Consider the following 89,588-nt stretch of genomic DNA (forward strand, 5'->3'; position numbering starts at 1 on the left):
ATCACCCAAATAACGGATATGTACCCAGCCCCCAGCCCCCAGCAGCCCAACACATTGGCGTATCCTTACCCCTCCACCCCAAGGCCCGATCAAAAAATGCTGGTGATATCCAACAACGTGCACCTCCCCGACGCCGAGATCGAGCTGACAGCCATCCGCGCCCAGGGCGCTGGCGGTCAAAACGTCAACAAGGTCTCCAGCGCCGTGCACCTGCGTTTCGACATCCCGGCCTCGTCCCTGCCTGACTTCTACAAGGAACGCCTGCTGGCCCTGCGCGACACCCGCATCACCAGCGAAGGCGTACTGATCCTCAAGGCCCAGCAATACCGCACCCAGGAACAAAACCGCGCCGACGCCCTCGAGCGCCTGGTGGAACTGATCCTCAGCGCCACCAAGGTCGAAAAGAAACGCCGCCCCACCAAACCCACCCTGGGCTCAAAGAAGCGCCGCCTCGAATCCAAGACCAAACGCGGCAGCATCAAGGCCGGCCGCGGCAAGGTGGACTTCTAACTCGCCTGACGTTCTTCGCGATACTTCGGCGCCTGCCGGTACAAATACAGGCTCAACAGCAACCCGCCAAACGCCGCGATCGCCGCAAACAGGAAGATCGAGGCAAACCCGAACCCCGCCGCAATCGCCCCGGCCAACGGCCCGGTGATCCCCAACGACAAATCGATAAACAGCGAATACGCCCCCACCGCCGCACCCCGGCTCGAGGCGGGCACCAGGTTGACCGCCTCCACACCCAAGGCCGGAAACACCAGGGAAAAGCCAAACCCGCTCAACGCCGCACCCGCCAACGCCAAATGAGGATCCGGCGCCAGCCACAGCAGCAGCAGCCCCAGCGTCTCCACCGACAAACAGGCAATCGCTACGTGAAACCCGCCAATGCGGTTGATCAAATTGCCGAACAACAACCGCGCCCCGATAAAGCTGGCACCGAACAGGCTCAGGCACAGCACCGCGTTATCCCAATGCTGGGTCGCGTAATACAAGGTGATGAAGGTGGCGATGGTGCCAAACCCGATCGAGCCCAGCGCCAGCCCGCAGCCGTGAGGCAACACGCGCCCCAGCACATGCATGAACGGCAGGCGCTCGCCCACCACGATCGGCGCGGCGACTTTCGGCCAGGCCAGCAGCAGGCCCAGCACCGCCAGCAGGATGATGCTGACGCCCATGCTCCACAGCCCGAAATGACTGACCAGCAACACCCCCAGCGGTGCGCCGATGGCCAGGGCGCCGTAGCTGGCGATGCCGTTCCAGGAGATGACCTTGGCGGTATTCGCCGCACCCACCCGGCCAATGCCCCAGCCGATGGAACCCGAGCCCACCAGGCTTTCAGCGCTGCCCAGCACCAGGCGGCCAATCAGCAGGCTGGTGAGGCTCAGCGCCGGCAGGTGTGACAGCCACGCCGAGAGCAACATGAACACGCCGCTCAACCCGCAACCGGCCAGGCCGTACATGACGGCGCGCTTGCTGCCGCGGTTATCGATGATGCGTCCCGCGTAGGGCCGGCTCAGCAGAGTGGCCAGGTATTGCACGCTGATCACAAGGCCCGCGATCACGGCGCCAAAGCCCAGGTCGCTGTGCACATAGCCAGGCAACACGGCCAGGGGAACGCCGATATTCAGGTAGCCGATGAAGGTGAACAAAACGATGGAAACGACTTGCAGCGTGACCGCCATGGGGCGCTGGGTATCTGGCATGGGGAGAGGTCCACTGTCGCAGCAGGAAAAGATAGGCTGCTTATGATACCGATGCTGGGCGCGTGCGGGGGCAGCAAAGCAAACTTTTAGCGATCGGCGGGGTTGAGCAGTTGCGTGGTTACCAACGCGGCGAGGGCGTTTTCCTGGGTGCCGAAGCGCTTGAGCAGGAGGGCCTGTTTTTCCGGGGTGAGGCGGTTCCATACGTCGACCATGTGCAAGGCAGTGTCGAGCAGGGCGGTATCGGGGGTGGTGTCGGTCATGGCGGGGCTCACGGTGTTCAGGCGGTGTGGAAAGCGCGCAATGTCACGCTTTCCACACGGTCTGGGTACGGCTCTCAGTCTTCGCTCTTGCGGTCGACCGGTTTTGCCTCTTTGGGCTCGGGCTTGGTGGCACCGGCCTGTTGCGGGGTTGGCTGCTCAGTTTCGTGCAGGCTTGGGAAGGGGAGATTAGGGATTTCGTGCATCGTCGTCGCTCCTCGCAAGATCTGTTTTATCAATCGCAGGTGATTCCGCGCGTTCAAAAAGCCTGTGCAGGATACAGCACTGTAAATGACAGAAAGATTTTATCTCAGAAAATGAACGCGTCTTCATCCCGCCGCGCAAGTGACGTGGCGCCACAGGGGTGTCGATTGTCATCGTACAACATCACCCTTCACGGATTGACATCGTACTGCGGACTGAATATAACGCTAACAGTTGTATGACGACATATGACGTTACAGTTTTATAGCGCCCGTAATACGGATGCGCTCGGTCGCAGAACGTACGCCTCAAATCTAAAAATAATTAAGGTGAAGCGATGAAAATCAAAGGCATCCGTTGGTGGATGGTCGGGCTGATGACGGTCGGCCTGATTATTAACTACCTGGCCCGCAACACGCTCTCAGTCGCAGCCCCCACGCTGATGACCGACCTGAGCATCTCCACTGAGCAGTATTCCCACATCGTTGTTGCCTGGCAGGTGTGTTACGCCTTGATGCAGCCGATCGCCGGTTATGTGATCGATGCGATCGGTACCAAGATGGGCTTTGCCATCTTCGCCATCTCCTGGTCGGTAGTCTGTGCCCTGGCGGCATTCGCCACCGGTTGGCAGAGCCTGGCAGTGGCCCGTGGCGCACTGGGGCTGACGGAGTCGGCGGGCTTCCCCGGCGGCGTCAAGGCGATTACCGAGTGGTTCCCGGCCAAGGAGCGCTCCGTCGCCATCGGCTGGTTCAACTTTGGTTCGTCGTTTGGTGCGTTGCTGGCGCCGCCACTGGTGGTCTGGGCGATTTTGCACAGCGGCTGGCAGTTGGCATTCCTGATCGTTGGCGGCATCGGCCTGGTGTGGAGCGGGCTGTGGCTGCTGCTGTACAAGCACCCGCGTGACCAGCGCCTGCTGGCCCAGGCCGAGCGTGAGTACATCGAGGCCGGCCAGGAAACCCATCTCAAGGAAGGCGTGCAGAAGAAAGCCAGCTGGAAGCGCATCCTCAAGAGCCGCAACTTTTTCGCCATCGCCTCGGCGCGGATGCTCTCGGAGCCGGCCTGGCAGACGTTCAATGCCTGGATTCCGCTGTACCTGATGACCGAGCGGCACATGAACATCAAGGAAATGGCGCTGTTTGCCTGGCTGCCGTTCCTGGCCGCCGACATTGGCTGTGTGCTGGGTGGCTACCTGAGCCCGTTGTTCCACCGCTACTTCAAGGTCTCGCTGTTCACCTCGCGCAAGCTGGTGATGCTGTTCGGTTGCCTGTGCATGATCGGCCCGGCGTGCATCGGCCTGGTGGACAGTGCCTACACCGCGATTGCCCTGCTGTGTGTCGGCGGTTTCGCCCACCAGACCTTGTCGGGTGCACTGTTTTCCATCGCCTCGGACTCATTCGGCAAGAATGACGTGGCCACCGCCACCGGTGGCGGGCAGATGTGCGGGTTTATCGGGGCTGCGGCATTTACTGCGGTGTTCGGCGTGCTGGTGACCAAGGTCGGCTACAGCCCGCTGTTTGTGGTGCTGGCGATTTTCGACATCATTGCGGCCATCGTGATCCTGATGGTGGCCCGGGAGATCGTCAAAGATCCGGAGCCAGCCACCCAAACCGGTCACGGCGGCACATTGCTGCCGGTTTAACCCTGGCGTTCCATCGCCGCCTTGTAGAGCGAGTTCTTCGGCTGGGCAAACACCCGCGCCAGCATCGGCTCGAAGAAGCTCAGCGGCAGGGTGTCGTAGGCCGGGTCGAACGCCGCCGCGTCGTACTGCGCGCAGAACTCGATGGTTTGCCGGTACTGCGGGTGGTCGCCAAATTGCTCGCGCAGGTGGCGGTCCATCCCCAGGTGGTGGAAGAAGTAGTAGCCCTGGAAGATCCCGTGCTTCTCCACCATCCACAGATTCTCGGCGCTTACGAACGGCTTGAGGATCGCGGCGGCGATGTCCGGGTGGTTGTAGGAACCGAGGGTGTCGCCGATGTCGTGGAGCAGGGCGCACACCACGTACTCTTCATCCCGGCCATCGTGCCAGGCGCGGCTGGCGGTTTGCAGCGAGTGGGTCAGGCGGTCCACCGGGAAGCCGCCGAAGTCGCCCTCCAGCAGCCGTAGATGCGCCAGGATCCGGCTTGGCAATTGCCGGGCGTAAGCACTGAAATCCTTGGCGATGATCGCCCAGTCTTCCTGGGTACCATCCTGCATATGGGTGAAGCGGGCCTGCTGGTTCATCAAAGCCTCTCTTATTGTTCTTCAAGCGTGGGGCTAGAACGGCACCTTGCCCAGAATCATGTCGCGGTACATCACGAAATCCCCCAACAGGCTGTACAGCGGATGCTGGAAGGTCGCCGGGCGATTCTTTTCAAAGAAGAAATGGCCGATCCAGGCAAAGCTGTAGCCGGCCACCGGCAGCGCCAGCAGCAGCCACCACGCACCTTTGCCGATCGCCAACGCGAGAATGAAGATAACGAGGCTGGTGCCGATAAAGTGCAGGCGACGGCACGTACTGTTGCCGTGTTCGCTCAGGTAATACGGGTAGAAATCGGCGAAGCTGTTGAATTGCCTGGCATTTTCCACAGTGGTCGGCCCTCTGGTTATTGTTCTGCCCGACAGATGTTCGGCGGGGAGCTTATTTGAGTCTAGAGTCATCAGTGGTAACAGCCAGTGACAATAGATGCCACTTTAGTATCCTTCGGATTCCTGGCTGTCGTTTCAGCCTTCCTTGTTAAGAAAACGCCATGAGCGAACGAACGACTTCTGCAAGCTGGGCGATGGGGATAGTCAAGGCGCTGGAAATGGACGGCCTGGATTGCCGTGCCTTGTTCAAGCAGCTTGGCCTGGATTACGCCGCGCTGAATGACCCGGATGCACGCTTCCCCCAGGACTCCATGACCCGGCTCTGGCAGCGCGCGGTCGAGCTGTCGGGCAACCCGGCGATTGGCTTGAACATGGGCAAGGTGGTGCGCCCGGCGTCGTTTCATGTGGCCGGCTACGCCTTGATGTCCAGCAATACCCTGGCCGAAGGTTTTATGCGGCTGGTGCGTTACCAGCGAATCATTGCTGAAAGTGCCGACCTGAGTTTCCGCCTGTTGCCCGAAGGTTATGCGCTGATTCTGACGGTGCACGGCGACCACCTGCCGCCTACCCGGCAAAGTGCCGAAGCGTCCCTGGCCAGTGCCCTGGCGTTATGCGGCTGGCTGACCGGGCGCACGTTGCAACCGCGCAAGGTGCTGGTGCAGGGCGATCAGCCAGCGGACCTGGCGCCCTACAAACAAGCCTTCCATGCACCGCTGGTGTTCAACGCGCCCTATGACGCGCTGATCTTCGAACGGGCCGATATGGAGGCGCCGTTGCCCACGGCGAACGAGGCGATGGCGTTGTTGCACGATCGTTTTGCCGGGGAGTACCTGGCGCGGTTTTCCGAGAGCCGGGTGACCCACAAGGCGCGGCAGGTGCTATGCCGATTGCTGCCCCAGGGCGAGCCCAAGCGTGAAGTGGTTGCGCAGACGTTGCACCTGTCCCAGCGCACCTTGCAGCGCCGCTTGCAGGAGGAGGGCACGAGTTTCCAGACCTTGCTCGACGACACCCGCCGCGAACTGGCCGAGCAATACCTGGCGCAGCCGAGCATGACCCTGCTGGAAATTGCCTACCTGTTGGGGTTTGCCGACCCGAGCAACTTCTTTCGTGCGTTCCGCCGCTGGTTCGATGCCACGCCCGGCGAGTACCGGGCGCGGTTGCATGAGCTGCCTGTCAGTGACGCCAAAACGCCGGAATGCACAGCACAAACACCGTAATGATCTCCAGTCGGCCCAGCAGCATGCCGAATGACAGGATCCACTTGGCAGCGTCCGGCAGGGTGGAGAAGTTACCGGCCGGGCCGATGGTTTCCCCCAGGCCCGGGCCCACGCCGGACACGGTACTGGCGGCGCCGGTCAACGCGGTCATCCAGTCCAGGCCCAGCAACGACAGGGCCAGGGCGATGGCGCAGATGGTGATGGCGAAGAAAAACGAGAAGGTCAGGATCGACCGCACGATTTCTTCATCGAGGCGATGGCCGTTGTACTTCTGCTTGATCACCGCTCGCGGGTGAATCAACTGGTTCAAGTTGGCCTTGAGCAGGATGTAGGCGACCTGGAAACGGAAGATCTTGATCCCGCCAGCCGTGGAGCCGGAGCAACCGCCCACAAAGCCCAGGTAGAAGAACAGCATCAGCGAGAAATTGCCCCAGATGCTGTAGTCCCCGAGTGCGAAACCGGTGGTGGTCACCACAGAGGTGACGTTCACCGCCACGTGGCGCAGCGCGTCCAGCCAAGGCAGGTCGGTGGTCCACCAATACCAGGTGCCGAGCACCAGCCAGGTCACCACCAGCAACCCGAGCAAGCCTTGCACCTGCTGATCCTTGATCAGCGCCCGGCGGTTGCCACGCATCGTGGCCACATACAGGGTGAACGGCAGGCTGCCCATGATCATCACCACCACGGCCACCCAGTGCACCGCCGGCTGTTTCCAGTGGGCCAGGGATTCGTCGGAAGTGGAAAACCCGCCGGTAGAAATCGCCGACATCGCATGGTTGATCGCATCGAACAGCCCCATCCCGGCCCACCAGAACGCCAGGCTGCCGAGGATGGTGATGCCCACGTACGCCGCCACGATCAGGCGCGCCACCATGTGTGAGCGGGGCATGACCTTTTCCGAGCGGTCGGAGGATTCGGTCTGGAACAGGCGCATGCCACCGATGCGCAGCAGCGGCAGGATCGCCACCGCCATGCCGATAAAGCCGATACCGCCGAGCCAGTGCAGCAGCGAGCGCCAGATGAGGATGCCCGGGGACATGGTGTCCAGGCCGCTGAGCACCGTGGAACCGGTGGCGGTGATGCCCGACATGCTTTCGAAGAACGAGTCGGTGTAGCTGATGTGTTGGGTCAGCAGGAACGGCAGTGCGGCGAAGATGCACACCACCAGCCAGCTGGAGACGGTCAGCAGGTACATGTCCCGCGGGCGCAGGTGCACGTGTTCCGGGCGGCCGGGGATGACCAGCGCCAGGCCCGCGATAAAGGTAATCAGGCTGGCCCAGAGGAACGACGGCAGGTCGCTGGTGCGTTCAAAAAACACCAGGGTCGCCATGGGGATGACCATGGCGATCGCCAGGGTGATCAGGAAGATGCCGATAATGAAACCGATTATCCGTAAGGTCGGCAACGCCATGAGGTCCGCTCGGGGTGACAGGAAAGGCGCCATTCTACCTGCGGTGCAGGGCAAGTAAACCGGGGGGCGTTGGAGACGTGGCAGATCAAGTGTGGGAGCGGGCTTGCTCGTGAAAGCGGTGTATCAGTCAACGGATGCATTGGCTGACCCACCGCTTTCGCGAGCAAGCCCGCTCCCACAGGAGATTTGTGCTGGTTGATGGAGCTTGGAGGGCAGGTATAAAAAAGGCGACCCGAAGGTCGCCTCATTCAACGCGGCACTGATCAGAACTCGTGATCAGCGTTATCCGGGTTCAAGTCACTGATGCCCAGCTTGCCAGCAGCCTGTTCGATCGAACCGGTCTGCTTCACCAATGCGGCGATGGCGTCACGTACGATCTGGTTGCCTTTGTCGTTACCGGCAGCAATCAACTGGTCGTAGTGTTCGCCGTTGTTGGCGTGGTCCACCATCACCTGGATCTTCGCTTCGGTGGAGGCCAGGTCAGCCTTCAACGCTTCATCGGCCGCCGGGTCGGCCTTGGCCACCAGGGAGGACAGGCTGGCGCCGGTCATCTTGGTACCGTCGGTGCGGGTGTACTCACCCAGGTAAACGTTACGAATACCCTTGGCGTCGTAGAAGTGCGAGTTGTGGGTGTTGTCGCTGAAGCAGTCCTGTTCGTCTTCCGGCGAGTTGGCTTCCAGGGAAACCTTCATGCGCTCACCGGCCAGCTCGCCCAGGGACAGGCTACCCATGCCGAACAGCATCTTGCGCAGGCCATCGGTCGCAGGTTCTGCTTCCAGCGTGGCGCGGTAGTTGTCTTCGACGTTGGGCTTCCAGTTGCCGACCATTTCTTCCAGGTCGCTGACCAGCAGTTGAGTCACGGCGCGCAGGTAGGTGCGGCGGCGCTCGTTGTGGCCGCCAGTGGCGCCATCACCGGTCATGTAGTCCGACGCTGGACGGTTGCCGGCGCCCGGGCCGGTGCCGTTCAGGTCCTGGCCCCAGAGCAGGAATTCAATTGCGTGGTAGCCGGTGGCTACGTTGGCTTCGGAACCGCCCAGCTCATTCAGGCTGGCGAGTTTTTCCGGGGTGATGTCTTTGACATCGACCTTGTCTTCGCCGACCTGGATCTCGTTGTTGGCGATGATGTTGGCGGTGGCGCCAGGGTTGCCCAGGGCGTGTTCGTAGGTCTTGTCGACGTAGTCGATCAGGCCTTCGTCCAGGGGCCAGGCGTTCACCTGGCCTTCCCAGTCGTCAATGATGGTGTTGCCGAAGCGGAACACTTCACTCTGCAGGTACGGCACGCGCGAGGCGATCCAGGCGGTACGGGCCGCTTTCAGGGTGTCGTCGTTCGGGTTGGCAAGGAAAGTGTCGATCGCGGTTTGCAGGGTTTTCGCGGTGGACTCGGCATCGCTGTACACCGCGAACACCATGTCAGCGTAATGCGCGACCACGGCCTTGGCGGCGGCCTCGTCTACCTGGCCTGCCGGGGCAGCCGCCGGGGCGGTGGTGCTGGCGGCGGCCGGGGCTTGAGGCGCGGCGGCCTTGTCTTTGCCTTCACCGCAACCGGCGAGCGAAATGGCAATGGCGAGAAGGCTGGCGGTGGCCAGGGGCATACGAATCATGGCGAACATCCTGCTTCGGTTGTTGATGGGGCACGCGGGGGGCGCGCAAAACTGCGACATAATGCGAAAGATTTGCATTTTGTGTAAAGCGTTATAAGCAGGAAATATTTAGTATCGATTTGCCGGCCATCGGTGCGCGTGGCCCCGATGGCCGGCATCGCTTCAGAGGATGGCGGCGTTATTGCGCTGGGCCTGTTTCAAGTAGGCCACCAACTCCCGTGCCGGCAAGGGTTTGCTGTAGTGGTAGCCCTGACCCTCGTGGCAACCCTCGGAGATGATGTAGGCCTCCTGTTCGGCGGTCTCCACACCCTCGGCGATCACCTGCATGCCAAGGCTTTTGCCGAGCTGGATGATCGCCCGCACGATGGTCGCATCGTCGTCGTCATCCAGCAGGTCCTGGACGAAGCTCTTGTCGATCTTGATCTTGTCCAGCGGCAGGCTTTTCAGATAGCTCAGGGACGAATAGCCGGTGCCGAAGTCATCAATCGCAATCAGTGCCCCGGAGCGGCGCAGGCTCAGCAGGTGCTGGGCGGCGGTGCTGATGTCTTCCATCAGGCCGGTCTCGGTGACTTCCAGCTCCAGGCTACGCGGCGGCAAGCGGTAGATTTGCAGCAGGTTGTTGACCACCCGTGGCAGCTCGGCGTGGTGCAACTGTACGGTCGACAGGTTGACCGCCATGCGCAGCTCGGTGAAGCCCAGGTCATGCCATTCCCGCAGTTGCCGGCAGGCCTGGTCCAGTACCCATTCGCCGATGGCAATGATGGTGCCGTTCTGTTCGGCCAGGGGGATAAACAGGTCGGGCGGCACCAGGCCGTGCTCCGGGTGCTGCCAGCGGATCAACGCTTCGACACCCACCACACGGTGGTCGAGATAGCTGATCTGCGGCTGGTACACCAGGTGAAACTGCTCGCGGCTCAAGGCGTCGCGCAGATCCTTTTCCAGCTCGCGGCGGCGGCGCATTTCGCTGTCGACGCTGGCGATATAGAACTGGTAGCGGTTGCGCGAGCGGCTCTTGGCCAGGGTCATGGTCTGTTCGGCTTTTTGCAGCAGCTTCTCGGTGCTGTCGCCGTCTTCCGGGAACAGGGTGATGCCGATGGTGGCACGCAGGCGGATCTGTTCGTGATCGAGGGCGAATTCGGCTTCCAGGTCGTCGAGGATGCTTTGTGCCAATTCGGCGGCTTCGTAGGGCTGCTCGATATCGGCCTGCACCAGGGCGAACTGGTCGCCGCCGAGGCGGGCGAGGGCGCCGAGGCGGCCGCTGTGGGCGCGCAGGCGGTCGGCCAGGGCCAGCAGCAACTGGTCGCCGGCCTGGTAGGTGAACTGCTCGTTGACGCTTTTGAAGTCATCCAGCCCCACGCACAACACCGCGACCCGACGTTGCCGGCGGCCGGCGTCGATCAGGATCTTGTCCAGTTGCTCCTGCAGTTTCTGGCGGTTCGGCAGGCCGGTCAGGAAGTCGTACTGGGCCATGCGCAGCAGGCTGTTTTCCGCCTCATGGCGCAAGTGCGTATTGCGCTCGATGGATTCGAGCAACTGGTTGGCGGTGTTGATCCAGAGCCCCAGCTCGTTTTTCTCGTGGCCCTTGAGCTGCGGGATCTTGTGCTCGCTGGGACGGTCGGGGTTGATCGAACTCAGGTGCTCGATGATGCGCGACAGCGGCTTGGTCAGCAGCCAGTGATAGACCAGGTACAACACCAGCCCCATGGCCAGCGCCCGCAGCACCCCGGAGATGAAAATGATCACCGAACTGACAAGAAACCCTTTGCCATAGGTGGCGGTGTCGAGGGTGATGCTCAGGTCACCGTAGTACTCGCTGTAAGGCCCGCGCCCCACCAGCGGCGTGGTGAAGGTGCGTTCCTGGCCCAGAATCAGGTCGGTCAGCCAGCGGCTCGGGGATTGTTGCAGGTCGCGGGTTTTTTCCGCGAGCATGGTTTCGTTGGGGTGGCCGATGGAGGCCATGCGCACGGCATCATCCTGGAACAGGCCTTCGATGACCTGCATGCCCATCTCCCGGTCCAGGCTGTAGACGGCCTGGGTGGACGGGTCGCGAAACATGTCGAGGATGCGCTGGGCATCACCGGCCACGGCCTGGCGCGTCTTGTACGCATCAAAGACGATCTGCGCCGCGCTCAGTACCACGCCCACGGCCAATGCCGAAAGCAGTACCACCCGTAGCAACTTCACCGACAAGCTGTTTTTGAGTTCCAGCTTCAAAGGGTTATTCCTTGTTCCATGCGGGTAGCCTCAATATGCCATGAGTATTGGCAATCCCGTGAGGGCAGTCAAAGGGACATTGCGGCCAGGGCAGGTTTTGCAGTTTAGATGAGCGCGTCCGGGGGTAAGACGTTGGGAGGGGGAATGGAAAGGCAGGCCTGGCATGGAGTGAAGTCGGCGGATCGTACGTGCCGACTTCTTGTACCGTCTTTTCAGGACGAGCGCGGGTTTTTCAGGCCAGCGAAACAAACCGTCGAGCGTCAGCACCCATCAGGTAAACGAAATTTTCGGCGGTTGTGGCTGGTCTTGCGCCTGAGGATCGATTTGCTCCAAGGCCTGTCGAGCTATGTCCACGGTCTTATCAAGGATGCCCAAGCTTTTGTCCAGGACGTCCAGGCCCTTATCTGTCACGTTAAGTGCTTGAGGGGCCATGCCGATCAAAGATGCTAGATCCATATCAAGTTCTCCTGCAGTCAATCAGAGGGACATTCCTCTTACATGCTGCGTGGCGAAATCCTTTTGATGAGTTCCAGTGGCTTTCTGGCATTTTTCCATTTGTAATCGCCCACAAAAAAGCCCGGCAATCGCCGGGCTCTTTCTACTGCAAGCGGTACTTAAGCGGTGAAGGTCTTGCCTTCGAACTGCTCAGCCACGAACTTCCAGTTGACCAGGTTCCAGAACGCTTCCACATACTTTGGACGCACGTTGCGGTAGTCGATGTAGTAAGCGTGTTCCCAGACGTCGCAGGTCAGCAGCGGGGTGTCGCCGCTGGTCAGCGGGTTGCCGGCGCCGATGGTGCTGGCCAGGGCCAGGGAACCGTCAGCCTTTTTCACCAGCCAGCCCCAACCGGAACCGAAGGTGCCGACGGAAGTCTTGGTGAACTCTTCCTTGAACTTGTCGAACGAACCGAAGGCAGCGTTGATCGCCTCAGCCAGTGCGCCGGTAGGTTGGCCGCCAGCGTTTGGCGCCAGGCAGTTCCAGTAGAAAGTGTGGTTCCAGACCTGAGCGGCGTTGTTGAAGATGCCGCCCGAAGAAGACTTGACGATTTCTTCCAGGGTCTTGCCTTCGAACTCGGTGCCAGGCACCAGGTTGTTCAGGTTCACGACATAGGTGTTGTGGTGCTTGTCGTGGTGGTATTCCAAGGTTTCCTTGGAAATGTGCGGCTGCAGGGCATCGTGTGCGTAGGGCAGCGGCGGCAATTCGAAAGCCATGATGATTCTCCTAATCAGGTCAGTTGCGGTGAGCGCAAGGCCGATCACGGGCGGCCAAACAAGCGCCGGGGAGTTTGTACTCTTTGCGGCGCAGGGGCTGGATCATAGCACCGGGGGTGCGGCAAAACCACGCAACAACTGTGTGGGATAGAGGTTCCAGAGCGTTTTGGAATATCTACGCTGCGCTGATTAATTGATAGGCCACGCTGAACATCATGGCGGCTACCAGCAGGTCCAGAATCCGCCAGGTGGCGGGGCGCGCCAGCCACGGTGCCAGCCATGCGGCGCCCAGGGCCAGGGTCATGAACCACAGGAATGAAGCGCTGGCGGCCCCGGCCACGTAGGCGCCCGGTTCGGTTTGCTGGGCGCCGAGGGAGCCGATCAACAAGACGGTGTCCAGGTACACGTGGGGGTTGAGCAACGTCACTGCCAGGGCGCTGAGCATCACCGCCTTCAACGAGCGTACCTTGAGGTTCTCGCCCTCGCCCAGGCTCTGCTTCGAGCAGGCCCGGCGCAGGGCGAGGGTACCGTACCAGAGCAGGAACGCCGCGCCACCCCAGCGGGCAATCGCCAGCAATACCGGGTTATGCGCCAGCACGGTGGCCAGGCCGAATACGCCGGCGGCCACCAGGATCGCGTCGCACACCACGCACAGTGCCGCCACCGGCAGGTGATGTTCGCGCCGCAGGCTCTGCGCCAGCACAAACGCGTTCTGGGTGCCGATCGCCATGATCAAACCAAAGGCCACCAACAGGCCGTTCATATAGCTTTGCCACATAGGATTTACTCCGCGCCCGCCGCCAATTGCCGCAACACCGTCATGGCGCGCTCGGCATCGGCGCGGCCTACAAACAGGTGATCGTGGTAGTAGCCGGCAATCACGTTGCAACTGATCCCGGCCTGGCCCAGGGCCGTGGCGAACGCGGCGGTCAGGCCGACCGCTTCCAGGGCCGAATGCACATTGAGGGTGATCCACGCAGCCACATAGTCGAAGGCCAGTCCGGCGCGCTCGGCCTGCTGGCGCTCGACGATCAACGTCAGGCCTTCCTGCTCGCGGAAGCTGCCGATCACCTCGCAACCTTCGGGGATTCGGCTGTCGGCCAGGGTGCAGAACACGTAGTCGCCGTCATTGAGCTGTGGGCTCATGCTGCGCAGCAGGGTTGCCAGGGCGGTTTCGCCGGCCATGTGGAGGTCCTTGAATAAGAAGAAGCGATGCTGGCTATTCTCCCGTCCAAGGCTGTATAAGAAAAACCAATATTGCTGATCGCTCATTAGGAAAACTGATGTTCGACTATAAATTGCTTTCCGCCCTGGCGGCGGTGGTGGAACAGGCCGGCTTCGAGCGGGGCGCGCAGGTACTGGGAATTTCCCAATCGGCGATTTCCCAGCGCATCAAGCTGTTGGAGGCGCGAATCGGCCAGCCGGTGCTGGTACGTGCCACGCCGCCGACGCCCACCGAGATCGGCCGCCGCCTGCTCAACCACGTGCAACAGGTACGATTGCTGGAGCGCGACCTGCAAAGCCAGGTGCCCGCGCTGGATGAAGAGGGCATGCCCGAGCGCCTGCGCATCGCCTTGAATGCCGACAGCCTGGCCACGTGGTGGGCCGAGGCGGTGAGCGACTTCTGCGCCGAGCAGCATTTGCTGTTGGACCTGGTGGTAGAAGACCAGACCGTCGGCCTCAAGCGCATGCGCGCCGGCGAAGTGGCAGCCTGTATTTGCGCCAGCGAACGCCCGGTGGCCGGTGCCCGCAGCCTGTTGCTCGGCGCGATGCGGTATCGGGCGCTGGCCAGCCCGGCGTTTGTCGCCCGGCACTTTCCCGAGGGCGTGCGGGCCGATCAACTGGCCCGCACGCCGGCGCTGGTGTTCGGCCCGGATGATTTCCTGCAGCATCGCTACCTGGCGTCCCTGGGCGTCGACGGTGGTTTCGAACACCATCTATGCCCCTCGTCCGAAGGTTTTATTCGCCTGACGGAAGCCGGATTGGGCTGGGGCCTGGTGCCCGAACTGCAGGTGCGCGACCAGCTGGAAAAGGGCGTGTTGGTGGAGTTATTGCCAGATAAGCCGATCGATGTGCCGCTGTACTGGCATCATTGGCGCAGTGGTGGACAATTGCTGGGCCTGCTGACGGATCATCTGGCACACACAACGGGGCAATGGTTGGTGCCGTTGGCGTGATGGCCAGCGTCAAGGCAACAGCGATGAAAAACGAAAGAATGCGGAGTAAGTCATGAAAATTCTGGTCACCGGCGCAAGCGGCTTCATTGGCGGGCGCTTTGCGCGTTTCGCCCTGGAGCAGGGCCTGGACGTGCGGGTCAACGGGCGGCGGGCCGAAGGTGTGGAGCACCTGGTACGGCGCGGCGCCGAGTTTATCCAGGGTGATTTGAATGATCCGGACCTGGTGCGCGAGCTGTGCCGCGACGTCGAGGCCGTGGTGCATTGCGCCGGGGCCGTGGGGCTGTGGGGGCGTTATCAGGACTTCCACCAGGGCAATGTGCTGGTTACCGAAAACGTGGTGGAGGCCTGCCTCAAGCAGCGGGTCGGGCGCCTGGTGCACCTGTCTTCGCCGTCGATCTACTTCGACGGCCGTGACCACCTGGGCTTGACCGAAGAACAAGTGCCCAAGCGTTTCAAGCATCCCTATGCAGCCACCAAATACCTGGCGGAGCAAAAGGTGTTTGGCGCCCAGGAGTTTGGCCTCGAAGTGCTGGCCCTGCGCCCGCGCTTTGTCACGGGGGCCGGCGACATGAGCATCTTCCCGCGCCTGTTGAAGATGCAGCGCAAGAACCGCCTGGCGATTGTCGGCGATGGCCTGAACAAGGTCGATTTCACCAGCGTGCACAACCTCAATGAAGCCCTGCTCAGCAGTTTGCTGGCGACGGGCTCGGCGTTGGGCAAGGTCTACAACATCAGCAACGGTGCCCCGGTGCCGGTGTGGGATGTGGTGAACTACGTGATGCGACAGATGGACATGCCTCAGGTCACCCGTTATCGGTCCTACGGCTTGTCTTACAGCGTTGCGGCGCTCAATGAAGCCTTCTGTGCCATGTGGCCAGGGCGCCCGGAACCGTCTTTGTCACGGCTGGGCATGCAGGTGATGAACAAAGATTTCACCCTCGACATCACCCGCGCACGGCATTATCTCGACTACCAGCCCAAGGTCAGCCTGTGGGCGGCCCTCGACGAGTTCTGCAGTTGGTGGAAGGCCCAGGACGTGGGACTTAAATAACCGGCAACACACCGGGAACCGAATTTGCGAACCCGGGTCGATCAGTGCGGCAGGTCGGGGGTTTATACTCCGACGCCTGGCTATCCATATGCCACCTCAAAGGATTTAAGGTTGATTCATGCGTAACGATGCTAACGACGACTTCGACAACGTTCCCAGCCTGCGGGCCGACACCTCGGACGACGATGATTTCGAGCCCACGCCGGCTACCTCCGTGCGCTCCCGGCCTGCGCCGGTTGTCAAGGTCAAGAGCGCCAGTACCGGGCCGCTGTGGGCATTGGTCGGTGCGCTGCTGTTCGCCTTCGCCGGCCTTGCCTGGTGGAGCTTCCAGCAGATTTCCCTGATGGGCCAGCAACTGGTGGCGACCCAGGAAAGCTTCGCGCGCATCAGCGAGGAAGCGGCGGGGCGCCTGCAGGATATTTCCGGCAAGGTGGTGGCCAGCGAAGCCAATGTGAATAATGGCAGCGAGGCCCTGAAACTGCAGATCAAGCAGCTGGAGACCCAGTTGCTGGAGCAGGGCAAGCAGCAGATGGGCGTGGCCGGCCAGGCAACTGACCTGGACAAGCGCCTGGAGCAGATGACCGCCAGCACGACCCAGCTGTCCAGTGCCAACGCGCAATTGCAGGGCCAGGTCCAGGCGCTGACGGAGGCGGTGGCTACCCTCAAGTCCCGGGACGCCGAGTTCAAGGACCTCTCCGCCGACGTCGCAGCCCTGAAAAAACAGGGCAACCCCACGGCCGCCATCGCCCGCCTGGAGCAGGACCTTGTGGTCCTCAAGAGCGAACTGGACAACCGCGCCGCGGCTTCCGACGGTCCGTCCACCAAAGAGTTCGACGTGTTCCGCATCCAGACCACGCGTAACGTCACTGCCTTGCAAAGCCAGGTGCAGAACCTGCAGCAGCAGATCAACCAGCCGGCCCGGATCACCCCTCTCGGGCAGCAGTGATGTGAGGTGCTGCAGGCGTCACTACACATGACGCCTGCAGGCCCTGGCACAATCAATGTCACCAATCGGTGACATTTCCCGTCTCCTTCGTTACTTGCCCTCGCGCCGCCCTTGTTTAGACTCCCGTCATCCCGCACATAATAAAAAGGGCTAATCATGACCACGCAACCACTGCCTGCCAGTAGTTGGCTGAACGCACCTGCCCATCACGCCTGGCTTGCCACTGAAGGCCAGCGCCTGCTGTCATTCGCCAAGGCTTCCAGGCTGCCTGACGGCTTCGGCAACCTCGACGATCAAGGCGTCCTGCCGCCCGATGCCGTCGCCGAAACCATGAACACCGCCCGCATGACCCATAGCTTTGCCATGGCCCATGGCCTGGGCCTGCCAGGTTATGCCGACCTGGTGGAACACGGCGTCGTGGCCCTCAGCGGCCCGCTGCGCGATGCCCGGCACGGCGGTTGGTTCGCCACGCCCGACGCCCGCGACGGCAACACCGGCAAGGCCGCCTACCTGCACGCTTTTGTCGCCCTGGCCGCCAGCTCCGCAGTAGTGGCCGGTGCTCCCGGCGCGCAAACCTTGCTCAACGACGCGATCCACATCATCGACCAGTACTTCTGGAACGAAGAGGAGGGCGCGATGCTCGAGTCCTTCGCCCAGGACTGGAGCGGGGTAGAAGCCTATCGCGGCGCCAACAGCAACATGCACGCCACCGAAGCCTTCCTGGCCCTGGCCGATGTCACCGGTGAAACCCGCTGGCTGGACCGGGCACTGCGCATCGTCGAGCGGATTATTCATACCCATGCGGCGCAAAACCGGGACATGGTGATCGAGCATTTCGACAGCCATTGGCAACCCCTGCGTGGTTACAACGAAGACAACCCGGCCGATGGTTTTCGTCCCTACGGCATCACCCCCGGCCACGGCTTCGAATGGGCGCGACTGGTGTTGCACCTTGAGGCTGCGCGCCTGGATGCCGGGCTCGTCACCCCTGAGTGGCTAGTGACCGACGCCAAGGGCCTGTTCGCCAGCGCCTGTGAATACGCCTGGGCCGTCGACGGCGCCCCCGGCATTGTCTACACCCTCGACTGGAGCCAGCGCCCCGTGGTGCGCGAGCGCCTGCACTGGACCCATTGCGAAGCCAGTGCCGCTGCCCAGGCGCTGCTCAAACGCACGGGGGAGCTGCATTACGAAACCTGGTACCGGCGCTTCTGGGAGTTCTGTGAAACCCGTTTCATTGACCGCACCCACGGCAGCTGGCACCACGAACTGAGCCCGAAAAACCAGCCCAGCGCGAAAATCTGGGGTGGCAAACCGGACCTCTACCACGCCTGGCAGTCTGTCTTGCTGCCGGGGCTACCCTTGTCACCGAGCATGGCCAGTGCCGTGGCCACCGGGCGCTATGTCACCAAGTGGTGACATTTTGGCGTCCCTTTGTTACCTGCACCTGAAAAATCCCTGTTTAAACTCGTTTGCAGCGCAAGCACCGACTTGCATGCATAACAACAAGAAAAAAGGTACTCAGATGAAAGCGATCAGTCGCCTCGCCGTAGCTATTTCCGTTGCCTCGTTGTTTCCCCTCAGTGCTTTTGCCGCCGACTCGAAAGGGACGGTTGAAGTTGTGCATTGGTGGACCTCGGGTGGCGAGAAAGCGGCAGTAGATGTCCTGAAGGCCCAAGTTGAAAAAGACGGTTTCACCTGGAAAGACGGTGCCGTCGCCGGCGGTGGCGGTTCCACTGCCATGACCGTACTGAAAAGCCGCGCCGTTGCTGGCAACCCGCCAGGCATGGCCCAGATCAAAGGCCCCGACATCCAGGAATGGGCGTCCACCGGGCTGCTCGACACCGACGTCCTGAAGGTTCCCGCCAAAGAAGAGAAGTGGGATTCGCTGCTGGACAAGAAAGTCTCCGATACCGTGAAGTACGAAGGTGATTACGTGGCCGTGCCGGTGAACATTCACCGCGTGAACTGGCTGTGGATCAACCCGGAAGTGTTCAAGAAAGCCGGTATCGAAAAACCGCCTACCACCCTCGAAGAATTCTACGCCGCTGGCGACAAGCTGAAAAAAGCCGGCTTCATTGCGCTCGCCCACGGTGGCCAGCCTTGGCAGGACAGCACCGTCTTCGAAGCGGTCGTGCTCTCGGTCATGGGGGCTGACGGTTACAAGAAAGCCCTGGTCGACCTCGACGAAAAAGCCCTGACCGGCCCTGAAATGATCAAGTCCCTGACCGAGCTGAAGAAAGTCGCGACCTACATGGACGCCGACGGCAAGGGCCAGGACTGGAACCTGGAAGCCGCCAAGGTCATCAATGGCAAGGCCGGCATGCAGATCATGGGTGACTGGGCCAAGAGTGAATGGACCGCCGCCAAGAAAGTCGCCGGCAAAGACTACGAGTGCGTAGCCTTCCCGGGCACCGACAAGGCGTTCACCTACAACATCGACTCCCTCGCTGCGTTCAAGCAGAAAGACAAGGGCACTGCTGCCGGCCAGCAGGACATCGCCAAGGTCGTGCTGAGCGAAAACTTCCAGAAGGTCTTCAGCATCAACAAGGGCTCGATCCCGGTTCGTATCGACATGTTGAAAGACATGGGCAAATACGGCTTCGACTCCTGCGCCCAGACCGCCGCCAAGGACTTCCTTGCAGACGCCCAGACCGGTGGCCTGCAGCCGAGCATGGCGCACAACATGGCAACCACGCTGGCGGTACAAGGCGCATTCTTTGATGTCGTGACCAACTACATCAACGACCCGAAAGCTGACCCTGCGGATACCGCGAAGAAACTCGCTGCCGCGATCAAGTCTGCCAAGTAACGGTTAGCACTGAATGGCCTTGTGGGGGGACCCCTAACCCCCACAAGGCATGTTCCTGTAGTCCTTTTTCCCTGTACTGGATTTTCCCATGAGTTCTGTTGCTGTGTTCAGCAAAGCCTCGCCGTTCGATGCACTGCAGCGCTGGCTACCCAAACTGGTGCTGGCGCCGAGCATGTTCATCGTTCTGGTGGGCTTCTATGGCTACATCCTGTGGACGTTCGTGCTGTCGTTCACTAACTCGACTTTCCTGCCGACCTACAAGTTCGTAGGCCTGGCGCAATACGTGCGCTTGTTCGACAACGACCGCTGGTGGGTCGCGAGCAAGAACCTCGCGGTATTCGGTGGCATGTTCATCGGCATCACCCTGGTGATCGGCGTGACCCTGGCGATTTTCCTCGACCAGAAAATCCGTCGCGAAGGTTTTATCCGCACCATTTACCTGTACCCGATGGCGCTCTCGATGATCGTCACCGGTACCGCCTGGAAATGGCTGCTCAACCCAGGCATGGGCCTGGACAAACTGCTGCGTGACTGGGGCTGGGAAGGCTTTCGCCTGGACTGGCTGATCGACCCGGACCGTGTGGTGTATTGCCTGGTGATCGCTGCTGTGTGGCAAGCCTCCGGCTTCATCATGGCGATGTTCCTTGCCGGCCTGCGCGGTGTTGATCAATCGATCATCCGTGCGGCGCAGATCGACGGCGCGAGCATGCCGCGCATCTACTGGAAAGTGGTGCTGCCAAGCCTGCGCCCGGTGTTCTTCAGTGCGGTAATGATCCTGGCGCACATCGCGATCAAGAGCTTCGACCTGGTGGCGGCCATGACGGCGGGTGGTCCGGGTTACTCCTCCGACCTGCCGGCGATGTTCATGTACTCCTTCACCTTCAGCCGCGGCCAGATGGGCATGGGTTCGGCCAGTGCGATTCTGATGCTCGGTGCGATTCTCGCGATCATCGTGCCTTACCTGTACTCCGAGCTAAGGACCAAGCGCAATGACTAGTCTTGCTGGCAAACCTGCCATCAGCCTGAGCCGCGTCGCGATCTACGCGGTGCTGATTCTCGCTGTCCTGCTGTACCTGGTGCCGTTGGTGGTCATGTTGCTCACCAGCTTCAAGACCCCGGAAGACATCAGCACCGGCAACCTGCTGAGCTGGCCCACCGTGATCACCGGCATCGGCTGGGTGAAAGCCTGGGCCACGGTTGACGGCTACTTCTGGAACTCGATCAAGATCACCGTTCCGGCGGTACTGATCTCCACCGCCATCGGTGCGTTGAACGGCTACGTGCTGTCGATGTGGCGCTTCCGTGGTTCGCAGTTGTTCTTCGGCCTGTTGCTGTTCGGCTGCTTCCTGCCGTTCCAGACCGTGCTGCTGCCAGCCTCGTTCACCCTCGGCAAGATGGGCCTGGCCAGTACCACCACGGGCCTGGTGTTCGTGCACATCGTCTACGGACTGGCGTTTACTACACTGTTCTTCCGTAACTACTACGTCAGCATTCCCGATGCACTGGTGAAGGCGGCTCGCCTGGATGGCGCGGGGTTCTTCACGATCTTCCGCCTGATCATCCTGCCGATGTCGACACCCATCATCATGGTGTGCCTGATCTGGCAGTTCACGCAGATCTGGAACGACTTCCTGTTCGGCGTGGTGTTCTCCAGCGGTGATTCGCAGCCCATCACGGTGGCGCTGAACAACCTGGTCAACACCAGTACCGGGGTCAAGGAATATAACGTTGATATGGCGGCGGCGATGATCGCCGGGCTGCCGACCCTGCTGGTCTATGTGGTCGCAGGCAAGTATTTCGTGCGCGGCCTGACGGCCGGCGCGGTCAAGGGGTAATCATGGCAACGCTCGAACTTCGTAACGTAAACAAGACCTACGGTACCGGTCTGCCGGACACCCTGAAGAACATCGAACTGTCGATCAAGGAAGGTGAGTTCCTGATCCTGGTCGGCCCTTCGGGTTGCGGCAAATCGACCTTGATGAATTGCATTGCCGGCCTGGAAAACATCACCGGTGGCGCGATCATGATCGGCGACCAGGACGTCAGCGGCATGAGCCCCAAGGATCGTGACATCGCTATGGTGTTCCAGTCCTACGCGCTGTACCCGACCATGAGCGTGCGCGAGAACATCGAATTCGGCCTGAAGATTCGCAAGATGCCCCAGGCAGCGATCGATGAAGAAGTGGCGCGAGTGGCCAAGCTGCTGCAGATCGAGCACCTGCTCAATCGCAAGCCGGGCCAGCTCTCCGGTGGACAGCAACAACGCGTGGCCATGGGCCGGGCACTGGCGCGTCGCCCGAAGATCTACCTGTTCGACGAACCGCTGTCCAACCTCGACGCCAAGCTGCGGGTCGAGATGCGTACCGAAATGAAGCTGATGCACCAGCGTCTGAAAACCACCACCGTCTACGTCACCCACGATCAGATCGAAGCGATGACCCTGGGCGACAAAGTGGCGGTCATGAAGGACGGCATCATCCAGCAGTTCGGCACGCCGAAAGAGATCTACAACGACCCGGCCAACCTGTTCGTGGCGAGCTTCATCGGTTCGCCGCCGATGAACTTCATTCCACTGCGCCTGCAACGCAAGGACGGCCGCCTGGTGGCGCTGCTGGACAGCGGCCAGGCCCGCTGTGAATTGCCGTTGAACATGAACGATGCCGGTCTTGAAGACCGCGAAGTGATCCTGGGCCTGCGCCCGGAGCAGATCGTACTGGCCGCCGCCGAAGCCACCGGCGCGCCGACCATTCGGGCCGAGGTGCAAGTCACCGAGCCGACCGGTCCGGACACCCTGGTGTTCGTGCAAATCAATGACACCAAGGTCTGCTGCCGCCTGGCGCCCGATGTGGCGCCGCAAGTGGGCGAGACCCTGACCTTGCAGTTCGACCCGGCCAAAGTGTTGCTGTTCGACGCCAAGACCGGCGAGCGCCTGGGCACTGCCACCTCGTTGCCGGCACAGGATCGTGCGGACAACGTTGCTCAATTCAAGGGACGCTGAAGTTTCAAATGATGTGTAGGGGCTTTTGTGAGAGTCCTGCTCTCACAAAGAAGTAAACCGCGTTAGATAAAAACAGTTAATAACAATAAAGACGAGGATGTAGGGATGAAAAAGCACCACAACAACACCCGGCTGATCTGCCAACTGTCAGCAGCAGCCGCCCTGGTACTGTCCGCCAATGCGATGGCGGACGACGCGTTCAGCGCCGATTCCAAGTGGATGACCGGCGATTGGGGCGGCGAGCGTACCAAGCTGATCGAGCAAGGTATCGACATCAAGGCGGATTACGTCGGTGAAGTCGGTGGCAACCTCAGCGGTGGCTACAACAACGACAAGACTGCCCGTTACGCTGACCAGTTCGGTCTGGGCGTGGCACTGGACCTGCAAAAGCTGTGGGGCTGGGACAACACCCAGGCCAAGATCCAGTTGACCAATCGTAATGGCGCAAACATTTCCAACGACCGTATTGGTGACCCGCGTGCCGGCACCTTGAGCTCGTCTCAGGAAGTCGACGGCCGAGGCCACATGGTGCGTCTGACCCAGTTCTGGATTCAGCACCAGATGTTCGACAACAAGCTGGACGTGAAACTCGGTTACTTCGGTGAAGGCGAAGACTTCAACACCTTCCCGTGCGACTTCCAGAACCTGTCGTTCTGTGGCTCGCAGGTCGGTAACTATGTAAACACCTGGTACAACTGGCCCGTCAGCCAGGCGGCTATCCGCGTGAAGTACAACATCACGCCTGAGCTGTATGCGCAAATCGGTGCGTACAACCAGAACCCGTCGCAACTGGAGCACGGCAACGGCTTCAAGCTCAGCGGCAGCGGCACCAAGGGCACCGTATTGCCGGTTGAATTGGTCTGGTCGCCGAAGGTCAATGGCCTGCCGGGCGAATACCGTGTGGGTTACTACAAGAGCACCGCCGACGCGACCGACGTACGTGAAGACGTCAACGGTAACGATGCTGGCACCACCGGCGCAGCCTTCCGCGTTCGCAGCAGCAAAAGCGGTTACTGGGGCGTTCTGCAACAGCAACTCACCACCCACAATGGCGATGCTTCCCGCGGCTTGAACATTGCGGCCAACGTCACCTTCCACGACAAAGACACCAACCTGGTCGACAACTACCAGTCGCTGATGCTTGTGTATAAAGGTCCATTCGACGCACGTACAAAAGATGACGTGGGTATCGGTGTATCCCGTATCCATGCCAACAGTGACGTGAAGAAAAATGCTGAGTTGCTCAACGCGGCCGGCGGTTTCACGGATTACGACCAATCGGGTTACGCACCGCTGCGTAACACGGAGTACAACGTCGAACTCAACTACGGCATCCACGTCACCAACTGGCTGACCGTGCGTCCCAACCTGCAATACATCGCCAACCCAGGTGGTGTTAAGCAAGTCGACAACGCGGTGGTAGCGGGCCTGAAAATTCAGTCTACGTTCTAACGTTGTTGCGATAAGCTCCTTCTCTCTGTGCGCATTTTGCGGGTAGCCATGGCTATCCGCTTTTTTTTGTGTGGGAGCTGGCTTGCCTGCGATGCGCGCCCCGCGGTGTATCTGCCACACCGAGGCGATGCCATCGCAGGCAAGTCAGCGCCTGCAAAGATATTCAGGACCGTGGCACATGCATGAGCATCCGCTGCAACGCTTTTTCAAATCCCTGCGCGAGCGGCCGGTATTCGCCTGGGAACGCTTCCAGATGCGCGATGTGCTGGTGATTGATCACCCGCTCTGCCAGGCGGTGTTCAGTCGCCAGGGCGCGCAATTGCTGCACTTTCAGCCCACGGGCCAGAAACCCTGGCTGTGGTGCGCGGCCAAGTGGCCGCAGGTCGGCGCCATCCGTGGCGGCGTGCCGGTGTGTTGGCCGTGGTATGGCCGCCATCCCAGCGAAAACGCCTGGCCGTCCCATGGCTGGGCACGGCTGATCGACTGGAAGTTGCTGGACAGCAGCACCGACGACGACGGCGTGCGTTTGCACTGGCAATTGCAGCTATGCGACTGGCAGGTGGACCTGCATGCACACCTGGGGGAAACCCTGGAGCTGCGCCTGGCCACCGAGCACCAGGACGAGCTGCCGTGCCAATTGAGCCATGCTTTGCACGCCTATTGGCGGATTGGCAACGTTGGTGAGATAGCGCTGTCTGGGCTCGATGGCGCGCAGGGCTACGACCAGCTGAATCGTCAGGCGTGCCAGCAGGAAGGCGAGTTGCGTGTCGATGGTGGGTGTCAGCGGGTGTTCCAGCACGAGGGCGAATTGCACCTCAAGGACCACGCCTGGCAGCGCGAATTGTGCATCGACACCGGCGAGAGTGCCGACACGGTGGTGTGGCACCCGGGGAGTCGACCGTTGCTGGGGGTGAGCTTCAACGAGGCTGCGGGGTTTGTGTGTGTGGAGTCGGCGATGGCTGCTGCGAGCCTGGCGCCGGGGGAGCGGGCGCATTTGAGTTTGCAGGCCAGGGCGGGGGCTTGATCCGGATGTTCCGGTGTTGCTGATGCCGCTTTCGCGAGCAAGCCCGCTCCCACATTAGACCGAGTTCCACTTTTGGAATGCAGTCGAATGTGGGAGCGGGCTTGCTCGCGAAGAGGCCGGCACATTCACAGTAGATTCGGGCCTAGTTGAATTCATCCCCAACCGGATACCGGCTGTCGTTCAAGCTCTCTTTGATCTTGCGCAAGTGCGGCTGGAAATCCACCCCGCGACGCAAGGTCATGCCCGTCGCCAGTACATCCAGCACCGTCAACTGAATGATCCGCGAGGTCATCGGCATGTAGATGTCGGTGTCTTCCGGCAACGGAATATTCAGGCTCACCGTACTGGCCTTGGCCAGCGGCGAGTTTTCGGCGGTCACGCCCAGCACCGAGGCGCCGTTTTCCCGCGCAATACGTGCTACTTCCACCAGTTCACGGGTACGCCCGGTGTAGGAAATGATCACGAACAACTCCCCGGTGTGGGCCACCGAGGCGATCATCCGCTGCATCAGCACATCGGCGTGGGCCGTGACCGACAGGTTGAAACGGAAAAACTTGTGCAGCGCGTCCATGGCCACCGGCGCCGAAGCACCCAGGCCGAAGAAGTGGATCTGCCGAGCCTGGATCAGCAGGTCGACGGCCTTGCTGATCAGGTTCGGGTCCAGGGCCTGGCAGGCGCTGTCGAGGGACGCGATGGCACTGCCGAAGATCTTCTGGGTGTAGGCCTCCGGGTTATCATCGGCCTCCACCGCGCGGCTGACATACGCCGCGCCGCTGGCCAGGCTTTGCGCCAGCTGCAATTTAAGTTCAGGGTAACCACTCACGCCGAACGAGCGGCAGAAGCGGTTCACTGTAGGTTCGCTGACCGAAGCGGCCTGGGCGAGGGCGGCAATAGAGAAGCGGGTCGCCTGCTGCGGGTTGAGCAGGATGACCTCGGCGACTTTACGTTCAGCCTTGTTCAGTTCTTCGAGGCGTTTCTGGATCTGTTCCAGTAGATTTCGCACGCGGTCCATTCATGTTTCCTTAGGGCGACGATGCAAATAAGGGTCGTCAACCAATCGACGAGCGGCCCTTTGCGGTGGCCTATCCTACTGAGGGTAGTTGAACACCACCACTCGGAATACGTTTTTCGGGAAAATGTTGTGGTTATTACTACATTTTTCCTTGAGTGATGCCTTAAAAAAAGGTATTTGTAGCTTAACTTGATAAAAGAACAAACATCATGCCTTCGATAACCGTAGAACCCTGCACCTTTGCCCTGTTTGGCGCCTTGGGTGATCTGGCGCTGCGCAAGTTATTTCCTGCCCTCTATCAACTCGATGGTGCGGGCCTGCTGCACGAAGACACGCGCATCCTGGCCCTGGCCCGTGAGGCCGGTTCCGAGCAACAGCACCTGGCCCACATCGAAAAAGAATTGCGTGGTTACGTTGGCAAGGAACTGGACGAAACCGTCGCCCAGCGTTTCCTGGCCCGCCTGACGTACCTGCACGTCGACTTCCTGAAGGCCGATGACTACGTCGCCCTGGCAGAGAACGCCGGCACTGAACAACGCCTGATTGCCTACTTCGCCACCCCGGCGGCGGTGTATGGCGCGATCTGCGAGAACCTGTCCAAGGTCGGCCTGGCGGAAAATACCCGCGTGGTCCTGGAAAAACCCATCGGCTCGGACCTGGATTCCTCGCGCAAGGTCAACGACGCCGTGGCGCAGTTCTTCCCGGAAAACCGCACCTACCGCATCGACCACTACCTGGGCAAAGAGACCGTCCAGAACCTGATCGCCCTGCGTTTTGCCAACAGCCTGTTTGAAACCCAGTGGAACCAGAACTACATCTCCCACGTGGAAATCACCGTGGCCGAGCAAGTAGGCATCGAAGGTCGCTGGGGCTATTTCGACAAGGCCGGGCAACTGCGGGACATGATCCAGAATCACCTGCTGCAGCTGCTGTGCCTGATCGCCATGGACCCGCCCGCCGACCTGTCTGCCGACAGTATTCGGGACGAGAAGGTCAAGGTGCTCAAGGCCCTGGCGCCCATCAGCCCGGACGGCCTGACCACCCAGGTGGTGCGTGGCCAATACATCGCCGGCTACAGCGCCGGCAAGCCGGTACCGGGTTACCTGGAAGAAGATAACTCCAACACCCAGAGCGACACCGAGACCTTCGTCGCCCTGCGTGCCGATATCCGTAACTGGCGTTGGGCCGGGGTGCCGTTCTACCTGCGTACCGGCAAGCGCATGCCGCAAAAACTGTCGCAGATCGTCATCCACTTCAAGGAACCGTCCCACTATATCTTCGCCCCGGAGCAGCGCTTGCAGATCAGCAACAAACTGATCATCCGCCTGCAACCGGACGAAGGGATTTCCTTGCGCGTGATGACCAAGGAGCAGGGCCTGGACAAGGGCATGCAACTGCGCAGCGGCCCGCTGCAACTGAATTTTTCCGACACCTATCGCAGCGCACGGATTCCCGATGCCTACGAGCGGCTGTTGCTGGAAGTAATGCGTGGCAACCAGAACCTGTTTGTGCGCAAAGATGAAATCGAAGCTGCGTGGAAGTGGTGTGACCAGTTGATCGCCGGATGGAAAAAATCCGGTGATGCGCCCAAGCCGTACGCGGCGGGGTCCTGGGGGCCAATGAGCTCGATTGCACTGATCACGCGGGACGGGAGGTCTTGGTATGGCGATATCTGATTTGAAACTGCCTCAGGGCGTGACTGCCCATGAGTACCGCAACCCGGTGCTGCTGGCGGATGGCTTGGCCAATGACGTGGCCGAACAACTGCGCGCGGCCATCAGTGCCCGTGGCGAGGCGACCCTGGTGGTGTCCGGCGGCCGCAGCCCGGTGGCGTTCTTCCAGAACCTCGCCAAGCAAGGCCTGGACTGGTCCAAGGTGACCATCACCCTGGCCGACGAGCGCTGGGTGCCGGTGGAACATGCCGACAGCAATGCCGGCCTGTTGAAGAAGTATTTGCTGCAGGGCCCGGCGGCCAAGGCCAAGTTCCTGAGCCTGTACAGCGTCGCCGCCACCCTTGACGACGCTGCCGAGCAGGCCGATCGCCTGCTGGCCGAGTTGCCGACGATTGATGTGCTGGTACTGGGCATGGGCGACGACGGCCACACCGCGTCGCTGTTCCCCAACAGCCCGAACCTGGCTGAAGCGTTGAAGCCGGACGGCAGCCGTCGTTGCTGGCCGATGCTGGCGCCGACCGTGCCGCACCAGCGCCTGACCATGAGTCGCGCGCTGCTGGCGACCGCCCACTACACCGTGCTGTCGATTTCCGGCAGCTCGAAATTGACCACCTTGAGCGCCGCGCTGGCCAGTGACGACGTTGCTGCCATGCCGATACGCGCGTTTTTGCAACCTACTCTAGAGATTTACTGGTGCCCATGAGCCAAGGATCAGCCGCGATGAACAGCCCTCAACCTACCGTTTCCATGGCGGACAAAGTTGCCTTGATCGACAGCCTCTGCGCCAAGGCGCGGATCCTGCCGGTGATCACCATTGCCCGTGAACAGGACATCCTGCCGCTGGCCGATGCCCTGGCAGCCGGTGGTTTGACCGCACTGGAAGTGACCCTGCGTTCGCAGTTCGGCCTCAAGGCCATCCAGGTACTGCGTGAGCAGCGTCCGGAGCTGTGCACCGGTGCCGGTACCGTGCTGGATCGTCATATGCTGGAAGCGGCCGAAGTGGCCGGTTCGCAATTTATCGTCACTCCCGGGATTACCCGTGACCTGCTGGAAGCCTCGGTACACAGCTCGATTCCGCTGTTGCCGGGCATCAGCAATGCCTCCGGGATCATGGAAGGTTATGGCCTGGGTTATCGCCGTTTCAAGCTGTTCCCGGCTGAAGTCAGCGGTGGCGTGGCGGCGATCAAGGCCCTGGGCGGCCCGTTTGGCGAAGTGAAATTCTGCCCGACTGGCGGTGTTGGGCCGGCCAACATCAAGAGCTACATGGCGTTGAAAAATGTGATGTGCGTGGGCGGTAGCTGGATGCTTGATCCGGAATGGGTCAAGAACGGCGACTGGGCACGCATCCAGGAAACCACCGCCGAGGCGCTGGCCCTGCTGGACTGATTGGATTTACCGAATCGTTGTTGCTGTGTTCTACGGCATTTTTGCGGTGCACTTGGTCGGTGTACCGCTTTTTTTTGCCTGCGGAAAATGGCCCACTCCCACTGTAGGAGCGAGCTTGCTCGCGAAAAAACCGAGAGCACCGCTGGGTGTCAGGTTTCCCGTGTCATCGTTAACGACCTTCGCGAGCAAGCTCGCTCCTACAGTGATATCGCGCTCAGTTCGGTGATGGCTTTGATCAGCGCATGAATGTCTGCCGCTGACGTCAAAAAGCCTGGTGTCACCCGAATACAACTGCCGAACGACGCCCCGCTGCGGGTTGTGGTGAAGAGGTTGTATTCCTTGAGCAGTCGCTCCGCCATCACCTGCTGATCCTGCTTGTCAGTGAACTTGAACGACGTGATCGCGCAATACAGCCGTGGATCGTCGGGCGTCAGCACTTCAATTCCCGGCAACTGCCGCACCTCACTCACCCACAAATCCCGCAGGTAATTAAGGCGGGCGCCCTTGGCTCTGGATCCACCCAGCAAACGATGCTCTTCGAACACCAGCGGCAAGGTCATCAACGCCGGGAAATTCGGCGTGCTGTACGGCGTGCGGGCACGTACATCGGTCACCGGATAGTGAAACTCACCCATGTCCGGATCAATGTCCGCCAACCGTTGCGGGTCGATATAAATAAAGCCCAGGGTCAACGGCGCACCGATCCACTTGTGCAGGTTGAAACCGGCAAACGCGATACCCAACTGCGCCAGGTTGAACTCGATCTGCCCCAGCGCATGGGCGCCATCGAGGATCACATCAATTCCATGTTCCCTGGCAGCGCCGGCAATCGCCTCCACCGGCATCACCAGCCCGGTGCGGTGGGTCACGTAGGTCAGTGCCAGCAGTTTCAGGCGGGGATAGCGCAGGAACGCATCGCGATACGTCTGCACCAGGCTGTCGAAACTGGCCGGGTGTTCGTGGGCAATCTCGATCACTTCTACGCCGCGATTCTGCGCCAGCCAGCGCATGGCGCCCTTGACGGTGTCGTACTCCAGGTCGCTGATCAGCACCTGGTCGCCGGGCTGCAAGCGGTTGTAGTTGCGGATCAGCGACTGCAACGCATCCGAGGCGCAGCGGGTGAGGGCGATGGCTTCAGGATCGGCGTCCATCAACTGCGCCAACTGGTTACGGATCTCGACGTTTTCGCCCTGCTCGAAACGCTGGCGCACATGGATCGAGTTGCTGCGGTTGATGAAGGCGACGTTGTCCTGATACTGCTCAAGTACCGCGCGGCTCATGCGCCCGAAGTAACCGTTTTCGAGGTTGATCGGGCCGGGCTCCAGGTCGTAGCGCTGGGCGATGGCGTGCCAGTGTTGTTCGTCGCGGGTACTGTCCATGTGCGTGCTCTATTAATGACGAGGGGCGGGCTTGCCGTGCTTGGCGCGTAGGGGTTCCAGCAGTTCGGATAAACCGTTGTGGTCGATTTCCTGCATCAGGGCCAGCAACCCGCCCAGTTCGCCGTGGGGGAAACCTTCACGGGCGAACCAGTTCAGGTAGGGGCCGGGCAAGTCGGCAATGATCCGGCCCTTGTACTTGCCGAAGGGCATTTCGCGGGTGATCAGCAGTTCAAGTTTTTCAGGGTTCATTGCGGCTTCAGGTGTTTGAGTCGATGCCTTGGAAAATACAGGCATTCTGCATGGAGGCCAAATGACAGATCATGCAAATAAAGCGGATACAGATTTTTGTTTATTAGCTAACTTATTGAAATTTAAGTAATAAATTGTTTTTCAAAAGCTGGCACGGGCGCTGCAATTACTAATACACGTTTCTTAACCCGCGAAGGAATTGAAAAATGACTGATATCAACAAAGAATCGATCTCCGTACTCAACGACCTGATCGAGACCAGCAAAGACGGCCAGGAAGGCTTCAAGACCTGCGCAGAAGACATCAAGCACCCAGAACTCAAAGCCCTGTTTGCCAAACGTTCCGTTGATTGCGGTACCGCCGCTGCCGAACTGCAGACCGCAGTAAGAGCGCTGGGTGGCGATCCGGAAGATTCCGGCAGCGTCGCCGGTGCCTTGCACCGTGGTTGGGTCGACGTGAAGTCGATGGTGACCGGTAAAGACGAAGAAGCCGTGCTGAACGAAGCCGAGCGCGGTGAAGACCACGCACTGAAGGCTTACAAAGAAGCGATCGAGAAGATCAACAAGCACAACCTGCTGGGCATTCGTGACCTGGTAGAGCGTCAGTTCCACGGCGCGCAACGCAACCACGACCAGGTGAAAGCCCTGCGTAACCAGGCTCGCGCTCAGTCTTGAGCCCCGCCTGAATAAAAAAGCCCCGCAGATGCGGGGCTTTTTCATGGGCGTTCGTTCAACCGATGCTGATGGCCGGCAGTTCGGTCAGGGTCACGGTCTGCTGCTTGCGTGGCGCGAGGATCTCGGCTTCGCCGTCTACCACCAGTTCATCGCGCTGGTTGAATACGCGGGTGGCGATGCGCACGCGGAATTTCGGCAGCTTCTCGAGGATTTCCAGACGCACGGTCAGGGTGTCGCCGATTTTGACCGGCTTCTGGAAGGTCATTTGCTGGCCGATGTATATCGTGCCGGGCCCAGGCAACTCGCACGCAACCGCCGCGCTGATCAGGGCGCCGCTGAACATGCCGTGGGCAATGCGCTCCTTGAACATGGTCGCCTTGGCGAATTCGGCGTCCAGATGCACCGGGTTGTGGTCGCCGGACATTGCCGCGAACAACTGGATATCGCGCTCTTCGACGGTCTTGCTGTAGCTGGCGGTCTGGCCGACTTCGAGGGCTTCGTAAGGCGTGTTGGTAACCTGGGTCATCAGTTGGTGCATCCTGTGGCTAATCAGAAATCTTAATATATTGATTTTAAACGAAAAATCATTCGCAGCGAGTAGGGCGGCGCAGCACTGCTGCCTGGGCCAGCCACGTCAGCACGTCGGCTGTGACCGCATCACGGTTGGTTTCGTTGAATAATTCGTGGCGCGCCTGTGGGTAAATGCTCAGCTCCAGGTGCTGGCAGCCGGCTTCACGCAACGCATTGGCCAGACTTTTGAGACGCTTGCCTTCACTGACCGGATCACATTCACCGCCCATTATCAGGATGGGCAGCCCCGGGTCTATCTGAGCGAGATTGGACGCTTTGCTGATTTGCTGCAAGCCGCCCAGCAGGTCGATCCACAGCTGGTTGGTGCAACGGAAGCCGCAAAGCGGGTCGCTGACGTACTTGTCGACCTCGGCCGGGTCACGGCTGAGCCAGTCGAAAGCGGTGCGATTGGGTTTGAACGCCTTGTTGAACGATCCAAATGACAGGAAATCAATCAGCGCACTGCGCCCGCGCAACCCCTGGCGCAGGCGTTCGACATGGGCAATCACCTTGGCCGCGCCGTACAGCGCCACCGGCTGGAAATTCGAGCCGCTGAGAATCGCCCCGTTAAGGCTCGCGCTGTGGTGCAGCAGGTACGCCTGGGCAATGTAGCTGCCCATGCTGTGGCCCAGCAGGATGATCGGCACCCCCGGCGCTTGCTGGCCGATATGCTGGTTGAGGCTCGCCAGGTCGCCCACCACCTTGTTCCAGCCGTCTCTCTCGGCGAACAGCCCCAGGGTGCCCTCGTCGGCGGTACGCCCGTGGCCGCGCTGGTCGGGGGCGTACAGGCCGTAGCCGGCATCGCACAACGCCTGGGCCAGGCGGGCATAGCGGCCACTGTGCTCGGCCATGCCGTGGGCCAGCATGATCAGCGCCTTGGGCGGCCCGTCCGGCAGCCACTGGTTGACGTACACCCGACTGCGGTCATTCGCGGTCAGCCAGAAAGTGGTGTGGTTCATGGCGCTTCCTTTGCTCAGGGTCGTTGCAGTGTATAGCTCATTCACCGCAGGCCGCTGGATCAGCGCTGGCCTTGGCGGGGAGATTCACACAATCAATGACGCATCTTGTTGTATTTGCCTGATTGACCATAGCTGCTAACGTCCCCAAAGCTCCGCTTTCATCGCAACATCAAAAGCGGCCGGACCACTCAGGTAAGAGGACAAGAATAATGCAACCTGATTTCTGGAATGACAAACGCGCAGCCGGGGTTCCCAACGAGATCGACCTCACAGCCTATAAATCGGTGATCGAAGTCTTCGAGCGTTCCTGCAAGACCTTTGCCGATCGTCCGGCGTTCAGCAACATGGGGATCACCCTGACCTACGCCGAGCTGGATCGGCGCAGCGCCGCGTTCGCCGGTTACCTGCAGTGGCACACCGACCTCAAGCCGGGTGACCGCATTGCCGTGCAGATGCCCAACGTCCTGCATTATCCGATTGCCGTGTTCGGCGCCCTGCGCGCCGGGCTGATCGTGGTCAACACCAACCCGTTGTACACCCCGCGGGAAATGCGTCACCAATTCAAGGATGCCGGCATTCGTGCGCTGGTGTACCTGAACCTGTTTGGCTCGCGGGTTGAAGAAGTCAGCAAGGACACCGAGATCGAATACCTGATCGAAGCGAAGATGGGCGACTTCATGCCCGCCGCCAAGGGCTGGCTGATCAACACCGTGGTCGACAAGGTGAAGAAGATGGTCCCGGCCTATAACCTGCCGCAAGCCATCTCCTTCAAGCGCGCCCTGCGCATGGGCGCCGGCCAGGCACTCAACCGCCACCCGGTGACCCTCGACGACATCGCGGTGCTGCAATACACCGGCGGCACCACCGGCCTGGCCAAGGGCGCAATGCTTACCCACGGCAACCTGGTGGCCAACATGCAGCAAGTGCGGGCGTGCATGTCGCAACTGGGGGACGACGGCCATCCGCTGATCAAGGAAGGCCAGGAGGTGATGGTGGCGCCGCTGCCGCTGTACCACATCTATGCCTTCACCGCGAATTGCATGTGCATGATGGTATCGGGCAACCACAACGTACTGATCACCAATCCCCGGGACATTGGCGGCTTTATCAAGGAGCTGAAAAAGTGGCGCTTCACCGGGCTGCTGGGGCTCAACACCCTGTTCGTGGCCTTGATGGACCACCCGGACTTCAAGAGCCTGGATTTCTCCCACCTCAAGCTCACCAACTCCGGCGGCACCGCACTGGTCAAGGCCACGGCCGAGCGCTGGCAGCAACTGACCGGCTGCGCGATTGGTGAAGGCTACGGCTTGACCGAAACCTCACCGGTGGCCAGCACCAACCCCTATGGCGGCAAATCGAAGCTGGGCACCGTGGGCATTCCGGTGCCGGGCACGGCGATGAAGATCATCGACGACAACGGCGCGGAGCTGCCGCTGGGCGAGCGGGGCGAGCTGTGCATCAAGGGCCCGCAAGTGATGAAGGGCTACTGGCAGCAGCCGGTGGCGACCGCCGAGACCCTGGACGCCGAAGGCTGGCTCAAGACCGGCGATATAGCGGTGATCGACCCGGACGGCTTTGTGCGCATCGTTGATCGCAAGAAGGATCTGATCATCGTCTCGGGGTTCAACGTGTACCCCAACGAGATCGAAGACGTGGTGATGGCGCACCCGGCGGTGGCCAGCTGCGCGGTGATCGGCGTACCGGACGAGCGTACCGGCGAGGCGGTGAAGCTGTTTGTGGTGGCCCGTGCCCAGGGCGTGAGCCTTGAAGAGCTGAAGACCTACTGCAAGGCCAACTTCACCGGCTACAAGGTGCCCAAGCATATTGTGCTGCGTGAGTCGTTGCCGATGACGCCGGTGGGCAAGATCCTGCGGCGCGAATTGCGCGACATAGCCTGATTTGAAATAAGGTCAAAAAATGTGGGAGCGGGCTTGCTCGCGAAAGCGGTATACCAGTCGACATATCCTGTGACTGACACTGCGCTTTCGCGAGCAAGCCCGCTCCCCCATTTGGTTTTTATTCATTCAGTTTAAATGCGTAGAAGCCCATTCCAGAGCCCTTTCTTGGCTTATAGAATCTTTGCTCTAAAAATGACCATTAGATATTCTTGAGTCATGTTTATGACCGTAGGGGCCTCTTTTGGCTCTAGGCGGCCCTTGGCAAAGCTGCTACTCTCGGCGCGCTTTGTGACCTCTTGGCCTGCTTTTAACCGCCAGACTCACCCAAAAACAAACAAATAATAATCGCATCAAATGCGATGAATGAATTCGCGTCGCTGAGGAGTGGGCTTCCATGATCGAAGACTTTTGGAAGGATAAGTACCCCGCCGGGATTGCTGCAGAAATCAATCCAGACGAGTATCCGAATATTCAGGCGGTACTGAAGCAGTCCTGCCAACGCTTCGCCAACAAACCGGCTTTCAGCAACCTGGGCAAGACAATCACCTACGGTGAACTGTACGAACTGTCCGGCGCCTTCGCCGCTTACCTGCAACAGCATACCGACTTGCAGCCCGGTGATCGAATCGCCGTGCAACTGCCCAACGTCCTGCAATACCCGGTCGCCGTATTCGGTGCCATCCGTGCCGGCTTGATCGTGGTCAACACCAACCCGCTGTACACCGCGCGGGAAATGGAACACCAATTCAACGACTCCGGTGCCAAGGCCCTGGTCTGCCTGGCCAACATGGCGCACCTGGCTGAAAAAGTCGTGCCCAAGACTTCCGTCCGGCACGTGATCGTCACCGAAGTCGCTGACCTGTTGCCGCCGCTCAAGCGCCTGCTGATCAACAGCGTCATCAAGTACGTGAAGAAGATGGTCCCGGCCTATCACTTGCCCAAGGCGATCAAGTTCAACGATGTATTGGCCAAGGGCCACGGCCAGCCGGTGAACGAAGTCAGCCCCGCCAGCGACGAAGTCGCCGTGCTGCAATACACCGGCGGCACCACGGGCGTGGCCAAGGGCGCGATGCTGACCCACCGCAACCTCGTCGCCAACATGCTGCAGTGCAAGGCGCTGATGGGCTCCAACCTGAATGAAGGTTGCGAGATCCTGATTACCCCGCTGCCGCTGTACCACATCTATGCCTTCACCTTTCATTGCATGGCGATGATGCTGATCGGCAACCACAACATCCTGATCAGCAACCCGCGCGACCTGTCGGCGATGGTCAAGGAACTGTCGAAGTGGAAGTTCAGCGGCTTTGTCGGCCTGAACACCCTGTTTGTTGCCCTGTGCAACAACGACGCCTTCCGCAAGCTGGATTTCTCGGCGCTGAAGGTCACCCTGTCAGGCGGCATGGCCCTGCAACTGGCGGCGGCCGAGCGCTGGAAAGCGGTCACCGGCTGCTCCATCTGCGAAGGTTACGGCATGACCGAAACCAGCCCGGTGGCCACCGTGAACCCGATCCAGAACATCCAGATCGGCACCATCGGCATTCCGGTGCCGTCGACCCTGTGCAAGGTCATCACCGATGACGGCGTCGAGCTGGCGCTGGGTGAAGTGGGCGAGTTGTGCGTCAAGGGCCCGCAAGTGATGAAGGGCTACTGGCAGCGCGAAGACGCCACCGCCGAGATCCTCGACAGCGAAGGCTGGCTGAAGACCGGTGACATCGCGATCATCCAGCCGGATGGCTACATGCGCATTGTCGACCGCAAGAAGGACATGATTCTGGTCTCCGGTTTCAACGTCTACCCCAACGAGCTGGAAGATGTGCTGGCGACCCTGCCGGGCGTGCTGCAATGCGCGGCCATTGGTGTGCCGGACGAGAAGTCCGGGGAACACATCAAGATCTTCATCGTGGTCAAGCCGGGTGCCAGCCTGACCAAAGACCAGGTGATGGAGCACATGCGCGCCAACGTCACCGGCTACAAGGTGCCCAAGGCCGTGGAATTCCGCGATGCGCTGCCGACCACCAACGTGGGCAAGATCCTGCGCCGCGAACTGCGGGATGAAGAACTGAAAAAGCTGGGTTTGAAGAAGTAAATCGGCCCCAACAAAAAGCCCCGCAGATGCGGGGCTTTTTATTGAACGCTGATTTTCCTGCATTGAAATGCAATCCAAATGTGGGAGCGGGCTTGCTCGCGAAAGCGGTGTGCCAGTGATATACCGGTTACTGACACACCGCATTCGCGAGCAAGCCCGCTCCCACAGTTTTTACCGTATTCCTACAGTGCGAACTGCGCGAAGCTCACACCGGCACCGGCCGGGCGTACGTCCTTGAGGAACGAGTCCTTGTCGGCACTCAGCTCCAGGGTAATCTCCGGCTTGCGCTTGCCGGCATTGCGCACCACCAGGCCTTCCAGCTTCTCGCGCAGAAACACCGTTGGCACCTTCAGGTGCAGCAACTGGTCGCTCTCGGCGTTGTGCATCAACAAGTGGATCCACTCGTACTGGCCCACGGCAATCCGGCCCACCGGCAGGTCGAACCACCAGATGTTGCGTTTGCGGTCCAGGTCGGTGAAGTGGCAGTTGTTGACACCGAGTACGGCACCGCCCAGTTCCTGGTTTCTGCGGGCAATGGCCTGTGCTTTATTGAGTTTCATAACCTTCCTACGGGATCTGTTACCCAGCGCTTGCGCCTGGATGTGCCCGGCATTCTCGTGGGTTGGCCGCAAAACATAAAGCCAAACCTGTACGGCGCGATGAAATGCCGCTGAAAAAATAATTGAAACTCTCTGGAAAGGCCAAGGGTCAACGTTTACGTAGTGACCAAAATCCTTGATTGTTCCCAGGAGAAATACCATGAGCAGCACATCGGATAAGGCAAAAGGTTTGGCGAACGAAGCCGTAGGCAACATCAAGCAAGGTGTTGGCAAAGTCACCGGCAACGACAAGTTGCGGGCTGAAGGCGTGGTTCAGGAAAAGAAAGGTGAAGTGCAAAAAGCAGTCGGCGACACCAAGGACGCAGTAAAGAAAGCGGTCAAATAGTCCCGACCTGGCTGCCTGCACTCCAGCAGCCCGACGGCCATCCACGGATGGCCGTTTTTGTGTCACCTGCAGTGATTAAAGTTTGGAAATTGTTTCAAGGTCGCCAAATAAGCTACCTTGATGTAGAAAACGGCCCCTGAGTCGCCCACGAACTCAACTTTTTGCGGCGAAAGGAGACGCTATGATTTTTCCGGTATTACAAGGCTTGCCCCTGCACAAAGTGCTGGTGCGCACTGTCACAGAGTTCCTCGATGACGAGATGCCTACGTACGCCTCGGCGCTGGCCTACCAGATGCTGTTCTCGCTGTTTCCCTTCCTGCTGTTCCTGATTGCCCTGATCGGTTTCCTGCACCTGCCGGACTTCTTCACCTGGCTGCGCATGCAATCGGAACTGGTATTGCCGCCCCAGGCCCTCGAACAGGTCAACCCGGTGATCGACCAGTTGCAGCAATCCAAGGGTGGCCTGTTGTCGGTGGGTATCGTGATCGCGCTCTACACCGCCTCGGCGGGTGTGCGCCTGATGATGAGTGCGATGAATGCCGCCTATGACGTGGTGGAAGGCCGACCGATCTGGAAGCGTTTCCCGCTGTCGATTTTCTACACCGTAGGCTTCGCCGGCATGCTGTTGGCCGCCGCCGCCTTGATGGTGCTCGGGCCCCAGGTAATGGAATGGCTGGCGGGGCAGATCGGCATGCAGGAATTCGTGGTCACGCTGTGGACCATCCTGCGTTGGCCGCTGATCGTCATCCTGTTGATGTTCTCCGTGGCGTTGATGTACTACGTGATGCCTGACGTGAAGCAGAAGTTTCGCTTTATCACCCCGGGATCGGTGCTGGCGGTGGTGGTCTGGATCGTCGCTTCCCTGGGTTTTGGCTACTACGTCAAAACCTTTGCCGACTACAACGCCATGTATGGCAGTATCGGCGCGATCATTGTGCTGCTGTTGTACTTCTACATCTCGGCTGCCGTGCTGTTGCTGGGGGCGGAGATGAACGCGGTGATCGAACACATGTCGGCCGAAGGCAAGGATCCTGGTGAAAAGGACTTTGGCGAGCACGACGAAAAAAAGCATGTCTCAGGCCTTGGCCGCGACCCTTCCCTCAAGCCCACTACCGATGAAGTCTGATCGATGATCCGTGAAATCCTGAAAATGGGCGATGAGCGCCTGCTGCGCATTGCCCCGCCGGTTCCGCCGGAAATGTTCGACAGCCCCGAGCTGTGGCAGTTGATTGATGACATGTTCCAGACCATGGAACACGTCGGCGGCGTCGGCCTCGCCGCGCCACAGATTGGAGTGGACCTCCAACTGGTGATCTTCGGTTTCGAGAGCAGCGAACGCTACCCGGACGCGCCCGCCGTGCCCCAGACCATCCTGATCAACCCGCTGATCACGCCCCTTAGCCCGGTGCTGGAAGAAGGTTATGAAGGGTGCCTGTCGGTGCCTGGTTTGCGTGGGGCAGTGGACCGTTACCAGCAGATTCGCTACGAAGGGTTTGACCCCAAGGGCGAGCCGATTGTGCGGATTGCCGAAGGCTTTCACGCGCGGGTGGTACAGCACGAGTGCGATCATCTGATCGGCCGGCTGTACCCATCGCGGATTACCGATTTCAGCAAGTTCGGGTTTATCGAAGTGATGTTCCCGGATATGGATCCCACCGCAGACGAATAACCCTCAGGCAAAACACACCTCAAACTGTGGGAGCGGGCTTGCTCGCGAAAGCGGAGTGCCAGTCACCGAAGATATAGACTGATCCACCGCATTCGCGAGCAAGCCCGCTCCCACATTTGTTCTGCGTGCATTCAGCTTATTTTGCGGGCTTCACAAACCGCAACGTCATCCGGTCCGACTCACCAATCGCCACATACCTCGCCTTGTCCTTTTCCCCCAACGTCAACGCCGGCGGCAAGGTCCAGACCCCATCCGGGTAGTCCTTGGTATCTTTCGGGTTGGCATTCACCTCGCTCTGCCCCTCAAGCTTGAACCCCGCATCCGTCGCCAGTTTCACCACATACGCGGTGGTCAGGTAACCGCTGTGCTTGATGTCTTCCAGCGACGCCCCGTCCTTGGCCCGGTGATCCACCACCCCCAGCACGCCGCCCGGTTTCAACACCTTGAAGAACGCCTCGAACATCGCCGGCGCCGTATCCGCCATCACCCAGTTATGCACGTTGCGAAAGGTCAGCACGGTGTCGGCCGAGCCAGGCTTGCCCAGCACCGGAGCCTTGGGGTCGAACTCGGCGAAGCCGGCCTTGGAATAATGCACCGGGTCTGCGGCGAATTTCTTTTTCAGGTTTTCTTCTGATGTACGCGCGTAGGCACTGCTGTTCGGCGCCTGCACGGCGGCGATGTAGTGGCCGTTATCCTTGAGCAGCGGCGCCAGCAGCTCGCTGTACCAGCCACCACCGGGGGTGATTTCGATCAGGGTCTGGTCGGCCCGCAGGCCAAAGAATTCCAGGGTCTGCTGCGGATGACGATACCCATCACGCGCGCTGTTGGCCGGCACGCGCCAACTGCCGGCGAGCACGGTTGCATACTGCTCGGCGGAAACCGGCGCTTCGGCTGCCTGGCTCAAGGCCGGGGCGAGGAGGGCTGCAAGGGATAAGGCTGCAAGGGTCGCTTTCATGATCATCCTGTAATGGGCCGCTGGTGCCGCCGAGGCTAGCATGGGGCCCACAACGGCTGATCACACTTTATTGAAGGACGACCTCACCAACGGTTCTAAGCCCATGGCGATCATGGGCTTGTTGCGTTTGTAGCGCACCAGGCGCTCCGACAAGGACTGCGGCAGCAACGTGTCCTGGGTAAAACCCTGGCGTTGATAAAAGCCTTCCAGGTCCGGATGGCACAGCAGCCACACCGTGCCTTCAACGCTTGCGACCGAGGCGCGAATCAATTGCGCCGCCAGCCCCTGGCCACGCAGCGCCGGGTCGACAAACAGCCCGGTCAACCACTGCCCACCCACCACCGGCGTCAGGCACAGGCCCGCGACAATCTCGCTGCCCCTGGCCACCCACAACTGGCCACCCTTGAGGGCCTTCATCGGTGAGTTATGGCTGCGATAGAACTTGTTCAGCAGCGGCCACAACGGCTCTGCCAGTCGGTCGATGTGCAACTCGGGCATGGTTTTCAAACACGCGAATCCAGGGGGTGCAGATTATAAGTCGGGCAAAGCGCCTTCTGTTGGGCAATCGGTGTTATACCCAGTGTTACATCCCCTGTAAGTGGAGCACGCATCATGGCCAAAGGTCTGAATTCCAAGAAAGCTGACAAGAAGAAACCGGCAAAGACCGCCGATGAAAAACGCGCCGAGAAAAAGGCCAAGAAAACCGACAGCAACCTGTTTGGTCATTAAGTTCTAAGCTAAGCACCAAACGATCTGCAAGATTTTCCCGCCCCATTGCACAGAGCAGGATGAAGCCGACTTTTTCGTCGGCCACGCCTGCCCTGAGCTGCCGATGTCCAACTACCTTGATGAAACCCAGCGCCGGGAAATCGAAGCCCTGGCCCAGACCTTTACCGCCCGCACCGAGTGGCCGACCTGGCTGCTGTTGATCGGCGTCTATGCCGGCTGGTTTGCGGTGATCCTCGCCAGCCACTGGCTTGGCCTGTGGCTGAGTACCGCACTGTTGATCCCGCTCGTGACGCTGTGGATGTCCCTGCAACACGAACTGCTGCACGGCCATCCCACCCGCTTCACTGCTTTGAACAAACTCCTCGGCTACGCACCGTTTGCCGTCTGGTACCCCTACACCCTGTACCGCAACTGCCACCTGGTGCACCACAACGACGAAGACCTGACGGTGCCCGGTGTCGACCCGGAAAGCCGCTACCTGAATCAGCGGCAGTGGGACGACAGTTCGCTGTTCGAGCGCACCTTGCATTGGCTGACCAAGACCGTCCTGGGGCGCTTCCTGTTGGGTTCGCCGCTGGCGCTGTGGAAGCTGGCGCGCAACGAGGTCAGGCGTCTGCGCGAAGGCCAGCGCCAGGCGTGGCTGATGTGGCTGAGCCATGGCACCGTGACCGTGCTGATGCTGACCTTCATCGCCCACTACAGCGTGCTGCCGGTGTGGCACTACGTGGCGCTGGTCAGCGTGCCGGCCTTGTCGGTGGCGGCGATCCGTTCCTACTATGAGCATCGCCCGCACCCACAACCGGAACAGCGCACGGTGCTTAACGAAGCCGCCTGGCCGTGGACCTGGCTGTTCCTCAACAATAACCTGCACCTGGTGCATCACGACTTGCCGAAGCTGCCGTGGTATTTGCTGCCCGCCGTGTACCGCGCGCGCCGCGAGCAATGGGTGGCACGCAGCGGCGGGTTCCTGGTGCAGGGTTACGGCCAGTTGATCGGCCGTCACGGGCTCAAGGCCATCGACAGCCCACGGCACCCCTTTGCTTGAGAGACGACCATGAGTGACCGCTACGCCGAACTGCTGATGTACGTGGCGCCGCAGCAGGTGCAACAGGCCAATGAGCGCTGGCTTTCGCGCATCCTTGAGCGCCTGGGCGCGACCCGCCGCAAGGCTGATCATCTCGACCTGCGCAGCCTGTGGCGTGCCCCGCAATTGCTGCTGACGCAAACTTGCGGCTACCCGCTGATGACCGAGCTGCGCGGGCAAGTCCAGGTGATTGGCCGCCCGCGCTACGAACTGCCCCACAGCAGCGGCGGCCAGCATTGCAGCCTGCTGCTGACCCGCGACGACAGTCCCCGCGTTGCCTTGGCGGACTTCCAAGACAGCCGCGGCGTGATCAACGGCCATGACTCCAACAGCGGCATGAACCTGCTGCGCGAACGCCTGGCGCCGCTGCAGCAGGGCGGTCGGTTCTTTGCCGAAGTCGGCATCAGCGGCGCCCATCGCGAAAGCCTGCGCTGGCTGCGGGAAAACCGCGCTGACCTTGCCGCCATCGACAGCGTGACCTACGACTACCTCGCCCGTTTTGCGCCAGAGGAAGTGGCCGGGCTGAGGGTCGTCACCCGCAGCGCGCCCAGCCCGACGCTGCCTTACATCAGCGCGTCGGGCTCAAGTGAACACCTGCGGGAGGTCATGAACCTGGCCTTGCAGAATCTGCCCGAAGTGGTGCAAACCCTCGGCGTACACGAAGTGCTGCCCGCCACCGAAGCGGATTACCAGGTGCTGCTGGATTACCGGCAGCAGGCAAAAGCCTTGGGTTATCCACGCCTCCAATGATCGTTCCCACGCTCCGCGTGGGAATGCATCCTGTGACGCTCTGCGTCACGATTTCAAAGCAGACGCAGAGCGTCCAAGGCGGCATTCCCACGCAGAGCGTGTGAGCGATTGGTTATATAAAAATACCTTTTAAATATTATTAAAGAATAAGCAGCCTTGCTAGGATCGCTCCACCGGAACACCGGACATAACGCGCAACCTACTCAGATGGAGCCACTATGTCCGGCGCCGACACTTCTCACAGCGATTACGTGGGCGGATTATTCCGCAGTCATTACGACTGGCTGTGCGGCCGTTTGCACCGCCATCTCGATTCCCGTGCCCACGCCGAAGACATCGCCGCCGACACCTTCGTCCAGCTCCTGAGTTCCCCGGGCGTGGCGCCGATCCGCCAGCCACGCGCCTTGCTCACCACCATTGCCCAACGCCTGATGTACCAGCTGTGGCGTCGCCGTGACCTGGAGCGCGCCTACCTCGACGCCCTCGACCAGGACGAAACCTCGCCCGCGCCATCCCCTGAGGATTTGGCGCAGATGCTCGAAGCCCTGCAGGCCATCGACCAGTTGCTCGACGGCTTGCCGGCCAAGGTCAAGGCGACCTTTCTGCTGTCGCAACTCAATGGCCTGACCTACCCGGAAATCGCGGCCGAGCTGGGCATTTCCCAACGCTCGGTCAGCGACTACATGACCCGCGCCGTCAACCGCTGCCTGCGGCTGTGCCTGGAATGAGCGACGACCTGATCGACAGCGCCACTCGCTGGGTGGTGTTGCTGCGCTCCGGCGAGGCGAGTGCCGCCGACTGGCAGCGTTACCATCAGTGGCGCGCCGCAGACCCGCGTCACGAAGCCTTGTGCCAACAACTGGAAACCCGCCTCGGTGTGTTTCAAATTCCGCAGGCCCAAGGCGTCAGCGGCAAGGTATTGCAGCAGGCACTGGACGCGCCATCCAGCCGCCGCACCGTATTGCGCGGCGCCCTGGTGGGCGCTGGCCTGATGCTGGGCGCCGGTTGGCTGGCCCGGCCGGTGGTGGAGGATTTGACCGCCGATATCCGCACCGGCACCGGCGAACGGCGCACTGTAGAGCTGGCGGATGGCAGCGAGTTACTGCTCAACGCCCGCAGTGCCGCCGACATCCAGTTCGACCCGCAACACCGCGTGGTGCGCCTGCGCGATGGCGAGTTGCTGGTGAAGATTGCCAGGGACAGCAACCGACCGTTTTTCATCCAGACCGATCAAGCTCGACTGCATGCCTTGGGCAATCGCCTGTTGCTGCGCGAGCGCGAAGGGCAGGGCCATGTGGTGGCGCTCAACGGCGCCCTGGAGATCGACGGCCAGAACGGCGAACGCCTGCAACTGGAGGCCGGGCACGAGGTAACTTATGACCGCTTCGGCTTCGGCCCGGTGCTGGCCAGTTCCTCGGGGGCGACGGCGTGGATCGACGGTTTCCTGCAAGTGCGCGACCGCCCGCTGGTGGAAGTGATCGACGCACTGCGCCCGTATCACAACGGTGTGCTGCGCCTCGATCCGGCGGTGGCAGGGTTGCGGGTCAGCGGCCTGTACCGCCTCGACAATCCCGACCAGATCCTCGACACCCTGGCACGCACCCTGCCGATCCACATCACCCGCCGGACCGGGTTGTGGGTGACCGTCAGTGCCACCTGAAAACGGTTCACCTCGGTCAATGTGGGAGCTGGCTTGCCTGCGATGCGAGCACCTCGGCCTCTCAGATGTACCGCAGCGATACCATCGCAGCCTCGCTAAAGCTCGACAGCTCCCACAGTTGACCGCGTCGTTTCCGAATGTCGGTTCTAACGCCATAACCAAACGATCTGCAAGTTTTCCCCCGGCCATCCCACATCACTCCCGTAAGCGCTGCGGGGAGCAGCGCTCAGGAGTTTCCTTGGGGGGAGCCAACGTGAGCCCATTCAACCGTACACCGCTTCGAACCTTTGCCCTGGTGCCGTTGGCCAGTCTGTTCCTGTCTTTCGCTGCCAGCGCCGAAGAGGCGCGCCAGGTCTACCACATCGCGCCCGGCCCGCTGGATGAAGTGCTGCTGAACATCAGCCGCCAGAGCGGCCAGGTGATTTCCTTCACGCCACAATTGGGCAACTATTCCTCGGCGCGGGTCGACGGTTCGCTGTCGGCGCAACAGGCGGTAGACGCCGCGCTCAAGGGCACCGGCCTGCAAGTCCAGGTCAGCCCGGACGGTGCATTCATCATCAAGGAAGGCGCCAAAGTCGCGCCTGCCAGCAACAGCATCAAGGCGCAAACCGCCGAAGCCCAGGCGCCGACCCTCGACCGTGTGGTCGCCATCGGTACCCGTCGCAGCGACGCCACGGCCCTGACCAGCAGCGCCCCGGTGGATGTGATAAACGCCGAGGAACTCAAGCAAACCGGCGCCACCAGCCTTAACCAGGCGCTGTTCCAACTGCTGCCCTCGTTCAACTTTCCACAGAACAACAGCGCCACCCGCGGCCAGGATCCGAAAGGCGCCTCCCTGCGCGGCTTGTCCCCGGACCAGACCCTGGTGCTGATCAACGGCAAGCGCCGGCACACCTCGGCGGTGGTGAACATTTCCGGTGGCGTGCCGTTCATTGGCGCGCAGCCGGTGGACCTCGACATGATCCCCATCAGCGCCATCGACCACGTCGAAGTGCTGCGCGACGGTGCCTCGGCGCAATACGGTTCGGACGCGGTGGCGGGGGTGGTCAACATCGTGCTCAAGGAGCGCGACAGCGGTGGCGGCATCAACACCCAACTGGGCAAATACGCCCAGGGCGACGGCTTCAGCAAAACCACCGATGGCTGGTACGGCATCGGCTTGCCGGGGGATGGTTTCCTGACCCTGAGCTTCAACACCCTGAACAACAAACCCGATGACATCGGCGACAAATACGTCGCCGACGGCCAGGTACAAGACCCGCGCTGGGGCGGTGCCGGGCGCGACAAATACAACCTGGCGGCCAACGCCGAAATCGGCCTGAACGACCAATGGCGCCTCTACAGTTTCGCCACCTTCGGCCAGGACACTTCGGTAAACAACACGCCGCCGCTGCTGGCCAGCAGCCCGAACAACGTGGCCGGGATCTACCCCAACGGCACCATCCCGAAATACCGCTATCGCTATGAAGACGGCGCCGTCACCGTCGGCACCCGCTATGAAGACGAGAGCATCGGCCGCTTCGATTTGAGCGCCACCTATGGCCGCGACGAGCACGACGAACTGGCTTTCAACACCGTCAACCCGAGCTACGGGATTAACAGCCCGACCAAGTTCAACGTCGCCACCCTGGTCAACGACCAGACCAACATCACCCTGGATTACGCCAAGGATCTGAACGTCGACTGGTCGAGCCATCCACTCACCGTTTCAGCGGGCGTCGCCTACCGGCATGAGCAATACCGGCTGGAGGCCGGCGACTACGATTCCTATTCCTACGGTGGCATCGACGGCGTGCAGGTTGGCGCGGTGCAGGCTTCGGGCCTGACCCCGGATGACGCCGGCACCTTCAAGCGTGATGTGGGCGGCGTGTATTTCGGCCTGGAAAACCAGGTCACCGACAAGCTCCAGGTGGGCATTGCCGGGCGTACCGAGCACTACTCGGACTTCGGTTCAGCCACCACCGGCAAACTCTCGGCGCGCTATGACTTCACCCCGAAAGTCGGCCTGCGGGCCACGGTCAACAATGCCTACCACGCGCCCAGCCTGGGCCAGATCGGCACCTCCTGGACCACCACCACCAACCTCGACGCCAACGGCAACCCGGTGCTGACCCGCATGCTGCCGGCCGACAACCCGGCCGCCCGTGCCCTCGGTGCGCAGCCGCTGAAGCCCGAGAAGTCCACCAACTTCTCCCTGGGCCTGGTGCTGCGCCCAACCGACCAGGCCTCGCTGACCATCGACGCCTACCAGATTTCGATTCGTGACCGCCTGCTGTTCAGCGGTGGCATTTCCGGGCCGCTGGCCGAGCAGATCCTCAAGGACGCCGGCTACGGCCAGTACTCCTGGGCGCAGTTCATGACCAACGCCGCCGACACCCGCACCCGTGGCGTCGACATCGTGGGCAAGTACAACCTGGACCTTGAGCAGTTCGGCAACCTGAACCTGTCGGCGGGCTACACCAAGGCCCGCACCACCATCGAGAAGGTCCACGAAAACCCCAACGGCTTCGAAGTGCTGACCCGTGAATCCCGTGGCTTCCTGGAGCACGGTTACCCGGAAGACAAGCTGGTGTTTGGCGCGGTCCACAAGCTCAACCAATGGACCATCGCCCTCAACGAAACCCGTTACGGCAAGTACCGCAAATATGCGTCCAGCGAAGCCAACGCCCAGTACGACCAGACCTTCGGCGCGCAATGGACCACCGACCTGGACGTGAACTACGCCTTCACCAAACAACTGCGGGTGTCGGTGGGCGTCAACAACCTGTTCGACAGCAAGCCTGACGACTACAACACCCGTTTGCGCCAGACCCCGGGCCAGCAATACAGCTACCTGTCGCCGACGGCGCCGGAAGGGGCGTTTTACTACACGCGGCTCAGTTATGACTTTTAAACCCTGATGCAAAACCTGTGGCGAGGGAGCTTGCTCCCGCTGGGGCGCGTAGCGGCCCCAAGCACTTTGGGCCTGCTGCGCAGTCCAGCGGGAGCAAGCTCCCTCGCCACAAGAGCACTCTTCATGGAATCACCACGAGGTAACACATGAAAACAATCAAGAACCTGCTCGGTGGCTCGCTATTGGCACTCACCGTCCTGGCACAATCAGCCACGGCCGCCGAACCTGCCAAACCGATCCACTTCGGTGACATCACCTGGGAAAGCGGCAGCCTGATCACCGAAGTGCTGCGCCTGATCGTCGAGAAAGGCTATGGCCTGCCCACCGACACCTTGCCCGGCAGCACCGTGAGCCTGGAGGCCGCCCTGGCCAAGGACGATATCCAGGTGATCGGCGAAGAGTGGGCCGGGCGCAGTCCGGCGTGGGTCAAGGCCGAAAGCGAAGGCAAGGTGTTCGGCCTGGGCGACACCGTCAAAGGCGCCACCGAAGGCTGGTGGGTGCCGGAATACGTGATCAAGGGCGACGCCGAACGGGGCATCAAACCCCTGGCCCCGGAGCTTAAATCCGTCGCCGACCTGGCCCGCTACAAAGACGTGTTCCGCGACCCCGAAGACCCGACCCGTGGGCGCTTCCTCAACAGCCCCACCGGCTGGACCTCGGAGATCGTCAACAGCCAGAAACTCAAGGCCTATGGCCTGACCGACAGCTACGTCAACTTCCGTACCGGCTCCGGCGCGGCGCTGGATGCCGAGGTTGCATCCTCGATCCGTCGCGGCAAGCCGGTGCTGTTCTACTACTGGTCGCCGACGCCACTGCTGGGGCGCTTCAAGTTGATCAAACTGGAAGAACCACCGTTCAACGCCGAAGCCTGGAAGACCCTGGCCGACGCCAACAACCCGCACCCCATCGGTACTCGTTCGATGCCAGCGCACCTGGCGATTGGCGTGTCGGCGCCGTTCAAGGCGCAGTACCCGCAACTGGTGACGTTCTTTGAAAAAGTCGACCTGCCGATTGACCTGCTCAACGGCATCCTCGCGCAAATGGCCGAGAAACGTACCGCGCCGCGCCAGGTGGCCGAAGCGTTCCTGAAAGAACAGCCGCAGGTCTGGCAGCAGTGGGTGCCGGCGGACGTCGCGGCCAAGGTCAAGGAGAGTCTCTGATGCGCAAGTTCATCGCAGCCACACTGCTGGCACTGTGCGCCGGGCCGCTGCTGGCGGCAGAACCGGCCACCCTGCGCGTCGGCTACCAGAAAAGCTCGGTGAGCATGGTGCTCGCCCGTGAGCATCACCTGTTCGAGCAAGGGTTGCCGGGCACCAAGGTCGAGTGGATCGAATTCCTCGGCGGCCCGCCGCTGATCGAAGCCCTAAATGGCGGCAGCATCGACATCGGCAATATCGGCGACATCCCGCCGATCTTCGCCCAGGCTGCCGGCATCGACATTCGCTACATCGGCGTCGAGCCCAATGACGGGCGCACCGAAGCCATCTTGCTGCCCAAGGACAGCACCGTGCAAAGCGTGGCCGAACTCAAGGGCAAGCGCGTGGCGTTGCTCAAGGGTTCCAGCGCCCACAACCTGTTCCTCAAAAGTTTGTTGCGTGCCGGCTTGCAATGGAAGGACGTGAACGTGGTGTACCTGTCGCCCTCCGACGGCCGTGCCGCGTTTGAACAAGGCAAGGTCGACGCCTGGGTGGTGTGGGACCCGTACTACTCGGCGGCCGTGGTGGACGGTTCGGCGAAGGTGCTGGGGGATGGCCAGGGGCTGAACCCGGCGGGCAGTTTCTTCATCGCCAGCGGGCCGTTTGCCAAGCAGCACCCGCAGGCGATTGCGGCGATTCTCAAGGTGTTTGCCCAGGCGCAGCGGTTGTCGCTGGACCAGCATGACGAAAGCGTCGCGCTGATGGCCAAGACATTGGGCTTGCAGCCGGCGGTGGTGGAGAGTTACTTCCAGCACCGCTCGCCGACGCCGAGCCGGCCATTGGAAGCGGTGGATATCGCCAACCAGCAACGTACCGCCGACGCGTTTTTTGCCAACGGCCTGATCCCGAAAAAGGTCGATGTGCAGCAGGTTGTGTTCAAGGCCCCTTAACTTGATCCCTGTGGCAAGGGAGCTTGCTGTGGGGGGGAGTTTGCTGTGGCAAGGGAGTTTGCTTTAGGGAGAGAGCTGTTGTGGCGAGGGAGCTTGCTCCCGCTGGGCTGCGTAGCGGCCCCAAAAAAAGCGGGAGCGCTGCGCACTCCAGCGGGAGCAAGCTCCCTCGCCACAGCAAGCTCCCTCGCCACAACAGGCTCCTCACCACAACAAGCTCCCTCCCCAAAGCAATCTCCCTCACCCCATAAAAGCATCTTCAGCATCGACCTTCGCAACCCATCAGTGAGCAGACCATGCAACCGATCTACATCGACTTCCTCAACGGCCTGGACATCGACGAACTGGCCCTGACCAACGACGAAATCCTCAACGCCATCGAATCCAGCCTGGCGATCCAGGGCCGCAGCGAGGCGGTGATCGAGCCGCGCATGCACCTGATTCCCGGCGGTGAAATCAACGGCCACTTCAACGTGCTGCGCGGTGTATTGGGCGGCGCAATCGGCTACGCCGGGGTCAAGGTGGTGGGCGACTTTGTCGATAACTACCGCAAGGGCCTGCCCTCGGAACTGGCGATTCTCAACCTGCTGGACCCGGCCACCGGCATCCCCAAGGCCATCCTGGACGCCTCGGCGATTACCGACATGCGCACCGGCGCCGTCACCGCCATCGGTGCCAAATACCTGGCCCGTCCCGACAGTAAAGTCCTCGCGCACATCGGTGCCCGTGGCACGGCGTATTGGAACGTGCGGCTGCTGGACCACCTGTTCGACTTCGACGAAATCCGCGTGCACTCGCGCCGCAGTGAAAGCCGCGAAGCCTTCGCCGAACGCCTGCGCCGCGACCTCGGCAAGCCGGTGATTGTCACCGACGACTGGGAGTCCACGGTGCGCGGCGCCGACATCGTGGTGGAAGCTTCACGCCTGGATCAGCCGCAACCGTTGCTGCACACCGAGTGGATCAAGCCCGGTGCCTTCGTCGTGCCCTACGGCACCATGAGCGCGGTGGAACTGTCGTTGACCGACATCATGCACAAGCTGGTGGTGGACGACTGGGGCCAGTGCAAGGGCGGGATGTTCGGCGCATTGCGCGCCCACGTCGACGCCGGAAAACTCAGCGCCGAGACCTTGCATGCCGAGTTGGGGCAGATCGTCGCCGGCTTGAAGACCGGCCGGGAAACCCCCGAGGAAACCATTCTGTTCTGGCACCGTGGCTTGAGCCTCAGCGATATCGCCCTGGGCCACGCACTGCTGGAAAAATCCAGACGCCTGGGGATCGGCCAGCGGTTGCGCTGGGCATGATTCACTTCGATCCCGCCGGTTTGACGATTGAGGATTTGCTGTCGATTGCCCGCCAAGACGCGCCGGCTGACTTCAGCGATGCGGCCCGCCAACGTATCGACGAAGGGCATCGACTGTTGCTGCGTCTGGTGGCTGAAGGCACGCCGATTTACGGGGTGACCACCGGCCTCGGTGCGGCGGTGGATACGCAGGTTGCGCCGGTGCAGGCAAACATTCCTTTGGGGCGTGCGGTGGGCGTTGGCCGCCTGGCCACGCGTGAGGAATTACGCGCGATCACCGCAGCCCGCCTGGCGGGGTTGGCCCAGGGGCGTTCGGGTATTTCGCCGGGTGCGGCGCAGGCGCTGTTGGCGTTACTCAACTGCGGCATGGAGCCCGCGGTGCCGTTGCTCGGCTCGCTGGGCGAGAGCGACCTGGCGCCGTTGGCGCATTTGAGTCTGGCGCTGAACGTGCCATTGACGGGCAAGGATGGCCTGGCGCTGGTGTCGGCCAACTCCGCGAGCATCGGCCTTGGCGCGTTGCTGGTGGCCGAGGCCGAACAGGCATTGCAGGCCATGTTGGCGGGGCTGGCGTTGTCGTGTGAAGGCTATCGGGCCAACCTCAGTCCGTTCCAGCCGTGGGCTTCGCGGTTGCGCCTGGCGCCGGGGCAAAGCGGCCAATCAGCGGCGTTGCTGGAATTGCTGGCGGGCGGCGAATTGGCCGATAACCCGCGCCGGCTACAGGACCCGCTGAGCTTTCGCTGTGCCACGGTGGTTCAAGGCGCGGCACAACAGGCAGTGCAGGCGTTACGCGAGTTGATCGAACTGGAACTGGCCAGCGGCGCGGACAATCCGGCGTTGATCAGCGAAGACGTGTTGGTGCTGGCCACGGCCAATTTCGACAGCACCCATCTCGCGCTGGCGGCCGAAGGCTTGGGCCTGGCGTTGAGCCGTGTGGCGGTGTGCAGCGCCGAGCGGATTGCCAAGTTGCTGTCGCCGGCTTCCAGTGAACTGCCGCGCTTTCTGATCAACCAGCCCGGGCACGTGGGCATGGCCGCCTTGCAGCGCACCGGTTCGGCGTTGGTGGCGGAGATCGGGCACTTGGCCAATCCGATCCCGGCGGTGAGCGTGCCGGTGGCGGATCGCGTGGAAGATTATGCGGGGCAGGCGCTGGCGGTGGTCGAGAAAACCCGGCAACTGGTGCAGCGCGTGGTGTGGCTGGGCAGCATTGAGTTGATCGTGGCGGCGCAGGCGGTAGACCTGCGCGGCAAGGTTCAACTGGGGCAGGGCACCCGGCGTATTCATCAGGCGGTGCGCCGCCAGGTGGCGCACCTGGATCAGGACCGTTCGGGGTCGGTGGATGTGTTGGCGTTAAGTGCATTCATCGAAAACGATGGCTTGAAACCCATTCTCTAAAACTATGAAGATCAACTGTGGGAGCTGGCTTGCCTGCGATAGCGGTGTTGGATTCACCATCGCTATCGCAGGCAAGCCAGCTCCTACAGGTTGATCGCATTTCAGGTCATGGATTTTCAGCGGCCAAGGCAGCAATCACTGCCGGGCGTTCACCGACACGCTGCTGAAACTTCGCTAACGCCGGCCACTGCTGCAAGTCGATATCAAACAACCCCGCCCAGCGCAGCACCACAAACAGGTACGCATCCGCCACTGAGTAGTGCGCGCCCAGCAGGTAATCCTGGCGCTCCAGGGTCTGTACCAGAATCGCAAAACGCTTGAACAGCGTGGCCTTGAACAGCGCCTTCACCTCATCGGGAATCGCGTCCTTGAACAACACTCCCAGCCCGCCATGAATCTCGCTGGAGACAAAGTTCAGCCACTCCTGCAAACGCACCCGCTCCCAGCTGCCATTGGCCGGCGCCAGGCCCGCTGCGGGTACCCGGTCGGCCAGGTATTGCAGGATGGCGGCACCTTCGGTCAGTACCTCGCCGTTGTCCAGTTGCAGTGCGGCCACATAGCCCTTGGGATTGATCTGCAGGAAATCATCACCGTCAGCCGTGAGCTTTTTCTGGTTGTCGACGCGAATCAATTCAAACGGCAGGGCCAATTCCCGCAGCGCGATATGGGAGGCGAGGGAACAGGCATTCGGGGAAAAATACAGCTTCATCGGGGCAACTCCGCAGGACAGTTGCCTTCAGTCTCGTGGGCATGGCACCTTGGGTAAAATTAATCTTTCAGAATCCTGCCATAAGGACAGCTACTGCCATGATGAACCTGATGCACTGGCGCCTGCTGGTGGCCGTGGCGGACAACGGCAGCATCACTGCCGCCTCCGAACGAGTGGGCATGACTCAGTCCGCCGCCAGCCAGGCGATGGCGGCCATGGAGGCCAACCTCGGTGCGCAGTTGTTTGTGCGTGAGGCGCGTCAGACCGTGCCTACCGCCCTGGGCCTGCAAGTGATCGAGCAGGCGCGGGTGATGTTGGAAGCGTTGCAGGCGATTCGCACCACCGTGGACGAAGCGCGGCCGATGCTGCGTGGGACGATTCGCATCGCGAGTTTCCCCATGGTGCTGGCGGTGTTCCTGCCGCCGCTGCTGCGTCGGTTCAACCAGCTTTACCCCGGCATCGAGGTCACGGCCCTGGAAGTGACCGACGATGAAGTGAACACCTTGCTCGACGCGAATCTGATCGACCTGGGCGTGGTGCTCAACCCGCCGTCCGAGCGCAATGCCGCCGTGCTGGGGCGCGATAACTGGGTGGCGGTGCTGCCGATGGCCCACGGGTTTTCCCGGCGCCCGGCGCAGGCAACGGTCACGCTGGAAGAGTTGGTGGAGCAACCGTTCGTGCTTGCCACCGGCGGCTGCACCGTCAACGCCCGCAGCCTGGCCCAGGAAGTCGGCCTGGTGCTGCGCGAGGTGCGGGTGGAAGTGCGCGAGTGGAACAGCGCTTTCAGCCTGGTGCGTGAAGGCGTGGGAGTGACGCTGGTGCCCGAGATGACCCTGCCGGCCCAGCGCCAAGGCTTGCGCATCATGCCCCTGGCGGAGCCGGTGCATCGCGAGTTTGCGTTGGTGACATCACGCCACCAACCGCCCTCCGCAGTGGTTAATGCTTTGTTGCAAATGCTGGCTGACTAGTGGCCTTGCATAGCGCCAACGCCTGTCTATGCTCACCCAGAACCGTTGATGACGCTCGGCATATAAAGCGTTTCGGATAGGTTTCCCCATAAAGGTCTTCGATCAAGATTCAAACCGTGAATGGAATGCGCCCGCGTGGGCGTCGGGAAAATAAAGGGTGATCTGACATGTTCAACCGCCAACACAAATCCGACCTGCTGGAAATCGAACGTTTCTCCTGTGCCCTTACCGAAGCCAAAGCCAAATTGGCCGCCATCAGCCGTTCCATGGCAATGATCGAGTTTGATCGCGACGGCATCGTGCTGGATGCCAATGAAAATTTCTGCAAGACCATGGGCTACCGCGCCGAAGAAATTCGCGGCAAGCATCACCGGATTTTCTGCGAAGAGGCCTACACCCACACCGACGCCTACGCCAAGCTCTGGCGCGACCTGGCGCGGGGCGAGCCCCTCAGTGGCACCTTCATGCGGTTGAACAAGCATGGTCAGGAAGTGTGGCTGGAGGCCAGTTACATGCCGGTAATCGGTGCCGACAACCAGGTGCAAAGCGTGATCAAGGTGGCCTCGGACATCTCGGCGCGGATTCACCGCGAGCATGAAAACCAGAGCCTGATCGACGCCATCGGCCGCTCCATGGCGGTCATTGAATTCACCCCGCAAGGCCAGATCCTGAATGCCAACGACAACTTCCTGAAGACGGTGAAGTATTCCCTCAGTGAAATCGTCGGCCAGCACCACAGTCTGTTTTGTCATCGCGGTGAGACCGATTCGCCGGCCTACAAGGCATTCTGGGCCTCGCTCAACCGCGGCGAATATCACTCCCACCGCTTTGAGCGCAAAGATAAATTCGGCCAAACGCTGTTCCTGGAAGCCTCCTACAACCCGATCTTCGATGCCAACGGGCGCCTGTACAAAGTGGTGAAGTTCGCCAGCGACATCACCGACCAGGTCACCACCTTGCGCACGGCTGCCGACTCGGCTCACGCCACCTCGGTGCAAAACGACGCCTGCGCCCGCAAGGGTTCGGAAGTGGTGCAGCAGACCGTGCAGATCATCGAAGAAATTTCCCGTGACCTTAACGAAGCGGCCGTGAGCATCGACGCAGTGAGCAAGCAGTCGGACATCATCGGCACCATCGTCCAGACCATCCGCGGCATCGCCGACCAGACCAACCTGCTGGCGCTGAATGCGGCGATCGAAGCGGCCCGGGCGGGCGAGCATGGGCGCGGGTTTGCGGTGGTGGCGGATGAGGTGCGCAGCCTTGCGGCGCGAACCAGCCAGGCGACGATCGAGATTGTGGATGTGGTGCGCAAGAACCACGACCTGTCGATCAGCGCGGTGTCGAGCATGCAGTCGAGCCTGAGCCGCACGGGGCTTGGGGTGGAGCTGGCGAATGAGGCGGGGCAGGTGATCCTTGAGATTCAGGAAGGGTCACGGCATGTGGTGGATGCGATCAGTCAGTTCAACTCGACACTGCAATTGCAGTAACACCGCAGATCAAATGTGGAATGAGCTTGTGTGGGAGCGGGCTTGCTCGCGAATGCGGTGTGTCAGTCAGCACATGGATTGACTGACACACCGCATTCGCGAGCAAGCCCGCTCCCACATTTGGTTTGTGGTGTGGCTTAGATCGCAGCCAGGGTTTCTTTCACCGTCTGCGCCTGCGGGTCAGCGGTCTTCGCCGCTACCTGCTGCGCCTGCTGCTCCTTCAGGCGTTCTGCAACTTCCTTGGAAATAGCATCCTGCTTGTCCTGAGGCATGTTCTTCACATCATCCTCGGTCAAACCCTGTTCCTTGAGCAGTTGCTCGCGGATGCGCTCGGCCGGGCTTTTTTTCATGTAGTCGGTGAAGTCACTGCGGGCCGACGTGGTGGAGTCAGTCTTGGCCGTATCGGTGGTCGAGGCGGTTGCGGTGGTGGCTTGCAACTGCACACGGGTCTTGGCGAAGGCGGCATTGATGTTGTCGGCAGTGGCGTCGGCCGCTGCCTGTGTGGTCGATACAGTGGTAGTGCCCTGTTGCACGTTTTGCGCAGCACCGCTGTACAGCGCGCTGGCCGCGGCGTTGGCCGGGTCCATGTCTGCGCGCTTGATGCGTTGGATCGTCGACTGAGCCTGGGGGTTGTTGTTGATCAGCATGATCAGGACACCTGTGGATGTGGGCGGTGCCACAGGTGGAGCAATTAGCGTGCCCAGTGGTATGGCCCCGTGTTTACGGGGCTTTGGGCCGCTACCGTCGGCAAGCGTTGGCGTGCCGCCGGCCATTGTTTGCCGCTAGTGGGCAATGTTCTCCAGCGCCAGGTTGCGGGTGCGCGGGCCGAACCAACTGATGGTGATCATCACGATCAACATGCTGCTGGCGATAAACGCCAACACGCCGGGCGTGCCGAGGTGTTCGAGGATCACGCCGATCAACAGGCTGCTGAACACCGTCGACAACCGGCTGAACGAATAGCAGAAACCCACCGCCCGGGCGCGGATGTTGGTGGGGAACAGTTCGCTCTGGTAGGAGTGATAACTGAAACTCAGCCAGGCGTTGCAGAAGGTGATCATCACCCCGCAGATCACCAGGCCCACGGCGGTGGTTTGCAGCGCGAACAAACTGCCGAAGATCACCGCGCCGAGCGCCGAGCCGACAATCTGCCATTTGTTCTCAAACCGGTTCGCCACCTTCACAAACAGCAGCGGCCCCAACGGGTAGGCGAGGGTGATGATGAAGGCATAGCCCAGGCTGTGAGTGACGCTCACGCCCTGGCCCGAGAGCAGCGCCGGCAGCCAGTTGCCGAAGCCGAAAAAGCCGATGGCCTGGAACACATGAAACACAATCAGCATCAACGCCCGGCGCCGGTACGGCGGTTGCCAGATATCGGCGAAGCGCCCTTGGCCCTGCACGCTGACGGCTTGCGGTTCCGGCTCATCGAGTGGCTTGCCGTGGTCTTTCCGGCAGCGCGCTTCGAGGTTGTCCATGATCTGCCCGGCTTCGTCGAAACGGCCTTTTTGTGCGAGCCAGCGCGGCGATTCCGGCAGGCGCTTGCGCAGTTGCCAGATAAACAGCGCAAATACCGCACTGCTCACCACTACCCAGCGCCAGCCGGAAATCCCGAACGGTGCCTGGGGTACCAGCCACCACGACATCAACGCCACCGCCGGCACCGACAGGAACTGGATGAAAAACGCAAAGGCAAACGCCGAGCTGCGCATGCGCTTGGGCACCAGTTCCGAGAGGTAGGCGTCGATGGTCACCAGTTCGATGCCCAGGCCGATGCCCACCAGGAAACGCATGCAGATGATGCCCAGGGCGGAGGTCTGGATACCCATCAACACGGTGGCGACGGTGTACCAGATCAACGCAAAGGTGAAGATCGCCCGGCGCCCGTAGCGGTCGGCAATCGGGCTGAGCAGGCTGGCGCCGAGGAACAGGCCGAGAAAGGTCGCCGAGGCAAAGGCCGCCTGGTCGGAGAAGCCGAATACGCCCTGGCTGCCGGTGTGGAAAATTCCGTCACTGATCAGACCGGGGCTGATATAGGCAGTCTGGAACAAGTCATACAGCTCGAAAAAGCCGCCAATCGACAGCAGCGCCACCAGGCGCCAGACAGTGGCGACGGCGGGCAACCGATCAATGCGCGCGCTGATGTGCGCGGCGCGGATCGGGTCGATACCGTCTGCAAGAGAGGGTGAAGACATGGGCAGAAGACTCAGTAAGTGATCGGGATCTCGAATTCCTGGAACGCATCATCCACCGGTTGGTAACCCAGCACACGGGTTGTTTCGCTGAGGTCCAGGCGTTTGAAACGGTTATTGGAAATGCCATGGGCGATCAGGTGTTTCACCCCGATGGTTTCCACCGAGCGTTGCAGCAGTTGCACGGCGTCGCGGGGGCTGAGCCAGGCGCTGAGATCGCGGGCGTTGTTCAGGTCGTGGGTTTCGGGGAATTCAAACGCACCGATGCGCAGGGCGATGGTGGAGAGCGGGGTTTTGGCCGCGTAAAAACCGCACAGGGCTTCGCCGTAGCATTTGCTCACGCCGTACAGGTTGGCGGGCAGTACAGGCATGCCCGGCGTGATCTGCCGGTCTACCGGGTAGCCTTCGATGGTCTGGGCGCTGCTGGCGAACACCAAGCGCTTCACACCTGCGGCCACGGCGGCTTCGAACAGGTAGGTGGTGGCCAGGATATTGTTGGGCAACAACTCGTCGAAGGTCGCGCTGGCGTGGGGGATGCCCGACAGGTGCACGATCACGTCAATCCCGTCGAGCAGGGCGGCGAGGGCGGTTTTGTCGCTCAGGTCGGCGTGGATGAAACGGTGCTCGCCGAGGGCGAAATCCGGCTCGATGCGGTCGGTGAGGGTGAAGCGGTAGCGGTCTTTCGAGGCTTCGAAAAACGTCTTGCCGATGCGGCCGCAGGCGCCGGTGAGTAGTACGTTGAGTCCGTTCATTGGGTAGTCCTTGTTTTTAGTTGTGGCCGTCGAGGGCGAAGGTTTTGAAGCCGGGGCGTTGGCTGAGGGTTTCGTAGTAAGCGCTGACCGCCGGGTAGGACGGATGCTCCATGGGCGTCATCCACCAGCGGTGCACCGACAGGCCGATGAGGATGTCGGCGAGTGTGAAGTCGTTACCGGCGACGTAGGCGCCGGTTTTGATCAGTTGCTCTTCTAGCAGGCCCATCTTGTCGTTCCAGGCCTTTACCGCGGCGGCGATGGCTGGCGCGTCCAGGCCGTCCGGGTTGTTGCGCACCAGGGCGGTAAACGCAGCACCCCAGGAACGGTTGAGTTCGATGGCTTGCCAGTCTATCCATTGCTCGACTCTGGCCCGGGCTGCCGGCTCGACAGGCAACAGGTCGTGGCGTTGGTGCAGGCTCACGAGGTAGCGGCAGATGGTGTTGGATTCCCACAGTACGCCGTTGTCGTCGATGATCACCGGGACTTGGGCGTTGGGGTTCAGGGCCAGGAATTCGGGGGACTGGGTGGAGGCGAAGCCGATGCCCCAATCTTCGCGGTCGTAGGGGATATCCAGTTCTTGGCAGGTCCACAGGACTTTTCGCACGTTGATGGAAGAAGTGCGACCGAGGATTTTCAGCAAATGGCCCATGGTGCTTTCCTGACGAGGGTGAGAAGGCAGGGGGCAATTTAGCAGGGGCCAGAAGGCACGGCGAGGTTGTTAAGTGGGCAGGATCAAAAATGTGGGAGCGGGCTTGCTCGCGAATGCGGTGTATCAGTGATGGAAAGGTCGGCTGACACACCGCATTCGCGAGCAAGCCCGCTCCCACAGTTTGACCGCGTGCGGTCTGTTAGATCAGTGGTGATTCCAGGTCCATCAGCTTGCCCATCAGCAATACGCCCAACTCACTCAACTGGTGAATCGCCAATGCGGTGTCGCGGTCTTTGCCGGTGAGTTCATCAGACAGGTCGAGCAATAACGTGCTGACCGAGGAAAACGTCTCGTAGCTGTTGGCGATCAGGCTTTCGCTGCTGGCGTCGGGGCTGACGGTGAATAAGGCGGGAGGATTTGGAGTTGCTTTGAACATAGTAAGTGCCCTGTATTAGGCCACCCCCATATCGCTACTAAACAATAAAGGAGGCAGCTGCGCGCAGGTTAGTAGACCGGTGGACACTCATAGCCGGCGCACCCGAAGGTGCCCTACGCACAGCCGCCATCAAGCACAGACAAAATCGTCTGACAGATGAAGCTCATGCACTAAGAGTGAACCAGTTCGGGCTACTAAACCCGATCACTGAGAAATTCAGCGACCGGGCAACCTTAGAGAGCCCTACCCAAGCGCACAAGCCGGCGGATTCTGACGTACCTGTAGGTAACGGAGCAAGGCGCTGCCAGCAACACCAGCCACTTCCTACAGCTACCGCCTGTATGTGTTCGCGCAGTCTACTCAAGCTGGTTTGGCTTTTACGCTTAAGGGGCCAGTCTGAATATCGAAAGTACCCTTAAATTGCCGGTTCTCCGAGCCTGGCCAAGAACCCTGAAAGTGGAACTCTCCGTCCAGATCTCCAGCCTTTTCAAAAAAGTTGGCTTTGTAATCGCCGGACACTGAATGCCAGGATTGTGATGTGTCATTGGCACGGCGGGTGTAATAGCCGGCAGCGTTGGGGTTGAATCCGCCGGAAAATGTACCTTCCGTGTAAGGCAGGACAAGGGTAATAAGCTGAATTTTTCCTAATCCATCAACGTACTCACCCTGAAACCAGAGATCGCCCCGGGTAAAATCATACCGAATGCTGGTAGCTTCGAAAGGCCCATCTACGGATTGCTCAACCTTAAGTGTCCCGCTTAGTACGGGTTGTGCGTTAATTCTGGACTGGTCGGACTGGTCGGAATGGTTCATGTCGAGATGCTCCATCTAACGTGCAGTTGCTATCTCTTATTACTGGATAGTCGCTTGATTAAATGAGCCTTTCGCAGGTTTGTATACTGTCAGAAGTCACAGTGGATTTTCATACTCGCAAGGGCTAGCGTAGAGCGTTTTACCGATGGCCCGTATACAGGACCGGCCTAGGTACTCTCGCGCACCTTCAACTCAAACCCCATGTCCACCACCGGCCGGGCGATCTTGTTGCCCGCCATCACCGTCAACAAATGCTCTGCCGCCCGCCGGCCAATGGCTTCGCGCGGCGTACTGATGCTGCTCAGTCGCGGCACCATGAACGAGGAGGAGGGCAGGTCGTTGAAGCCCAGCACCGAGATCTGCTCCGGCACCTTGATGCCATGGCGCAGCGCTTCCAGCAGCGCACCTTGAGCCAGGTCGTCGTTGCCAAAGAAGATCGCGTCCACATCCGGATGGCTGGCCAGCAGTTGCAGGAACAGCTCACCACCCAGGCCCAGCGACGATGGCCGTGGCGTCAGCACTTCGAGTGCCGGGTCGTACAACCCCGCCTGCTGCAACGCCCGGCGAAAGCCTTCGCCGCGCAGCAAAGTCCGCTGGTCCAATTGCGCGCCAATGTAGGCCAACCGCTTGCGCCCCCGTGAGATCAAATGCGCCGCCGCTGTTTCCCCGGCGTTCAACTGCGAGAATCCTACGCAGTTCAGTCCGGCGCCCGGGTCCAGGTCCATCATGTACACACACGGCACATTGCTCGATTCCACCATGCGCCGGGCGCTTTCCGTACGGTCAAACCCGGTCAGCAGCAACCCCCGTGGCTGGTAGGCCATGTAGTTGCGCAGCAGGTCTTCTTCTTCGTCACGGGAATAGTGGGTGTTGCCGATCAGCACTTCAAAGCCCTTGGGCCGCAGCACCTGGTGGATGGCTTCCAGGGTTTCGATAAACAGCAGGTTGGACAGCGACGGCACCAACACCACCACCGACTGGCTCTGGGCAGATGCCAGGGCACGGGCGGCGGGGTTGACCACGTAGCTCAGTTCGGCGGCGGCTTTTTGCACTTTTTCCACCAGTTCGGTGGCCACGGTGCTGATGCCGCGCAAGGCCCGGGAGGCGGTAATCGGGCTCACGCCAGCCAGGCGGGCCACTTCATTGAGGGTAGGGCGGCCCGTGGTGCGGGTATTTTTATCGTTCTTGGGAGTCATCAGGCGGCTTGCCAAACAAAAATCGAGGCACTAAGGTAGCGCTGTCTCCAAGACCCTGCAAATTCTTGAACGTCGGGATGCCTGTTCCCGTTCAAACCTTTGGAGCAGATGCACGCGTCACTCCATAAAAATGACAAGACGGCGCGGGAAAAGCCTGTTTTTGCACTAGCCTTACAGCGTGCAAAGGTAGCGCTATCTGCGTCTTGAGGTGTTTCATGAGTCAACCTGTTACTGCCCTCGTGATCATGGGTGTTTCCGGCTGTGGCAAGTCCAGCGTCAGCGAGGCCCTGTGCCTGCTGAACGGCGCCACTGCCATCGAAGGCGACAGCTTTCACCCCGCCGCGAACATCGAGAAGATGAGCGCCGGCCATCCCCTTAACGACGAAGACCGCGCCGGCTGGCTCGACATCCTGTGCGATGAGCTGCGCCGCTCGCTCAAGGCCGGCGAGCATCCGGTGCTCACCTGTTCGGCCCTGAAGAAGAAATACCGCGACCACCTGCGCGAAGCCGCGCCGGGCCTGGGGTTTGTGTTTCTGGAGCTGACTCGCGAAGTCGCCGCCGACCGTGTATCCCATCGCCCCGGCCATTTCATGCCGGCCAGCCTTATAGACAGCCAGTTCGCCACCCTTGAATCGCCGGTGGGCGAGCCGTTGACCCTGGCCCTCAACGCCAGCGTAGACAGCGTCGAAGAACTGGCCGAGCAAACCAATGCCTGGTGGCTCGAACACGGCTTTGAACCAAACAAATAATTTTTTGCCGGACAAGATAGCGCTGTCCGCCTGCACTGAATTTTTTACCGGCTTTAATAACAACAACAAACAGGAGAGACCCCCATGTTTGGCTTGTCCCACGATACCTATCTGCTGCTCGATGCAGTGGTGACCATCATCGGCCTGATCGTGTTGATCACCCGATTCAAAGTCCACCCGTTCATTGCGCTGATCATCGCCGCAGGCTTTCTCGGCCTGACCTCGGGCATGCCCGTGGACAAGATCATCAAGGCCTTCCAGGACGGCTTCGGCGGGGTGCTCGGCTTTGTCGGGATTATCCTCGCGCTGGGTACGATGCTCGGCAAGATGATGGCCGATTCCGGCGGTGCCGATCAGATCGCGCAAACCCTGGTGCGGGCCTTCGGCAAGGAGAAGGTGCAGTGGGCAATGATGTTCGCCGCGTTCCTGGTGGGCATTCCGCTGTTCTTCGAGATCGGTTTTGTGTTGCTGATCCCGCTGGTGTTTATCGTTGCGCGCCGTACCGGTGTGTCGCTGATCAAGATCGGCATTCCGCTGCTGGCCGGCCTGTCGGCGGTACACGGCCTGGTGCCACCGCACCCGGGCCCGCTGCTGGCGATCGGCGTGTTCGGTGCCGACATCGGCAAGACCATTCTCTACGGCCTGATCGTCGCGCTGCCTACGGCGATCATCGCCGGCCCGCTCTACGGTTCGTTTATCGCCAAGTACATCCCGGGCAACCCGTCCCAGGAACTGGTGGACCAACTGGCCAGTGAGCAACCGGAATCCAAGACCCTGCCGAGCTTCAGCATCACCCTGATCACCGTGCTGCTGCCGGTGTTCCTGATGCTGCTGAAAACCTTCGCCGACGTCGCCCTGCCGGACGGCCACGTGATCCGCAACTGGATGGACATGATCGGTCACCCGATCACCGCCTTGCTGCTGGCTTTGCTGTTGTCGTTGTACACCTTTGGTCATCGCCAGGGCATCGGCTCCAAGCAAATCCTCAAGCTGCTCGACGCCAGCCTGGCGCCGACTGCAGCGATCATCCTGATCATCGGCGCCGGTGGTGGCTTCAAGCAGATGCTGGTGACCAGCGGCGTAGGTGATGTGATCGGCCATATGGCGGTGACCGCGCAGATCAACCCGATCCTGCTGGCCTGGCTGGTGGCGGCGGTGATTCGTGTGGCTACCGGTTCTGCGACGGTGGCGACCATTACCGGTGCCGGCATTGTAGTGCCGGTGGTAGGGATGATTCCGGGGGTGAACCGCGAGTTGCTGGTATTGGCGACGGGGGCGGGCTCGCTGGTGCTGTCTCACGTCAACGATGCGGGGTTCTGGCTGGTGAAGCAGTACTTCAATATGACCGTAGCCGAGACGTTCAAGACCTGGACGGCGATGGAGACCATTCTGTCGGTGGTGGCGTTGGGCTTTATCATGTTGCTGTCGCTGGTGGTCTAGGCGGTAAGTGATCGTTCCCACGCTCCGCGTGGGAACGCATCCTGTGACGCTCCGCGTCACAAGCGGACGCAGAGCGTCCAAGGCGGCATTCCCACGCAGAGCGTGGGAACGATCATCGGGTCAGGCGTCAGCTTTCTTGACCAGCCCATCCGCCCGGAACATCGCCCGGATGCCCCGCACCGCCTGGCGAATCCGGTCCTGGTTTTCGATCAGTGCAAAGCGCACGTGGTCGTCGCCATACTCACCAAAGCCAATCCCCGGCGACACACACACCTTCGCCTCAAGCAGCAGCTTCTTGGCAAACTCCAGCGACCCCATCGCGGCGTACGCCTCGGGGATCTTCGCCCAGACGTACATCGACGCCTTCGGGTTCTCGACCATCCAGCCCAGCTCATGCAGGCCTTTCACCAGCACGTTACGGCGCTGGCGGTACTGCTCGGCAATGTCTTTCACGCACTGCTGATCGCCTTCCAGCGCCGCAATCGCCGCCACTTGCAGCGGGGTGAAGGTGCCGTAGTCGTGGTAGCTCTTGATCCGCGCCAGGGCGTTGACCAGTTCCGGGTTGCCCACCATGAAACCGATGCGCCAGCCGGCCATGTTGTAGCTCTTGGACAGGGTGAAAAACTCCACCGCGATGTCCTTGGCCCCCGGCACTTGCATGATCGACGGAGCTTTCCAGCCGTCGTAGACGATGTCGGCGTAGGCCAGGTCATGCACCACCAGCACGTCGTACTGCTTGGCCAGGGCGATCACCCGTTCGAAGAAGTCCAGCTCCACGCACTGTGCGGTGGGGTTGGACGGGAAGCCGAGGATCATCATCTTCGGCTTGGGGATCGAGCCACGAATCGCACGTTCCAGTTCAGCGAAGAAATCCACCCCCGGAATCAGCGGCACCGAACGCACCTGGGCGCCGGCAATCACGGCACCGTAGATGTGAATCGGGTAGCTGGGGTTGGGCACCAGCACCGTGTCGCCCTGGTCCAGGGTGGCCAGCATTAAGTGCGCCAGGCCTTCCTTGGAACCGATGGTCACGATGGCTTCGGTTTCCGGGTCGATGTCCACTTCGTAGCGGTCTTTGTACCAGCGCGAAATCGCCCGGCGCAGCCGCGGAATGCCTTTGGAAGTGGAGTAACCGTGGGTGTCTTCGCGTTGGGCGACGGTGACCATTTTTTCCACGATATGCGGTGGAGTGGCGCCGTCCGGGTTACCCATGCTCAAGTCGATGATGTCTTCGCCGCGCCGACGCGCAGCCATCTTCAGCTCGGCAGTGATATTGAACACGTAAGGGGGGAGTCGATCTATGCGCGCAAAGCGGCGCGGCGAACGGGGTTCGGCCATTGTTGCCTCGAAATACGTAAGCGCCCGGAACCGTCCGAGCGACGTCGGCCACTGCGGTGGCCTGCGGGGCAGACAATACGGTCGGTGATGGCCAATTGTCCAGATGCTGCAGGAAAAATTTCTGCTTGGAGTGCAACGGGGATATGCCCCTATACTCGACGCGGGTTTGTTCCCTCATAAGAAGGAGACTGTTCAGATGGATCAACAGACAAAACTGCCGTTACAGCCGCGCATGGAAGAGGGCAAGGCCCTGGTGATCGCGGGTGTGCAAGGGCGTTATTCAAAGGCCACGATTGGCGATATTCCCAAGTTGTGGGAGCTGTTCGACAGCTGCTTCAAAGAGATCAAGAAACGCGTCGGCGGCGTGACCTATGGCGTGTGCCACAACGCCAAACACGATGAATTTGACTACCTGGCCGGCGTTGAAGTACCGGCCAAGGGCGATGTACCGAGCAACTTCCAGTCGATTGAAATCCCGGCCCATCGCTATGCCGTGTTCCCGCATTTTGGCCCGGTGCAGGCGCTGGCGCAGACCTATGAACGCATCATGTTCGAATGGCTGCCGGCCTCCGGGTACAAGGTGGTCGGGGCTGATTTTGAGCGCTACAGCGCCGATTTCGATGTGGGTAAAGGCACGGGCTCCGTGGAAATCTGGATCCCCATCAACGCCGAATCCGCCTGACCGCGCCACTGGCAGGAGCGAGCACGTTCGCTCCTGCAATGGCCTCTCAATACAGCGTGGCCTTGACCCGCTCCGGCATCTCGCGGTCATAGGCTTCGGCGTCGAACGCCCCATCATTCAAGCGCTTGTGAAACGCCCCGGCGGAGGGCAGCGCCGAGCGATCCAAGTGCTTTTCCGGGTTCCAGCAATCGGAGCGCACAAAGGCTTTGGAGCAATGGAAATACGCCGCCTCTACCTGCACCAGAATCACCGAACGGGCCGCTTTGCCATTTACTGCAAAGCTCTCCAGCAACTCAGGCTCGATGGAAATCTGCGCCCGGCCATTGACCCGCAACGTCTCGCCAATGCCCGGGATGATGAACAGCAACGCTATACGCGGGTCCACCACCAGATTGCGCAGGGTGTCGAGGCGGTTATTCCCCGGCCGATCCGGAATCGCCAACGTGCGCTCGTCGATAATTCGTACAAAACCTGGCACGTCGCCACGGGGCGAACCGTCGATGCCGTCCGGGCCGGATGAACTCACCACCACCAAGGGTGACGCGCGGACCATGGCCTGGTAATCCTCGTTGAGAAACGGGATTTCCTTGCGCACGGCCCGTTCGTGGGGCAGGCCGTAGAGGGATTCGAGTTGTTCCAGGGTTGTTAGCATCTTCACCAGCTCCTTATTGTTTAAAACACCCACGCCAACCGGCGCTCATACCCAATCCGCCCCTTATACGCCTCCCCGCTGTCCACCCAACCCTGCTGCAAATACAGCCCCATCGCCGCCACATTGTCCGTGTCCACCGACAGCTCCAGCGCCTTGATCTGCGGCCAAACCAGGCGCGCGGCGGCGGGGAGGGCTTGCAGGCAGGCTTTGCCAAACCCCAGGCCTTGCTGATGGCGATCGACTTGCAACGCATGCAGCGTGGCGCTGTGTTCATCCGCCCAATGGGGCAGGCAGGGTGGGCGTTTGAGCAGCAGGAAGGCCACGGGAATCTCGTCGGCGAGTAACGCAAAGCCTGCCACGCCGGGATTCGGATTGACCAGCAGGGTGTTCAGCGCACAGTAGATATCGCCGGAAAAAACCAGTTGTTCGGGATGCACTTCCAGGGCGTTGAGTTGCTGTTGTTGCAGGGCAGTCAACGTCTGATAGGCGACGAGGCGGGTTTCCATCGGCGTAGCATCCGAAATCCTACATAGAAGCGCGGATTCTAGCGGGTTTGCGGTAGTCGCAATTATTTTTTGCGGGACTGTCGATTGGCCCGGGGCTCAGTCGACTAAGGGTGTCTTCAGTGATTTTTCCCGCAAGGAGTATTGCCATGAGCACCGCAATCAGCAGCTTGATCGAACAATGGAAACAGGCGGTCACCGCCAAGGATGTCGAGAAGATTGTTAGCTTTTACGCCGACGATATCGTCGCGTTCGACGCCGTTAGCGCCCTGCAGTTCAAGGGCAAGACCGCCTATCAGGCGCACTGGAAGGCGTGCATGGAGTTCTGCCCGGGCCCTGGGGTCTTTGACTTCCATGAGATGCGTATCGTCGCCGGCGATAACAGCGCCTTTGCCCACTGGCTCGCGCACTGTGGCGGCACCGGGCCCGACGGCGTACTCAAGACCTGCTGGATGCGCGTCAGCGCCGGCTACCAGCGCGTTGGCGGCGAGTGGAACGTGGTGCATGAACATTGGTCGGCACCGTTCGACATGGAAACCGGCGCCGGTCTGTTCGACCTGAAACCTTGAGCGCCGCGAACTATAGTCAGTTGTCCGAAAACGGAGAATCCCATGAAATACCTCTGCCTGATCTATAGCAACGAACAGGTGCTGCACGATTCGCCCGACAGCCCCAAGGACCCGGAATGTTTCGCCTATGGCCAGTCCGTGCAGGCCAGCGGGCGCATGCTCGCCGCCGAACCGCTGGAGTCGGTGAGCACCGCCACCACCGTGCGCATGCGCAATGGCAAGTTGTCGATCACCGACGGGCCGTTTGCCGAAACCAAGGAGCAGCTCGCCGGGTTTTACCTGATCGAAGCCAAGGACCTGAATGAAGCGATCCAGGTGGCCGGCGGCATACCGGCCGCCCGGGTCGGCAGTGTGGAAGTGCGCCCCGTGCGTGAATTGAATCTCTGATCACAACAATAAAACCCAGGAGGTTTCCCATGAGCATTCAACCCAAACCCGCCGAATTTGAACTGTCCATCAGTCGCTTGATTGATGCCCCTCGCAGCCGCGTGTTTCGCGCCTGGACCGAGCCGGCCTTGTTGCAGCAGTGGTGGGGCCCACACGGCATGACCACTCCCGAGTGCGAAATGGACCTTTGGGTGGGTGGGCAATTTCGCACGCTGATGCGCGCGTCGGACGGCAGCGAATACCCGACCCAGGGCGTATTCCTGGAGATTACCGCCCCCAGTCGGCTGGTGTTTACCGACGCCTTCACCCCCGGCTGGATCCCTTCGGGCCAGCCATTCATGACCGCCGAAGTCACCTTCGAAGACGTCGACGGCAAAACCCTCTATACCGCCCGCGCCATGCACTGGAGCGCCGAAACCAAGCAGGCCCACGAAGCCATGGGCTTTCACGAAGGCTGGGGGCAGAGCCTCGATCGGCTGGTGACGCTGGTGACCGAAGGCCTGCGCGATTGACGGTGCAGGCCCGGGTTGAAGCGGTTTATCGCAGCGAATCGCGGCGCATCCTGGCGACCCTGATTCGCTTGCTTGGCGATTTCGACCTGGCTGAAGAAGCCTTGCACGAGGCGTTCTTCGTCGCAGTCGAGCGCTGGGGGCAGGACGGTGTGCCGGATAACCCCCGGGCCTGGCTGGTCTCGACCGGGCGCTTCAAGGCCATCGACCGTTTACGTCGCCAGGCGCGTTTTACCCCGTTGTTGCAGGCGCAAGCCGATGCGCTGGAAGCGGCAGACTGGAGCGTTGAAGACGTGGAAGACGACCGCTTGCGCCTGATCTTCACCTGCTGCCACCCGGCGCTGGCGGCGGATGCCCAGGCGGCGCTGACCTTGCGTGAGATCTGCGACCTCACCACCGAGGAAATCGCCCGGGCGTTTCTCGCCACGCCCACTAGCATCGCCCAGCGCATCGTGCGGGCCAAGGGCAAGATCCGCGAAGCGAAGATCCCCTATCAGGTGCCATCCCTGGCGGAGTTGCCCGAGCGCCTGGACAGTGTGCTGCGGGTGATTTACCTGGTGTTCAACGAAGGCTATTCGGCGTCCATGGGCGCCGACCTGACCCGTGAAGACCTGACCCGCGAAGCGATTCGCCTGGGCCGTTTGCTGATGGAGTTGTTGCCGGAACCGGAAGTGATGGGCTTGCTGGCGCTGATGTTGCTCCACGAGTCCCGGCGCCCGGCACGCACCTCGGTCGGCGGTGAGTTGGTGTTGCTGGATGAGCAGGACCGTTCGCTGTGGGATGCGTCGTTGATTGCTGAAGGATGCGCCCTGGTGGAGAAATCCCTGACCACACGCCGCTTCGGGCCCTACAGCCTGCAGGCAGCGATTGCGGCGGTACACGCTGAAGCCGTGAGCGCCGATGAGACTGATTGGCCGCAGATCGTCGGGCTGTATGACGTGTTGCTTGGAGCGATGCCATCGCCGGTGATCGAGCTGAATCGCGCGGTGGCCGTTGCGATGCGCGATGGGGCGCAGGCCGGTTTGCAATTGGTGGACGGCATTCTGGCGCGGGGGGAGTTGGTGGACTATCACCTGGCGTACTCGGCGCGGGGCGAGTTTTGTCGGCGATTGGGGCGAGTGGAGGACGCGCGGCGAGCGTTTGAATGGGCGCTGGCATTGACCCAGCAAGTGCCCGAAAAGCGCTTTATCGAGCGGCGATTGGCCGAACTCAAATAGTGCAGGTGCCGGAGATCCAAATGTGGGAGCGGGCTTGCTCGCGAATGCGGTGTGTCAGTCAACATTTCAGTGACTGATCCACCGCATTCGCGAGCAAGCCCGCTCCCACATTTGTTCGATGTTGTCTTGATGAATGAGTTACGGCTGCTGACGCGTCGCCGCCAACACGATCTCGCGAATGCACACATGCTGCGGCTGCTGGTAGGCATAGGCAATCGCCGAAGCCACATCATCGGCGCTCAGCACGGTGCCGCCCATGTCCTGTTTCCACGCCTGGTAGCCGGTCTTGATGGCTTCGTCGGTGGTGTGGCTCAGCAGTTCGGTTTCCACCGCGCCCGGCGCAATGGTGATCACACGCACATTGTGCGGCGACATTTCTTCCCGCAGGTTTTCCGAAATCCCATGCACGGCGAACTTGGTGCCTACATAGGCGACGTGGTTGGGGAAGGTCTTGCGCCCGGCTACCGAGCTGACGTTGATGATGGTGCCACCCTTGCGCTCGACCATGCTGCCGGCCACCGCATGGATGCCGTTCAGCAGGCCCTTTACGTTGACGTCGAGCATCTGCTCCCACTGTGCCGGGTCCTGTTCGCTGACCGCGCCCAGCAGCATCACGCCGGCATTGTTGATGAGTGCATCGGCCGGGCCGAATTGCGCTTCGGCTTCTTTCACCGCCGCCACCAGCGCGGCGCGGTCGGTGATGTCGACACCGCGACACAAGGTGTTCGGCAACTCCAGCGCATTCAGCCGGTCGACGCGGCGGGCCAGCAGCAACAGCGGGTGGCCGGCGGCCGACAGCAAGCGCGCGGTGGCTTCGCCAATGCCCGAACTGGCGCCGGTGATGATGATCAATGGCTTGCTCATGATGGAACTCCTGAAATAAGAAAAACAAATAACTGAACGTGGCGCGCAGTATATTTAGCCCTCGGCTGGCTGAAAAATGCCTTATTCCTCTGTCTGTCATCGGTATTAACTATGGATGTGCGTCATCTCAAGGCGTTTCTCGCGGTATTCGAGGAACGCAATATCACCGCCGCCGCCCAGCGCCTGTTCATCAGCCAGCCGACGTTGTCGGTGACTATCAAGCAACTGGAAGAAGAACTGGGCGTGGCGCTGTTTCTGCGCCAGCCTCGTGGGGTCGAGGTCAGTGACGAGGCGCGGGTGCTGTACCCGCAAGCCCGGCGCATGGTGGCCGAGGCCGATGCGTTGAGCCGCTTGTTTCGCGGGCGCGAAAATCGCATCGCCCTGGAACTGGGTGTGGAAGGCGATATTGCCGACAGCCAGATCGAAACTTTCCTGCGCATGGCGCACCAGGGCCTGCCGGGTTTGCTGCTGACCTTGCAGGAAGGCTGCGAAGGAGAAGGGCGCCTGGCGGTAGAGGAAATGTGCTGCGAGGACGAATTGTTCCTGCCGCTTTGGGAAGAGTCCTACGTGATGGCACTGCCGATTGCGCACCCGATGGCGGCGGGCGGTAAGGAGCAGGCCTGGGCACCGATCGAAGACTGGATCACCTGCCCGCAGCATGATTCCCACCAACGGCTGATGGCCTTGTACGGCCGCTCGCCCCAGGCAGTAGCCGGGCATGCCGGTTCGTTGACCCAGGCATTGCACATGGTGGCGGCCGGTGTCGGCGTGGCGATGTTGCCGCAGTCGCTGGCGACGGAGCGGGCCGGGGTGGTGATTCGCCCCTGGCACCTGCCGGCACCGACGCGCCGGGTGGGGTTGTGCTTTGCCGCCCAGGCCCTGGAGTTGCCGGCGTTGCGGGCCTTGCATGAGTATTTCCAGAACAACCGCCCGCCGCAGATTGAAGCCGCCTGACGGCGCCTTTGAATTCACCGCAAATTCAATGTAGGAGCTGGCTTGCCTGCGATAGCGGTGGTGACTGACACACCGCTATCGCAGGCAAGCCAGCTCCCACATTTGATCTTCATTGTTGCGAATAGTGTGTTTCGGCGTTATTCCAGCATCTTGCCCAGCAACCAACTGCCGGCCGGGCCGGGCGGATGCTGGCGTGACCACAACGCGTCCACCGCCACCGAGCGCGGCCAGCCCCGGGCCTTGATTTCACACAGGTGGTCGCCGCCAAACCGCTCCACCAGCCAGCGCGGCAGCGGTGCCCAGCCAAAACCCAGTTGTGCCATTTCCATCAGCATCAGGTAACTGGGCGCTGACCACACCCGGCCCAGGCCGCGGGTTTCATTCGGGTTGATGATGCTCGCCAGGCGCAGTTCGCGGTGTTGTTCCAGGGTTTGCTGGTCGATGTCCGCAAGGTTCGCCAGCGGATGTCTGGGTGAGACAAACAGCGCGATTTCCGTGCGCTCTTCCACGGTGGTGCTGGTGAGGTCCGGCGGGTAAACCTCCTGCATCTCGATAAACGCAATCTGCGCCCGGCCACTTTGCACCAGGGCGATCAAGTCCTCGCATTCGGCGATCAGGCATTCCAGCTCCAGGTCCGGGTAGCGCTGTTCGAAGGCGCTGAGGGCGGTTTCGAAACGGTCCGACTGATACGTATCGGACATCGCGATACTCAGCTTCGGTTCCAACCCCTGGGATAACTGACTGGCCGCCAACTCCAGGCGGCTGCTGGCTTCCAGCACCTGCTCGGCGCGTTGCAGCAGCACGTGCCCGGCCGGGGTCAGCGTCGGCTTGCGGCTGCTGCGATCAAACAGCACCACATCCAGGTCAATCTCCAGGCTGGCCACCGCCGCGCTGACGGTGGACTGGCTCTTGCCCAGCTTGCGCGCCGCCGCTGAAAACGAACCGTGGGTCGCCGCCTGCACAAACGCCTGAAGCACTTCGTGGGATGCCATGACTATCGCCTTGATCGATGGTTACTGGTTATGAAGTATCGAGTCAAAGGGTAATGATGGCAACCATCGTCACTCACGGAGAACGGGTCATGACACCCACTAAGTCGATTACTGAACGCGTTTGGCAGGCCATTGGTTTTGAAGGTTTGGCCTTGTTGATCTGTACACCGCTGCTGGCGTGGATCATGGATAAACCGGCCCTGGAGATGGGCGTCGTGACCTTGGCCATCAGCCTTATGGCACTGGCCTGGAACGTGATTTTCAACGGCCTGTTCGACCGTCTCAAGGCGCGCCTGCAACTGTCCGGCGGGGTGTGGACCCGCGTGGTGCATGCGTTGATGTTTGAAGGCGGGCTGGTGGCGATCTGTGTGCCGTTGATTGCCTGGTGGCTGAACATCAGCCTGATGCAGGCGTTTATCCTCGACATCGGCGTGTTGCTGTTTTTCCTGCCATACACCTACGTGTATCACTGGGCGTATGACGCCGCGCGGGAGCGGATTATGCAGAAACGGATGCGCACCGCGTAGGAGTCCGGCTTGCCGGCGATGGCGATTTTGGATACGTCATCGCCGGCAAGCCAGCTCCTACAGGGGTTGTAGGGCGGCCACAAAATCGAGGAATGCCCGCACCTTGGCCGCTGGCAAATGCCGCGATGGGTAGAAGGCATACAACGGGAAGCGCTCGTCGGGCCAGTCGGGAAATAACTCGATCAACGCGCCGGATTCCAGCGCCGGTGCCAGCCCAAGGTCGAGCATTTGCGCCACGGCATGGCCGTGTTCGCACACGCTGTACAAGGTCCCTGCATCGTTGACCACCAGCCGCCCGCTGGTGGCGATGTTGACCTGCTCGCCCGGCCGGTGGAATTCCCAGCCAAACGGCCGGCCGGTCTGGGAGTCGCGAAAGTCGATGCACACGTGCTGGCCGTCTTCCAGGTCCTTGGGGTGTGAAGGGCGACCATGCTGCTCGAGATAAGCTGGTGAGGCCAACGTCAGCACCCGCACTTCCATCAACTTGCGGGCGATCAGCGAGGACGATTGCGGAATGCCAAAACGGATGGCCAGGTCAAAGCCATCCGCCACCAGGTCCCCGAGTTGATCCCGCGTGTGCAGGTCCAACTGCAGCTGCGGGTATTGGCTCATGAATTCACCCAGCACCGGCCCCAGCACCAGCCGCGAAAAGTACGGGTCGATGTTCACCCGCAACCGCCCGCGAACCGTCAGGGCGCTGTCAGCCGCCGAGCTGGCGGCTTCTTCCAGGCCGGCCAGCAGCGGGGCGATTTCCTGGTAGAAACGCCGACCTTCGTCGGTCAATTGCACCGAGCGGGTAGTGCGGTCGAACAGGCGGATGCCCAAGCGTTTTTCCAGCCGCGAAATAGCCCGGCTGACCCCCGAAGGCGTCATCTCCAGGCTGTCGGCGGCGCGGGCGAAACTGCCGCTGTCGACCACGGCGGCCAGTACGCCCATGCCACCGGCCAGTCCTGGATCAAAACTCATGGGTGATTGCCTGTCAGGTATCCGAAAGCATTGATGCTAGCGGAGAATCCGAGCGCGTTACAGAAACATCCCGCCCGAGGCCTCGACCCGTTGCCCGGTGATCCAGTTGCTGCCGTCGGCCAGCAGGGTGGAAATCGCTCCGCCAATGTCATCCGGCAAGCCCGCGCGACCGAGGGCGGTGTTGTTGGCGACCATCGCGTTCACGTCCGGATTGTCGCGCACCACGCCGCCGCTGAAGTCGGTGGCAATCGCGCCGGGGGCCAGGGTGTTGACGGTGATGCCACGGGCACCCAGTTCCTTGGCCTGGTAGCGGGTCAGCACTTCCACCGCGCCTTTCATCGAGGCATAGGCCGAATAACCCGGCAGGCTGAAGCGCGCCAGGCCGCTGGAGATATTGATGATGCGGCCACCGTCGCTGATCAGCGGCAGCAGTTTCTGGGTCAGGAAAAACGGGCCCTTGAAGTGGATCGCCACCAGTTGGTCGAACTGCGCTTCGGTGGTGTCGGCGAAGCTGGCGTGGGCGCCGATCCCGGCGTTGTTGATCAGGAAGTTGAAGTGCGCCTGGCCGAACACGTCCTTCAATACCGAGCCGACCTGGGCGGTGAACGCCTCGAAGGTGGAACTCTGGCTGACGTCCAGTTGCAGCATGGCCGCCTTGCCGCCAAGCGCTTCGACTTGGGCGACCACGGCCTGGGCTTCGTCCGCTGCGCTGTTGTAGGTACCGATAATGTCGACGCCTTGTGCCGCCAGGTGCAGCGCAGCGCTTTTGCCCAGGCCGCGGCTGGCGCCGGTGATGAGTGCGATTTTACGGGTCATGGTGAAGTCCTCGGGGCGTGTGATGGTTCGTGGGACTGAGTGTATTTGTCCGGCCATAACGTGATAAACAGAGCTATGCCGGAATCACTGGCCGGATAAGGCGAACAATCCCATGAACAAACTAGAGTTGCTGCGTACCTTCGTGCGCGTCACCGAACTGTCGAGTTTCACCCAGGCGGGCGAGAGCCTGGGCTTGCCGCGCTCCACGGTTTCCGAGCATGTGCAGGCGCTGGAAGAGTTGCTGGGCGCGCGCCTGTTGCAGCGCACCACGCGCAAGGTCCAGGCGACCCAGGACGGGCGCGTGCTGTATGAGCGCAGCAAGGATTTGCTGTCGCACATGGAAGAGCTGGAAGGCTTGTTTCGCCAGGATGAAGCGCAGCTGGCGGGGCGCATTCGGGTGGACATGCCCAATGTCATGGCCCGGGAATTGATCCTGCCGCGCCTGCCCGAGTTCATGGACCTGCACCCGCTGATCGAGCTGGAAATCAGCAGCACCGACCGCCAGGTTGATTTGCTGGCGGAAGGTTTCGACTGCGTCTTGCGCGTCGGTGCGCAGCCGGACCAGTCGGTGGTAGCCCGCTTGTTGTGCAGCATGCCGATGATCAACTGCGCCAGTGCTGCGTACCTGAAGCGTTACGGCGTACCCAGGACGCTCGCTGATTTGGCTCACCATCAACTGGTGCATTACGTACGCCCGCTGGGCTCACGTTCCCCAGGGTTTGAATACGTACAAGGCAACAAGGTGCAGCGGATTCCCATGGCCGGGCGCGTCACGGTCAACAGCACCGACGCTTACCGGGCGGCGTGCATCGGTGGCTTTGGCCTGACCCAGGTGCCCGCCCTGGGCATTCACGATCAACTGGCCAGCGGCGAGTTGGTGGCGGTGCTGCCGGACTATCCGGCGCCGGCACTGGACGTGTCCCTGCTGTACGCCGGCCAACGGCATTTGCCGCTGCGGGTGCGGGTGTTCATGGATTGGCTGGCCGCCACCTTGCAGGCTGCTTTCAACGCCGGGCAGACAACTGCTGCGGCGCCAGGAATGCATCATGGAAGTAATCCCGAAACGCCTGCATCGCCGGCGTGAAATCGCGCTCGCGGTGCCAGGCCAGGCCGACGCTCATGGGCGTGACCTTGTCGGTGACGCTCACGGTTTCGATGCGTTTGCCTTCCAGTGACCACGGGCGATGCACCAGGTCTGACAAGATCGCCACGCCGCTGCCGTTGGCGACCATGCTGCGTACTGCCTCCACCGAACTGGTGCGCAGCCGCACCTTGGGGGTTTGCCCGGCCTGTTCCCAGTAGCGCATGGCGCTTTGTTCGGCTTCGTCGACGGTGAGGAAAATGTACGGCTCCCTGGCCACATCGGCGAGGCTCACGGCGGGGCGTTCGCACAACGGGTGATGGCTGGGCAGCCACAGGCGGCGTTCGGAGTTGAAGAGGATTTCCGAGACGATATCCGCGTGGGTGAGGTTGGCGGTGAGCACCACGGCCATATCGAACTGGCCGTTGAGCAGGCCGTGTTCGATGGCCTGGCGTTCCTGTTCGAAGACCTCGATGGTCACGTCCGGGTGCCAGTGTTCCATGCGCTGCAAGTGGTGCGGCAGAAAGTAACCGAGCACGGTGTAGCTGGCGGCCACCCGCAATACGCCGCTGGCGCGGTAGTCCGGCAGCGGGCTGTTCAGGGCATCGTCGACGCTGCGCACAATCACATACGCCCGGTTGAGGAAATGCCGCCCGGCGTCGGTCAGGCTCATGCCCTGGGCCGAGCGCACGAATAGCTGCGCGCCGAGCATCGCTTCCAGCTCCTTGATCGCGGTGGTCACCGCCGATTGGGAGATGTTCAGGTGAATCGCCGCCTGGGAGATCTGGCCGATTTCGGCGGTGGCGACGAAGTAGCGGATTTGGCGCAGGGTCAGGGACATGGTTTCTCCGCTCGTTCCCACGCGGAGCGTGGGAACGATCAGTATCGGGTATCTGATTTTCAGAAGATGGGCCATCTGATAATAGATCTTCCCAAGGGGTCAAGGGGCAGCCTAATTTCCATCGCAAGAACTTCAACGGAGCGACCCCGATGCAGGCAGTGGATTTCAATTCGGACATGGGCGAAGGCTTCGGCCCCTGGACCATCGGCGACGGCGTCGACAGCGAACTGATGGCCTACATCAGCTCGGCCAACATCGCCACCGGCTTTCACGCCGGCGACCCGGGCACCATGCGCCGTACCGTCGAACGCGCCAAGCAGTTGGGCGTGGCGATTGGCGCGCACCCGGGTTTTCGCGACCTCGTAGGTTTCGGCCGACGCCATATCAACGCCCCGGCCCAGGAGCTGGTGGACGACATGCTCTATCAACTCGGCGCCCTGCGGGAAATCGCCCGGGTGCAGGGCCTCACGCTGCAACACATCAAGCCCCACGGCGCGCTGTACATGCACCTGGCGCGGGATGAAGAAGCGGCGCGGTTGCTCGTGGAAAACCTGCAACGGCTGGAGCCCACGCTGCTGCTGTATTGCATGCCGAATTCGGTGATCTGGCGTATCGCCAAGGAACTCGGCCAGCCGGTGGTGCGGGAGTTTTATGCCGACCGTGAGTACGATCTCACCGGCTCCATCGTGTTTACCCGCAATGTGCGGGCGCTGGATCCGGCGACGGTTGCGGCGCGCGTACTACGGGCTTGCCAGACCGGGCTGGTACGTACGGTGGAAGGGGAAGACCTGTTTATCGAATTCGATTCCATCTGCCTGCACAGCGACACCCCCGGCGCCCTTGAACTGGTGGAAGCCACCCGTGAAGCGCTGGATCAGGCGGGCATCGAAGTACGCACACCCCGCTGACCGACACCGGTGCCCAGACACCGGGTCTGACTGATTTTTTGCCTGCCTTTCTACAATGATTCCAAGAGGAACAGACATGGCTGAATCTTCCCCGATCCGCTACAGCTTTGGCGGTGATGAACACCTGTTTGCCGAGGTCAGCGAGAGCATGTCCCTGGAGGCTTTCTTCAAGGGCATGGCTGTCACCCGCGCGGTGGAACGCCTGGCCCTGGACGGTGTGCTGGACGTCTGCCTGGCAAATGCCTCGTTCCAGATTCGCTTCGACCCGGACCGCATCGCGCCCCACGTGCTGCTCGACGCGGTACAAAGCGCCGAAGCCCAGGCCGTGGCCGAACGCACCTTGCACACCCGCATCATCGAAATCCCGGTGCTGTACAACGACCCCTGGACCCATGAAACCCTGATGCGCTTTCGCGACCGTCATCAGGACCCGACCGGTACCGACCTGGAATACGCAGCGCGGATCAACGGCCTGGCGGATGTGGACGCGTTTATCGCGGCCCACAGTGGCGCGCCGTGGTTTGTCTCGATGGTGGGGTTTGTGGCGGGCTTGCCGTTCATGTTCCAGATGGTGGAACGCGAGCGGCAGTTGCAGGTGCCCAAGTACCTGCGCCCACGCACCGACACGCCGAAATTGACCCTCGGCCATGGCGGCTGCTTTGGCTGTATCTATTCGGTACGCGGCGCCGGCGGTTACCAGATGTTCGGCGTCACCCCGGCGCCGATCTACGACCCGCAACAGCAGTTGGCCTACCTGAAAGAGCACATGGTGTTCTTCCGCCCCGGCGACATCGTGCAGTTCAAACCCATGGACCGCGACGCCTATGACCTGGCCGTGGCAGAAGTGGACGCAGGGCGCTTCGACCTGCGCATCCGCCCGGTGGAGTTTTCCCTCGACGCCTTTCTCGCCGACCCCATCGGCTACCCGAAAACCTTGCAGGAGGCGCTGGCATGATCAAGGTACTCAAACCCGGCCTCGCCACCTCCGTGCAGGATCTTGGCCGCGAAGGTTATTACCACCTCGGCATCCCGCCATCCGGCGCCCTGGACCAATACGCGTTGAGCGCGGCCAACCACCTGGTGGGCAACCCCATCGGCGCTGCCGGGCTGGAATGCACGTTGATCGGGCCGGAGCTGGAGTTTCAGCAGGATGCCTTGGTGGCGTTGTGCGGGGCGCTGATGTCGCCGCGCCTGGACGGCGTGGTGGTGCATCAGGACACCGCGTTTGAAGTGCGCGCCGGGCAAGTACTGCGCTTTGAATTTCCCAAGGCCGGCGCGCGGACTTACCTTGCGGTGGCCGGTGGCATTGATGTGCCGCTGGTGTTGGGCAGCCGCTCGACTTACACCCTCGGCGCATTGGGCGGGTTTCAGGGGCGGCGGCTGGTGGAGGGTGATGAACTGCCCGTGGGCGAAGCCAGCGGCAAAGGGCGGGCGGGGAACAGTTTGCCCATGGCGTTGCGCCAATCGGTGGGTGGGGACGTGACCCTGCGGGTGGTGCCGGGGCTGTATTACGAGCGACTGACGCCCGCCGCCAAGAGCAGCTTTTTTGCCGAGCCCTGGACGGTGGGGTCGGAGGCCGACCGCATCGGCTATCGCTTCAAGGGCGGCAATGCCTTGAGCTTTCAGCCACGGGAACAACCGTTTGGCGCCGGGTCCGATCCGTCGAACATCGTCGACAGTTGCTACCCCATCGGCTCGATCCAGGTGCCGGCGGGCCTGGAGCCGATCGTGCTGCACCGGGACGCGGTGTCGGGCGGGGGCTACGCGATGATTGGCACGGTGATCAGTGCCGACCTGGATCTGATCGGGCAGATGCAACCGAACCAGCGGGCGGGGTTTGTGGCGGTGACGCTGGAGGAAGCGTTGGAGGCGCGGCGGGTGTACAAGAAGCGGTTGAAGCTGATGGGCGGGTTGTTTAGCACCTGAACTCACCACTGAACCCAATGTGGGAGCGGGCTTGCTCGCGAAAGCGGAGTGTCAGTCAATAAGTCTGTGACTGAGCCACCGCATTCGCGAGCAAGCCCGCTCCCACATTTTTATCGGGTTGTGTCAGAACAATTGGGTGAATAGCCAGTATAGGCTACCCGATAACAGAATCGCCGCCGGTAACGTCAGCACCCAGGCCATCAGCAAGTTGCGGATGGTCTTCATCTGCAAGCCACCGCCGTTCGCCACCATGGTCCCGGCCACACCCGACGACAACACATGGGTGGTGGACACCGGCAAGCCATACATGTCTGCCGCGCCGATGGTCAGCATTGCCACCATCTCGGCGGATGCGCCCTGGGCGTAGGTCAGGTGGGTCTTGCCGATCTTCTCGCCCACGGTCACCACGATACGTTTCCAGCCGACCATGGTGCCGAGCCCGAGGGCGATGGCCACGGCGATCTTGACCCACAGCGGGATAAACCGTGTGGCGTTGTCGATCTGTTGCTTGAACAGTTGCAGCTTGTTCTGGGTGTCGGCATCGAAGTTGCCGACCTTGCCCTTGTCCATCAGGCGGATGGTTTCGCTGGTCAGGTACATGTCGTTACGCACGTTGCCCACGGCCTCGGCCGGAACGGCGGCGAGGGAGCCGTAGCTCTTCACTTCCTCACCGATATGCCCGGTGATGGCGGCCAGGGCGGGCACCAGTTCCGGGGTGGCTTCCTTGGTGCGTACGTAGGTCGACAAGGTGCCGCGAGAGTCGGCGGGGGCCAGTTGCGGCGCCGCTTTTACCAGGGCTGCCTGGGTGACTTCGGCCACCGCGGCAAACTGCAACGACTCACCGGCCGGCATGGTGCGGTTCAACGCGTAGGCCATCGGCAGGGTGCCCACCAGGATCAACATGATCAGGCCCATGCCCTTTTGGCCGTCGTTGGACCCGTGGGCAAACGACACGCCGGTGCAAGTGACGATCAGCATGCCGCGAATCCACCACGGCGGCGGGGTGTCGCCTTTCGGCGCTTTGTACAGCGAGCGGTTTTTCACGAAGGCCCGCAGCGCCAGCAACAGCAGGGCGGCGAAGGCGAAGCCGATCAGCGGCGACAGCAGCAACGCATAACCGATCTTGATCGCCTGGCCCCAGTCCACACCGCTGGTGCCGTCGCGGCCATGCATCAGTGCGTTGGCCACGCCCACGCCGATGATCGAGCCGATCAAGGTGTGGGACGACGACGCCGGCAGCCCCAGCCACCAGGTGCCGAGGTTCCACAGGATCGCGGCGATCAACAGCGCGAAGATCATCGCAAAGCCGGCGGAGGAGCCGACCTGCAAAATCAGCTCTACCGGCAGCAGGGCGATGATGCCGAACGCCACCGCGCCGCTGGATAGCAGCACGCCGAGGAAGTTGAAAAAGCCCGACCACACCACCGCGAAATGCGGTGGCAATGAGTTGGTGTAAATCACCGTGGCCACCGCGTTGGCGGTGTCGTGGAAGCCGTTGACGAACTCGAAGCCCAGGGCGATCAACAGCGCCACGCCCAGCAGGAGGAACGGCGTCCAGGTGGTGACCACCGTGCCCAGCTCGTGCATGTCGTGCATCAGGCTGTAGGCGGTGAACAACAGGCCCATGGCGAGTACGGCGAAGAAAATGATCACCGTCACCAGGCCCGGTTTTTTGTCCAGGCGCGGTTTGGGATCGTTGGTGACGGAGGCGGTGGAGGCGGTCAGCGAAGGGGTTGCCATGCCGGAACATCCAGTGTTGAGGGAGGATATCCGTCATGATCGTTGCAGAATGTTACAGAGATGCTGCGGTAAATCAGTGTTTAGGGAATTGAAGTTGCCGCTGGTCTATAAAACACCGTCGATCAAATGTGGGAGCTGGCTTGCCTGCGATAGCGGTGATCAGTCACCACCGCTATCGCAGGCAAGCCAGCTCCCACACTTGATCGCATTTCAAATTCAATAATCCTTGCGCTTGCGAAACGCCCAGCGCCCGGCAATCAACGTGAACGTTGCCACCAGCGCCACCAGAATCCAGAAGCCTTCAGGGTCTGTAGAAAGCGGCACACCACCAACGTTCATGCCAAAAAAACCGGCAATGATGTTGATCGGCAACGCCAGCACCGTGACCACGGTCAGGGTGAACAACGTGCGGTTGCTCTGTTCGTTGAGGTTGGCGGCGATCTCTTCCTGCAGCAGCTTGATGCGCTCACCCAACGCCATCAGGTCGTTGATGATCAGCGCAAACTCCTCGGTGGATTTGCGCAGCTCTTTCACGTCTTCCTTCTGCAGCCACTGGGGCGGGCGATTGAGCAGTCGCAGCAACGAGCCCGGCTCCAGCGCCAGCAACCGTTGCAGCCGCACCAGCACCCGGCGCGCGGCACCCAGTTCGGCGCGGTTGGTGGACAGGCGTGACGACAGCAACTGGTCCTCGATCTGGTCGACGCTGAGGCTGGTCTTGCGCACGATCTGTGTCAGCACCTCGCCCTGGTCCCGCAGCAAATGCACCAGCAGTTCCAGCGGCGAGCGAAAGTGTTCACCGGCCTTCACCGACGAGCGCAACTTGTCCACCGAATGCAGCGGTTGCAGGCGCGCGCTGATCAGCAGCCGGCTGCGGGCGCACACCCATAGGGTGGAAATATCTGAAGACACCATGCTGCTGAAGTTGAACACCACGTCGTTGACCACCGCCAGCAAGGCTGAGTCCACGTGTTCGATGCGGGTGGAGCGTGAGCCTTCGTGCAAGGCTTCGAAGAATTCTTCCGGCAGGTTCAGGTGCGCCTGCATCCAGCGCTCGCACGCGGCGTGGGCCAGGTTCAAATGCAGCCAGAGGAATTCGTCGGGGTCACCGGGTTGCTGCAAGGCCGCAAGGGCAGTGGCTGAATCAATCTGTTCGCCCTTTTCACCGGGGCGGAAACGAAAACCGTAGAGCAAGCCAAACAGGTCTGAGTCCTGGTGGCTGTGGTCGATGCTGTGGTTCATGGAGGCTCGCAGGGAAAGTGCCTGTAGGAAATTTCACAGGTTCACCTGAGCGCATCATGGCAACTGAATTTGACGCTTTTGTGACGGTTTGAGGTGGCCGTCAATCGCCCGCGGGCAAACTGAAGCTGAACACCGTGCCGTCCTGCTCGCTGGAAGACACTTCCAGCCGCCCGCCATGGGCGTCGGCAATCTGCTTGACGATGTACAACCCCAGGCCCAACCCGGCCTGGGGCAGGGCGCCCGTCGGTCGGGAGTAGGGCTGGAACAGCAGCGGCATGGCTTGCTCACTGATCAGCCCAAGGTTTTTCACCGTTAACTCAAACGTGCCGGCGGTGACCTGCGCACTGACTTCAACCGGCCCTTGCGGGTTGCCGTGGCTGATGGCGTTGGCCACCAGGTTGGAGAGCAATTGCGCGAGCCGCTCGCGGTCGCCTTTCACACCCTTGAGATTGCCGATGCTGGCGTGAATCAGCCGCTTTGGATGGACGTGCTGCACCTCTTCCACCACATGCTGCAAAGTGTCTTCAAGCCCAGTGCATTCACTGATGTTCACCGGGATGCCGCTGCCCATTCGCCCGCGGGCAAAGTCCAGTACGTCTTCCACCAGTTGCGAGGCCCGGCGGCCGCTGGCCAGCATGTGCCGCACCAGGGTGTCGGTGGCCGGGTCCGGGTGTTTGCGCAGCAGCCGTTCGGCGCCGACGTTGATGGCGAACAGCGGGTTGCGCAGGTCGTGGCCGAGCACGGCGATGAATTGTTCGCGCAGTTCGGCGGTTTCCCGCTCCTGCTGCAAGTCGGCCTCGGTCTGCTGGAGGCTTTCTTCGGCTTCGATCTGCAGCGACAGCACCCGGGCAAACGACTCCATGGTCGACTGGATGGTGCTGCTGCGCAGTTGCGCCGGGTTCGGGTCCAGGGCACAGATGGTGCCGAAGAAACGCCCGTCGGTGCGGAACACCGGCACCGAGATGTAGCTTTCAAAGTGGTAGATGCGCGGCGTGTGGTGGTCGCGGTACAGCGGGTCTTCGCTGGCTTTGTCGATCACGATCGAGACGTGGGAGTCGAGTATTTCGTGGCACAGGGTGGTGGTCAGGTCCAGCTCGCCACCCACGGGCAGGCCAAAGTCCAGTTGGTCGCGCACAGCGCAGGCGGTCCAGGAATCGTCGGTGACCCGGGCCACGGCCGCAAAACGCAAGCCGGTCATCTCGCTGACTACCTGGAGAATCGCCGGGACGGCGCTGATTCTGCCAATGGTGGCAATGTCGACGGCTTTTTGCCCCATGGCGAACGGTTCCGGTCCTGATGCTGCTGGCGTTGTGCCTTGGCTGATGGTTGGGATTCTAGCGAGCTTGGCGGCGTAAGGTACAAATTCGTTCACGCTAATTAGACTAATTGCTCTTCTGGGCGACGAGCGCGCATAAAAAAGCCGCGCGGCCCGAAGGCGGCGCGGCGTTTTTGCGGTTCAACTCAAGTGTCTTGCTTGTTTTCCAGGACTTCGCCGGTCTTGGCATCCAGCTTCACGTCCCACTTCACGTTGCTGGTGTCACGCAGTTCGGTCTCGTAGACCAGGCGGCCGGCTTTGTCTTCCAGTTCGGTGTCAACGATGGTGGCGCCTTTGTGCTGGGCCACGGCCTTGGCGTTGAGCTTTTCAAAATCCATCACGGCACCGGACTTGAGCAGGCTCGGAATCTGGTCCGGGCGAACATCGGCCTGGGCCAAACCGGCGGTAAGGGTCAAGGCGGCAGCAGCGAACAGAGCGGTCAGGTTTTTCATGATGTGATCCTTTGGGGTGAGCTGTTTAAGTGGGATCAGGTTAACCAGCGCAACTTAACTCACCCTTAAGATTGCGCCGTTTGTTCAATCGGCGGCGAGTGCGGGGTTTCATGCTGGCGTCTCACTTACGGGAGGCACAGATGAAACAGTTAATGGCCTGGGTGTATGCGCCCTTGTTCTGGGCGGGGTTTATCGGGTGGGCGCTGTGGCTGGTGCAGAGGGATGCGCTGCAGTGGCTGGGGCTGGTATTTGTTCTGGCGGTGGCGGTGTCGTTTATCGCCGAGTGGTGGTTGCCCTATGAGCCGCAGTGGAATCGCAACCAGGGTGATCGTCGTCGCGACTTGATTCACGCGTTGGTCAATGAGGGCCTCAATGCGGCGGGCTTGTTGATCTTGCCGGTGCTGACCGCGCTGTTGGCCGTCGACGGTGTATGGCCGCGGGCGTGGCCGCTCTGGGCGCAATTGCTGCTGGCGATCTTCATTGCCGATGCGGGCATCACCTTGATGCATTACGCCAGCCACCGAGTCGCTGCCTTGTGGCGCCTGCACGCGGTGCACCACAGCGTGCAACGGCTGTATGGCTTCAATGGCTTGATGAAGCATCCGTTGCACCAGATGCTGGAAGCCACGGCCGGGTTGACGCCGTTGATCCTGCTGGGCATTCCCACGGAGGTGGCGCTGCTGCTGGCCCTGGCGATTGCCGTGCAGCTGCTGTTGCAGCATTCCAATGTCGACATGCGCCTGGGGCCGCTGCGCTGGGTGTTCGCCTGGGCGCCGGTGCATCGTTTTCATCACATGAAATATGGCCGGGCTGGGGATGTGAATTTCGGCTTGTTTTTCAATCTGTGGGATTGGCTCTTGGGTACGGCGTTTTACAGCCATGACTATCGAATGGGGCAGGGCGACTTGGGGATTGGCAGCCGGCCGGATTTTCCGCGGGAGTATGTGGCGCAGTTGCGCGATCCGTTCAGGACGGTGCAATTGAGCAAGGAGCCGCCGGTTCCCGTCGGTTTAGTCGAGGATTCGTACGTGCAGGTTGCGCAACGACGCCCCGGCCGTGACGCCGAATAGTTGTTTCATGGTCCGGGAAAAATGCGCCGAATCGGCGAACCCGGCGCCATGGGCAGCCTCGGTCAGGGTGCTGCCGCCGAGCGCCAGTCCCAGCGCCACTCGCAAGCGCCGCCACAACACCAGGCGACGTACCGGCAAACCCAGTTGGTTGGCGAACAAACGTTCCAGCTGGCTTAACGAAACGTGCGCCGCCTGTGCCAGGGCTTGGGCCGAGACCTTGCCACTCAGTTGCTGATCCAGCGCCGACAGCGCGCGCTCCACCCTGGCATCTTCCAGTGCGCGTCTCGGCAATTGGCGCAGCGTGCGCTCGAGTGCTTCCAGGGACCGTTCACTGTCGGCCAGGGCGGCCTGCAAAGAGTCGAAGTCAAAGGCGCCGGGTTCGGCATACACCATCAATACCTCACCATGGGTTTGGAGGATGGCGTGGGGCATTCTGGACGGGATAAACAGGCGATGGGCCGTGATGGCACGGCCATCGAGGCTGGCCGTGACCGGCCCGCCCGCGGAGAACATCAGCTGATGGGCATAGTGTGCGTGGGGCGCGGTGCGCCCCGGTATGCCCTGGATCAGCCCGTAGTCAGGCCCCAGCCACAGGCGACCTGACCATTCGGGGCTCACTCAGTAACCGTTGTCCTGCAGCAGGTCGGCCACACTCGAGGACGGCCAGCGCTTGTAGTACTTCAGCAGTTCGGCAGCGCGGTTGGTGAAGATGCCATCGACGCCGGCTTTCATGACCTTGTCGAAGTCCACCGGCTCATCCACGGTGTACACGTGCACCAGCAAGCCCTTGTCGTGGGTCAACTGGTTCATCTCGGGTTTGACCAGGTCGGAATAGCTCTGGTCGCCCAGGTTGGTCAGCTGTGCCGAAGGGCCGGTACCGATGGCGCCCAGGCTCTTGGCCTCGTCGATCCATTTTTCGAACTCGGCGGCGTCCTTCGGCTCCTGCTTGGCGTAGTAGGCGGCTTTGCTCGGCTCGCCGGACTCGGCGAAGGGCACCTTGGATTTCGGTTCGATGCTGCCTTCACCTACCCACAACAGCAGGATTTTCGGGGTGTTGGGCATCTCTTTTTGCAGTTCTTTCAGGCTGTCTTTCTCAAAGGTTTGCAGCACCACGCGGCCCTTGCCCTGGCCGACGCCGATGTTTTTCTGGGCCTGGTTGGAGCCGGTGGAGCTCAACCAGCCTTTATCCAGCAGCTTGTTCTTCAGGTCGGCCTCGATGCCCGGGAATTGCTTCGGCTCCTTGGTTTCGATGTACAGGCCGGGTTTGTGCTGCGGATTGCCTTCGGCGATCTTGATGATTTCGTCCAGGCTGAGGATTTTCAGGCCGACGAAGCCCGGGCGGGCACGATCCGGGTAGGCGGCGTTGAACCAGCTGCCGGCGTCCAGGGTTTTAAGCTCGGCCCAGGTGAATTCGTTGGCCGGGCTGTCCTTGCGCTCGGGGAACTTGGTGGCGACGTCGGTGGTGCGTTGCAGGTTGTTGTCATGCAGGGCGAATAGCACGCCGTCCTTGCTGCGTTGCAGGTCCATTTCCAGGTAGTCGGCACCCAGGTCGCGCGCGACTTTGTAGGCGGCGGCGGTGGATTCCGGTGCATCGAAGGAGGCGCCACGGTGGGCAATCACGGCGGGGTGCGGGATGCCTTCGTTGGCCGCGAGTTCGGTAGGGCTGATCGGGCTTGCCGCCTGTGCGTGGCCAAGGCCCAGCATCAGGGCCAGCAGCAGGGCACTCTTGGTAAACGTGACAGGCATATGCGAAGTCCTTTCGTGGAGGTAACTTTGAGAAGGGCTCCTTTTTAACAATTGCTTGCGAATGGCGCTATCACCAAACCGACATTAACGTGTTCACCGGCCATTTTTCTGCACTTTTGTGCGGTGCGATGCAGTACTCTTGCCTTGAATTGCCCCATCAGAGGGCAGATTTTCCTGCCACGCGTGTAAACCATCTTTCCAGTCCAAGTAGGACTTTTCAGTGAGGTTTACCATGCGCATCACCTCCGAGCTTATCTGCCAGGCCGCCGACCAACTCCAGGGTTTTGTCGGCCTGAACCGCAAGACTGGCCAGTACATCGTCCGTTTCAGCGAAGACTCCTTCGGCATGGACGTGGCCGATGACGGCATTATCCCAACCGCCGAGTTTGTCTGGCTGCCGATCGACGGGCAGGCCATGACCTTGTCCCGCGAGCGGATCCAGTTGTTGCTGGACCAGAACATCGACGATCGCATCAACATCACCGAACCGCTGCGGGTGTACATGCGTCGGGTGGAGATTCCACAGATCAGTGCGGTGCGCAGTCTGGTCAGTTGAGTGCCGCATAGCCCTGCGGCTGGAGCGCTTTTTGTGGCTTGGGAGCTTGCTGTGGCAGGGGGCTTGCTGTGGTGAGGGAGCTCCCTCACCACACAAGCTCCCTCACTACAGCAAGCGCCCTCACCACAGAGCCTCCCTTGTCCACATTAAGTGTTTTACACGGGCTGAGGTTTCAGCGCTCGAACGCGTAAGACCGCTCCACCTTGCACACCCGCGTATGGCACGCCGAGTACCAGGTGGCGCGGCCCTGTTCGCGCACCTCAGTGTGTTCGGCGTGCTGCTTCCAGGCCAGGATCGCGGCTTCGCTGCTCCAGTAGGACACCGTGATACCCAGCCCGTCGTCCCCGCGCGCCGATTCCACGCCGAGAAAACCGGGTTGTTGCCGGGCCAGTTCCAGCATGCGGTCGGCGGCTTGTCCGTAACCGTTGTCACCTTCAGTGCGCAATGAACTGAACACCACGGCGTAGTACGGCGGTTTGGGTGTCTTGGCGATCATGCGCAGGCCTTCAGCAGCGCAATGGCCAGCGGCGGGGTGACGTCTTTAAGCGCCGCACGTTCCGGCTGGAACAGGGTGGCGACAAAAAACGGATGGCCCAGCAACTCCACCGCCCGCAGGTCACCCGCCGAGTCATGGCCGCTGGCAATCAGGTCGGCTTCCAGCAATGCGCTTTCGAAGTCTGGATTGATGCCATAGCGGCAACGGTAGCCTTCATGGATATCGAGGGTGGCGTAGGCCTCGGCGATGCGGGTATAGGCCATCAAGCGGATGGTGTCGGTCGCTTCCACCAGCGCACAGGTCAGGGGCGTGAGTACTGCACGGGGCGAATCGGGAGCCAGTTCGCCGTGTTCTGCGTCGGCCCAGCCCAGCACGTTGCGGGCATATTCCAGCACCGCGTGTTGAAAACCGCCGCAGGTGCCGAGGAAAGGGCGCCGCTGTTCACGGGCATAACGGATGGCCAGCAGGGCGCCGTCCAGATCACGGTAAGGGCTGGCGGGGACGCACCAGAAGCCGTCGTAGTGCTGCAGTTGTTCGGTGGATTTGATCGTGTCGGTGGCCAGCCAGTCGAACCGCACCGTCAGGCCCAGCGCCGCGCCGGCCTGTTGCAACGCCAGGGGAATGGCCTGGTGGGCGGTGACCTGTGCATCGTAGTCGCCGATCAGGGCCAGGTGCAGGGTGGTTTTATTCATCGAGGGTGTCCGTGGCTTGTTGAGTCCTGGCGCTCACTATAGATTGGCGTTCACGCAATCAATATTGGCGTTAACACACATGTTCAATGCAGCGGCGCACTATCAGATCGACTACCCAGACCTTTCCCTGATCCTCGCCCTGGTGCGCGGCGGCACGCTCGCGCGGGCGGCGGCGTTGCTGCGGGTGGATGTGTCTACGGTGTTTCGCGCGGTGCGGCGGCTGGAGACGGCGCTGGGCCAGACGCTGTTCGAAAAGAGCCGCGCCGGCTACCTGCCCACCACCTTGGCCACCACCCTCGCCGAGCAGGCCGAACGTGCCGAACAGGCGCTGGAGGCAGCACGTGTGGGAGTGGAGCAGGGCGGTGAAGTGATCAGCGGCACGGTGCGCCTGACGTGCACGGACTCGGTATTGCAGTCACTGTTGCTGCCGGCCCTGGCGCAGTTCATGCCGGGCTACCCGGCGTTGACCCTGGAGCTGAGCACGTCCAATGACTTCGCCAACCTCAGCCGCCGCGATGCGGATATTGCCCTGCGCCTGACCAAGGCACCGCCCGAGCATCTGGTAGGACGTTGCCTGGGCACGGTGTCGTATCGGGTGTGCGCCAGTGCCGACTATGCCCGCCAGCATGCGGGGGAGGAACTGGCGGCCCTGAACTGGATCGCGCCGGATGACTTCCTGCCGGATCACCCCACCGTCACCTGGCGGCGCCAGCACTTGCCGGGAGTGATGCCGGCCTATCGCTGCAACAGCATGGTTTCGGTAACCGAGTTGGTGCGCGCGGGACTCGGCGTGGCCGCGTTGCCGGATTACCTGCTGGGCGCGGACCTGCAACCGTTGAGCCCGCCGCTGGTGGGGCACGACACCGCCCTGTGGCTGCTGACGCGCCCCGATTGCCGGGCCTTGCGCTCGGTGGTGACGTTATTTGATCAGTTGGGCCAGCATGTGCGTTTGCCGGTGAGATAACTGTGGGAG

At 61.3% G+C, this 89,588-nt stretch carries 92 protein-coding genes and 3 pseudogenes; 50 read left to right on the forward strand and 45 right to left on the reverse strand.

What is annotated here, in order from left to right:
• The first annotated feature begins 96 nt into the window (after window positions 1–96).
• The gene (gene arfB / locus HX839_RS15690) at window positions 97–510 is read left to right on the forward strand and encodes an alternative ribosome rescue aminoacyl-tRNA hydrolase ArfB (RefSeq protein WP_003212972.1); all 414 of its coding nucleotides are present in this window, start codon (window positions 97–99) and stop codon (window positions 508–510) included.
• Here arfB and HX839_RS15695 read toward each other — a convergent pair.
• From HX839_RS15695 to HX839_RS31595, 3 genes are all read right to left on the reverse strand, one after another.
• A complete protein-coding gene (locus HX839_RS15695; protein ID WP_177067297.1) occupies window positions 507–1,706 on the reverse strand; it encodes an MFS transporter in 1,200 nt (399 codons plus the stop codon). The two genes, arfB and HX839_RS15695, sit on opposite strands and share 4 nt — an antisense overlap.
• 86 nt (window positions 1,707–1,792) lie before the next feature.
• A complete protein-coding gene (locus tag HX839_RS15700; protein ID WP_008430977.1) occupies window positions 1,793–1,966 on the reverse strand; it encodes a hypothetical protein in 174 nt (57 codons plus the stop codon).
• A gap of 74 nt (window positions 1,967–2,040) precedes the next feature.
• Complete coding sequence (locus tag HX839_RS31595) at window positions 2,041–2,169, reverse strand: hypothetical protein (RefSeq protein ID WP_003212978.1); 129 nt, start codon at window positions 2,167–2,169, stop codon at window positions 2,041–2,043.
• A gap of 362 nt (window positions 2,170–2,531) precedes the next feature.
• Between HX839_RS31595 and HX839_RS15705 the strand changes: the two genes are divergently transcribed.
• Entirely contained in the window at window positions 2,532–3,806 is a 1,275-nt protein-coding gene (locus HX839_RS15705) for an MFS transporter (protein WP_052024259.1), read from the forward strand.
• Here the strand turns inward: HX839_RS15705 and HX839_RS15710 are convergent.
• Window positions 3,803–4,387 carry an HD domain-containing protein gene (locus HX839_RS15710; RefSeq protein WP_003212982.1) on the reverse strand — a complete coding sequence of 195 codons (585 nt, stop codon included), beginning with the start codon at window positions 4,385–4,387 and terminating at the stop codon, window positions 3,803–3,805. The genes HX839_RS15705 and HX839_RS15710 overlap by 4 nt on opposite strands.
• 33 nt (window positions 4,388–4,420) lie before the next feature.
• Window positions 4,421–4,732 carry a DUF962 domain-containing protein gene (locus tag HX839_RS15715; RefSeq protein ID WP_003212984.1) on the reverse strand — a complete coding sequence of 104 codons (312 nt, stop codon included), beginning with the start codon at window positions 4,730–4,732 and terminating at the stop codon, window positions 4,421–4,423.
• A gap of 161 nt (window positions 4,733–4,893) precedes the next feature.
• On the opposite strand from HX839_RS15715, the gene HX839_RS15720 reads away from it, so the two are divergent.
• Window positions 4,894–5,949, forward strand: coding sequence for an AraC family transcriptional regulator (locus HX839_RS15720; RefSeq protein WP_003212986.1), 1,056 nt, complete (start codon window positions 4,894–4,896; stop codon window positions 5,947–5,949).
• Here HX839_RS15720 and HX839_RS15725 read toward each other — a convergent pair.
• The 7 genes from HX839_RS15725 to HX839_RS15755 all read right to left on the reverse strand — a co-directional run bounded on the left by HX839_RS15725 (window position 5,906) and on the right by HX839_RS15755 (window position 13,571).
• Window positions 5,906–7,360 (reverse strand): TrkH family potassium uptake protein, encoded by a 1,455-nt coding sequence (locus HX839_RS15725; RefSeq protein ID WP_003212988.1) that lies wholly within the window; start codon window positions 7,358–7,360, stop codon window positions 5,906–5,908. The two genes, HX839_RS15720 and HX839_RS15725, sit on opposite strands and share 44 nt — an antisense overlap.
• A gap of 263 nt (window positions 7,361–7,623) precedes the next feature.
• On the reverse strand, window positions 7,624–8,961 hold the full coding sequence (locus HX839_RS15730) for an imelysin family protein (protein ID WP_003212990.1): 1,338 nt from the start codon (window positions 8,959–8,961) through the stop codon (window positions 7,624–7,626).
• Window positions 8,962–9,123: 162 nt separating this feature from the next.
• Window positions 9,124–11,175, reverse strand: coding sequence for a bifunctional diguanylate cyclase/phosphodiesterase (locus tag HX839_RS15735; RefSeq protein WP_003212994.1), 2,052 nt, complete (start codon window positions 11,173–11,175; stop codon window positions 9,124–9,126).
• Between the two features lie 270 nt (window positions 11,176–11,445).
• Entirely contained in the window at window positions 11,446–11,631 is a 186-nt protein-coding gene (locus tag HX839_RS15740) for a hypothetical protein (protein WP_177067298.1), read from the reverse strand.
• A gap of 158 nt (window positions 11,632–11,789) precedes the next feature.
• Entirely contained in the window at window positions 11,790–12,386 is a 597-nt protein-coding gene (locus HX839_RS15745; protein ID WP_003212997.1) for a superoxide dismutase, read from the reverse strand.
• Between the two features lie 175 nt (window positions 12,387–12,561).
• On the reverse strand, window positions 12,562–13,164 hold the full coding sequence (locus HX839_RS15750) for a LysE/ArgO family amino acid transporter (protein WP_003212999.1): 603 nt from the start codon (window positions 13,162–13,164) through the stop codon (window positions 12,562–12,564).
• 5 nt (window positions 13,165–13,169) lie between these two features.
• Window positions 13,170–13,571: an ACT domain-containing protein gene (locus HX839_RS15755; RefSeq protein ID WP_003213000.1), complete on the reverse strand. Its 402-nt coding sequence runs from the start codon at window positions 13,569–13,571 to the stop codon at window positions 13,170–13,172.
• Between the two features lie 98 nt (window positions 13,572–13,669).
• Here HX839_RS15755 and HX839_RS15760 point away from each other — a divergent pair, with 98 nt between their 5' ends.
• The 10 genes from HX839_RS15760 to HX839_RS15805 all read left to right on the forward strand — a co-directional run bounded on the left by HX839_RS15760 (window position 13,670) and on the right by HX839_RS15805 (window position 24,843).
• Window positions 13,670–14,563, forward strand: coding sequence for a LysR family transcriptional regulator ArgP (locus HX839_RS15760; RefSeq protein ID WP_003213001.1), 894 nt, complete (start codon window positions 13,670–13,672; stop codon window positions 14,561–14,563).
• 52 nt (window positions 14,564–14,615) lie between these two features.
• Window positions 14,616–15,614, forward strand: a complete 999-nt coding sequence (locus HX839_RS15765) for an NAD(P)-dependent oxidoreductase (RefSeq protein WP_003213003.1) — start codon at window positions 14,616–14,618, stop codon at window positions 15,612–15,614.
• A 118-nt stretch (window positions 15,615–15,732) separates the two neighbouring features.
• The gene (locus tag HX839_RS15770; RefSeq protein WP_003213005.1) at window positions 15,733–16,560 is read left to right on the forward strand and encodes a hypothetical protein; all 828 of its coding nucleotides are present in this window, start codon (window positions 15,733–15,735) and stop codon (window positions 16,558–16,560) included.
• A 156-nt stretch (window positions 16,561–16,716) separates the two neighbouring features.
• Window positions 16,717–17,976, forward strand: coding sequence for an AGE family epimerase/isomerase (locus tag HX839_RS15775; protein ID WP_177049528.1), 1,260 nt, complete (start codon window positions 16,717–16,719; stop codon window positions 17,974–17,976).
• 106 nt (window positions 17,977–18,082) lie between these two features.
• A complete protein-coding gene (locus HX839_RS15780) occupies window positions 18,083–19,369 on the forward strand; it encodes an ABC transporter substrate-binding protein (RefSeq protein ID WP_134327218.1) in 1,287 nt (428 codons plus the stop codon).
• Between the two features lie 88 nt (window positions 19,370–19,457).
• Window positions 19,458–20,366, forward strand: coding sequence for a carbohydrate ABC transporter permease (locus tag HX839_RS15785; protein WP_003213011.1), 909 nt, complete (start codon window positions 19,458–19,460; stop codon window positions 20,364–20,366).
• A complete protein-coding gene (locus HX839_RS15790; RefSeq protein WP_003213012.1) occupies window positions 20,359–21,204 on the forward strand; it encodes a carbohydrate ABC transporter permease in 846 nt (281 codons plus the stop codon). The genes HX839_RS15785 and HX839_RS15790 overlap by 8 nt, the downstream gene beginning before the upstream one ends.
• A 2-nt stretch (window positions 21,205–21,206) precedes the next feature.
• Entirely contained in the window at window positions 21,207–22,367 is a 1,161-nt protein-coding gene (locus tag HX839_RS15795; RefSeq protein WP_003213014.1) for an ABC transporter ATP-binding protein, read from the forward strand.
• 105 nt (window positions 22,368–22,472) lie between these two features.
• Complete coding sequence (locus tag HX839_RS15800) at window positions 22,473–23,819, forward strand: carbohydrate porin (RefSeq protein ID WP_003213016.1); 1,347 nt, start codon at window positions 22,473–22,475, stop codon at window positions 23,817–23,819.
• A 178-nt stretch (window positions 23,820–23,997) separates the two neighbouring features.
• Window positions 23,998–24,843 (forward strand): D-hexose-6-phosphate mutarotase, encoded by an 846-nt coding sequence (locus tag HX839_RS15805; protein ID WP_177067299.1) that lies wholly within the window; start codon window positions 23,998–24,000, stop codon window positions 24,841–24,843.
• A 142-nt stretch (window positions 24,844–24,985) separates the two neighbouring features.
• On the opposite strand, the gene HX839_RS15810 is transcribed toward HX839_RS15805, so the two are convergent.
• On the reverse strand, window positions 24,986–25,846 hold the full coding sequence (locus tag HX839_RS15810) for a MurR/RpiR family transcriptional regulator (RefSeq protein ID WP_173406104.1): 861 nt from the start codon (window positions 25,844–25,846) through the stop codon (window positions 24,986–24,988).
• 218 nt (window positions 25,847–26,064) lie between these two features.
• On the opposite strand from HX839_RS15810, the gene zwf reads away from it, so the two are divergent.
• Genes zwf through HX839_RS15825 form a run of 3 tightly spaced genes read left to right on the forward strand, consistent with a single transcriptional unit; the run spans window position 26,065 to window position 28,914 of the window.
• Window positions 26,065–27,531 (forward strand): glucose-6-phosphate dehydrogenase, encoded by a 1,467-nt coding sequence (gene zwf / locus HX839_RS15815; RefSeq protein ID WP_177067300.1) that lies wholly within the window; start codon window positions 26,065–26,067, stop codon window positions 27,529–27,531.
• The gene (gene pgl / locus HX839_RS15820) at window positions 27,518–28,231 is read left to right on the forward strand and encodes a 6-phosphogluconolactonase (RefSeq protein ID WP_087693179.1); all 714 of its coding nucleotides are present in this window, start codon (window positions 27,518–27,520) and stop codon (window positions 28,229–28,231) included. The genes zwf and pgl overlap by 14 nt, the downstream gene beginning before the upstream one ends.
• Before the next feature lie 17 nt (window positions 28,232–28,248).
• Complete coding sequence (locus HX839_RS15825) at window positions 28,249–28,914, forward strand: bifunctional 4-hydroxy-2-oxoglutarate aldolase/2-dehydro-3-deoxy-phosphogluconate aldolase (protein ID WP_003213027.1); 666 nt, start codon at window positions 28,249–28,251, stop codon at window positions 28,912–28,914.
• A 99-nt stretch (window positions 28,915–29,013) separates the two neighbouring features.
• On the opposite strand, the pseudogene HX839_RS31600 reads toward HX839_RS15825, so the two are convergent.
• The 3 genes and pseudogenes from HX839_RS31600 to HX839_RS15835 all read right to left on the reverse strand — a co-directional run.
• Window positions 29,014–29,121 (reverse strand): annotated as a pseudogene (locus HX839_RS31600) (outer membrane lipoprotein carrier protein LolA); the annotation flags it as partial.
• Window positions 29,112–30,293, reverse strand: coding sequence for an aminotransferase class V-fold PLP-dependent enzyme (locus tag HX839_RS15830; RefSeq protein ID WP_102369761.1), 1,182 nt, complete (start codon window positions 30,291–30,293; stop codon window positions 29,112–29,114). The gene HX839_RS15830 and the pseudogene HX839_RS31600, both read right to left, overlap by 10 nt.
• A 12-nt stretch (window positions 30,294–30,305) precedes the next feature.
• Window positions 30,306–30,542, reverse strand: a complete 237-nt coding sequence (locus tag HX839_RS15835; protein WP_003213031.1) for a DUF3820 family protein — start codon at window positions 30,540–30,542, stop codon at window positions 30,306–30,308.
• A 206-nt stretch (window positions 30,543–30,748) separates the two neighbouring features.
• Between HX839_RS15835 and HX839_RS15840 the strand changes: the two genes are divergently transcribed.
• Window positions 30,749–31,216, forward strand: a complete 468-nt coding sequence (locus HX839_RS15840; protein WP_003213033.1) for a PA2169 family four-helix-bundle protein — start codon at window positions 30,749–30,751, stop codon at window positions 31,214–31,216.
• Window positions 31,217–31,271: 55 nt separating this feature from the next.
• Here HX839_RS15840 and HX839_RS15845 read toward each other — a convergent pair whose 3' ends face one another.
• A complete protein-coding gene (locus HX839_RS15845; protein WP_003213034.1) occupies window positions 31,272–31,742 on the reverse strand; it encodes a MaoC family dehydratase in 471 nt (156 codons plus the stop codon).
• Window positions 31,743–31,800: 58 nt separating this feature from the next.
• Window positions 31,801–32,745: an alpha/beta hydrolase gene (locus tag HX839_RS15850; protein ID WP_177067301.1), complete on the reverse strand. Its 945-nt coding sequence runs from the start codon at window positions 32,743–32,745 to the stop codon at window positions 31,801–31,803.
• A gap of 209 nt (window positions 32,746–32,954) precedes the next feature.
• Between HX839_RS15850 and fadD2 the strand changes: the two genes are divergently transcribed.
• Both fadD2 and fadD1 read left to right on the forward strand, forming a co-directional pair.
• The gene (gene fadD2 / locus HX839_RS15855; RefSeq protein ID WP_003213039.1) at window positions 32,955–34,643 is read left to right on the forward strand and encodes a long-chain-fatty-acid--CoA ligase FadD2; all 1,689 of its coding nucleotides are present in this window, start codon (window positions 32,955–32,957) and stop codon (window positions 34,641–34,643) included.
• A gap of 394 nt (window positions 34,644–35,037) precedes the next feature.
• Window positions 35,038–36,729 carry a long-chain-fatty-acid--CoA ligase FadD1 gene (fadD1, locus tag HX839_RS15860; RefSeq protein WP_003213041.1) on the forward strand — a complete coding sequence of 564 codons (1,692 nt, stop codon included), beginning with the start codon at window positions 35,038–35,040 and terminating at the stop codon, window positions 36,727–36,729.
• Window positions 36,730–36,911: 182 nt separating this feature from the next.
• Here fadD1 and HX839_RS15865 read toward each other — a convergent pair whose 3' ends face one another.
• The gene (locus HX839_RS15865) at window positions 36,912–37,289 is read right to left on the reverse strand and encodes a hypothetical protein (protein ID WP_003213043.1); all 378 of its coding nucleotides are present in this window, start codon (window positions 37,287–37,289) and stop codon (window positions 36,912–36,914) included.
• A gap of 199 nt (window positions 37,290–37,488) precedes the next feature.
• Between HX839_RS15865 and HX839_RS15870 the strand changes: the two genes are divergently transcribed.
• The 3 genes from HX839_RS15870 (at window position 37,489) to def (ending at window position 39,343) form a co-directional block, all read left to right on the forward strand.
• Window positions 37,489–37,674 (forward strand): CsbD family protein, encoded by a 186-nt coding sequence (locus tag HX839_RS15870; protein WP_003213044.1) that lies wholly within the window; start codon window positions 37,489–37,491, stop codon window positions 37,672–37,674.
• Window positions 37,675–37,855: 181 nt separating this feature from the next.
• Window positions 37,856–38,800: a YihY/virulence factor BrkB family protein gene (locus tag HX839_RS15875; protein WP_003213047.1), complete on the forward strand. Its 945-nt coding sequence runs from the start codon at window positions 37,856–37,858 to the stop codon at window positions 38,798–38,800.
• Between the two features lie 3 nt (window positions 38,801–38,803).
• Window positions 38,804–39,343, forward strand: coding sequence for a peptide deformylase (gene def, locus HX839_RS15880; protein WP_003213049.1), 540 nt, complete (start codon window positions 38,804–38,806; stop codon window positions 39,341–39,343).
• 136 nt (window positions 39,344–39,479) lie between these two features.
• On the opposite strand, the gene HX839_RS15885 is transcribed toward def, so the two are convergent.
• Together HX839_RS15885 and HX839_RS15890 are read right to left on the reverse strand one after the other, a co-directional pair.
• Window positions 39,480–40,298 (reverse strand): class I SAM-dependent methyltransferase, encoded by an 819-nt coding sequence (locus HX839_RS15885; RefSeq protein WP_134327214.1) that lies wholly within the window; start codon window positions 40,296–40,298, stop codon window positions 39,480–39,482.
• Between the two features lie 60 nt (window positions 40,299–40,358).
• Window positions 40,359–40,796 carry a GNAT family N-acetyltransferase gene (locus HX839_RS15890; RefSeq protein WP_177067332.1) on the reverse strand — a complete coding sequence of 146 codons (438 nt, stop codon included), beginning with the start codon at window positions 40,794–40,796 and terminating at the stop codon, window positions 40,359–40,361.
• Window positions 40,797–41,130: 334 nt separating this feature from the next.
• On the opposite strand from HX839_RS15890, the gene HX839_RS15895 reads away from it, so the two are divergent.
• From HX839_RS15895 to HX839_RS15935, 9 genes are all read left to right on the forward strand, one after another.
• Window positions 41,131–42,072, forward strand: coding sequence for a fatty acid desaturase (locus HX839_RS15895; protein ID WP_177067302.1), 942 nt, complete (start codon window positions 41,131–41,133; stop codon window positions 42,070–42,072).
• Window positions 42,073–42,081: 9 nt separating this feature from the next.
• Complete coding sequence (locus HX839_RS15900) at window positions 42,082–42,861, forward strand: phosphate/phosphite/phosphonate ABC transporter substrate-binding protein (RefSeq protein ID WP_177067303.1); 780 nt, start codon at window positions 42,082–42,084, stop codon at window positions 42,859–42,861.
• A 218-nt stretch (window positions 42,862–43,079) separates the two neighbouring features.
• A complete protein-coding gene (locus HX839_RS15905; protein ID WP_003213062.1) occupies window positions 43,080–43,589 on the forward strand; it encodes a sigma-70 family RNA polymerase sigma factor in 510 nt (169 codons plus the stop codon).
• Window positions 43,586–44,521 (forward strand): FecR domain-containing protein, encoded by a 936-nt coding sequence (locus tag HX839_RS15910; protein WP_008431601.1) that lies wholly within the window; start codon window positions 43,586–43,588, stop codon window positions 44,519–44,521. The genes HX839_RS15905 and HX839_RS15910 overlap by 4 nt, the downstream gene beginning before the upstream one ends.
• Window positions 44,522–44,774: 253 nt before the next feature.
• The gene (locus tag HX839_RS15915) at window positions 44,775–47,414 is read left to right on the forward strand and encodes a TonB-dependent receptor (RefSeq protein WP_177008467.1); all 2,640 of its coding nucleotides are present in this window, start codon (window positions 44,775–44,777) and stop codon (window positions 47,412–47,414) included.
• A 146-nt stretch (window positions 47,415–47,560) separates the two neighbouring features.
• Complete coding sequence (locus HX839_RS15920; protein ID WP_003213067.1) at window positions 47,561–48,574, forward strand: ABC transporter substrate-binding protein; 1,014 nt, start codon at window positions 47,561–47,563, stop codon at window positions 48,572–48,574.
• Window positions 48,574–49,500 carry an aliphatic sulfonate ABC transporter substrate-binding protein gene (locus HX839_RS15925; protein WP_087693173.1) on the forward strand — a complete coding sequence of 309 codons (927 nt, stop codon included), beginning with the start codon at window positions 48,574–48,576 and terminating at the stop codon, window positions 49,498–49,500. The genes HX839_RS15920 and HX839_RS15925 overlap by 1 nt, the downstream gene beginning before the upstream one ends.
• A 293-nt stretch (window positions 49,501–49,793) precedes the next feature.
• Complete coding sequence (locus HX839_RS15930) at window positions 49,794–50,798, forward strand: ornithine cyclodeaminase family protein (RefSeq protein ID WP_134327210.1); 1,005 nt, start codon at window positions 49,794–49,796, stop codon at window positions 50,796–50,798.
• Entirely contained in the window at window positions 50,795–52,189 is a 1,395-nt protein-coding gene (locus tag HX839_RS15935) for an aromatic amino acid lyase (protein WP_177067304.1), read from the forward strand. Before HX839_RS15930 ends, HX839_RS15935 begins: the two co-directional genes overlap by 4 nt.
• Window positions 52,190–52,295: 106 nt before the next feature.
• Here HX839_RS15935 and gstA read toward each other — a convergent pair whose 3' ends face one another.
• Window positions 52,296–52,898 (reverse strand): glutathione transferase GstA, encoded by a 603-nt coding sequence (gene gstA / locus HX839_RS15940; protein ID WP_177067305.1) that lies wholly within the window; start codon window positions 52,896–52,898, stop codon window positions 52,296–52,298.
• 98 nt (window positions 52,899–52,996) lie between these two features.
• Here gstA and HX839_RS15945 point away from each other — a divergent pair, with 98 nt between their 5' ends.
• From HX839_RS15945 to HX839_RS31885, 3 genes and pseudogenes are all read left to right on the forward strand, one after another.
• Window positions 52,997–53,866, forward strand: coding sequence for a LysR family transcriptional regulator (locus HX839_RS15945; RefSeq protein ID WP_177067306.1), 870 nt, complete (start codon window positions 52,997–52,999; stop codon window positions 53,864–53,866).
• 272 nt (window positions 53,867–54,138) lie between these two features.
• Window positions 54,139–54,762: pseudogene (locus HX839_RS31880) on the forward strand (PAS domain-containing protein); the annotation flags it as partial.
• A gap of 165 nt (window positions 54,763–54,927) precedes the next feature.
• Window positions 54,928–55,353, forward strand: a pseudogene (locus HX839_RS31885) (methyl-accepting chemotaxis protein); the annotation flags it as partial.
• Window positions 55,354–55,490: 137 nt separating this feature from the next.
• Here the strand turns inward: HX839_RS31885 and HX839_RS15955 are convergent.
• The 7 genes from HX839_RS15955 to HX839_RS15985 all read right to left on the reverse strand — a co-directional run bounded on the left by HX839_RS15955 (window position 55,491) and on the right by HX839_RS15985 (window position 61,391).
• Complete coding sequence (locus tag HX839_RS15955; RefSeq protein ID WP_003213081.1) at window positions 55,491–56,000, reverse strand: hypothetical protein; 510 nt, start codon at window positions 55,998–56,000, stop codon at window positions 55,491–55,493.
• Window positions 56,001–56,135: 135 nt separating this feature from the next.
• Window positions 56,136–57,545 carry an MFS transporter gene (locus tag HX839_RS15960; protein ID WP_087693167.1) on the reverse strand — a complete coding sequence of 470 codons (1,410 nt, stop codon included), beginning with the start codon at window positions 57,543–57,545 and terminating at the stop codon, window positions 56,136–56,138.
• A gap of 11 nt (window positions 57,546–57,556) precedes the next feature.
• A complete protein-coding gene (locus tag HX839_RS15965) occupies window positions 57,557–58,294 on the reverse strand; it encodes an NAD(P)-dependent oxidoreductase (protein WP_177054573.1) in 738 nt (245 codons plus the stop codon).
• Between the two features lie 16 nt (window positions 58,295–58,310).
• Window positions 58,311–58,943 carry a glutathione S-transferase family protein gene (locus tag HX839_RS15970; RefSeq protein WP_177067307.1) on the reverse strand — a complete coding sequence of 211 codons (633 nt, stop codon included), beginning with the start codon at window positions 58,941–58,943 and terminating at the stop codon, window positions 58,311–58,313.
• Window positions 58,944–59,142: 199 nt separating this feature from the next.
• Window positions 59,143–59,379: a DUF6124 family protein gene (locus HX839_RS15975; RefSeq protein ID WP_087693164.1), complete on the reverse strand. Its 237-nt coding sequence runs from the start codon at window positions 59,377–59,379 to the stop codon at window positions 59,143–59,145.
• 360 nt (window positions 59,380–59,739) lie between these two features.
• A complete protein-coding gene (locus HX839_RS15980; RefSeq protein WP_177067308.1) occupies window positions 59,740–60,192 on the reverse strand; it encodes a hypothetical protein in 453 nt (150 codons plus the stop codon).
• A 167-nt stretch (window positions 60,193–60,359) separates the two neighbouring features.
• The gene (locus HX839_RS15985) at window positions 60,360–61,391 is read right to left on the reverse strand and encodes a LacI family DNA-binding transcriptional regulator (protein WP_167665540.1); all 1,032 of its coding nucleotides are present in this window, start codon (window positions 61,389–61,391) and stop codon (window positions 60,360–60,362) included.
• A 212-nt stretch (window positions 61,392–61,603) separates the two neighbouring features.
• Between HX839_RS15985 and HX839_RS15990 the strand changes: the two genes are divergently transcribed.
• On the forward strand, window positions 61,604–62,137 hold the full coding sequence (locus HX839_RS15990) for a gluconokinase (RefSeq protein ID WP_008431624.1): 534 nt from the start codon (window positions 61,604–61,606) through the stop codon (window positions 62,135–62,137).
• A gap of 84 nt (window positions 62,138–62,221) precedes the next feature.
• Window positions 62,222–63,577 carry a GntP family permease gene (locus HX839_RS15995; protein WP_008431626.1) on the forward strand — a complete coding sequence of 452 codons (1,356 nt, stop codon included), beginning with the start codon at window positions 62,222–62,224 and terminating at the stop codon, window positions 63,575–63,577.
• A 120-nt stretch (window positions 63,578–63,697) separates the two neighbouring features.
• Here the strand turns inward: HX839_RS15995 and alaC are convergent, their stop codons facing one another.
• Window positions 63,698–64,915 (reverse strand): alanine transaminase, encoded by a 1,218-nt coding sequence (gene alaC / locus HX839_RS16000; protein ID WP_003213096.1) that lies wholly within the window; start codon window positions 64,913–64,915, stop codon window positions 63,698–63,700.
• A gap of 196 nt (window positions 64,916–65,111) precedes the next feature.
• Between alaC and HX839_RS16005 the strand changes: the two genes are divergently transcribed.
• Window positions 65,112–65,597, forward strand: a complete 486-nt coding sequence (locus HX839_RS16005) for a GyrI-like domain-containing protein (RefSeq protein WP_177019373.1) — start codon at window positions 65,112–65,114, stop codon at window positions 65,595–65,597.
• Between the two features lie 46 nt (window positions 65,598–65,643).
• Here HX839_RS16005 and HX839_RS16010 read toward each other — a convergent pair whose 3' ends face one another.
• Together HX839_RS16010 and HX839_RS16015 are read right to left on the reverse strand one after the other, a co-directional pair.
• Window positions 65,644–66,249, reverse strand: coding sequence for a pyridoxamine 5'-phosphate oxidase family protein (locus HX839_RS16010; protein WP_063027754.1), 606 nt, complete (start codon window positions 66,247–66,249; stop codon window positions 65,644–65,646).
• Window positions 66,250–66,269: 20 nt separating this feature from the next.
• On the reverse strand, window positions 66,270–66,755 hold the full coding sequence (locus HX839_RS16015; protein WP_177067309.1) for an N-acetyltransferase: 486 nt from the start codon (window positions 66,753–66,755) through the stop codon (window positions 66,270–66,272).
• A 146-nt stretch (window positions 66,756–66,901) separates the two neighbouring features.
• Between HX839_RS16015 and HX839_RS16020 the strand changes: the two genes are divergently transcribed.
• Genes HX839_RS16020 through HX839_RS16035 form a run of 4 tightly spaced genes read left to right on the forward strand, consistent with a single transcriptional unit; the run spans window position 66,902 to window position 69,434 of the window.
• Window positions 66,902–67,321, forward strand: coding sequence for a nuclear transport factor 2 family protein (locus HX839_RS16020; protein WP_177067310.1), 420 nt, complete (start codon window positions 66,902–66,904; stop codon window positions 67,319–67,321).
• Between the two features lie 42 nt (window positions 67,322–67,363).
• Window positions 67,364–67,708, forward strand: coding sequence for a YciI family protein (locus HX839_RS16025; protein WP_003213107.1), 345 nt, complete (start codon window positions 67,364–67,366; stop codon window positions 67,706–67,708).
• 29 nt (window positions 67,709–67,737) lie between these two features.
• Window positions 67,738–68,220, forward strand: coding sequence for an SRPBCC family protein (locus HX839_RS16030; RefSeq protein ID WP_177067311.1), 483 nt, complete (start codon window positions 67,738–67,740; stop codon window positions 68,218–68,220).
• A 2-nt stretch (window positions 68,221–68,222) separates the two neighbouring features.
• Window positions 68,223–69,434, forward strand: coding sequence for an RNA polymerase sigma factor (locus HX839_RS16035; RefSeq protein ID WP_177067333.1), 1,212 nt, complete (start codon window positions 68,223–68,225; stop codon window positions 69,432–69,434).
• 138 nt (window positions 69,435–69,572) lie between these two features.
• Here the strand turns inward: HX839_RS16035 and HX839_RS16040 are convergent, their stop codons facing one another.
• A complete protein-coding gene (locus HX839_RS16040) occupies window positions 69,573–70,298 on the reverse strand; it encodes an SDR family oxidoreductase (RefSeq protein ID WP_177067312.1) in 726 nt (241 codons plus the stop codon).
• 111 nt (window positions 70,299–70,409) lie between these two features.
• Here HX839_RS16040 and HX839_RS16045 point away from each other — a divergent pair, with 111 nt between their 5' ends.
• Window positions 70,410–71,252 (forward strand): LysR family transcriptional regulator, encoded by an 843-nt coding sequence (locus HX839_RS16045; RefSeq protein ID WP_008431643.1) that lies wholly within the window; start codon window positions 70,410–70,412, stop codon window positions 71,250–71,252.
• A gap of 137 nt (window positions 71,253–71,389) precedes the next feature.
• Here HX839_RS16045 and HX839_RS16050 read toward each other — a convergent pair whose 3' ends face one another.
• Window positions 71,390–72,244, reverse strand: a complete 855-nt coding sequence (locus tag HX839_RS16050; protein ID WP_087693158.1) for a LysR family transcriptional regulator — start codon at window positions 72,242–72,244, stop codon at window positions 71,390–71,392.
• A gap of 89 nt (window positions 72,245–72,333) precedes the next feature.
• On the opposite strand from HX839_RS16050, the gene HX839_RS16055 reads away from it, so the two are divergent.
• Window positions 72,334–72,771: a multidrug/biocide efflux PACE transporter gene (locus HX839_RS16055; RefSeq protein WP_177019371.1), complete on the forward strand. Its 438-nt coding sequence runs from the start codon at window positions 72,334–72,336 to the stop codon at window positions 72,769–72,771.
• Window positions 72,772–72,828: 57 nt separating this feature from the next.
• On the opposite strand, the gene HX839_RS16060 is transcribed toward HX839_RS16055, so the two are convergent.
• Complete coding sequence (locus HX839_RS16060; RefSeq protein WP_177067313.1) at window positions 72,829–73,737, reverse strand: LysR family transcriptional regulator; 909 nt, start codon at window positions 73,735–73,737, stop codon at window positions 72,829–72,831.
• 57 nt (window positions 73,738–73,794) lie between these two features.
• Window positions 73,795–74,553, reverse strand: a complete 759-nt coding sequence (locus tag HX839_RS16065; RefSeq protein ID WP_003211435.1) for an SDR family NAD(P)-dependent oxidoreductase — start codon at window positions 74,551–74,553, stop codon at window positions 73,795–73,797.
• 112 nt (window positions 74,554–74,665) lie between these two features.
• Here HX839_RS16065 and HX839_RS16070 point away from each other — a divergent pair, with 112 nt between their 5' ends.
• A complete protein-coding gene (locus HX839_RS16070; protein WP_177019370.1) occupies window positions 74,666–75,637 on the forward strand; it encodes a LysR family transcriptional regulator in 972 nt (323 codons plus the stop codon).
• Here the strand turns inward: HX839_RS16070 and HX839_RS16075 are convergent.
• Window positions 75,558–76,475, reverse strand: a complete 918-nt coding sequence (locus HX839_RS16075; protein ID WP_003211439.1) for a LysR family transcriptional regulator — start codon at window positions 76,473–76,475, stop codon at window positions 75,558–75,560. The genes HX839_RS16070 and HX839_RS16075 overlap by 80 nt on opposite strands.
• 149 nt (window positions 76,476–76,624) lie before the next feature.
• Between HX839_RS16075 and HX839_RS16080 the strand changes: the two genes are divergently transcribed.
• The 3 genes from HX839_RS16080 (at window position 76,625) to HX839_RS16090 (ending at window position 79,309) form a co-directional block, all read left to right on the forward strand.
• On the forward strand, window positions 76,625–77,383 hold the full coding sequence (locus tag HX839_RS16080) for a 5-oxoprolinase subunit PxpA (protein WP_003211441.1): 759 nt from the start codon (window positions 76,625–76,627) through the stop codon (window positions 77,381–77,383).
• A 76-nt stretch (window positions 77,384–77,459) separates the two neighbouring features.
• The gene (locus HX839_RS16085; RefSeq protein ID WP_008432967.1) at window positions 77,460–78,338 is read left to right on the forward strand and encodes an allophanate hydrolase subunit 1; all 879 of its coding nucleotides are present in this window, start codon (window positions 77,460–77,462) and stop codon (window positions 78,336–78,338) included.
• Window positions 78,335–79,309, forward strand: a complete 975-nt coding sequence (locus HX839_RS16090) for a biotin-dependent carboxyltransferase family protein (protein ID WP_177008453.1) — start codon at window positions 78,335–78,337, stop codon at window positions 79,307–79,309. Before HX839_RS16085 ends, HX839_RS16090 begins: the two co-directional genes overlap by 4 nt.
• A gap of 123 nt (window positions 79,310–79,432) precedes the next feature.
• On the opposite strand, the gene HX839_RS16095 is transcribed toward HX839_RS16090, so the two are convergent.
• From HX839_RS16095 to HX839_RS16110, 4 genes are all read right to left on the reverse strand, one after another.
• Window positions 79,433–81,049, reverse strand: coding sequence for an inorganic phosphate transporter (locus tag HX839_RS16095; RefSeq protein ID WP_177048388.1), 1,617 nt, complete (start codon window positions 81,047–81,049; stop codon window positions 79,433–79,435).
• A gap of 216 nt (window positions 81,050–81,265) precedes the next feature.
• Window positions 81,266–82,288 carry a transporter gene (locus HX839_RS16100; protein WP_003211449.1) on the reverse strand — a complete coding sequence of 341 codons (1,023 nt, stop codon included), beginning with the start codon at window positions 82,286–82,288 and terminating at the stop codon, window positions 81,266–81,268.
• Between the two features lie 100 nt (window positions 82,289–82,388).
• Complete coding sequence (locus HX839_RS16105) at window positions 82,389–83,564, reverse strand: GAF domain-containing sensor histidine kinase (protein ID WP_177067314.1); 1,176 nt, start codon at window positions 83,562–83,564, stop codon at window positions 82,389–82,391.
• Between the two features lie 185 nt (window positions 83,565–83,749).
• On the reverse strand, window positions 83,750–84,055 hold the full coding sequence (locus HX839_RS16110) for a PepSY domain-containing protein (protein WP_003211453.1): 306 nt from the start codon (window positions 84,053–84,055) through the stop codon (window positions 83,750–83,752).
• A 140-nt stretch (window positions 84,056–84,195) separates the two neighbouring features.
• Between HX839_RS16110 and HX839_RS16115 the strand changes: the two genes are divergently transcribed.
• Window positions 84,196–85,125 (forward strand): sterol desaturase family protein, encoded by a 930-nt coding sequence (locus HX839_RS16115; protein WP_177067315.1) that lies wholly within the window; start codon window positions 84,196–84,198, stop codon window positions 85,123–85,125.
• On the opposite strand, the gene HX839_RS16120 is transcribed toward HX839_RS16115, so the two are convergent.
• Entirely contained in the window at window positions 85,066–85,743 is a 678-nt protein-coding gene (locus HX839_RS16120) for a helix-turn-helix domain-containing protein (RefSeq protein WP_177008449.1), read from the reverse strand. The genes HX839_RS16115 and HX839_RS16120 overlap by 60 nt on opposite strands.
• Window positions 85,744–86,871 carry a glycerophosphodiester phosphodiesterase gene (locus HX839_RS16125; RefSeq protein WP_177022222.1) on the reverse strand — a complete coding sequence of 376 codons (1,128 nt, stop codon included), beginning with the start codon at window positions 86,869–86,871 and terminating at the stop codon, window positions 85,744–85,746. It abuts the gene before it with no gap.
• A 232-nt stretch (window positions 86,872–87,103) separates the two neighbouring features.
• Here HX839_RS16125 and HX839_RS16130 point away from each other — a divergent pair, with 232 nt between their 5' ends.
• Entirely contained in the window at window positions 87,104–87,427 is a 324-nt protein-coding gene (locus HX839_RS16130) for a DUF2025 family protein (RefSeq protein ID WP_177027667.1), read from the forward strand.
• A 172-nt stretch (window positions 87,428–87,599) separates the two neighbouring features.
• Here the strand turns inward: HX839_RS16130 and HX839_RS16135 are convergent, their stop codons facing one another.
• Together HX839_RS16135 and HX839_RS16140 are read right to left on the reverse strand one after the other, a co-directional pair.
• The gene (locus tag HX839_RS16135) at window positions 87,600–87,923 is read right to left on the reverse strand and encodes an antibiotic biosynthesis monooxygenase (RefSeq protein ID WP_003211463.1); all 324 of its coding nucleotides are present in this window, start codon (window positions 87,921–87,923) and stop codon (window positions 87,600–87,602) included.
• Entirely contained in the window at window positions 87,920–88,615 is a 696-nt protein-coding gene (locus HX839_RS16140) for a CTP synthase (RefSeq protein ID WP_102369737.1), read from the reverse strand. The genes HX839_RS16135 and HX839_RS16140 overlap by 4 nt, the downstream gene beginning before the upstream one ends.
• Window positions 88,616–88,694: 79 nt before the next feature.
• On the opposite strand from HX839_RS16140, the gene HX839_RS16145 reads away from it, so the two are divergent.
• The gene (locus HX839_RS16145) at window positions 88,695–89,579 is read left to right on the forward strand and encodes a LysR family transcriptional regulator (protein WP_003211467.1); all 885 of its coding nucleotides are present in this window, start codon (window positions 88,695–88,697) and stop codon (window positions 89,577–89,579) included.
• Window positions 89,580–89,588 lie beyond the last annotated feature (9 nt).

It is taken from the genome of Pseudomonas sp. I8001 (genome assembly GCF_013385345.1).
In the GTDB taxonomy this organism is placed as follows: Bacteria; Pseudomonadota; Gammaproteobacteria; order Pseudomonadales; family Pseudomonadaceae; genus Aquipseudomonas.

What these genes read in the sequence shown, in the direction of transcription:
- HX839_RS15975 (WP_087693164.1), bottom strand. Translation starts at nt 59,379, where the DNA reads ATGTTCAAAGCAACTCCAAATCCTCCCGCCTTATTCACCGTCAGCCCC.
- arfB (WP_003212972.1), top strand. Translation starts at nt 97, where the DNA reads ATGCTGGTGATATCCAACAACGTGCACCTCCCCGACGCCGAGATCGAG.
- HX839_RS15905 (WP_003213062.1), top strand. Translation starts at nt 43,080, where the DNA reads ATGTCCGGCGCCGACACTTCTCACAGCGATTACGTGGGCGGATTATTC.
- HX839_RS15790 (WP_003213012.1), top strand. Translation starts at nt 20,359, where the DNA reads ATGACTAGTCTTGCTGGCAAACCTGCCATCAGCCTGAGCCGCGTCGCG.
- HX839_RS15730 (WP_003212990.1), bottom strand. Translation starts at nt 8,961, where the DNA reads ATGATTCGTATGCCCCTGGCCACCGCCAGCCTTCTCGCCATTGCCATT.
- HX839_RS15895 (WP_177067302.1), top strand. Translation starts at nt 41,131, where the DNA reads ATGTCCAACTACCTTGATGAAACCCAGCGCCGGGAAATCGAAGCCCTG.
- HX839_RS15705 (WP_052024259.1), top strand. Translation starts at nt 2,532, where the DNA reads ATGGTCGGGCTGATGACGGTCGGCCTGATTATTAACTACCTGGCCCGC.
- HX839_RS31595 (WP_003212978.1), bottom strand. Translation starts at nt 2,169, where the DNA reads ATGCACGAAATCCCTAATCTCCCCTTCCCAAGCCTGCACGAAACTGAG.
- HX839_RS15900 (WP_177067303.1), top strand. Translation starts at nt 42,082, where the DNA reads ATGAGTGACCGCTACGCCGAACTGCTGATGTACGTGGCGCCGCAGCAG.
- HX839_RS15920 (WP_003213067.1), top strand. Translation starts at nt 47,561, where the DNA reads ATGAAAACAATCAAGAACCTGCTCGGTGGCTCGCTATTGGCACTCACC.
- HX839_RS15870 (WP_003213044.1), top strand. Translation starts at nt 37,489, where the DNA reads ATGAGCAGCACATCGGATAAGGCAAAAGGTTTGGCGAACGAAGCCGTA.
- HX839_RS15850 (WP_177067301.1), bottom strand. Translation starts at nt 32,745, where the DNA reads ATGAACCACACCACTTTCTGGCTGACCGCGAATGACCGCAGTCGGGTG.
- HX839_RS16065 (WP_003211435.1), bottom strand. Translation starts at nt 74,553, where the DNA reads ATGACCCGTAAAATCGCACTCATCACCGGCGCCAGCCGCGGCCTGGGC.
- HX839_RS16105 (WP_177067314.1), bottom strand. Translation starts at nt 83,564, where the DNA reads ATGGGGCAAAAAGCCGTCGACATTGCCACCATTGGCAGAATCAGCGCC.
- HX839_RS16130 (WP_177027667.1), top strand. Translation starts at nt 87,104, where the DNA reads ATGCGCATCACCTCCGAGCTTATCTGCCAGGCCGCCGACCAACTCCAG.
- HX839_RS15825 (WP_003213027.1), top strand. Translation starts at nt 28,249, where the DNA reads ATGAACAGCCCTCAACCTACCGTTTCCATGGCGGACAAAGTTGCCTTG.
- HX839_RS15795 (WP_003213014.1), top strand. Translation starts at nt 21,207, where the DNA reads ATGGCAACGCTCGAACTTCGTAACGTAAACAAGACCTACGGTACCGGT.
- HX839_RS15945 (WP_177067306.1), top strand. Translation starts at nt 52,997, where the DNA reads ATGATGAACCTGATGCACTGGCGCCTGCTGGTGGCCGTGGCGGACAAC.
- HX839_RS16025 (WP_003213107.1), top strand. Translation starts at nt 67,364, where the DNA reads ATGAAATACCTCTGCCTGATCTATAGCAACGAACAGGTGCTGCACGAT.
- HX839_RS16095 (WP_177048388.1), bottom strand. Translation starts at nt 81,049, where the DNA reads ATGGCAACCCCTTCGCTGACCGCCTCCACCGCCTCCGTCACCAACGAT.
- HX839_RS15695 (WP_177067297.1), bottom strand. Translation starts at nt 1,706, where the DNA reads ATGCCAGATACCCAGCGCCCCATGGCGGTCACGCTGCAAGTCGTTTCC.
- HX839_RS16020 (WP_177067310.1), top strand. Translation starts at nt 66,902, where the DNA reads ATGAGCACCGCAATCAGCAGCTTGATCGAACAATGGAAACAGGCGGTC.
- HX839_RS15750 (WP_003212999.1), bottom strand. Translation starts at nt 13,164, where the DNA reads ATGTGGCAAAGCTATATGAACGGCCTGTTGGTGGCCTTTGGTTTGATC.
- HX839_RS15775 (WP_177049528.1), top strand. Translation starts at nt 16,717, where the DNA reads ATGACCACGCAACCACTGCCTGCCAGTAGTTGGCTGAACGCACCTGCC.
- HX839_RS15890 (WP_177067332.1), bottom strand. Translation starts at nt 40,796, where the DNA reads ATGCCCGAGTTGCACATCGACCGACTGGCAGAGCCGTTGTGGCCGCTG.
- pgl (WP_087693179.1), top strand. Translation starts at nt 27,518, where the DNA reads ATGGCGATATCTGATTTGAAACTGCCTCAGGGCGTGACTGCCCATGAG.
- HX839_RS15845 (WP_003213034.1), bottom strand. Translation starts at nt 31,742, where the DNA reads ATGACCCAGGTTACCAACACGCCTTACGAAGCCCTCGAAGTCGGCCAG.
- HX839_RS16085 (WP_008432967.1), top strand. Translation starts at nt 77,460, where the DNA reads ATGGCTGAATCTTCCCCGATCCGCTACAGCTTTGGCGGTGATGAACAC.
- HX839_RS15740 (WP_177067298.1), bottom strand. Translation starts at nt 11,631, where the DNA reads ATGGATCTAGCATCTTTGATCGGCATGGCCCCTCAAGCACTTAACGTG.
- HX839_RS15885 (WP_134327214.1), bottom strand. Translation starts at nt 40,298, where the DNA reads ATGAAAGCGACCCTTGCAGCCTTATCCCTTGCAGCCCTCCTCGCCCCG.
- gstA (WP_177067305.1), bottom strand. Translation starts at nt 52,898, where the DNA reads ATGAAGCTGTATTTTTCCCCGAATGCCTGTTCCCTCGCCTCCCATATC.
- HX839_RS16110 (WP_003211453.1), bottom strand. Translation starts at nt 84,055, where the DNA reads ATGAAAAACCTGACCGCTCTGTTCGCTGCTGCCGCCTTGACCCTTACC.
- HX839_RS16005 (WP_177019373.1), top strand. Translation starts at nt 65,112, where the DNA reads ATGGATCAACAGACAAAACTGCCGTTACAGCCGCGCATGGAAGAGGGC.
- HX839_RS16040 (WP_177067312.1), bottom strand. Translation starts at nt 70,298, where the DNA reads ATGAGCAAGCCATTGATCATCATCACCGGCGCCAGTTCGGGCATTGGC.
- HX839_RS15835 (WP_003213031.1), bottom strand. Translation starts at nt 30,542, where the DNA reads ATGAACCCTGAAAAACTTGAACTGCTGATCACCCGCGAAATGCCCTTC.
- HX839_RS15865 (WP_003213043.1), bottom strand. Translation starts at nt 37,289, where the DNA reads ATGAAACTCAATAAAGCACAGGCCATTGCCCGCAGAAACCAGGAACTG.
- HX839_RS15875 (WP_003213047.1), top strand. Translation starts at nt 37,856, where the DNA reads ATGATTTTTCCGGTATTACAAGGCTTGCCCCTGCACAAAGTGCTGGTG.
- HX839_RS15990 (WP_008431624.1), top strand. Translation starts at nt 61,604, where the DNA reads ATGAGTCAACCTGTTACTGCCCTCGTGATCATGGGTGTTTCCGGCTGT.
- HX839_RS15980 (WP_177067308.1), bottom strand. Translation starts at nt 60,192, where the DNA reads ATGAACCATTCCGACCAGTCCGACCAGTCCAGAATTAACGCACAACCC.
- HX839_RS15970 (WP_177067307.1), bottom strand. Translation starts at nt 58,943, where the DNA reads ATGGGCCATTTGCTGAAAATCCTCGGTCGCACTTCTTCCATCAACGTG.
- HX839_RS15785 (WP_003213011.1), top strand. Translation starts at nt 19,458, where the DNA reads ATGAGTTCTGTTGCTGTGTTCAGCAAAGCCTCGCCGTTCGATGCACTG.
- HX839_RS15965 (WP_177054573.1), bottom strand. Translation starts at nt 58,294, where the DNA reads ATGAACGGACTCAACGTACTACTCACCGGCGCCTGCGGCCGCATCGGC.
- HX839_RS15770 (WP_003213005.1), top strand. Translation starts at nt 15,733, where the DNA reads ATGCGTAACGATGCTAACGACGACTTCGACAACGTTCCCAGCCTGCGG.
- HX839_RS16135 (WP_003211463.1), bottom strand. Translation starts at nt 87,923, where the DNA reads ATGATCGCCAAGACACCCAAACCGCCGTACTACGCCGTGGTGTTCAGT.
- HX839_RS15800 (WP_003213016.1), top strand. Translation starts at nt 22,473, where the DNA reads ATGAAAAAGCACCACAACAACACCCGGCTGATCTGCCAACTGTCAGCA.
- alaC (WP_003213096.1), bottom strand. Translation starts at nt 64,915, where the DNA reads ATGGCCGAACCCCGTTCGCCGCGCCGCTTTGCGCGCATAGATCGACTC.
- HX839_RS16060 (WP_177067313.1), bottom strand. Translation starts at nt 73,737, where the DNA reads ATGAGTTTTGATCCAGGACTGGCCGGTGGCATGGGCGTACTGGCCGCC.
- HX839_RS16145 (WP_003211467.1), top strand. Translation starts at nt 88,695, where the DNA reads ATGTTCAATGCAGCGGCGCACTATCAGATCGACTACCCAGACCTTTCC.
- HX839_RS16010 (WP_063027754.1), bottom strand. Translation starts at nt 66,249, where the DNA reads ATGCTAACAACCCTGGAACAACTCGAATCCCTCTACGGCCTGCCCCAC.
- HX839_RS15910 (WP_008431601.1), top strand. Translation starts at nt 43,586, where the DNA reads ATGAGCGACGACCTGATCGACAGCGCCACTCGCTGGGTGGTGTTGCTG.
- HX839_RS15955 (WP_003213081.1), bottom strand. Translation starts at nt 56,000, where the DNA reads ATGCTGATCAACAACAACCCCCAGGCTCAGTCGACGATCCAACGCATC.
- HX839_RS15995 (WP_008431626.1), top strand. Translation starts at nt 62,222, where the DNA reads ATGTTTGGCTTGTCCCACGATACCTATCTGCTGCTCGATGCAGTGGTG.
- HX839_RS16140 (WP_102369737.1), bottom strand. Translation starts at nt 88,615, where the DNA reads ATGAATAAAACCACCCTGCACCTGGCCCTGATCGGCGACTACGATGCA.
- HX839_RS15720 (WP_003212986.1), top strand. Translation starts at nt 4,894, where the DNA reads ATGAGCGAACGAACGACTTCTGCAAGCTGGGCGATGGGGATAGTCAAG.
- fadD1 (WP_003213041.1), top strand. Translation starts at nt 35,038, where the DNA reads ATGATCGAAGACTTTTGGAAGGATAAGTACCCCGCCGGGATTGCTGCA.
- HX839_RS15755 (WP_003213000.1), bottom strand. Translation starts at nt 13,571, where the DNA reads ATGGCCGGCGAAACCGCCCTGGCAACCCTGCTGCGCAGCATGAGCCCA.
- HX839_RS16075 (WP_003211439.1), bottom strand. Translation starts at nt 76,475, where the DNA reads ATGTCCCTGACCCTGCGCCAAATCCGCTACTTCGTCGCCACCGCCGAA.
- HX839_RS16080 (WP_003211441.1), top strand. Translation starts at nt 76,625, where the DNA reads ATGCAGGCAGTGGATTTCAATTCGGACATGGGCGAAGGCTTCGGCCCC.
- HX839_RS16055 (WP_177019371.1), top strand. Translation starts at nt 72,334, where the DNA reads ATGACACCCACTAAGTCGATTACTGAACGCGTTTGGCAGGCCATTGGT.
- HX839_RS15700 (WP_008430977.1), bottom strand. Translation starts at nt 1,966, where the DNA reads ATGACCGACACCACCCCCGATACCGCCCTGCTCGACACTGCCTTGCAC.
- HX839_RS16030 (WP_177067311.1), top strand. Translation starts at nt 67,738, where the DNA reads ATGAGCATTCAACCCAAACCCGCCGAATTTGAACTGTCCATCAGTCGC.
- HX839_RS16100 (WP_003211449.1), bottom strand. Translation starts at nt 82,288, where the DNA reads ATGAACCACAGCATCGACCACAGCCACCAGGACTCAGACCTGTTTGGC.
- HX839_RS15935 (WP_177067304.1), top strand. Translation starts at nt 50,795, where the DNA reads ATGATTCACTTCGATCCCGCCGGTTTGACGATTGAGGATTTGCTGTCG.
- HX839_RS16045 (WP_008431643.1), top strand. Translation starts at nt 70,410, where the DNA reads ATGGATGTGCGTCATCTCAAGGCGTTTCTCGCGGTATTCGAGGAACGC.
- HX839_RS15840 (WP_003213033.1), top strand. Translation starts at nt 30,749, where the DNA reads ATGACTGATATCAACAAAGAATCGATCTCCGTACTCAACGACCTGATC.
- HX839_RS15830 (WP_102369761.1), bottom strand. Translation starts at nt 30,293, where the DNA reads ATGGACAGTACCCGCGACGAACAACACTGGCACGCCATCGCCCAGCGC.
- HX839_RS15760 (WP_003213001.1), top strand. Translation starts at nt 13,670, where the DNA reads ATGTTCGACTATAAATTGCTTTCCGCCCTGGCGGCGGTGGTGGAACAG.
- HX839_RS15930 (WP_134327210.1), top strand. Translation starts at nt 49,794, where the DNA reads ATGCAACCGATCTACATCGACTTCCTCAACGGCCTGGACATCGACGAA.
- fadD2 (WP_003213039.1), top strand. Translation starts at nt 32,955, where the DNA reads ATGCAACCTGATTTCTGGAATGACAAACGCGCAGCCGGGGTTCCCAAC.
- HX839_RS16125 (WP_177022222.1), bottom strand. Translation starts at nt 86,871, where the DNA reads ATGCCTGTCACGTTTACCAAGAGTGCCCTGCTGCTGGCCCTGATGCTG.
- HX839_RS16050 (WP_087693158.1), bottom strand. Translation starts at nt 72,244, where the DNA reads ATGGCATCCCACGAAGTGCTTCAGGCGTTTGTGCAGGCGGCGACCCAC.
- HX839_RS15925 (WP_087693173.1), top strand. Translation starts at nt 48,574, where the DNA reads ATGCGCAAGTTCATCGCAGCCACACTGCTGGCACTGTGCGCCGGGCCG.
- HX839_RS15805 (WP_177067299.1), top strand. Translation starts at nt 23,998, where the DNA reads ATGCATGAGCATCCGCTGCAACGCTTTTTCAAATCCCTGCGCGAGCGG.
- zwf (WP_177067300.1), top strand. Translation starts at nt 26,065, where the DNA reads ATGCCTTCGATAACCGTAGAACCCTGCACCTTTGCCCTGTTTGGCGCC.
- HX839_RS15960 (WP_087693167.1), bottom strand. Translation starts at nt 57,545, where the DNA reads ATGTCTTCACCCTCTCTTGCAGACGGTATCGACCCGATCCGCGCCGCG.
- HX839_RS15780 (WP_134327218.1), top strand. Translation starts at nt 18,083, where the DNA reads ATGAAAGCGATCAGTCGCCTCGCCGTAGCTATTTCCGTTGCCTCGTTG.
- HX839_RS15710 (WP_003212982.1), bottom strand. Translation starts at nt 4,387, where the DNA reads ATGAACCAGCAGGCCCGCTTCACCCATATGCAGGATGGTACCCAGGAA.
- HX839_RS15765 (WP_003213003.1), top strand. Translation starts at nt 14,616, where the DNA reads ATGAAAATTCTGGTCACCGGCGCAAGCGGCTTCATTGGCGGGCGCTTT.
- HX839_RS16015 (WP_177067309.1), bottom strand. Translation starts at nt 66,755, where the DNA reads ATGGAAACCCGCCTCGTCGCCTATCAGACGTTGACTGCCCTGCAACAA.
- HX839_RS15745 (WP_003212997.1), bottom strand. Translation starts at nt 12,386, where the DNA reads ATGGCTTTCGAATTGCCGCCGCTGCCCTACGCACACGATGCCCTGCAG.
- HX839_RS16070 (WP_177019370.1), top strand. Translation starts at nt 74,666, where the DNA reads ATGAACAAACTAGAGTTGCTGCGTACCTTCGTGCGCGTCACCGAACTG.
- HX839_RS16115 (WP_177067315.1), top strand. Translation starts at nt 84,196, where the DNA reads ATGAAACAGTTAATGGCCTGGGTGTATGCGCCCTTGTTCTGGGCGGGG.
- HX839_RS16090 (WP_177008453.1), top strand. Translation starts at nt 78,335, where the DNA reads ATGATCAAGGTACTCAAACCCGGCCTCGCCACCTCCGTGCAGGATCTT.
- def (WP_003213049.1), top strand. Translation starts at nt 38,804, where the DNA reads ATGATCCGTGAAATCCTGAAAATGGGCGATGAGCGCCTGCTGCGCATT.
- HX839_RS15725 (WP_003212988.1), bottom strand. Translation starts at nt 7,360, where the DNA reads ATGGCGTTGCCGACCTTACGGATAATCGGTTTCATTATCGGCATCTTC.